At 62.6% G+C, this 115,343-nt stretch carries 93 protein-coding genes, 4 tRNA genes and 2 pseudogenes (2 of these 99 cut by a window edge); 44 read left to right on the top strand and 55 right to left on the bottom strand.

The genetic code is table 11. The features are described from left to right. Positions 1 to 229, bottom strand: partial view of a LysR family transcriptional regulator gene (locus EL191_RS04660; RefSeq protein ID WP_041977174.1) — the start only. It extends 659 nt beyond the left edge of the window; 229 of the gene's 888 nt are visible here — the first part of the coding sequence; the start codon lies at positions 227 to 229; its stop codon lies beyond the left edge, outside the window. A gap of 100 nt (positions 230 to 329) precedes the next feature. Between EL191_RS04660 and EL191_RS04655 the strand changes: the two genes are divergently transcribed. Together EL191_RS04655 and EL191_RS04650 are read left to right on the top strand one after the other, a co-directional pair. Then, a complete protein-coding gene (locus EL191_RS04655) occupies positions 330 to 971 on the top strand; it encodes an NAD(P)-dependent oxidoreductase (protein ID WP_041976864.1) in 642 nt (213 codons plus the stop codon). Between the two features lie 53 nt (positions 972 to 1,024). After that, complete coding sequence (locus tag EL191_RS04650; RefSeq protein WP_013714054.1) at positions 1,025 to 1,315, top strand: DUF2218 domain-containing protein; 291 nt, start codon at positions 1,025 to 1,027, stop codon at positions 1,313 to 1,315. A 4-nt stretch (positions 1,316 to 1,319) separates the two neighbouring features. Here EL191_RS04650 and EL191_RS04645 read toward each other — a convergent pair whose 3' ends face one another. Further along, positions 1,320 to 2,063 carry a 5-oxoprolinase subunit PxpA gene (locus tag EL191_RS04645; RefSeq protein WP_041976862.1) on the bottom strand — a complete coding sequence of 248 codons (744 nt, stop codon included), beginning with the start codon at positions 2,061 to 2,063 and terminating at the stop codon, positions 1,320 to 1,322. Between the two features lie 229 nt (positions 2,064 to 2,292). Between EL191_RS04645 and EL191_RS04640 the strand changes: the two genes are divergently transcribed. Next, positions 2,293 to 4,518 carry a TonB-dependent receptor domain-containing protein gene (locus EL191_RS04640; protein ID WP_041976859.1) on the top strand — a complete coding sequence of 742 codons (2,226 nt, stop codon included), beginning with the start codon at positions 2,293 to 2,295 and terminating at the stop codon, positions 4,516 to 4,518. Positions 4,519 to 4,791: 273 nt separating this feature from the next. Here EL191_RS04640 and EL191_RS04635 read toward each other — a convergent pair whose 3' ends face one another. Both EL191_RS04635 and EL191_RS04630 read right to left on the bottom strand, forming a co-directional pair. Continuing rightward, positions 4,792 to 5,955, bottom strand: coding sequence for a type III PLP-dependent enzyme (locus tag EL191_RS04635; protein WP_013714051.1), 1,164 nt, complete (start codon positions 5,953 to 5,955; stop codon positions 4,792 to 4,794). Between the two features lie 436 nt (positions 5,956 to 6,391). Beyond that, entirely contained in the window at positions 6,392 to 8,920 is a 2,529-nt protein-coding gene (locus EL191_RS04630) for a PepSY domain-containing protein (RefSeq protein ID WP_041977172.1), read from the bottom strand. Positions 8,921 to 9,203: 283 nt separating this feature from the next. On the opposite strand from EL191_RS04630, the gene EL191_RS04625 reads away from it, so the two are divergent. After that, complete coding sequence (locus EL191_RS04625) at positions 9,204 to 10,787, top strand: peptide chain release factor 3 (protein ID WP_041976856.1); 1,584 nt, start codon at positions 9,204 to 9,206, stop codon at positions 10,785 to 10,787. Between the two features lie 38 nt (positions 10,788 to 10,825). On the opposite strand, the gene EL191_RS04620 is transcribed toward EL191_RS04625, so the two are convergent. Continuing rightward, positions 10,826 to 13,243: a membrane-bound PQQ-dependent dehydrogenase, glucose/quinate/shikimate family gene (locus EL191_RS04620; protein WP_041976854.1), complete on the bottom strand. Its 2,418-nt coding sequence runs from the start codon at positions 13,241 to 13,243 to the stop codon at positions 10,826 to 10,828. 179 nt (positions 13,244 to 13,422) lie between these two features. On the opposite strand from EL191_RS04620, the gene cobB reads away from it, so the two are divergent. Continuing rightward, positions 13,423 to 14,130, top strand: coding sequence for a Sir2 family NAD+-dependent deacetylase (gene cobB / locus EL191_RS04615; protein ID WP_041976852.1), 708 nt, complete (start codon positions 13,423 to 13,425; stop codon positions 14,128 to 14,130). Positions 14,131 to 14,269: 139 nt separating this feature from the next. Here cobB and EL191_RS04610 read toward each other — a convergent pair whose 3' ends face one another. The 4 genes from EL191_RS04610 to ptsP form a co-directional block, all read right to left on the bottom strand. Beyond that, on the bottom strand, positions 14,270 to 16,450 hold the full coding sequence (locus EL191_RS04610; RefSeq protein ID WP_041976847.1) for a hypothetical protein: 2,181 nt from the start codon (positions 16,448 to 16,450) through the stop codon (positions 14,270 to 14,272). A 145-nt stretch (positions 16,451 to 16,595) separates the two neighbouring features. Continuing rightward, on the bottom strand, positions 16,596 to 18,317 hold the full coding sequence (locus EL191_RS04605) for a fructose-specific PTS transporter subunit EIIC (RefSeq protein ID WP_041976845.1): 1,722 nt from the start codon (positions 18,315 to 18,317) through the stop codon (positions 16,596 to 16,598). A gap of 11 nt (positions 18,318 to 18,328) precedes the next feature. Beyond that, on the bottom strand, positions 18,329 to 19,249 hold the full coding sequence (gene pfkB / locus EL191_RS04600) for a 1-phosphofructokinase (protein ID WP_013714043.1): 921 nt from the start codon (positions 19,247 to 19,249) through the stop codon (positions 18,329 to 18,331). Further along, the gene (ptsP, locus tag EL191_RS04595; RefSeq protein WP_041976829.1) at positions 19,249 to 22,110 is read right to left on the bottom strand and encodes a phosphoenolpyruvate--protein phosphotransferase; all 2,862 of its coding nucleotides are present in this window, start codon (positions 22,108 to 22,110) and stop codon (positions 19,249 to 19,251) included. The genes pfkB and ptsP overlap by 1 nt, the downstream gene beginning before the upstream one ends. A gap of 182 nt (positions 22,111 to 22,292) precedes the next feature. On the opposite strand from ptsP, the gene cra reads away from it, so the two are divergent. Beyond that, on the top strand, positions 22,293 to 23,279 hold the full coding sequence (cra, locus tag EL191_RS04590) for a catabolite repressor/activator (RefSeq protein ID WP_013714041.1): 987 nt from the start codon (positions 22,293 to 22,295) through the stop codon (positions 23,277 to 23,279). 51 nt (positions 23,280 to 23,330) lie between these two features. Here cra and EL191_RS04585 read toward each other — a convergent pair whose 3' ends face one another. Beyond that, complete coding sequence (locus tag EL191_RS04585) at positions 23,331 to 25,367, bottom strand: AsmA family protein (protein ID WP_174447346.1); 2,037 nt, start codon at positions 25,365 to 25,367, stop codon at positions 23,331 to 23,333. 157 nt (positions 25,368 to 25,524) lie between these two features. On the opposite strand from EL191_RS04585, the gene EL191_RS04580 reads away from it, so the two are divergent. Beyond that, positions 25,525 to 26,304 carry a TatD family hydrolase gene (locus EL191_RS04580; protein ID WP_017361383.1) on the top strand — a complete coding sequence of 260 codons (780 nt, stop codon included), beginning with the start codon at positions 25,525 to 25,527 and terminating at the stop codon, positions 26,302 to 26,304. Positions 26,305 to 26,386: 82 nt separating this feature from the next. On the opposite strand, the gene EL191_RS04575 is transcribed toward EL191_RS04580, so the two are convergent. The 4 genes from EL191_RS04575 to EL191_RS04560 all read right to left on the bottom strand — a co-directional run bounded on the left by EL191_RS04575 (position 26,387) and on the right by EL191_RS04560 (position 32,647). After that, on the bottom strand, positions 26,387 to 28,417 hold the full coding sequence (locus tag EL191_RS04575; protein WP_041976825.1) for a methyl-accepting chemotaxis protein: 2,031 nt from the start codon (positions 28,415 to 28,417) through the stop codon (positions 26,387 to 26,389). A 323-nt stretch (positions 28,418 to 28,740) separates the two neighbouring features. Next, on the bottom strand, positions 28,741 to 29,574 hold the full coding sequence (gene ampE, locus EL191_RS04570; protein ID WP_041976822.1) for a regulatory signaling modulator protein AmpE: 834 nt from the start codon (positions 29,572 to 29,574) through the stop codon (positions 28,741 to 28,743). A 2-nt stretch (positions 29,575 to 29,576) separates the two neighbouring features. Next, on the bottom strand, positions 29,577 to 30,128 hold the full coding sequence (ampD, locus tag EL191_RS04565; RefSeq protein WP_041976820.1) for a 1,6-anhydro-N-acetylmuramyl-L-alanine amidase AmpD: 552 nt from the start codon (positions 30,126 to 30,128) through the stop codon (positions 29,577 to 29,579). Positions 30,129 to 30,346: 218 nt separating this feature from the next. Further along, entirely contained in the window at positions 30,347 to 32,647 is a 2,301-nt protein-coding gene (locus EL191_RS04560) for a DUF1631 domain-containing protein (protein WP_041976817.1), read from the bottom strand. Between the two features lie 555 nt (positions 32,648 to 33,202). On the opposite strand from EL191_RS04560, the gene nadC reads away from it, so the two are divergent. Beyond that, positions 33,203 to 34,051 carry a carboxylating nicotinate-nucleotide diphosphorylase gene (nadC, locus tag EL191_RS04550; protein WP_041976814.1) on the top strand — a complete coding sequence of 283 codons (849 nt, stop codon included), beginning with the start codon at positions 33,203 to 33,205 and terminating at the stop codon, positions 34,049 to 34,051. Between the two features lie 108 nt (positions 34,052 to 34,159). On the opposite strand, the gene EL191_RS04545 is transcribed toward nadC, so the two are convergent. The 5 genes from EL191_RS04545 to EL191_RS24645 form a co-directional block, all read right to left on the bottom strand. Then, the gene (locus EL191_RS04545) at positions 34,160 to 35,071 is read right to left on the bottom strand and encodes an ABC transporter ATP-binding protein (RefSeq protein ID WP_041976812.1); all 912 of its coding nucleotides are present in this window, start codon (positions 35,069 to 35,071) and stop codon (positions 34,160 to 34,162) included. Then, a complete protein-coding gene (locus EL191_RS04540; RefSeq protein ID WP_230926001.1) occupies positions 35,068 to 35,946 on the bottom strand; it encodes a hypothetical protein in 879 nt (292 codons plus the stop codon). Before EL191_RS04540 ends, EL191_RS04545 begins: the two co-directional genes overlap by 4 nt. Beyond that, positions 35,909 to 36,718, bottom strand: a complete 810-nt coding sequence (locus EL191_RS04535; RefSeq protein WP_041976806.1) for a hypothetical protein — start codon at positions 36,716 to 36,718, stop codon at positions 35,909 to 35,911. Before EL191_RS04535 ends, EL191_RS04540 begins: the two co-directional genes overlap by 38 nt. An 82-nt stretch (positions 36,719 to 36,800) precedes the next feature. Next, positions 36,801 to 37,253 carry a hypothetical protein gene (locus EL191_RS04530; RefSeq protein WP_126403455.1) on the bottom strand — a complete coding sequence of 151 codons (453 nt, stop codon included), beginning with the start codon at positions 37,251 to 37,253 and terminating at the stop codon, positions 36,801 to 36,803. 17 nt (positions 37,254 to 37,270) lie between these two features. Then, positions 37,271 to 37,456 carry a prepilin-type N-terminal cleavage/methylation domain-containing protein gene (locus EL191_RS24645; protein ID WP_041976804.1) on the bottom strand — a complete coding sequence of 62 codons (186 nt, stop codon included), beginning with the start codon at positions 37,454 to 37,456 and terminating at the stop codon, positions 37,271 to 37,273. 274 nt (positions 37,457 to 37,730) lie between these two features. Here EL191_RS24645 and pilB point away from each other — a divergent pair, with 274 nt between their 5' ends. The 5 genes from pilB to yacG all read left to right on the top strand — a co-directional run bounded on the left by pilB (position 37,731) and on the right by yacG (position 42,594). Beyond that, positions 37,731 to 39,431, top strand: coding sequence for a type IV-A pilus assembly ATPase PilB (gene pilB, locus EL191_RS04520; protein WP_041976801.1), 1,701 nt, complete (start codon positions 37,731 to 37,733; stop codon positions 39,429 to 39,431). A 3-nt stretch (positions 39,432 to 39,434) separates the two neighbouring features. Then, positions 39,435 to 40,655: a type II secretion system F family protein gene (locus tag EL191_RS04515; RefSeq protein WP_041976797.1), complete on the top strand. Its 1,221-nt coding sequence runs from the start codon at positions 39,435 to 39,437 to the stop codon at positions 40,653 to 40,655. Between the two features lie 3 nt (positions 40,656 to 40,658). Then, positions 40,659 to 41,525 (top strand): prepilin peptidase, encoded by an 867-nt coding sequence (locus tag EL191_RS04510; RefSeq protein WP_162184340.1) that lies wholly within the window; start codon positions 40,659 to 40,661, stop codon positions 41,523 to 41,525. A 269-nt stretch (positions 41,526 to 41,794) separates the two neighbouring features. Continuing rightward, positions 41,795 to 42,403: a dephospho-CoA kinase gene (gene coaE, locus EL191_RS04505; RefSeq protein ID WP_041976792.1), complete on the top strand. Its 609-nt coding sequence runs from the start codon at positions 41,795 to 41,797 to the stop codon at positions 42,401 to 42,403. Further along, complete coding sequence (gene yacG / locus EL191_RS04500; protein ID WP_013714026.1) at positions 42,400 to 42,594, top strand: DNA gyrase inhibitor YacG; 195 nt, start codon at positions 42,400 to 42,402, stop codon at positions 42,592 to 42,594. The genes coaE and yacG overlap by 4 nt, the downstream gene beginning before the upstream one ends. Before the next feature lie 70 nt (positions 42,595 to 42,664). On the opposite strand, the gene EL191_RS04495 is transcribed toward yacG, so the two are convergent. Further along, positions 42,665 to 42,880 (bottom strand): hypothetical protein, encoded by a 216-nt coding sequence (locus EL191_RS04495; RefSeq protein ID WP_041976790.1) that lies wholly within the window; start codon positions 42,878 to 42,880, stop codon positions 42,665 to 42,667. Positions 42,881 to 42,985: 105 nt separating this feature from the next. Beyond that, positions 42,986 to 43,675, bottom strand: coding sequence for an energy-coupling factor ABC transporter permease (locus tag EL191_RS04490; RefSeq protein ID WP_041976787.1), 690 nt, complete (start codon positions 43,673 to 43,675; stop codon positions 42,986 to 42,988). Between the two features lie 208 nt (positions 43,676 to 43,883). On the opposite strand from EL191_RS04490, the gene EL191_RS04485 reads away from it, so the two are divergent. The 5 genes from EL191_RS04485 (at position 43,884) to EL191_RS04465 (ending at position 48,877) form a co-directional block, all read left to right on the top strand. Beyond that, positions 43,884 to 44,513 (top strand): DUF1780 domain-containing protein, encoded by a 630-nt coding sequence (locus EL191_RS04485; protein WP_013714023.1) that lies wholly within the window; start codon positions 43,884 to 43,886, stop codon positions 44,511 to 44,513. Further along, positions 44,510 to 45,064, top strand: a complete 555-nt coding sequence (locus tag EL191_RS04480) for an MOSC domain-containing protein (protein WP_041976784.1) — start codon at positions 44,510 to 44,512, stop codon at positions 45,062 to 45,064. Before EL191_RS04485 ends, EL191_RS04480 begins: the two co-directional genes overlap by 4 nt. A gap of 206 nt (positions 45,065 to 45,270) precedes the next feature. Next, positions 45,271 to 45,444: a DUF3094 family protein gene (locus EL191_RS04475; protein WP_013714021.1), complete on the top strand. Its 174-nt coding sequence runs from the start codon at positions 45,271 to 45,273 to the stop codon at positions 45,442 to 45,444. Positions 45,445 to 45,507: 63 nt separating this feature from the next. Further along, positions 45,508 to 46,809, top strand: coding sequence for an NAD(P)/FAD-dependent oxidoreductase (locus tag EL191_RS04470; protein ID WP_041976782.1), 1,302 nt, complete (start codon positions 45,508 to 45,510; stop codon positions 46,807 to 46,809). A gap of 187 nt (positions 46,810 to 46,996) precedes the next feature. After that, positions 46,997 to 48,877, top strand: coding sequence for a potassium transporter Kup (locus EL191_RS04465; protein ID WP_041976780.1), 1,881 nt, complete (start codon positions 46,997 to 46,999; stop codon positions 48,875 to 48,877). A gap of 47 nt (positions 48,878 to 48,924) precedes the next feature. Here EL191_RS04465 and EL191_RS04460 read toward each other — a convergent pair. From EL191_RS04460 to EL191_RS04450, 3 genes are all read right to left on the bottom strand, one after another. Next, positions 48,925 to 49,000 (bottom strand) — tRNA-Lys (locus EL191_RS04460). A 5-nt stretch (positions 49,001 to 49,005) separates the two neighbouring features. Next, a tRNA-Pro gene (locus tag EL191_RS04455) sits at positions 49,006 to 49,082 on the bottom strand. A 9-nt stretch (positions 49,083 to 49,091) separates the two neighbouring features. Next, positions 49,092 to 49,167: transfer RNA gene (locus tag EL191_RS04450), tRNA-Asn, on the bottom strand. A gap of 206 nt (positions 49,168 to 49,373) precedes the next feature. On the opposite strand from EL191_RS04450, the gene EL191_RS04445 reads away from it, so the two are divergent. Beyond that, complete coding sequence (locus EL191_RS04445) at positions 49,374 to 51,698, top strand: DUF1631 domain-containing protein (RefSeq protein ID WP_041976778.1); 2,325 nt, start codon at positions 49,374 to 49,376, stop codon at positions 51,696 to 51,698. Positions 51,699 to 51,707: 9 nt separating this feature from the next. After that, a complete protein-coding gene (locus tag EL191_RS04440; RefSeq protein WP_041976776.1) occupies positions 51,708 to 52,040 on the top strand; it encodes a PilZ domain-containing protein in 333 nt (110 codons plus the stop codon). 131 nt (positions 52,041 to 52,171) lie between these two features. Here the strand turns inward: EL191_RS04440 and ettA are convergent, their stop codons facing one another. Next, positions 52,172 to 53,839, bottom strand: coding sequence for an energy-dependent translational throttle protein EttA (gene ettA / locus EL191_RS04435; RefSeq protein ID WP_013714016.1), 1,668 nt, complete (start codon positions 53,837 to 53,839; stop codon positions 52,172 to 52,174). 411 nt (positions 53,840 to 54,250) lie between these two features. Here ettA and EL191_RS04430 point away from each other — a divergent pair, with 411 nt between their 5' ends. Both EL191_RS04430 and glyA read left to right on the top strand, forming a co-directional pair. Further along, positions 54,251 to 58,468 carry an EAL domain-containing protein gene (locus EL191_RS04430; protein ID WP_197721703.1) on the top strand — a complete coding sequence of 1,406 codons (4,218 nt, stop codon included), beginning with the start codon at positions 54,251 to 54,253 and terminating at the stop codon, positions 58,466 to 58,468. 161 nt (positions 58,469 to 58,629) lie between these two features. Next, on the top strand, positions 58,630 to 59,883 hold the full coding sequence (gene glyA, locus EL191_RS04425; protein WP_013714014.1) for a serine hydroxymethyltransferase: 1,254 nt from the start codon (positions 58,630 to 58,632) through the stop codon (positions 59,881 to 59,883). Positions 59,884 to 60,087: 204 nt separating this feature from the next. Here the strand turns inward: glyA and EL191_RS04420 are convergent, their stop codons facing one another. After that, positions 60,088 to 60,594, bottom strand: coding sequence for a DUF3015 domain-containing protein (locus tag EL191_RS04420; RefSeq protein ID WP_013714013.1), 507 nt, complete (start codon positions 60,592 to 60,594; stop codon positions 60,088 to 60,090). A gap of 165 nt (positions 60,595 to 60,759) precedes the next feature. On the opposite strand from EL191_RS04420, the gene EL191_RS04415 reads away from it, so the two are divergent. Further along, positions 60,760 to 61,131, top strand: coding sequence for a PilZ domain-containing protein (locus EL191_RS04415; protein ID WP_013714012.1), 372 nt, complete (start codon positions 60,760 to 60,762; stop codon positions 61,129 to 61,131). Between the two features lie 7 nt (positions 61,132 to 61,138). Here the strand turns inward: EL191_RS04415 and EL191_RS24370 are convergent, their stop codons facing one another. Beyond that, complete coding sequence (locus tag EL191_RS24370; RefSeq protein ID WP_017361407.1) at positions 61,139 to 61,291, bottom strand: hypothetical protein; 153 nt, start codon at positions 61,289 to 61,291, stop codon at positions 61,139 to 61,141. Positions 61,292 to 61,476: 185 nt separating this feature from the next. Continuing rightward, positions 61,477 to 62,835, bottom strand: a complete 1,359-nt coding sequence (gene radA / locus EL191_RS04410) for a DNA repair protein RadA (protein ID WP_041976770.1) — start codon at positions 62,833 to 62,835, stop codon at positions 61,477 to 61,479. Between the two features lie 92 nt (positions 62,836 to 62,927). Between radA and EL191_RS04405 the strand changes: the two genes are divergently transcribed. Then, positions 62,928 to 63,422, top strand: coding sequence for a GNAT family N-acetyltransferase (locus EL191_RS04405; protein WP_041977170.1), 495 nt, complete (start codon positions 62,928 to 62,930; stop codon positions 63,420 to 63,422). Positions 63,423 to 63,521: 99 nt separating this feature from the next. Here EL191_RS04405 and EL191_RS04400 read toward each other — a convergent pair whose 3' ends face one another. After that, on the bottom strand, positions 63,522 to 63,800 hold the full coding sequence (locus tag EL191_RS04400) for a YdcH family protein (protein ID WP_013714009.1): 279 nt from the start codon (positions 63,798 to 63,800) through the stop codon (positions 63,522 to 63,524). Between the two features lie 79 nt (positions 63,801 to 63,879). Then, the gene (locus tag EL191_RS04395; RefSeq protein WP_013714008.1) at positions 63,880 to 64,122 is read right to left on the bottom strand and encodes a YdcH family protein; all 243 of its coding nucleotides are present in this window, start codon (positions 64,120 to 64,122) and stop codon (positions 63,880 to 63,882) included. Between the two features lie 195 nt (positions 64,123 to 64,317). Between EL191_RS04395 and EL191_RS04390 the strand changes: the two genes are divergently transcribed. Beyond that, positions 64,318 to 65,343, top strand: a complete 1,026-nt coding sequence (locus EL191_RS04390) for a CNNM domain-containing protein (RefSeq protein ID WP_013714007.1) — start codon at positions 64,318 to 64,320, stop codon at positions 65,341 to 65,343. Here EL191_RS04390 and EL191_RS04385 read toward each other — a convergent pair whose 3' ends face one another. The 7 genes from EL191_RS04385 to EL191_RS04355 all read right to left on the bottom strand — a co-directional run bounded on the left by EL191_RS04385 (position 65,344) and on the right by EL191_RS04355 (position 71,450). Further along, on the bottom strand, positions 65,344 to 66,120 hold the full coding sequence (locus EL191_RS04385) for a ferredoxin--NADP reductase (RefSeq protein WP_017361408.1): 777 nt from the start codon (positions 66,118 to 66,120) through the stop codon (positions 65,344 to 65,346). A gap of 76 nt (positions 66,121 to 66,196) precedes the next feature. Then, on the bottom strand, positions 66,197 to 67,375 hold the full coding sequence (locus tag EL191_RS04380; RefSeq protein WP_052435025.1) for a glycine hydroxymethyltransferase: 1,179 nt from the start codon (positions 67,373 to 67,375) through the stop codon (positions 66,197 to 66,199). Positions 67,376 to 67,390: 15 nt separating this feature from the next. Then, positions 67,391 to 68,125 carry an amino acid ABC transporter ATP-binding protein gene (locus EL191_RS04375; RefSeq protein WP_041976768.1) on the bottom strand — a complete coding sequence of 245 codons (735 nt, stop codon included), beginning with the start codon at positions 68,123 to 68,125 and terminating at the stop codon, positions 67,391 to 67,393. 13 nt (positions 68,126 to 68,138) lie between these two features. Then, a complete protein-coding gene (locus tag EL191_RS04370; RefSeq protein WP_041976766.1) occupies positions 68,139 to 68,831 on the bottom strand; it encodes an amino acid ABC transporter permease in 693 nt (230 codons plus the stop codon). 2 nt (positions 68,832 to 68,833) lie between these two features. Further along, on the bottom strand, positions 68,834 to 69,571 hold the full coding sequence (locus tag EL191_RS04365; protein WP_041976764.1) for an amino acid ABC transporter permease: 738 nt from the start codon (positions 69,569 to 69,571) through the stop codon (positions 68,834 to 68,836). Between the two features lie 69 nt (positions 69,572 to 69,640). Next, positions 69,641 to 70,540: a transporter substrate-binding domain-containing protein gene (locus tag EL191_RS04360; protein WP_041976761.1), complete on the bottom strand. Its 900-nt coding sequence runs from the start codon at positions 70,538 to 70,540 to the stop codon at positions 69,641 to 69,643. A gap of 223 nt (positions 70,541 to 70,763) precedes the next feature. After that, complete coding sequence (locus EL191_RS04355; protein WP_013714000.1) at positions 70,764 to 71,450, bottom strand: GntR family transcriptional regulator; 687 nt, start codon at positions 71,448 to 71,450, stop codon at positions 70,764 to 70,766. A 186-nt stretch (positions 71,451 to 71,636) separates the two neighbouring features. Here EL191_RS04355 and EL191_RS04350 point away from each other — a divergent pair, with 186 nt between their 5' ends. Further along, on the top strand, positions 71,637 to 72,761 hold the full coding sequence (locus tag EL191_RS04350) for a methyltransferase (RefSeq protein ID WP_041976759.1): 1,125 nt from the start codon (positions 71,637 to 71,639) through the stop codon (positions 72,759 to 72,761). A gap of 48 nt (positions 72,762 to 72,809) precedes the next feature. Here the strand turns inward: EL191_RS04350 and EL191_RS04345 are convergent, their stop codons facing one another. From EL191_RS04345 to EL191_RS04315, 7 genes are all read right to left on the bottom strand, one after another. Further along, positions 72,810 to 74,129, bottom strand: coding sequence for a TldD/PmbA family protein (locus EL191_RS04345; RefSeq protein WP_041976757.1), 1,320 nt, complete (start codon positions 74,127 to 74,129; stop codon positions 72,810 to 72,812). Continuing rightward, positions 74,129 to 75,571, bottom strand: coding sequence for a TldD/PmbA family protein (locus EL191_RS04340; RefSeq protein WP_041976755.1), 1,443 nt, complete (start codon positions 75,569 to 75,571; stop codon positions 74,129 to 74,131). The genes EL191_RS04345 and EL191_RS04340 overlap by 1 nt, the downstream gene beginning before the upstream one ends. A 278-nt stretch (positions 75,572 to 75,849) precedes the next feature. After that, on the bottom strand, positions 75,850 to 77,790 hold the full coding sequence (locus EL191_RS04335; protein ID WP_041976753.1) for a methyl-accepting chemotaxis protein: 1,941 nt from the start codon (positions 77,788 to 77,790) through the stop codon (positions 75,850 to 75,852). Between the two features lie 295 nt (positions 77,791 to 78,085). Continuing rightward, complete coding sequence (locus EL191_RS04330) at positions 78,086 to 78,232, bottom strand: DUF2474 domain-containing protein (RefSeq protein WP_017361417.1); 147 nt, start codon at positions 78,230 to 78,232, stop codon at positions 78,086 to 78,088. 10 nt (positions 78,233 to 78,242) lie between these two features. Beyond that, the gene (gene cydB / locus EL191_RS04325) at positions 78,243 to 79,250 is read right to left on the bottom strand and encodes a cytochrome d ubiquinol oxidase subunit II (protein WP_041976751.1); all 1,008 of its coding nucleotides are present in this window, start codon (positions 79,248 to 79,250) and stop codon (positions 78,243 to 78,245) included. Positions 79,251 to 79,252: 2 nt separating this feature from the next. After that, the gene (locus EL191_RS04320) at positions 79,253 to 80,695 is read right to left on the bottom strand and encodes a cytochrome ubiquinol oxidase subunit I (protein ID WP_041976749.1); all 1,443 of its coding nucleotides are present in this window, start codon (positions 80,693 to 80,695) and stop codon (positions 79,253 to 79,255) included. A 395-nt stretch (positions 80,696 to 81,090) separates the two neighbouring features. After that, on the bottom strand, positions 81,091 to 82,368 hold the full coding sequence (locus tag EL191_RS04315; protein WP_041976747.1) for an acetyl-CoA C-acetyltransferase: 1,278 nt from the start codon (positions 82,366 to 82,368) through the stop codon (positions 81,091 to 81,093). Between the two features lie 307 nt (positions 82,369 to 82,675). Between EL191_RS04315 and EL191_RS04310 the strand changes: the two genes are divergently transcribed. After that, positions 82,676 to 84,031, top strand: a complete 1,356-nt coding sequence (locus EL191_RS04310; RefSeq protein WP_041976744.1) for a 3-oxoacyl-ACP reductase — start codon at positions 82,676 to 82,678, stop codon at positions 84,029 to 84,031. 214 nt (positions 84,032 to 84,245) lie between these two features. Here the strand turns inward: EL191_RS04310 and EL191_RS04305 are convergent, their stop codons facing one another. Next, positions 84,246 to 85,238 (bottom strand): AraC family transcriptional regulator, encoded by a 993-nt coding sequence (locus tag EL191_RS04305; protein WP_017361422.1) that lies wholly within the window; start codon positions 85,236 to 85,238, stop codon positions 84,246 to 84,248. A 189-nt stretch (positions 85,239 to 85,427) separates the two neighbouring features. Between EL191_RS04305 and EL191_RS04300 the strand changes: the two genes are divergently transcribed. The 6 genes and pseudogenes from EL191_RS04300 (at position 85,428) to EL191_RS04275 (ending at position 89,199) form a co-directional block, all read left to right on the top strand. Further along, the gene (locus EL191_RS04300; protein ID WP_041976742.1) at positions 85,428 to 86,285 is read left to right on the top strand and encodes a MaoC family dehydratase; all 858 of its coding nucleotides are present in this window, start codon (positions 85,428 to 85,430) and stop codon (positions 86,283 to 86,285) included. A 134-nt stretch (positions 86,286 to 86,419) separates the two neighbouring features. Continuing rightward, positions 86,420 to 86,725 (top strand): nucleotide pyrophosphohydrolase, encoded by a 306-nt coding sequence (locus EL191_RS04295; protein ID WP_041976740.1) that lies wholly within the window; start codon positions 86,420 to 86,422, stop codon positions 86,723 to 86,725. Further along, positions 86,722 to 87,471: a methyltransferase domain-containing protein gene (locus EL191_RS04290; protein ID WP_017361425.1), complete on the top strand. Its 750-nt coding sequence runs from the start codon at positions 86,722 to 86,724 to the stop codon at positions 87,469 to 87,471. Before EL191_RS04295 ends, EL191_RS04290 begins: the two co-directional genes overlap by 4 nt. A gap of 75 nt (positions 87,472 to 87,546) precedes the next feature. Beyond that, positions 87,547 to 88,116 (top strand): annotated as a pseudogene (locus EL191_RS04285) (DUF4136 domain-containing protein); the annotation flags it as partial. 29 nt (positions 88,117 to 88,145) lie between these two features. Further along, a complete protein-coding gene (locus tag EL191_RS04280; RefSeq protein ID WP_041976736.1) occupies positions 88,146 to 88,700 on the top strand; it encodes a DUF4136 domain-containing protein in 555 nt (184 codons plus the stop codon). Positions 88,701 to 88,716: 16 nt separating this feature from the next. Beyond that, a pseudogene (locus tag EL191_RS04275) lies at positions 88,717 to 89,199 on the top strand (N-acetyltransferase family protein). Between the two features lie 6 nt (positions 89,200 to 89,205). Here the strand turns inward: EL191_RS04275 and EL191_RS04270 are convergent. After that, positions 89,206 to 90,147 (bottom strand): LysR family transcriptional regulator, encoded by a 942-nt coding sequence (locus EL191_RS04270; protein ID WP_017361429.1) that lies wholly within the window; start codon positions 90,145 to 90,147, stop codon positions 89,206 to 89,208. Positions 90,148 to 90,249: 102 nt separating this feature from the next. On the opposite strand from EL191_RS04270, the gene EL191_RS04265 reads away from it, so the two are divergent. The 10 genes from EL191_RS04265 (at position 90,250) to EL191_RS04220 (ending at position 99,736) form a co-directional block, all read left to right on the top strand. Beyond that, on the top strand, positions 90,250 to 90,918 hold the full coding sequence (locus tag EL191_RS04265; protein WP_013713982.1) for an RraA family protein: 669 nt from the start codon (positions 90,250 to 90,252) through the stop codon (positions 90,916 to 90,918). 130 nt (positions 90,919 to 91,048) lie between these two features. Next, the gene (locus tag EL191_RS04260) at positions 91,049 to 92,110 is read left to right on the top strand and encodes a TRAP transporter substrate-binding protein (RefSeq protein ID WP_013713981.1); all 1,062 of its coding nucleotides are present in this window, start codon (positions 91,049 to 91,051) and stop codon (positions 92,108 to 92,110) included. A gap of 24 nt (positions 92,111 to 92,134) precedes the next feature. Continuing rightward, complete coding sequence (locus EL191_RS04255; RefSeq protein ID WP_041976733.1) at positions 92,135 to 92,728, top strand: TRAP transporter small permease subunit; 594 nt, start codon at positions 92,135 to 92,137, stop codon at positions 92,726 to 92,728. Further along, on the top strand, positions 92,729 to 94,009 hold the full coding sequence (locus EL191_RS04250; protein ID WP_041976730.1) for a TRAP transporter large permease: 1,281 nt from the start codon (positions 92,729 to 92,731) through the stop codon (positions 94,007 to 94,009). Positions 94,010 to 94,548: 539 nt separating this feature from the next. Next, a complete protein-coding gene (locus EL191_RS04245) occupies positions 94,549 to 95,088 on the top strand; it encodes a TRAP transporter small permease (RefSeq protein WP_041976728.1) in 540 nt (179 codons plus the stop codon). Beyond that, complete coding sequence (locus EL191_RS04240) at positions 95,088 to 96,371, top strand: TRAP transporter large permease subunit (protein WP_041976726.1); 1,284 nt, start codon at positions 95,088 to 95,090, stop codon at positions 96,369 to 96,371. Before EL191_RS04245 ends, EL191_RS04240 begins: the two co-directional genes overlap by 1 nt. Before the next feature lie 41 nt (positions 96,372 to 96,412). Continuing rightward, complete coding sequence (locus EL191_RS04235; RefSeq protein WP_013713976.1) at positions 96,413 to 97,411, top strand: TRAP transporter substrate-binding protein; 999 nt, start codon at positions 96,413 to 96,415, stop codon at positions 97,409 to 97,411. A gap of 84 nt (positions 97,412 to 97,495) precedes the next feature. Beyond that, positions 97,496 to 98,299, top strand: coding sequence for a carbon-nitrogen hydrolase family protein (locus EL191_RS04230; RefSeq protein WP_041976724.1), 804 nt, complete (start codon positions 97,496 to 97,498; stop codon positions 98,297 to 98,299). A gap of 10 nt (positions 98,300 to 98,309) precedes the next feature. Then, positions 98,310 to 99,098, top strand: coding sequence for an HpcH/HpaI aldolase family protein (locus EL191_RS04225; RefSeq protein ID WP_041976722.1), 789 nt, complete (start codon positions 98,310 to 98,312; stop codon positions 99,096 to 99,098). Between the two features lie 188 nt (positions 99,099 to 99,286). Continuing rightward, a complete protein-coding gene (locus EL191_RS04220; RefSeq protein WP_013713973.1) occupies positions 99,287 to 99,736 on the top strand; it encodes a DMT family transporter in 450 nt (149 codons plus the stop codon). A gap of 141 nt (positions 99,737 to 99,877) precedes the next feature. Here EL191_RS04220 and EL191_RS04215 read toward each other — a convergent pair. From EL191_RS04215 to fdnG, 7 genes are all read right to left on the bottom strand, one after another. After that, a tRNA-Sec gene (locus EL191_RS04215) sits at positions 99,878 to 99,973 on the bottom strand. Between the two features lie 118 nt (positions 99,974 to 100,091). Beyond that, complete coding sequence (gene selB / locus EL191_RS04210; RefSeq protein WP_041976719.1) at positions 100,092 to 102,029, bottom strand: selenocysteine-specific translation elongation factor; 1,938 nt, start codon at positions 102,027 to 102,029, stop codon at positions 100,092 to 100,094. After that, entirely contained in the window at positions 102,026 to 103,438 is a 1,413-nt protein-coding gene (gene selA / locus EL191_RS04205) for an L-seryl-tRNA(Sec) selenium transferase (RefSeq protein WP_041976717.1), read from the bottom strand. Before selA ends, selB begins: the two co-directional genes overlap by 4 nt. A gap of 11 nt (positions 103,439 to 103,449) precedes the next feature. Continuing rightward, positions 103,450 to 104,382 carry a formate dehydrogenase accessory protein FdhE gene (gene fdhE / locus EL191_RS04200; protein WP_041976714.1) on the bottom strand — a complete coding sequence of 311 codons (933 nt, stop codon included), beginning with the start codon at positions 104,380 to 104,382 and terminating at the stop codon, positions 103,450 to 103,452. 369 nt (positions 104,383 to 104,751) lie between these two features. After that, positions 104,752 to 105,384, bottom strand: coding sequence for a formate dehydrogenase subunit gamma (locus EL191_RS04195; RefSeq protein WP_013713969.1), 633 nt, complete (start codon positions 105,382 to 105,384; stop codon positions 104,752 to 104,754). A gap of 9 nt (positions 105,385 to 105,393) precedes the next feature. Beyond that, complete coding sequence (gene fdxH, locus EL191_RS04190) at positions 105,394 to 106,320, bottom strand: formate dehydrogenase subunit beta (protein WP_017361437.1); 927 nt, start codon at positions 106,318 to 106,320, stop codon at positions 105,394 to 105,396. A 10-nt stretch (positions 106,321 to 106,330) separates the two neighbouring features. After that, the gene (fdnG, locus tag EL191_RS04185; RefSeq protein ID WP_145972588.1) at positions 106,331 to 109,402 is read right to left on the bottom strand and encodes a formate dehydrogenase-N subunit alpha; all 3,072 of its coding nucleotides are present in this window, start codon (positions 109,400 to 109,402) and stop codon (positions 106,331 to 106,333) included. Positions 109,403 to 109,676: 274 nt separating this feature from the next. Here fdnG and EL191_RS04175 point away from each other — a divergent pair, with 274 nt between their 5' ends. After that, on the top strand, positions 109,677 to 110,804 hold the full coding sequence (locus EL191_RS04175; RefSeq protein ID WP_041977164.1) for a GGDEF domain-containing protein: 1,128 nt from the start codon (positions 109,677 to 109,679) through the stop codon (positions 110,802 to 110,804). Positions 110,805 to 110,932: 128 nt separating this feature from the next. Here the strand turns inward: EL191_RS04175 and EL191_RS04170 are convergent, their stop codons facing one another. Continuing rightward, positions 110,933 to 112,864, bottom strand: coding sequence for a methyl-accepting chemotaxis protein (locus EL191_RS04170; RefSeq protein WP_041976707.1), 1,932 nt, complete (start codon positions 112,862 to 112,864; stop codon positions 110,933 to 110,935). A 199-nt stretch (positions 112,865 to 113,063) separates the two neighbouring features. Further along, positions 113,064 to 115,343: the 3' portion of a peptidoglycan glycosyltransferase PbpC gene (pbpC, locus tag EL191_RS04165; protein ID WP_041977161.1), read on the bottom strand. The gene runs 45 nt beyond the window's last position; only the last 2,280 of its 2,325 coding nucleotides appear in the window; its start codon lies beyond the right edge, outside the window — the gene reads right to left on this strand; it ends in the stop codon at positions 113,064 to 113,066.

Genomic DNA, 115,343 nt, shown 5'->3' with positions numbered 1-115,343 from the left:
GCGCCAGTTCGACGATCTGCCGGCAGCTCTCGTAGAAGGCGGCGCCCGCTTCGGTCAGGGTCAACTTGCGCGTGGTGCGATGCAGCAGCGTGACCCCAGTGGCTTCCTCCAGGCGACGTATCTGCTGACTGACTGCCGAAGCCGTCATGCCCATCGCTTCGGCCGCTGCCACCATCGAGCCCTTTTCCACGACAGTGGCGAATAGCGCCATGCGTTTGAGCTGCTCCATCATGAAGCCCTACTTAATTATTCAAGTTCATAAAGCCACTTTTTACCGGCTTTATCCAGCAGCGATCATGTATGAACCCTCTCCCTTCAAGGATCATGTCATGAAGATCGCTCTGATTGGCGCCACCGGTTATGTCGGCGCAGCCCTGCTGCAGGAAGCCCTGAATCGTGGCCATCAGGTCACGGCCCTGGTACGCCATCCGCAGAAACTTGGCGCACATCCGCAACTCACCGCCATTCAGGCAGACGTTCATGACAGCGTGGCGCTGGCCGAGCAGTTGCGTGGGCATGACGCAGTGATCAGCGCGTTCAATCCGGGCTGGAGCGTTGCGGACATTCGTGAGCAGTTCATCGCCGGCAGCCGCTCGATCATCTCCGCGAGCAAGCAGGCCGGAATCAAACGCCTGCTGATGGTCGGTGGTGCCGGCAGTCTCTACGTCGCTCCGGGCGTGCAACTAATCGACACGCCGGACTTTCCCGCCGAATACAAGGAAGGCGCCGAAGGCGCACGACAGGCGCTGAACATGCTGCGTGACGAACAGGATCTGGAGTGGAGCTTTCTCTCGCCTGCCGCCCAACTCGTCCCTGGGCCGCGCACCGGCAAATTTCGCCTGGGCCAGGACGAACTGCTGATGAACTGTGACGAGCCTGGCAGCATTTCGGTCGCCGACCTGGCCGTGGCGCTGATCGATGAAGCCGAACGACCGCAGCATATCCGCCAGCGCTTCACCCTGGCGTACTGAACCGCACGGCCGCTCAAATGACCAATGCGAACGCAAGACCCAGAGGAATTGTCATGAATACATTCAGCAGCAGCGCCGTGGTGCTCACAGATACCCCGGCGCGCTATATCAGCCGGCTGTGCAAGCACTTCGCACACAAGATTCCCGTCAGTTTCGACGAGCAGCAGGGACGTATCGAGTTCAACGCAGGCCTGGCCACCTTGAAGGCGGAAGATCAGAGCCTGCGCCTGCAGGTGGAAAGCGCCAGCAGTGATGACTTGAAACGCCTCCAGGATGTCGTTGCCAGCCACTTCGAGCGCTTTGCCTGGCAGGAAGCGCTGACCCTGGACTGGCAACCGGACTGATCCCTCAGAGCGCATCCAGGCGCGCGCGCAAACGACGCAATACCGCCAGCGAATCGGGGTTGTCGCCATGCACGCACAGGCTGTCAGCCCGCAGGTGGAGAGGCTTGCCATCGATATCGGCAAAAGGCTCGCCACGGGCGATGGCCAGAGCCTGGGCCAGGATTCGTTCGGGGTCCTGGTGTACTGCGTCGCTGAGCCGGCGCGGCGCAAGCTGCCCATCCGAGAGATAGGCGCGGTCGGCAAACGCCTCGAACATCAGTGGGACGTCGGCCTCGTCGGCAAGACGCAGCTCACGACCGTTGTCAGCCAGCGCCAACACCATAAGCGGTAACCCCTTGCGATAGCTCGCGCAGGCATCGAGCACCGCCATCAGCAACGCATCATCACGAACCAGATCGTTGTAGAGCGCGCCATGTGGCTTGACGTAAGCCAGTTGGCAACCAGCCGCTCGGCAGAACGCGTCCAGGGCCCCGATCTGATAAAGCACCAGTGCGCGCACCTCTTCTGGCGAGCACTGAAGATGACGTCGCCCAAAGCCTTGCAGGTCGGGATAGGACGGATGCGCGCCGATGCTCACACCGTGCGCTACAGCCAACTCGACGCTGCGCCCCATGATCAACGGATCACCGGCATGGAAACCGCACGCCAGGTTGGCCTGATCGATCAGCGGCATGGCCATTTGATCATCGCCCATGCGCCAGGCTCCGAAGCCTTCGCCCATGTCGCAGTTGAGAAGAATACGATTCATGTCGGCAGCTTAGAGCGCCTGAAATGCATGTGCAAAGTCCACGAATGCATTCAAGAACAAATCGCATTTACAAAATTTACACCTGCCCGCAGCCCAGGCGCTACGGCCTTTCCAGCCCGCTGCAACATTCAGCGATATCACCCGCGATTGAACCTTATATGCAAATCACTATCATCCCGGCCGTTCACAAACGTTCCGCCTGCACACTCATACTGCCAGGAGTAGATCGATGTCCGCCCTCAATTCCCGTACCGCCTTGGCTAGCGCCATTGCTCTGGCCGCCAGTTTCGGCGCCCAGGCCAACGAGCCCATCGCCCTGGGCGACGTGGTTGTCAGTGCTTCCGGCTTCGAGCAGAAGATCACCGAAGCCCCCGCTAGCATCAGCGTAATCAGCCGTGAGGAACTGCAGCAGAAGCGCTACAACAACCTGGCACAAGCGCTGGGGGATGTGGAAGGCATCGACATCGGCCAGGGCACCGGCAAGACCGGCGGCCTGAACATCAGCATCCGCGGCATGCCCAGCCAGTACACCCTGATCCTCATCGATGGCCGACGCCAGAATGCGGCCGGCAACGTCACCCCAAACGGCTTCAACGAAACCTCCACCAGCTTCATGCCGCCAATGTCGGCCATCGAGCGGATCGAGGTGATTCGCGGCCCAATGTCGACTCTCTATGGCTCCGACGCCATGGGCGGTGTGATCAACATCATCACCCGCAAAGTTGGCAGGGAATGGGCGGGCTCTCTGACCCAAGACTACACCTATCAGGAAAATCGTGATTTCGGTGATACCCGCAGCACCAGCATCTATGCCAGCGGCCCGCTGATCGACAACCTGCTCGGCCTACAGGTACGGGGCAGCCTGTTCAATCGAGAAGAGTCAGATCTGAGTTACGGCAACGGCGCGGAAGTTAGCAAGCGTGGTCCCTCCCCTGTCGACGGTGGCACCAACAACGTGGGGGCACGCCTGACGCTTACTCCTCACGAGGACCACGATTTCGGCCTGGATATCGAGCGCAGCCGCCAGAAATACAACAACGACGAGTGCCAGCTCGGCAGCCTCGACGGCCAGAACCGCGACTGTACTGCCAGCGCTACCACCGCCAATGGTTATGCCGACGAGCTACGATTCGAGCGCGAGCAGATCGCCTTGACTCACACTGCGCGCCTGGGTTTCGGGACCCTGGACTCCAGCCTGATGCACAACCGCACCGAAACGATTGGGCGCACGATTCCAGGTAACGTGATTGGCAATAGCTCCGGTATTCCAGGCACCCTCATTGGTGATGATCGCGATCTGGAAACCACCAACCTGGTTCTCGATACGAAACTCGTAGCGCCAATTGGCGACTCACACGTTGCGACGCTCGGCGGTCAGTGGTGGAAAGCCGAAATGACCGACGGCATCGCCCTAGATGATTTCGAACAGAAAACGTGGGCAGTCTTCGCCGAAGATGAATGGCGCTTGCGTGATGATCTGGCCCTGACGTTGGGCGCACGTTACGACGACCATGAAGCCTTCGGCGGCCATGTCAGCCCGCGAGCCTATCTGGTATGGAATACCACGGACAGCTGGACACTCAAAGGTGGTATCAGCCGTGGCTACAAGACTCCGGATCTGAATGACTTGCATAGCGGCATCAATGGTGTCACCAGCCAGGGACAGGTCATCACCATCGGCAACCCTGACCTGAAACCGGAGACAACTACCAGCACCGAGTTTGGTGTCTATTTCGACAGCCTCTCCGGCTTCAATGCCAACGCCACTCTGTTCCATAACAAGTTCAAGGACAAGATCGCCACCGGGGATCCGGTTACTGATCCCCTGTGCAGCGGCAATCCGGCAAGTGGCGGGCTTCCAGCCGGTACCTGCTCGCAACAGATCAACATCGACGAAGCAGTGACCCAAGGCCTTGAGCTGGCCGCCAGTTGGAACTTCGCTCCGGCCTGGACGCTGAGCGCGAACTACACCTACACCAACAGCGAGCAGAAGAGCGGCGACAACAAGGGTGAGCCGCTGACCAATACGCCAGAGCACCTGGCCAATGCGAAGCTGGCCTGGCAGACCACTGATCGCCTCAACCTCTGGCTGAAGACCGAGTACCGTGGCGAACGTGCTCGCTTTACCTCGAAATACGAAAACCTGGCCAACACCAACGGCAGCTACTCCACAAACCAGTCGATCTACGACACCCTCGGCAAGAACACCAAGGCCTATACCCTGTTCCACCTTGGGGGCTCGTTCAAGGCCTCAGAAAACGTGACGCTCAACGCCGCGATCTACAACCTGCTCGACAAGGACTTCGTCAAAGGCAAGGCCTACACCACCTACGCAAACAGTGGTGCAGCCAACGGTACGGCATACGGTACGGACTATATCCAGAGCACCCAGTCCACCACCGGGGTGATGGAAGAAGGTCGCCGTCTGTGGCTGTCGGCAGTCATCGAATTCTGACCCCGATATAGCCAATGCAAAACGCCAGCCTCGCGCTGGCGTTTTGCATTCTCGCGTCCGTCTACCTTACTGCTAGGGCACCGCATCACTGCACGCATATGCGACAGATGATCGAGTAAGTCAGCCATGAGCTGGCGGCACCTTCACGTCATCAATTGCGCCGAATATAGGAAACTGACCTGCAGAAATGAAATCGCCCACACGAGGTGGGCGATTTGTCATGAATCTGCACGAGATGCGTACCCCGGGCCTGAGCCCGGAGAGCACGGCGAATTACAGGTAGTAGGACTTCAGCGGCGGGAAGCCATTGAACTCAACCGCACTGTAGCTGGTGGTGTAGGCACCGGTGGACAGCCAGTACAGGCGGTCACCGCTGGCCAGGTTCAACGGCAGGCCGTACTTGTAGTTCTCGTACATGATGTCGGCGCTGTCGCAAGTCGGACCGGCGATCACCACCTCTTCCATCTCGCCCTTCTTCTCGGTCCAGATCGGGAACTTGATGGCTTCGTCCATGGTTTCGATCAGGCCGCTGAACTTACCCACATCGGCATACACCCAGCGCTCGACGGCGGTACGCGACTTGCGTGCCACCAGTACCACTTCCGATACCAGTACGCCGGCGTTGGCGATCAGCGAGCGGCCCGGCTCGAGGATGATTTCCGGCAGTTCATCACCGAAGTCTTCCTTGAGGAAGCGGGTGATTTCCTCGGCGTAGGTTTCCAGGTCGTTGGTGCGCTGGATGTAATTGGCCGGGAAGCCGCCGCCCATGTTGATCATCTGCAGGGTGATGCCGTCTTCTTCCTTGAGACGCTCGAAGATCACCTTGACCTTGGCGATGGCCGCGTCCCACACGTCGATGTCGCGCTGCTGCGAACCGACATGGAAGGAAATGCCGTAAGGCACCAGACCCAGTTGCTTGGCCAGGATCAGCAGGTCCAGGGCCATGTCAGGCTGGCAGCCGAACTTGCGGCTCAGCGGCCAGTCAGCGCTGTTAGAGCCTTCGGTGAGGATGCGTACATAGATCTTCGAACCCGGCGCGGCTTTGGCGATGTTGCGCAGGTCGGCCTCGGAGTCGGTGGCGAACAGGCGCACACCCTTGTCGAAGAAGTAACGGATATCACGGGACTTCTTGATGGTGTTGCCGTAGCTGATGCGCTCGGGGCCAACGCCGGTGGCCATGACCTTGTCCAGCTCGTAGATCGAGGCGATATCGAAGCTCGAACCCTTGTCACGCAGCAGCTCGATGATCTCGGTGGCCGGGTTGGCCTTGACCGCGTAATAGACCTTGGCGAACGGGAAGCAATTGCCCAGTTGATCATAGGCATCGGCGATGATCTGCCGGTCGATCACCACGAATGGGGTTTCGTGCTGATCGGCGAACGCCTTCATGCGTTGGAAAGTGGCGGGTGCGTAGTAGTCTTCGACCTTGATCGACATGCTGGGGACTCCAATGGCAAAACCGGGAACACATTGATTCGGGCAGCAGAACCGCTTACAGGTTCCGCCACGTGTCGGGGCTGGCCGCGCATCGCGCGGTCCTGAACGTCTGACAGTTTCCCCACTTTGGTTCGCCTACTTCCCAAGGCATGTCGCCGAGCATCACCGGTACCGACCATCAGCCGGCCGGCAACCTCTCGTCGTCAGTACTTGAGCCGGATGGATCGTTTCCAGCATGGACGTTCGGGCGCGGACTTTAAGACCATGCGCCCCTCAGATCAACCGGAAATTCTTGCTAATTTCATCTCGTTCCGGATATCACACAAAACGCCCTGAAATGCTGAACAGGCGGGGCTTTCAGCCAGTTTGGCGCAGCCGTGTTTCAGTGCCATTGCAGCGCCTCGACGCGAGCGGCATACACCATTCACTCAGACACTCAGTAAACGTCGCGGCGGTAACGCCCTTCCTCGACCAGATCCTGGACCGCCTCGTCGCCGAGCAGTTCGCGCAGCACCGCATCGACGCCACCGGCCATGCCCTGCAGGCTGCCGCAGACGTAGATCGCCGCACCATCGGCCAGCCAGGCGTGCAGACGTTCCCGCTGTTCACGCAGCAAATCCTGCACGTAGCATTTTTCGGCCTGGTCGCGGGAGAACACCAGATCCAGATGCTGCAGCTCGCCCGCAGCCAGCGCCGCCTGCAGCTCGTCGCCACAGAACAAGTCGCAGGCACGGTTGCGCTCGCCGAACAGCAGCCAGTTGCGTCCCTGCCCTGCGAGGGCACGTGCCCGTAGCAACGAACGCAGGCCGGCCAGGCCGGTACCGTTGCCGACCAGAATCAGCGGGCGGTCATCCTCCGGTAGATGGAAGCCGCTGTTGCGCCGCACCCGCGCCAACAACTGGCCACCGTCCGGCAGGTGCTCGGTCAGCCAGCCGGAACCCAGCCCCAACCGCCCATCGGCTTGCAACGCCTGACGTACGATCAGTTGCAGCACACCATCGGCTACAACCGAGGCGATGGAATATTCACGCGTTCCCAGCGGCACCAGCGCATCGACCAGCGCCTGAGCATGCAGGCCGACCAGATGGGCGAAGCTGTCTGGCAGTTGCCGCTCAGCCAACGCTTCGCGCAAGCTGGTCGCTTGTCCCGCGAGCGTCACAGGCTCGAAGCCCTCGAAGCCGGAGTGATGCAACCAGGACTCCACCACACTCGGCGCATGACGCAGGCGAATCTCCAGGATGTCGCCGGCCTGCCAGGTGACCTGCGCAGGTGGCGTCAGGCCGAGGAAGTAAACCGGCGCGCCCTGGCTGCCGGGATTGAGCAGGCGCCGTTCGGCCAGCGTCCAGCTCTGCCAGGGCGCGTCTTCGAAACGAATCGGCGCGGCGCCAGTCAGGTCGCTCAAATGTTGTTGCCAGCGCTGCAGAGCAACCTGATCGGCCCCATCCACCTCAACGCTATCAAATAGCCGATTCGCCCCCTGTAACCCCAACCAGTCGTTGATGCGTCGAGCGAAGCCACAGAAGTGCTGGTACTGCCGGTCACCCAGCGCCAGTACGGCGTAGCTCAGTTGATCGAGCGGCACCGAACCGCCGAGCACCTTGCGCTCGAAGCCCTGCGCAGCATCCGGCGCCTCGCCATCACCAAAGGTGCTGACCACGAAGAGCGCCTTGCGCGTCTGCCGCAGACTGTCGGCATTGACCCGCGAGAGCGGCTCGACCCGCACCGGGATACCGGCGGCCTGCAGTTGCCCGGCGCTCTGCCAGGCCAATTGCTCGGCAAAACCACTCTGGCTGGCAAAGCCGACCAACCAACCGCCAGCCGAATCATCCCCTTTGATCGAAGCACGTACGGCCAGTGCAGCACGCTTCTTGCGCCGGCGATCCAGGTACAACATCCAGCCGGTTACGAAAAACAGTGGCAATGCGCCCGTGGCCAGCATCATCAGGATGCGTCCCGGCATGCCGAAGTACTCACCGACGTGCAGCGCATAGACACTTGCCAGCAACTGCGCCTTGAAGCTCTTGTCGGCGTAGCGCTCGTGGTTGCTGATTTCGCCGCTTTTCGTATCGATCTGGAACTGGTTGAAGGCACGTACGTGGTCGGTGTCATCGAGCATGTAGAAGACGGTCGCCGGCTGCCCGGCAACGGGCGGCAGGCGCAGATTCCAGGCGATCAGCTTGGGGCCGGCGGTCTGCTGGATGCTTTGCCAAATGGCGTCGTAGTCGACTTCGGGAATGCTGCCATCGGGCATCTCGCGGCCGCGACCGCGGCCTTCACCGCGCTTTTCCGCCGGTGTATCGGAGAGCATGCGCGTCAGCCCTTCGCGGTACCAGTCATAAGACCAATACAGGCCGGTGAGCCCGGCACAAAGATAGAACAGCAGCGCCCAGGTCCCCGCAACGGCATGCAGGTCCCAGTTGAAACCGCGGCCTTTCTTCTTCCAGTCCATGGTCAGCCAGGTGCGCCAGTTCAGCGCCTTGCGCGGCCACCGCAGATAAAGGCCCGACACGCAGAAGAAGATCAGTGCCAGGGTACTGGCAGCCGTGATCTGCTTGCCCACCTCGCCCATGGACAGGAAGCGATGCAGCATCAGCATCAACTGAAAAAAGTCCTGGCCGATCGGCTTGGCCAGCACCTCACCTGTGTAAGGATCGAACACGATGCGCGGCCCGCGCCGCTCACCCGGTGGGGGGGAAAGAAATGCCATGCCTGGCCCATCGTGCCGACCATCGACCCACAACCCGGTGACACGGTCAGCGGTGGCCGTCTCGATGCGCGAAGCCAGCTCGGCCGGCGTCAGGTGCCCCTGCTCGCTGGGCTGGATCTGCCAGCGCTCTGCGTTCAGCGCTCGGACGATCTCGCCCTCGAAGCTATAGAGGGCGCCAGTGATGCCCATGATAGCCAGCACCAGACCGGCACTGATGCCAAAGAACCAGTGCAACTGGAAGATGATTTTCTTGAACACGACGGAGCCACCCTTACCCTGACCCACTGCGACGGGCGGCTACTCTATATGGGAATAATTTTCATAACCATTCTTTTACGTGATATTTACGCATCCGTCCAACAACCTACCGACCAGCGCCACAAAGCGCTCCGAGACGATCGGCTCGCCATGGTCGAGGCCGCTTCAACAGGCGACGGATAGCCACTTTGCGCATCTCGGCCAGCGCTTGCAGTTATCGGTATAATCGGCAGTTTTCCGGGCGCCGCAGCCCCCTCAACCGATTCCAGCCAGGCACGTATCCATGACCACCCAGGCCGCCGAAGTCGCCAAGCGCCGTACCTTCGCCATCATTTCCCATCCGGACGCCGGTAAGACCACCATCACCGAAAAGCTGCTGCTGATGGGCAAGGCCATCGAAGTGGCCGGCACCGTGAAGTCGCGTAAATCCGACCGCCACGCCACCTCCGACTGGATGGAAATGGAGAAGCAACGTGGTATCTCCATCACCACCTCGGTGATGCAGTTCCCCTACCGCGAGCATATCGTCAACCTGCTCGACACCCCCGGCCACGAAGACTTCTCCGAGGACACCTACCGCACCCTGACCGCAGTGGACAGCGCGCTGATGGTGCTCGACGGCGGTAAGGGCGTCGAGCCACGTACCATCGCCCTGATGGATGTGTGCCGCCTGCGTGATACGCCCATCGTCAGCTTCATCAACAAACTCGACCGCGACATCCGCGACCCCATCGAGCTGCTCGACGAGATCGAGGCGGTGCTGAAGATCAAGGCCGCGCCGATCACCTGGCCGATTGGCTGCTACAAGGACTTCAAGGGTGTCTACCACCTGACCGGCGACTACATCATCGTCTACACCCCAGGCCATGGTCACGAGCGCACCGAAGCCAAGATCATCCAGAAGCTGGATTCCGACGAAGCCCGCGCGCACCTCGGCGACATGTACGAGCGCTTCGTCGAGGAGCTGGAACTGGTGCAGGGCGCCTGTCACGAGTTCGAGCCCGACGCTTTCCTCAAGGGCGAAATGACCCCGGTGTTCTTCGGCACCGCGCTGGGCAACTTCGGTGTCGACCATGTGCTCGACGCCGTGGTCGACTGGGCGCCGCGTCCGCTGCCGCGAGCGGCCAACGAGCGCAGTGTGGAGCCGACCGAGGAGAAATTCTCCGGCTTCGTGTTCAAGATCCAGGCGAACATGGACCCGAAACACCGCGACCGCATCGCCTTCATGCGTATCTGCTCGGGCAAGTACACCCAGGGCATGAAGATGCGCCACGCGCGCCTGGGCAAGGATGTGCGCGTCGGCGACGCCCTGACCTTCTTCTCCAGTGAGCGCGAGCACCTGGAAGAAGCCTACGCAGGCGACATCATCGGTCTGCACAACCACGGCACCATCCAGATCGGCGACACCTTCACCGAAGGCGAGAATCTGGGCTTCACCGGTATCCCGCACTTCGCCCCGGAACTGTTCCGCCGCGTGCGCCTGAAGGACCCGCTGAAATCCAAGCAGTTGCGTCAGGGCCTGCAGGAACTGGCCGAGGAAGGCGCCACCCAGGTGTTCTTCCCCGAGCGCAACAACGACATCATCCTCGGTGCCGTCGGTGTGCTGCAGTTCGACGTGGTCGCCAGCCGCCTGAAGGAGGAATACAAGGTGGAGTGCGCCTACGAGGCGATCAACGTCTGGTCGGCGCGCTGGATCGAATGCAGCGACGAGAAGAAGCTCAAGGAATTCAAGGACAAGGCCTTTGAGAACCTCGCCGTCGACGGCGGCGGTCACCTCACCTACCTGGCCCCGACCCGCGTCAACCTCAGCCTGATGGAAGAGCGTTGGCCGGACGTGAAATTCCGCGCGACGCGCGAGCATCACTGATCCATCGAACAAGGCCCGCTCTGCGGGCCTTGTGCTATCTACTCATCGTCCTCCAACGTCCAGGCCACCAGCGAGTCGCCCAGGCGCGTACCGAACGAGCCGTGCCCTCCGGCCATTACCACCACATACTGTTTGCCGGTCTTCTCCGAAACGTAGCTGATAGGCGTGGCCTGCCCGCCGGCCGGCAACCTGTCCTTCCACAGCTCTTCGCCGGTGCGCATGTCGTAGGCGCGCAGGTAGTAGTCCAGGGTGCCGCTGAGAAAGCCCAGACCACTGGCGGTGATCAACGGGCCGCCGAGGTTCGGCACACCGACGGTCAGGGGAATACCCAGCGGCGCACTATCGCGGCTGGTGCCGTTCTTGCGCTGCCAGACCTTGTCCATGCTGCGCAGATCCACCGCCGTGACGTAGCCCCATGGCGGCGCCTGGCACGGCAGCCCCAGCGGTGACAGGAAAGGCTCCAGGCTGACCATGTAAGGTGCGCCGAGGTTGGGTTGCAGACCGCGCTCGCTGCCGCCGGTACCTGCCTGCTCGCCACCCTCGCGTTTGACCAGGCGCGAGACGAACGCCAGATAGTTCGGCGCGCCGAAGAGAATCTGTCGCTGCGGATCGACTGCCACCGATGGCCAGTTGAACACGCCGACGTTACCCGGATAGATCAGCGAACCCTGCTCCGAGGGCGGAGTGAAGTCGCCCTCATAACGCAGGCGGTGGAACTGGATGCGGCAGACCAGCTGATCGAATGGCGTGCCGCCCCACATGTCTCGCTCGCGCAGCGGCTCCTGCGGGGCGTAGCTGAGCGCTGATGCTGGCTGGGTCGGCGCGGTGAAGTCGCCCTCCACCGTGCCCTGCGGCACTGGATGCTCGCTGACTGGCACGATGGGTTCACCGCTGCGCCGGTCGAGCACGTAGAGGTCGCCGCGCTTGGTTGCTTGGATGATTGCCGACACCGGCCCGTCGGGACCTTCGATATCCACCAGCGTGGGCTGAGACGGCAGGTCGCGGTCCCAGAGGTCATGATGCACAGTGCGGAACTCCCAACGCACCTTGCCGGTTTCCAAGTCCAGCGCCACCAGCGCCGCGGTGAAGCGTTCGGCCTCGGCGCTGCGTTGCACGCCCCACTGGTCAGGCGTCTGATTGCCCATGGGGATGTACACCAAGCCCAGTGCCTCGTCCGCCGTGGCGATGGTCCAGGAATTTGGCGTGCTGCGCACGTAAGTCTCGCCGACTGGCAGCGGCTCGGTTGCATCGGGGCGCCCGGGGTCGAAGTTCCACACCAGCGCACCGGTGCGTACGTCGTAGGCACGGATCACCCCACCCGGCGAATCCACCGAGCCGTTGTCGGTCACCGAACCACCGACTATCACCAGTTTCTCGGTGACCACCGGCGGCGAGGTGGGCAGGTAGACGCCCAGCGCGTCATCGCCCAGGCCCACCTTGAGGTCGACCATGCCGGCCTTGCCAAAGTCCTCGCACGGCTTGCCGTCATGCACATCGAGCGCGTACAGCGTGGCATCGTTGGTCGGCAGGAACAGTCGCTGGGTGCAGCGCGCCGTTGCCGCTGGTGAAGGCTCCGGCGCCGCGCCATCTAGGGCGGCAATCAGTGGGCCGCGATTGGCTGTCGCATCGTGGTAAGCCAGGCCACGGCAGGTCATGTGCTGGTAATACTCGGCCTGACGGTTGATCGCCGGGTCGAAGCGCCAGCGCTCCTCACCGGTGTCGGCATCCACCGCGATGACGATGCTGTGCGGCGTGCAGATGAACAGGTTGTCACCGACCTTGAGCGGCGTCACCTGATTGGTAATCTCGCCGGGGTCGCCCTCACCGGGCAGATCCCCCGTGTGAAACTCCCAGGCTTTCTTCAGCCGCCCGACGTTGGCCGTGGTGATCTGCTCGGCACTGGCATAGCGCTCGCCACGCGACGAGCCGCCGTAGGCAGTCCATTCGCTGGCCGAACGACTGGCTGTCGCCACACCGGCTGTGGCCATGCGCGGCTCGTCGAAGCGGCCGGGCAGGCGATGATAGTCCTGCGTCAACGAATAGACCGCCATGCCGGCTCCAAGCAGCAGGCCTATACCCAGCATCACGCTGGCACCGTCACGCCAGGGTCGCCCCGGCGCGATATGCCGATTGATCCAGGGCAGCAGTAGCCAAAGGCCGAGCACGCACCACAGGTCGATGCGCGGCGCCATCTGCCACCAGTCGAAACGCACCTCGTAGACTGTCCAGGCCAGGCTCGCCAGCAACAGCAGGGCATACAGCCACAGCGCCGCGCGCTGACGGCGATGAATCAGCACGCCCACCAACAGCAGGCCGAGGCCGGCCAGCAGGTAGTACCAGGAACCGCCCAGCCACAGCAGATAAGCGCCACCGAGCGCAAGCAGCGCACCCAGAACGATAGCCACCCAGACCGTAAGCGTGATGCGCAGGAGCTGCGCCTTGTTGTTGTCAGTCATTGCTCGCTCCCAAAAACGCTGCCCCTGGAGATCGGGGCCGTGATCTGTGGATGCGAAGTGAGGGAGAGAGTTCAGCGATTTGGGCGACGGTGTGATCGAAAGGCAGCTCGACCACGCTCTCCCCCACACCCCAGTGTTGGCATAAAGTGACATCTGAACCAATTCAAACTGGAGCACCGATGGCCCACCCCAATATCGTCATTCTCACCGGCGCCGGTATCTCCGCCGAGAGCGGCATCCGCACATTCCGCGCCGCTGACGGCCTCTGGGAAAACCATCGCATCGAAGAGGTGGCGACACCCGAAGGCTTTGCTCGCGATCCGGCACTGGTACAGCGCTTCTATGACATGCGCCGCGCACAGTTGCGCGATCCGGCCATCGCACCGAATGCCGGACACCTGGCCCTGGCGGAGCTGGAGGCTGCCTGGCAGGGCGAGTTTCTGCTGATCACGCAGAACGTCGACAACCTGCACGAACGCGCCGGTTCCAAACGCTTGCTGCATATGCACGGTGAGTTGCAGTCGATGCTGTGCAGCAATAGCCAGCAGCGTTTTCCGCTACTGGATGACATGCCTGTCACCCAGCCATGCCCCTGCTGCGGGCTGTTCGGCACCTTGCGCCCGGATATCGTCTGGTTCGGCGAGATGCCCTATCACATGGAGCGCATCTACGATGCGCTGGAGCAGTGCGAGCTGTTCGTCAGCATCGGCACCTCGGGCCATGTATACCCGGCGGCGGGCTTCGTCGAACAGGCGCGCCAGGCTGGCGCGCATACGCTGGAGATCAACCTGGAACCGAGCCAGGGCCATTCGCTGTTCGCCGAGACACGCTATGGCCCGGCCACCGAGCAATTGCCGCGCTGGGTGGCGGAGCTGTTGGCTGGCTGAGAGAGAACGTAGGGCGGGTGAAACCCGCCAATACGCAAATGGCTGGCCGACTAAACATTCCAACCCTGCAGCCTCAGCCGCGAACAGCTTTCGTGGCTGAAGCCACTCCTACAAAGGGCTCAACGCCCGGCATTACCCTCTAGCCGGCGGCGTCCTGAACAGGCGCAGCCGCTTCGGCCGGCACCTCCGCCTCCGGGCTGAACACGCCGTTGCTCCAGGCGTAGTAGCCAAGGCCAACGGCCAGCAGCAACGCCAGCAGCCAGGGCCACAACACCGGCTTGTTGGCATAAGGGTCGCGTAATGCACGGTCGCTTCCCTTGGGTAGCTCAGCCATCTGCGTCAGCGCGGTGCCAAAGGGAATGCTGATGCGCGCCTGGGCATTCACTGCCCAGCCGTTGCCATCGAGGATCGGCCCCAGGCTGCGGCGCCGCAGCTTGAACCAGGCCAGCAGCATGGCCGGCCCGGAGATGGCCAACAGCACGCAGAGAAATAACAGCGGAACCTGCCACCAGGCCAGCGACAAAATGCCGGTGACCACCGCTGCCAGCGCAGTGCCCAAAGCACCGACAGCCAGGCCAATGGCGGCGAAGATACCGGCGAACTTGGCGATATCGAACGCTGGAGCAGGCGTCGCCGCGGGCGCAGCGCCGGTCTCGCCAACCTTGGCCGCGGTCTTGTTGACCATGTCGGCATCGCGGCTGGCAGCCAGCTTCTGTACCTGGTCGGAAACCAGCTTGGAAATCCGACGATATGGCGACCAGAACGCTTCGCGAATGCTGATGGCGTTCTGTACCACCTTGACCACAGTGGCATCCCAGTCGTTGCCGTCGCGGTCATAGAACAGGCCATGACGCCCCGCCTGCAGGTCGCCCTCGCTACCAGCGGTCACTGCCACCACGATATTCAGCGTTTCCTTGCCGCGCACCGGTTCGCCGCGGCGCGTACAGGTGCAGTAGAGCAGGAAGCAGTCGCTGGCCGCTGCAATCTTGGCATGAGCCTCAACGTCGCCCACTTCCACCGCAAGCTCGCAACTCTTGCCGTCGATATACAGCACACCGGCCTGGAAAACGGCTTTCTCGTGTCGCGAATAGAAGGCCTGGAAGGACACGAAGTTACGCAGCAATGTGACCAGGCCATAGCGCAGGCGAATCAGCTTGTCCAGCTCGACCAGGCCATCCGCCGCCTCTGCCACGGTCTTGTCTTCTTCCACCAGCGCCAGCAGGCGTGCCTCGGCGCCCTGCTCCACCAGTTCGAGGATACGCCCGCGCTCCAGCACCTCGGCAATCGCCACCTTCGGCGTCTCGGCGCGCCAGGCCAGGTAGTTGCTGCACAGCGCGACCAAGTGCTGCCACTGCTCGCGCGACAGGCTGTCCTGCTCACCGTAGACCGGCACCACCACACGCTGGCGGAACGCGTCGACGGCTTGCTGCCAGGCGGGGTTGAGTCCCTTGGTCAGCGGTAGCTCATCACCATGCTGCACCACGGCCAGAGGCAGCCCGGCCACCTCGCTGGCATCGGCCAGCGACAACGAGCCCAGTCGCACCAGCTCTTCTTCCTGGGCGTTCATCAGCGCAGCCGCGCGCGGATCGAACTCGGCCATGGCCACGCGGGTGAAATAGTCGTCGATCTTGCCACGCACCGCGCTCAATGCTTCGACCGCCGCCACCGTACCCTCACCGAAGGCGTCCAGCCCCTGCTCGGCAGCGCGGGCATGCCAGGCATGCAGCTGACGCGCCTGATCGAAGAAGGCAGTGATCTGCTCGACACCGATGGCCGGCTCGCCGCTGCGGTCCGTCTGCGCACCCAGGCTGGCGATGATATCGGCGATAGCGGCTTTGAGATCGGCGTCGTCGGTCAGGGTCGCCGGCACCAGGCCGTCGCCGTTGGGCTGGTGTGGCGGGAACAGTTGCGCCAGATCAGCTGTATCGGCCGGTGTCAGACTGTCGCCATCGGGTCGCCCGAGCACACCCAGCAAGCGCTGCGCCGCCAAACGCAGACGCACACCCACTGCATCGTCGGTGAGCGAGGACAGCTGCAGCGGGCCGTTCTGGAACAGGACCGCAGGATCAGTCAGTCGCGCCAGCGTCCAGTCCACAACATCGAGAACCTCCGGCGCACGGATACGGCCGTCATTGTTCAGGTCGATGTACTGCAGCATGCGCCGGTCCAATTCCAGGTTGTTCACTGGGCAGGCCAGGCTGGCCCATAGCTTCTGGTCCAGGCTGCGCAACGCAGCGAGGTCGGCGGGAGTTTCCAACTGCACCTGATCGAAGCCGCCGGCACGGAAGAAGCGCCAGCGATGGGCGAGAGCTTGAGTCATCTACAAAAGATCCTTTCTTTGTGAGGGCGACTGCGCCAGGGAACCGGTCATGATCAACATGCACATCGACGCATGATTCATGCAACAGACTGCTACTTCCCAGGCGCTGTTCAACCCAGTGTAACCGAGCTACGCCGGTGTGCGCCTACCGCGCCTCGACCGCCAGCGGCTGAGCTTCGCCCTGCTTGATCAACGCGTAAAGCACGCCGGTGAGCAGACTGCCGGCGACGATGGCCAGCAGGTACAGCAACGCATGATTGATGGCGTTAGGGATCAGCAGCACGAACAGGCCGCCGTGCGGCGCCATCAGTTTGCAGCCGAAATACATCGACAGCGCACCGGTCAGCGCACCACCGGCAATGCTGGCCGGGATCACCCTTAGCGGGTCCTTGGCGGCGAATGGAATCGCTCCCTCGGAGATGAAGCACAACCCCAGCACCCCTGCCGCCTTGCCAGCCTGGCGCTCGCTCTGAGCGAACTTGCGCCGTGCCAGCACAGTGGCGATGGCCATGGCGATCGGCGGCACCATGCCGCCGGCCATGGTCGCAGCCATCGGCGCATAGCTGCTCGACGCCAACAGACCGACCGAGAAAGCATAGGCCGCCTTGTTGATCGGCCCGCCGAGATCCACACACATCATGCCGCCGAGCAATGCGCCAAGCAGGATGGCATTGGTGCTGCCCATGCTGTCGAGGAACTGGGTGAGCGACTGCAACACATCAGCCACAGGACTGCCGACGATATAGATCATCGCCAGGCCGGTGATCAGGCTGGCCAGCAACGGGATGATCAGGATCGGCTTGAGCGCCTCCAGGCTGTCCGGCAAGCGCACCCAGCGGGCAATGGCCTTGGCTGAATAGCCGGCGATAAAGCCAGCGACGATACCGCCGATAAAACCGGCGCCCAGCGAGCTGGCCAGCAGGCCGCCAATCATCCCCGGAGCCAGACCCGGACGGTCGGCGATGGAATAGGCGATGTAGCCGGCCAGCACCGGCACCATCAGCTTGAAAGCGGCATCGCCACCGATCTGCATCAGCGCAGCGGCGAATGTGCCCTCCTGCTCATACGCCTTGATCCCGAATACGAACGACAGGGCGATCAGCAGGCCGCCCGCCACCACCATCGGCAGCATGTAGGAAACACCGGTGAGCAAATGTTTGTAAGGGCCAGATTTGTCACCACTGGCAGAATTGCCTTCGGCAGGCGCGGCTTCGCTCAGCGGACGCGCATCGCTCAAGGCCTTTTCCAGCGTCTGCTGCGGCTGCTTTAGCGCCACCCCGGTGCCACAGCGATAAACCTTTTTGCCGGCAAAGCGGCTGGTGTCCACCTCGATATCAGTGGCCAGCAGCACGGCATCGGCAGCCGCGATGGCAGCATCGTCGAGCAGGTTGCGCGCACCGACCGAACCGCGGGTTTCCACCTGCAGGTCGATGCCCATGCGCGCCGCAGCCTGCTGCAGGGCTTCGGCGGCCATGAAAGTATGCGCCACCCCGGTCGGGCAAGCGGTGACCGCGACCAGGCGGCGACGACCACTGGGCACCGCCTCGGTGCTTTCAGCATGGGGCTGGGCGCGCTCGGCAGCGTCCCGCAGAAAACGCTGCGGGTCGGCCAGCGCCTCGGCCGGTGTGGCCTGCAGCAAGCGCTTGCCGACGAAGCGGCTCAGCGACAGCTCACCGGTCTTGACCACCAGTACCCAATCGGCAGCGGCAATCTCGGCTTCGCTGAGCGGTGCACCTATCGCACGGGCGTCATGCACCTCGACACGGGTTTGCCAACCCAGGCGCTCGGCAGCAGCTTGCAGGAGGCGCGAACACAATACGCTGGTGACCTGTCCATTGGGGCAGGCAGTGACGATCAGCAGATTCATGGTGGAGCCTCTTATTGTTCTATTGGGTGCAACTGCACGGCCGCCTCGAGACGGGCCAGTTGCTCGCGATCATGGATACCGAAGCCGATCTGGGTGACCGCCTGCGCCGCCACCGCCGTGGCCAGGCGCAGGGTGCGCTCGGCAGGCCAACCCTCGAGCAGGCCGTGCAGGCTGGCAGCCAACAGCGAGTCCCCGGCACCGACCGTGCTGGCGACATCAACACGCGGCGGTATGGCGCGCAGAGCGATATTCGGGCCATGCCAGTCGACGCCTTGCGCGCCCCGCGACAGCAGCACGTGCTCGATGCCCTGCGCACGCAACGCCCGCACGGCAGTGGGCAGGTCACTGCCCCAGACCTCGGCCAGTTCTTCTTCGTTGGGTTTGATCAGCCAGGGAGCGACGCCCAGGGCCGCCTGCAACGCCGCGCCACTGCTGTCGACCGCCAGCGGTACGCCACTGGCCTTGATCCGCCGCAGCAGGCCGGCGAACCATTCAGGCGTCACGCCACGCGGCAGGCTGCCGGCCACTACCACGGCATCATGCCCGACCAGCAACGGCTCCAGCTCATCCTGCAGGCGTTGCAGGTGTTCGGCCTCGACCTGCGGGCCGGGGCCGTTGAGATCGGTGATGCAGCCGTCGGCCTCGGCCAACTTGATGTTGCTGCGCGTCTCGCCCGGCACCCGGACGAACAGATCGCGGAAGCCACGCTTGTGCATCAGGCTCTCGAACGGCGCGGCATTGGCGCGGCCAAGAAAACCGCCGACGCTCAGGTTGTGGCCAAGATCAGCCAGCACCTGGGCGACGTTCAGCCCCTTGCCGGCGGCGTGACTGCGCAGCTCATGGCAGCGGTTGATCGCGCCGGGCTGTAGGCGGTCGAGACGCAGGGTCAGATCCAGCGCCGGGTTAAGGGTCAGGGTCAGGATTCGGGCCATCAGTGCATCTCCGCCACCAGCGCACGCACGGCGCTGGCACTGTCCAGGGTCAGGGCGCGGTCGGCCAGGGTTCGCGCCTGGCGACTGTCCAGCTCGCGCACGCGCGCCTTGACCAACGCCATCGAACGCGGCGTCACACTCAATTCGTCCACGCCGAGGCCGACCAGCAGCGGCACGGCCAGGCGGTCACTGGCCAGCTCACCGCAAACACCGACCCACTTGCCCTGGGCATGGGCTGCGGTCACGGTCATCTCGATCAGGCGCAATACCGCCGGATGCAGGCCGTCGGCCTGAGCCGAGAGCTGCGGATGGCCACGGTCGATGGCCAGGCAGTACTGGGTCAGGTCATTGGTGCCGATGCTGAAAAAGTCCACTTCACGTGCCAGCACAGGTGCCAGCAGCGCTGCCGAAGGCACCTCGATCATGATGCCGATCTGCAGGTCGCGTACTTCGATCTCTTCGCGCAGGCGCTGCACCAGGTCACGCGCAGCGCGCCATTCCTCCACCGAACCGACCATGGGGAACATGATGCGCAGCGGCCGGCCATCGGCCGAGGCGAGCAAGGCGCGCAACTGGGTTTCCAGAATCTCCGGACGCTGCAGACTCAAGCGAATACCACGCACGCCGAGGAAAGGATTCTCTTCGGCCGGCATCGGCCAGTACGGCAAGGGTTTGTCGCCGCCGACATCCAGGGTGCGCACCACCAGCGGGCGGCCATCCAACGCCTCCAGCACACGCCGATACTCACGTTCCTGAGCAGCCAGATCCGGCGCCTGGGCGTGCTCCATGAACAGCAGTTCGGTGCGCAGTAGGCCAACGGCATCGGCCCCCAGCGCCACCGCATCGGCGGTCTCGCCACTGGTGCCGATATTGGCCGCCACTTCCACGCACACACCATCGCGTGTCTTCGCCGTATCGAAACGCCGAGCATGCGCCTGTTCCTGGCGTCGCTGCGCGGCCTCGCGCTCATGCCGCGCCTGGTCACGCTGGGCTGCATCCGGGGCAACATGCAGCACGCCGCTTTCGCCATCGAGCAACAGCGGCGTGCCCTGGGCCAATGCCAGCACACCGTGGCCGGCACCGACCACCGCGGGGATACCCAGAGCCCGGGCAATGATCGCGCTGTGTGCGGTGGCGCCACCACGGGCGGTCAGAATCCCCGCCACGCGCTGACGGTCGAGGCTGGCGACATCCGAGGGCACCACTTCGGCCATCACTAGGATGTAGGGCTCGTTCGGCTCGCTGGGCAGTTCCACATCACACAGATGCGCCAATACGCGATTGCCGATGTCGCGCAGGTCAGCCGCCCGTTCGGCCAGCAGCGGGTCGTGCAGAGACTCCTGACGCTTGGCGGCCGCCTCGACTTCGACCTGCCAGGCTGCTTCGGCGCTGGCGCCCTTGACCAGACGAACGTCGACGTCTTCGCGCAGCGCCGGATCAGCGAGCATGGCCAGGTGGGCGCTGAATATCTCGCGAATGCTCGCCACACCAGCGCCGTCGACCAGACGCTGAACCTGCGCGGAAACAGCGACAAGCGCCGCTTCCAGGCGCGCGCGCTCCAGCTCGACGCCCTTGCCTTGCTCGGCAAAATTGAACTCCGGCGCTACTCGCACCAACGCCGGGCCGATGGCGATGCCCGGCGAGGCGCCGACCGCCAGCAAGCGGCTACCGGCAACAGGCGCGACGGGAGCGACCGGCTGCAGTTGCGCCGCCACCTCGGGCAGCGCTTCGCTCAGCGGCTCGACCGCCTCGCCCAGGCCGCTTTCCAGGGCGGCGCGAATGCACGGCAACGCGGCATCGGCGATGGCCGGTTCGGCACTGAATTCGAGCATCTGCCCGCGACGCGCGCCCAGGGCCAGCAGCCGGCTGAGGCTCTTGGCCGACACGCCGGCAGCGCTATCGCCCAACAGTCGTACACGAACTTCACCCGCGAAACCCTGCACCAGCTCGCTCAGCGCCTTGGCCGGGCGAGCATGCAAACCATGGGCATTGAGCAGCGGCACGCTGAGGCTGGGCCAGTCCGGCGCCACCTCGCCTCCCAATGCTTCAATTACCTGGCGGCTATCGCTGGCTTCGCTGAATGCCGCAGCGCGGCCACCGATCAGCACATCACACAAACGCTCCAGCGCCTGGCGATGCGCCTCGCCCTGGCTGGCCAGGCAGAACAGACCACGCAGCGCCTCACCACGAAAACTCAGTGGCTGCGCCGGGGTGACGAAGGCCAGGCCAGGCCGCTCGACGCTGGCCTCGCTGTGCAACCACCACAAACCATCACCTAGCGGCAGCGGCTCGCCACGCGCCAATCCGAGGGCGAAGCCGCTGCGGGCACAGCCGGCCTGGCGCAACAGGCGCGCGCCCTGCCAGAGCAGTTCGTCGAAGTCTTCGGCCGGCTGTGCCAGCGCCACTAGCTGGCCATCCAGCGCCAGCGCCTGCGGCGCGCCCTGCAGCAGCTCGAGTATCTGCTCGGGCTCGGTGGCTTCGCGTAGGGCCTGGCTCAGATCACCCTCGCCGAGGGCGCGGGTCAGCAGTTGCAGGAGATGCAAGTGTTCGTCGGACTGCGCGGCGATGGCGATGGCCAGATAGACCTGTTGCCCGTTGCCCCAGTCCACCCCATCAGGGAACTGGATCAGGCTGACGCCGGTGCGCAGCACCTGATCGCGGGTCTGCGGCGTACCGTGAGGAATCGCAATGCCTTGGCCAAGAAAGGTCGAACCCTGGGCTTCACGCGCCTGCAGGCCTTCGAGATAAGCCGGAGTGGCCAGGCCGGCACCGGCCAACGCATCACCAAGCATGGCCAGGGCTTCGCCCTTGTTTGCCACAACCCGGCCCATCTGGATTTGGCTGGCATCGAGTTCGAGCATGGTGATCTCCGACTTATTATTTTCGCTAAGACTAGCTGATGAACCGAAATGCTGAAACGATTCATCATGCGCTGGCACCTTATCCGATAATGGGTAATCCTTGAAGCCCGGTCGTCGCCACGGCGGTGTAGACTCGCCGCGCTCGCACGCTCGAAACCTCTTCTCTACATGGTGCTGCCCCTGTGAAACTCAGCGACATCGCCCGTCTGGCCAAAGTCTCGGTGACCACCGCCAGCTACGTGGTCAACGGTCAGGCCGAACGTCGGCGCATCAGCCCGGCGACCGTGGCACGCGTGCTCGCGGTGGTGGAAGAACACGGTTATCGCCCCGACCAGCAGGCCGCCAGCTTGCGCCGCGGGCAAAGCCGCTGCCTGGGCTTCATCCTGCCGGACCTGGAAAACCCCAGTTATGCACGCCTGGCCAAGCTGCTGGAACAGAAAGCCCGCGCTGCGGGCTACCAGTTACTGATCGCCAGTTCCGACGACGATCCCGACACCGAGCGGCAGTTGCTCGAACTGTTTCGCTCGCGCCGCTGCGAGGCGCTGATCGTCGCCAGTTGCCTGCCGGCAGACGACCCGCTGTATCCCACCATCGTCGCCGCTGGCTTGCCGGTGATAGCGGTGGATCGCGCGCTGTCGCCCGTGCATATCCGCTCGGTAGTCAGCGACGACGAGCAAGCCGGGCGCACCCTGACCGAAAGCCTGCTGGCCCTCGCCCCCCGGCATATCGCCCTGCTCGGTGCGCGGGAGGAGCTGGTCATCAGCCAGGCACGCGAGCGCGGTTTTCGTGCCGCGCTGGCCGGCTTCGAGGGGCGCGTCAGCGTTTATCACGGCGAGCTGTTCAGCCGCGCCTGTGGCTACCGGCAGATGAAGACGCTACTGGAGGAATTCGGCCCACCGGATGCACTGCTTACCACCGCCTATGTCCTGCTCGAGGGCGTGCTCGATGCCCTGCGCGAGCTGGGCGGCAAGCAGTGGCCTACCGTGCGTCTGGCCACCTTCGGCGACACCCAGTTGCTGGACTTCCTGCCGCTGCGGGTCAACGCCATGAGCCAACAGCACGAGCGCATCGCCGAGCGCGTGCTGGCCTGGACATTACGGGCGGTGGAGCACGGTGACTATCAGCCAGGCATCGAAGCCATCGACCGCAGCTTCAAGGCACGAAACTGAGTACCCTCTTCATACTAAGGCGGGTTGCTCCCGCCCTACACGCCGAGTGAATCACTGACCACTCTGAATCTTCTGCAGCAGCGGCTCGCATTGGCTGGGCTCGTCACCAGCGCTAGGCGCCACCAGCGCCAACAGGCCTGCAGCCGGCGCCACCGCAACGCCCAACGCCACCAGGCCGACACCTCGCAGCGCCAGAGGCGTGGCCTGCACCCCTGGCGTCGGCTGCTTGAAGGTGCCGCGCACATACAGCGGCGAGCGCAGGGAAAAGATGCGAAAACCCTTGGTGGCAGGCGTGATAGTGAAATCCAAGCGCTCGCTGGCGAAGTTGGCGCTGCCGTCGACCTTGATCACCGCGTTGTCGGTATCGATGACGAACAGCCGCGTGCTCATCAGCCCCTGTTTGATGCCAAGATCGGCCGCTGCGCAGTGAATCTTCACCTCCTCGTCGCCGAACAGCCGCCCGACCAGGTAATTGCCGACGTTCAGCCCGGCGATCTCCATCAGCCCGCGGCTGACTGCGCCGTCGTTGATCAGCATCTTCAACTCGCCATCGGCACCACCCAAAAGTGCCGCCACAGAGTTGCCGCGGCCGCTGACGCGCGCATCACCGTTCAGAGCCCCCAGGCTGGTCTGCATCGGCGCAAAGGTGGGGAACAACTGCTTGAGCTTGAGATCTCGCGCACGCAGACGCATCTGCCCCTGCAAAGGCGTAGTCGCACCATTGAGGCGAATCTGCGCATCAAGCGCGCCGCCGGCCATGCCGAAACGCAGCGGCTCCAGGCTCAGCATGCCGTCGTTGAGCACCACATGGGTGTCCAGGTCACTGATCGGTAGTTGCTCGCTGTGCACGATGCGCTTGCCGACGAAGCGCACATCGGCGTCCATCGCACGCCAACGGTCAGTACGAAACTCCGAAATCGGCAAGGCCTTGTTCGCCGGCTGCGTATCGCGTTCGCCCCGCTCACGCTTGTCGGCGCTGGAGTCGGCGCCGATCAGGGGCGCCAGATCGCTGAACAGCAACTGATTGGAGGTCAGGCGGCCAGACAGCTTCGGTCGCGGCTGGCGCGCGACGAAGGTCAGGTCGCCATGGATATCGCTGTCGCCGATACGCCCGTTGAAACCTAGGTAGCGAAAGGTCGCCCCGTCAGCATCACGCAGGTCGGCCTGCAGACGACCGTCGGTGCTGTAGGGCGGGGTATCCGGCAGGGTAACGCCGGTCAGCGGATAGAGGTGGCCCAGACTTACCCCGGACAGTTGCAGGCGCAGATCCAGCGCGCCGAGATTCTGCGGATCGGTCAGGCTGCCAGCGACACGAATACGGGTGGTGCCGATACGCACATCCGCCTGCAGCGGGAAGGGCTGCGAGGCATCATGCAGGGCGAGCAGACCGCCGACCTTGCCGTCACCGGCAAGCGGCTGGCCACGAAAACTGCCCTTGGCCTGCCAGGCGAAGGCGTAGTCCTGAGCACTGGTATTGCTTTCAGCCAGGCGTTCGGCGGCATTCTTGCCGACGATCTCGGCGAAGGGTATCGGCTCGCCAAGCGGCTGGATGACCACATCCTGCCGTGTGTTGCTGACTTTGTCATCGAGCTTCACCTGCCCCTTGTCGAAGGCGATGGTGCCGATATCCAGCGTCCAGGGGTTGGGCTGCCTGTCGTCATCCGCCTGCTCCCTGCCAAGGTCGAACACCCAGTTGGCGCGACCATCGGCCAGACGCTGCAGGTCGGCCGTCGGCGCACCGAGCTCGATGCTCGGGATGCTCACCGTCTTCCACAGCAGCGGCAGGGGCGACAGGCGCAAACGCACGCGATCGAGACTGACGAAGGTATCGCCCTGCGCCCAGTCAGGATTGCCCAGACGCAAGTGCTCGGCAGCGAAATGCGGCCAGGGCACCCAGGCGCTCAGCCCTTGCTGGCCAGGCTCTCGCTGCCAGGTCACGCGAAGATCGCCCTCGATGGCGAACGGTCGATTCAGCGCCGCGGAAACCTGCTCATTGATCAACGGCCGCGCACGATTCCAGTCGAACAGCACCAGAAACAGCATCAGCGCCGCAACCAACAGCAGGAAAATGGCGAACAACGCGCCCATCAGCTTGCGTACCTGACGCACCCGGCGACCTCCTTCATTCAAGTTCCGAGTGAAACTCGTCCATACCCATACGACTGAAAAGATTAGCCAACGCTCCCCGGCACTGGCGGCAATGGCGAAAATAGTCGACCCTGAAAGCCCGTTCGCGAGCCGACCGATGCGCCTGACCGACACCCACACCCACCTGGATTTTCCGGACTTCGACGCCGACCGCGATGAGGTGCTCGCGCGCAGCCGGGCGCTGGGCGTGCAGCGTATGGTGGTGCTCGGGGTGTACCAGGCCAACTGGCAGCGTCTGTGGCAACTGGTCGAGGCGAACGAGGACTTGCATGCTGCGTTCGGCCTGCATCCGGTCTACCTGGAGGATCATAGACCGCAGCATCTTGCCGAACTGCGCAACTGGCTGGGCAAACTGGCCGGGCACCGCAAGCTCTGCGCCGTTGGCGAGTTCGGTCTGGATTATTACCTGGCAGAGCTGGATCGCGACCGTCAGCAGAAACTGTTCGAAGCGCAGCTTGAGCTGGCGGTGGAGTTCGAATTACCGGCACTGCTGCACGTGCGCCGCGCCCATGCTGCCACCATCGCCACGCTCAAGCGCTTTCGCCCGGCACGCGGCGGCATCATCCACGCTTTCGCCGGCAGCCACGAAGAAGCACGCGAGTACATCAAGCTGGGCTTTCGCCTCGGCCTCGGCGGCGCCGCCACCTGGCCGCAGGCCAACCGCCTGCGCAAGGTCGTGGCACAGCTTCCGCTGGAATCCATCGTGCTGGAAACCGACGCCCCGGACATGGCACCCGCCATGCACCCAAACCAGCGCAACAGCCCCGAGCACCTGGCGGATATCTGTGCCGAACTGGCCGCGCTGCGCGATATGACCGCCGAGGCGCTGGCGGCGGCCAGCAGCCGCAATGCGGATGAGGTGTTCGGCTGGAACTAGGCTAAGCTCGCCTCTGTGGGAGGGGCTTTAGCCGCGACTCTTAAAAAACATCGCCGCTGAAGCACCTCCCACGAGTCGCCACTCACACACGAAACGCGCTGATCAGCTGCTTGAGCCGCGCCACCAGCTCGCTCAACTCGCGACTGGCCTGCTCGGTCTGGCTGGCGCCGGCGGCTGTACGCTCTCCGGCATGGTTGATCTCGACGATGTTCTGATCGATGTCGTGTGCGACGGCCGTCTGCTGCTCGGCCGCTGCGGCGATCTGTTGGTTCTGGTCGACGATCATGCCCACGGCGCCGAGAATATTTTCCAGCGCCAGTTGCACCTTGGCCGACTCGCTCACGGTGCCGTCAGCCATCTGGTGACTGGCATTCATCGCCTTCACCGCCGCACCGACGCCGCCCTGCAGCTTGGCGATCATCGCCTCGATTTCCTCGGTGGACTGTTGGGTACGCTTGGCCAGGTTACGTACTTCATCGGCCACCACAGCGAAACCGCGGCCCTGCTCGCCGGCTCGCGCCGCCTCGATCGCGGCGTTGAGCGCCAACAGGTTGGTCTGCTCGGCAATGCCCTTGATCACGTCCAGTACCTGGCTGATCGCGGCACTGTCGCTGGCCAACTGGTTGATCACCAACACCGATTGGTCGATCTCACCGGCCAGCCGCTGGATCGCCCCCACCTGCCGTTCGACCAGGGCGCGGCCACTGACCGTCTCCTGATTCACGCTCTGCGCACTGCCCACCGCAGCCGCGGCGCTGCGCGCAACTTCCTGGGCAGTGGCGGACATCTGGTTCATCGCCGTGGCCACCTGTTCGATTTGCGCACGCTGGCTGGCCACCGCCTGGTTGCTCTCGCCCGAGACCAGTTCGACCCGGTCGGCCTGCCCGCCGACCTCGCCCACGGTTTGGCCAACACGCTCGATAAGATCATGAATACGCTGCACGGTCTGGTTGAAAACCTGGCCCAGCTCGCCGAGCTCATCACGACTCTGCGCCTGGAAGTTGACCGTCATGTCACCAGCGGCCACCTTGTCCATTACCCGGCCCAGATTCTTCAGGGTCGCCCGCGTGGAAACGTAGAAACCGCTGTAGAGGTAGACGATCAGCAGGAACACCACGATCAGCGCCACAGCCAGCAGCACCATCTGCGCACGGTTTTCGCTCAGTCGCTCACTCAGCTGATTGTCGAGGAACGCCAACAGGCCATCATTGAAGGCATAGGTCTTGGCCATCTGCTGGCTGATCTGGTCATAGAACTGCGTCCAGGGTGTATCCAGGCTATCGGCGATGATGACCTGATCCTCGAACAGCACACCACTGTCCTTCAGGCTCTGGCGGCTCGCCTCGGCCAGGCTGCCAAGGCCGTTCTGCGCGGCGACGTTGCCGGCCAGGGCATCCTGCAGATTCAACCCATACTCGGCGTGCAGTTTCTCCAACTGCAACAACAGATCGTCGAACTTGGTGCTGGCTGCAGAGTTGAGAAAGCCCTGGCCCAGGGAATAGGCGCCAATCGCGCGCCCCTGGCTTAGCACATCGGTAATTTGCGGCGTGACATTGGTGATCAACTCGGTGATCTGCCGCACCTGGCGTTGCGGGTCCTGGCTCAGGCCGGCCTGACTGGCCACCAGCTTGATGAAGACCTGGGACGACCCCAGCAGCTTCTCGACGATGACCGTCTTGCTCTGCAACGAGGTCTCGGCCTCTGCGCTTTTCAGCTCGGCCAGCAATTCGTCACGCTTGGCGATGAATTCCGCCGCCTGCTCAGCCTCGCTGGTCACTGGCTCCAGCCCTTGCAGACCGGCACTGAGCGATTGCTCCAGTTGGCTGATTCGCCCCTCCAGATCACCTGCCTGACCGGATTGGCCGATCATCGAGTTGATCTGTACCAGATCGTTGAGGCTCTCCAGATCGCGGCGCAGCTGCAGGGTACTGCCGAGCAGTTCTAGGCTTTCCAGGGCTGTCTGGGTGCCGACGAACTGACGATAGGAGTCTCGCACCAGATAGAAGTTGGTGACGAGCATGGGCAGGAAGAATAGGACGCTGATCAGGCTGAACTTCATGCCGAAGCTGAGGCGATTCATCAGCGCGATGGCCGGATACAACACGGTCTTCACTAGACGTCTCCAGTTGCCATTATTGTTATAGGTATCGCTTGGACCGCCGCCGAGCCTCTCACGGGCCGATCACGGTGTCCTGTATCGACCGACCTGCGACGCGCTGATCCATGCGACGAATACAGGCAGATAAATGTGACGAAAATCACCAAACTGGGTCGACTACCGCCTCCTTATACCCCTTATCGACACGCTTCTCTGTAACTTAAGGTTAAACGCGCGCCGTACTTACCCCGTCGGGCTGGCGCCACGAAAAGCCTCTCAGAAATGCGCAGGGCGGCTCACGCCGCCCCACGCAGAAGTTGCCAAGCTGCACCGCTGAGCTAGAAGAACAACACCCAGGCTGCATAACCGGCGTACCAGACCACCGCAGCACGGATCAGTAGCTGCCACAGTTGGTCCAGCGTATCGACGCCCTCCTCGCCCATCACTGGCGGCGGCATTTCACCCGCGGCACACCCGGCCTTGATCACCAGCTGCGCAGCGGAAATGTCCCAGCTCAACAGCTCATGCAACAGGGCGCGGCTGACGGCGACGAAGTTGCCGACCAGCGCGAAACTGGAAGCCAGCACCCGCGCCGGCAGCCAATCGAAGGCATACCGCAGTTGCACCGCACGTTCACGCAGGGCCGGCTGCTCGGCGTACTCGGCACTTAGCGCCAGCAATCGATAAGTCAGCGCCGCCATGGGTCCCAGCAGCAGATACCAGAAGATCACCGCGAAGAAGCTCTGATACGCCTGCCAGAGCAGATGTCCCTGAACTTGCTGGAGCAGCTCCGTGCCCTCCTCCGGCTGCAATGCCAGGTCACGCTCGGCCACATGGTAAGCCGCCTGACCGTCGCCACGCCGCCAGGCGTCACGGAAAGGGCCCAGAGCCGCGAGCAGATCACCACGACCCAGGCTGTAGATCAGCACCAGCAAATGCACCGGCAGGGCCAGCCAGCCGTAGGCCAGCGGCTTGAGGATCAATAGCACCAGCCCCAGTGCCAATACCGGCAATAGCACCAGAATAGCCAGGCACAGCCACGGGGCCTGTTGCAGCCCGCCTTGCTGCAAGCGCTGCAGTTGAGCCAGCCAGGGACCGTCCTGCTGGATGCGCAGGCGCCATGCGGAAAATTTCTCGACCCACAGCACCAGCAGAATCACCAGAAAACTCATTGCTACCTCTCCTTCAATTCGGCATGCAGGCGCGACCAGTCGAACGCCGGCCCTGGGTCGGTCTTGCGTCCGGGGGCGATGTCGCAGTGGCCACGGATACGCTGGGCCGACAGCGCCGGGTAGGCATCCAGCAACTGCCGCGTCAGCTCCGCCAAGCTGGCGTACTGAGCGTCGCTGTAGGGCAGATCATCGGTCCCTTCCAGCTCCACACCCAATGAAAAATCGTTGCAGTTGTCACGTCCTTCGAACCAGGAAACACCGGCGTGCCAGGCACGGTCCAGACAGGAGACGAACTGCGTCAGCCTGCCATCACGCTCGATGAAGAAATGCGCGGAAACCTGCAGTGAGGCGATTTCGGCGAAGAAAGGATGCTCGTGCGTGGGCAACCGGTTCTGGAAGAACTCCAGCACCTTGCCTGTCCCGAACTGTCCAGGCGGCAGGCTGATGTTATGCACCACCAGCAGGGAGATTTCGCCACAGGGGCGAGCGTTGAAATTCGGCGATGGGCAGTGATGAATACCCTGAAACCAGCCGGTTGAGGGGTCGAGCTGCATGTGGCACTCCTGAACGTGCCACCACTCTAGAGCAGCCAACCCGCACGGCCAAGAGCGAGACAGCAACAGGATGTGCGAAGAGGCGAAAATCGAGGAGCGAGATTCGTAGGAGCAGCGCCTCGAGGCGAACTGCCCCCGAAACGGAAGCTAACGGAGTGGCCTTGGGCAGGCGCCTACAAATCCGGTCGGACCGGGAGCAAAACGCTCCCAGGCGAGGATCAGGCGTTCTTCAGCTTGCGCAGATTGCCGATCACCGACTCCAGCGCGCGATCGAACAGCAATGCATCGTCGAGCAGGCGAATGGAGTTGCGACGGAACTCCACGGCCAGCGCATTGCGGCTCTTTTCCAGCACTTTCATGCCGGTACGGTTGACGAATACGTACTTGCCAGTGGGTTTGATGATCGCCGCCAGCTTGCAGCGCAGCTTGTGTTCTTCATCTTCCTGAAACTCGACCCAGCTGCCCACTCGCAGACTATCGACCTGCAGCAACGCCTCGTCATCGTCCGGTAGTACTACATCCGGCTCCTGCGGATGAGTCTGGCCCGGCGCCAGCAGGACGATTTCCTCGACCACTTCGACCATGGCCGGCGCATCCTCGACCTCTTCCGCTGCCGGCAACTCCAACAGCGGCAGTTCGATGCCTGCCTGGGTCACGTTGGTGGTGGATTCGGGCTCGTTCGGCGCAACCTCTGGCTCGCTCGTGGCACGCTTGAAGCGCTGGAAAGCCTGCACATGCAGGGCCTCCAGCTGACTGAAGAATTCGCTGGTGGAGAAGGGGTCGAAGGCTGCGCTGGCCATCCCTTCACGCAATGCCTTGAGCAGACCAGGCACCAGTTCCAGCAGGCGCAGACGCGCCTCGGGGTCTTCATGCGGGGCGACGCTCCAGACCAGATCATCCATGGTCTGCAGCGCAGCCTGCCACTCTTCCGAGTCCACCCCGTGCTTGAGGCACGTGAGCATCAGCACCTTGCTCCAGGCTTCCTGCAGCAGGCGCACCACCACTTCCGGCAGGGTCTTGCCCAGCAGCCGCTCATTCAGCGCCTGTTCGACCTGACGGCGCGCCAGTTCGGCCTTGGCACTGCCCTCCTCGGCATCACGGGTACGCTGTTCGAGCAGCTCGCTGCGACGACGCTCGTCTCCCGTGAACGCCATGAACTCAGCGAGCAGCTCGGAGAAAATAGCCGGATCGTCGACGAAGTCATTGAGCAGACGCTGCACCACCTGCTCGATCTTCTGATACAGGCTGTCGCGCTGCGCATCATCCTGGTCGACCCAACCCAGCGCCGCGGAGGCGATTTCATTGAGCAGACGGCGTGCCGGATGACTGCCGCGACTGAAGAAGGTCTTGTCCAGCACAGCGACCTTGAGCATGGGGATCTGCAGGCGGCCGATCAGTGCCTTTAACGAATCTGGTAGGGTGCGATCATCGAGAATGAACTCGAACAACATCGACACTAGGTTGATCACGTCCTCGTCGACTTCGCCGACTACCCGTGCCTTGCCACTCTTGGCACTGGCACGCTCGAGCAGGCGCTCGAGCTGATCACGCAGATCGAAGTCCTCGACGTTGACCTGCGCAGGGGCGCGCTGCTGCATGTGCGACAGCAGGCGCATCAGGTCATTGCTGGTAATCGGTAGTGCGTCGGCCACCTGGGCGCGACGCGGCATGGCGGTGCCGCGTACCTGCAAGAGCAGATCCTGCAACGCACCGAACACTTCCTGAACACCATGATCGGCACCTTCGAGCAAGGGCATGCCCTCCTCGCCCGAGGAATGGCTATATGCAGAAGCCACAGGGCGCTGCTGGCGACGCGGCGGAGCGGACTTCAACTCTGGCAGCACACCCGCATTGACCAACGCCTGATTGGCCTCGGCATAAAGAACGTCGCAGTTCCCCAGCACGTATTTTTCGAACAGCTTGAGGATGATCAGCTTGACCTTGATCTCCACACCTAGCCCGCTGCAGGCATCGAGGAAGTACTCACTGAGCAGGGTTGGGCCAAGCGGATTGCTCTTGTCATCGAGCTTCTTGCTGATAACGGCATTGAGACGCGTGGTGAGGTGGCCCAGCGCCATGACATCACGACTCATGACCTTGGCTACCATGGCATCCAGCGCCACGGTTTCTTCCAGCTCGTCGTTTTGCACCAAGCTCAGGCTGTCGAAAGACACAGCGTCCAGAGCAGGCTGCGGCTTGCCGATTTCGTATTGATTGAGATTGGCGAAGGACTCGAACACCTTCTGCAGGAAACCCCGCTCGATGTTCTTGCGCTTCAGGCGCAGGTCGCGCATAGCCTCGAAGAAGGCGTTCTGTTCGGCATTGCTGGTCGCCCGATCCGCCATCTCGAAGAGGGTATCGTCGGCGTTGTCGAACAGGCTCTGCAGGTTCTGCTTGAGCTGTTGCGCGGCTTTGTCACGCACCTGAATCAGCGCCACGGGCAGTCTTCCTACCGGCGAAGTTGGCGATTGCTCAGCGGTGGCCTTGGTCAGCGGCACCACATTCGCGTCGGTCTTCATTCTAGTCTCCCGCAGACTGCCCGAACCCGGGCTTCCTGGTCTGCACAGCGTCAACCGAGCGTCGTCCTTAACGTCAAAGGCCTGGCGTCAATAATGTAAAAAGTAAAGGCATTATAGGGAGGCTGCGCGCCATACCAAGCCAATTTTTCCTACAGACATGATCCAGATCACAGATAGCCACACGCCATCTACAGGCGGTAGCCCATACAGCACCGTCGAACTTCTTCCAGCCTAACGCTGGCAGCCACGTGATGCGGCACCAGTGGTCGGAGCACTAACCGATAAGAGCTGCACGCCCTGGTGAAAGTGCCCGGTCAATCATCGAAAACCGAACGACACATCACGGCGCTCGACCATTGCCCCGCACTCCAGACTGTGTGAAAACTACTGCGCTCGGCCATGCTGCGTTAAAAAACGGCTCAAAATGCTCATTTACAGCTCGTAAACTGCGCTTTCTCGCCGTTTTTTGCCTTGCCTGACCTTCGCTCGCTACGTTTTCACACGGTCTGACTCGCCTGGCTCTATAATCGCCCCTCGCCTACACCGGAGCCGACCATGCCCAACCTGACCCTCGCCGAACTCAGCAGCGAAATCGAAGCCAATGTCCGCCGCGCCCTGGCCGAAGACATCGGCAGCGGCGATATCACCGCCCAGCTGATTCCGGCAGAGCGCCTGGCCAGCGCCCGCGTGATCACCCGCGAAGAGGCTGTGATTTGCGGCACGACGTGGGTCGATGCGGTCTTTCGTCAGCTCGACCCACGCGTGGCAGTACACTGGCAGGTGCAGGACGGCGACCGAGTGCACGCCGACCAAACCCTGTTCACCCTTGAGGGCCCGGCTCGCGCCCTACTCAGCGGCGAGCGTAGCGCACTGAACTTCCTGCAGACCCTGTCAGCCGTTGCTACCCGCTGCCGCCACTACGCCGATATTGTGGAAGGTACCCAGGTCAAGCTGCTCGACACCCGCAAGACACTTCCCGGCCTGCGCCTGGCGCAGAAATATGCAGTGACCTGCGGCGGATGCCATAACCACCGCATCGGCCTGTTCGACGCCTTCCTTATAAAGGAAAACCACATCGCCGCCTGCGGCGGCGTCGCCCAGGCAATTTCCGCTGCCCATCAGATCGCCCCCGGCAAACCAGTTGAAGTGGAAGTGGAAAGCCTGGAAGAACTGCGCGAAGCGCTGGAAGCCGGCGCCGATATCGTCATGCTCGACGAGCTGTCACTGGAAGACATGCGGGAAGCCGTGAAACTCACCGCCGGCCGCGCCAAACTGGAAGCCTCGGGCGGGATCAATGACAGCACATTGCGTGTGATAGCTGAGACGGGCGTGGACTACATCTCTCTAGGGACGCTGACCAAGGATGTGAAGGCGGTGGATTTGTCGATGCGACTGTCGCTATAAGGCACGGGCTGGCTTACCGTAGGAGCGGCGCCCCGCCGCGAAGCGTTCGCCAGAGCACCGCAGAACCCACAGCTTCGCCCCAGGGCGGGGCTTCCTACAGAGCCATGCTCAGGCTGGGGTTTTGTTGCTGGCGCTGTCGAGAATATTGAAAAACACCGTCTCCAGCGAAACAGCCGGTTTGATCGTCAGCAAATGGCCGCCAAGCTGATTCAACTGTGCAATGAACGCTGGCAGATCCGCTTGCAAAACCTCGCATTCAAACTCACCTTCACGCAGTACACGCAGCGGCTCACCAATCGGCTGCGACGCGTGATAGCGCACCAACATATCGTCAGCCCGCTCAGCCGCCAGCTCACGCGGGGAGCGCACGGTCAGCAGCTCACCTTTATTGATAAAACCAAAGCGGTCGGCGATACGTTCAACATCGTGCAAAACGTGAGAAGTGAAGAAAATTGCCCCCCCCTGCTGCTTGAACTCGGTAAGGATATCCACCACATCCTTACGCCCGACCGGATCGAGGCCGGACAGCGGCTCGTCGAGCACCAGCAACTTGGGCTGCACCGCCATGGCATGCGCCAGCGCCACGCGCTGCACATTGCCCTTGGATAACTCACGGATACGCCGCTTGGCATTCATATCGACGGAGAAGCGCTCCAGCCAGTACATGCACCAGACATCGGCGTCCTTACGCTTGATGCCATACATGGACAGGCCCATGCGCAGTATTTCCAGCGGGGTGAACTGCTCATAGAGCGCTGGCGACTCGGGCACAAACGCCAAAGGCTGACGTGCCTCGGCACGATGAGCATCGACACCGTAGATGCTTACCTTGCCCTGATAGTCGTTGATGATATCCAGCATCACTTTGATGGTGGTGGACTTACCGGCACCATTAGGGCCAACGAAACCGAAGACTTCGCCTTCGGTGAGAGCGAAATTCACGTTATTCAGTGCGCGAAGTTCCTTACCTTTGGCGCGAAAGGTATGACTGACGCCTTTGAACTCCAGTACAGCGCTCAAGGCTGCTCCTCCAAACCTGCAATTTTCAATTTACGTAGTTCGATACGCCCTTCACGCAACTCATAGCCCAGCCCCAGAGGATCATCTGGAAATGCTAATAACTCACCGGAGCTTACCAATTGGGTTAGATCCCCCAGGGGGCCATGCAGAACCTCATAACGATGCTGTGCGGCACGCAAATCTACCAAGCCCTGCAGGCGAACAACCCGTCGATCCAACATCTCACGTAGTTGGAGGTCATCAGCTACATCGCGCTGTAGAGTCAGATACTCTAAAGCCAGACGCTCATCGGAGAACTTCTCAACCCTCAGCATTACGGCCAACTTGCGCAAAGCAGCAGCATTCTCTGGCCATCGAGTCGCCGACTCCTCCAACACCCGAGCAGCTTCATCGGCATTTCGATTGAAGAAAGAAAGATTTATGCCATAGAAAAACCCGGGCATGCCATCCCAGAAACGGCAGTCAATGGCTCGACGCAGAATATCATTCCCTTCTACCACAGCTCCGCCCCATGTAAGAAGACCGTTAGCGAGGTAATAGTTATCCTCATGACAGGGGTTAAGCTCGGAAACAACACGCTGAGCACGAATCAAGTAATGCGAGTTAAACTGACCGTAATCCATTCCAGTTGCAGACAGACGCATAACCTCTAAATTGGCAGCAAGAAATCGATCCCCACCATAAAGAGCTAAAAGGATTGGAGCACTAACCACAACCCGATCTGACGCCACACCGTAATTCGGCTCAGGCAGTTGCTGAGAGCGCCAGAAGACCAAAGTAGCGAATAGAGCAAAACCCAATATCGTCAAAAACAGAGAAATATAGTAGCGCCGCATATCAAACAAAACGCTTACGATTGAAAGCCCAGACAGCAAGCGCCATCAAAGCAAAAGCATAAATCAGACAGGACATCAACAACCACGGCCAATCTACAGGCAGAAATTCCATCTGCCCATACAATGAAACCCCCCTAACATCTAGCGCTCCCAAATCAGGAAGAAGGTAAGCGAGTAACCCAACACCCGAACCATAACTTTCAGCGTTAGACACCACACTAGAATCCCGAGCCAGCAATTCAATAATAGCCGCAAAGGAACGTGCCACCAACATAAACCCAAAAGTGCCTACTAATACAAAACTCGATGTCGAAGCGGTCAACGCCAGAAAGCTAGACAGAGCAGTTAACACCAGGAGATCTAAAGCGATGAAACCCATCGTAATAAGATACCCGCCCACAAGGTCTACTGGAGTAGACTGCACGTACCCCTCCCCAGCCAACCTAACCAAAACACTCAGCAAAATCGCCAAAAGACACAGGAGACCAAATATTAAAACTGTGACAGCAAAAAAACGCCCCCACAACCAAGATAGTCTTGTATAAGGATATGAAAGAGAACTAAGAAAATAACGTCGCTCAAACTCATTAGAAAGCAGCTCTTGAGTCAACATCACGACAACAAAAGGCAACAACAAACGAATGATCGAGATACCCACATCCAGAGCAACAGTTGCTGGCTGCCGCCCGGCAAACTGAGCCCCCAACAGCACTGCTAATGACAAGAAAACAACCGAAAACAAAACAAGCCCAATATAACGAGCTCGAAAAGACAAACGAATGGTCACAAAAAAAATGGCAGGAAACTTCATAACAAACTACAATCCACCCAACACTCTCCACACCAAACTTAAAGCTGGCAGGCGAGACACATAAATCTCGCCCGCCAATACATTACGGGTTAAGCAGCATAACAGTAGAGTTAGTTTCGGCGCCCGCTGCAGTGCAAGTATTACCACCAGGATACTGAGTATTAACAGTACCCAAGATAGTAGTTGCAGAAGGCATAGCAGGACCTACCACATCTTCTAGAGCACAGTCTGGATCTGCCGCACCCACAGTGCACGACACTATATGCTCTGGAATACCATCAGCCGGGACGGCAGCAACAGTCTTAACCGGCACAGAGCGAGTAGTCACCTTGCCACCAGTATGGCACGCAGATAGAGCAACCGCATTGGCATTACACGTAACGCCAGCATGAACATTATTGCTCAAGTTAATACGTACGTTTTCATTCAGCGGAGCACAATCATCCATGCTAACACTGCCTGACTGGGTCAACTGAACAGCAGAGGCCATACCGGACACCATCAGCCCCGCGAGAACAAGAGTAATCTTTTTCATATTCATCACCCAGACCATTAGCGCAGAGAAGAAATAATAGATGTAACACCGTTCTTCACATCAGCAACCGCCGAAGTATCGTTCGCTTTTTGACGATAATCATTAAACTGAGGAATGGCGATAGCAGCCAGAATACCGATGATCGCGATCACGATCATCAGCTCGATCAGGGTAAAACCCTTTTGCTTCTTAAGAGACTTCATGGACGAACTCCTATTGTGGTTAAGGTCAACGACCTAGAACACCCAAAGCAGATAGCGTGCCAAGAAAGTTGGTCCCTATCGCGAAGCTCGGCCACGCCGCTAGCCCAGTGCAAACCAGCTTCTAGCGAGCCCTTAAGCGGGCCGACTGCTGGCAGAGCCATCCCTGCAAGAGTCACCAACTGACACTTTTGGTCACCCCTATAGAACCTGCTTGGGCGGCAGCATGGCTTTAGGCTATAAAGATGCCTTAGCCATCAGCTCGATACCTAATGCAATGAACGACACCGTGATCGCAACTGGCTTGGCCCGACAACTTGTCAATGCCGAACTGCTCGACGAACGTACAGCCAGCAACGCTCAGGCACAGGCTGCCCGTAACAAGATTCCGCTGGTGTCTTATTTGGTACAGAACAAGCTGATAAGCAGTCGCGCGCTGGCGGAGGTGGCAGCCGAGCAATTTGGCATGCCCTACTTCGACCTGACTGCCATCGACAAGGAAAGCCAGCCTCGCGAGGTGCTAAGCGAAAAACTCTGTCGGCAACATCGGGTACTACCGCTCTACCGCCGAGGCAACAAGCTGTTTATCGCCCTCTCCGACCCGACCAATCACCAGGCGCTGACCGATGTTCAATTCAGTGCCGGGCTTAGCACCGAGGCGCTACTGGTCGAGGACGACAAGCTGGGCGATGCCTTGGAGCGTTTTTTCGATACTGGCAATACCGGCATGGAGGATTTGGCCGATGTTGACCTGGATGGACTGGATGTAGAGGCCGTCACCGACGACAAGGACGATGCTGGCTCGGGCGGCGATGCCGATGATGCGCCAGTGGTGCGCTTTATCAACAAAATGCTGCTGGATGCGATCAAGGGCGGCTCATCCGACCTGCACTTCGAACCCTACGAGAAAACCTATCGCGTGCGCTTTCGTACCGACGGTATGTTGCACGAGGTGGCACGCCCGCCAATCCAACTGGCCAGTCGCCTGTCTGCTCGCCTAAAGGTCATGGCGCAATTGGACATCTCCGAGCGACGCAAGCCGCAGGATGGCCGGATCAAGATGAAAGTATCGAAGAACAAGGCCATCGATTTTCGCGTCAACACCCTGCCTACCCTGTGGGGCGAAAAGATCGTGATGCGGATTCTCGACCCCACCAGCGCCCAGATGGGTATCGATGCCCTGGGTTACGAAGAGGGTCAGAAAGAGCTGTATATGACAGCTCTAAAGCAGCCGCAGGGAATGATTCTGGTAACCGGCCCCACAGGTTCGGGCAAAACCGTATCACTCTATACCGGGCTGAATATTCTCAATACGCCGGATATCAATATCTCCACCGCAGAAGACCCGGTGGAGATCAACCTGGAAGGCATCAACCAGGTCAACGTCAACCCCAAGCATGGCATGGACTTCTCGCAGGCTCTGCGAGCGTTCCTGCGTCAGGATCCAGACGTGATCATGGTCGGTGAGATTCGCGACCTGGAAACCGCCGAAATCGCGGTAAAGGCCGCGCAAACCGGGCATATGGTGATGTCCACCCTGCACACCAACAGCGCGGCGGAAACCCTGACACGTCTACGCAATATGGGCGTACCAGCATTCAATATCGCCACCTCGGTCAACCTGATCATCGCTCAGCGCCTGGCGCGCAAACTCTGTAGCTGCAAGAAAGAAGTAGAACTGCCGCGCGAGGCTTTACTAAAGGAAGGCTTCCCCGAGAGCCAGATTGGCACCTTCAAGCTTTACGCCCCCAACGGCTGCGATAATTGCAAAGGCGGCTATAAAGGAAGGGTGGGGATTTATGAAGTAGTTAAAATCACGCCCTCGCTGCAACGCATTATCATGGAGGAAGGCAACTCCATCGAAATCGCCAAGCAGGCGCGAGCCGATGGTTTCAACGACCTCCGTACTTCAGGGCTGCTCAAGGCGATGCAGGGCATCACCAGCCTGGAAGAAGTCAACCGCGTGACCAAGGATTAATCCATGGCGGAAAAAGCACTGAAAACCAGCGTGTTCGCCTGGGAAGGCACCGATAGAAAGGGTGGCAAGGTAAAGGGCGAGCTCAGTGGGCAATCGCCGGCCCTAGTCAAGGCTCAACTGCGCAAGCAGGGTATCAACCCGATCAAAGTGCGCAAGAAAGCGGTTTCATTGTTTGGCGCGGGCAAGAAAATCAAGCCGATGGACATTGCCCTGTTCACCCGGCAAATGGCAACTATGATGAAGGCCGGCGTACCGTTGTTGCAGTCCTTCGACATCATCGCTGAGGGTTTCGACAACCCCAATATGCGCAAGCTGATCGATGAGGTTAAGCAGGAAGTTGCGGCCGGTAACAGCTTCGCTTCCGCACTACGCAAAAAACCGCTGTATTTCGACGACCTATATTGCAACCTGGTCGACTCCGGCGAACAGTCCGGCGCGCTGGAGACCTTGCTGGATCGTATTGCCACCTACAAGGAAAAAACCGAATCCCTGAAAGCAAAGATCAAGAAGGCAATGACCTACCCGATTGCTGTGATCGTGGTCGCGCTCATCGTGACAGCCATTCTACTGATCAAGGTAGTACCTCAGTTCGAATCGGTATTCCAGGGTTTTGGTGCGGAGTTACCAGCCTTCACCCAAGTGGTCGTAGATCTATCACGCGGCCTGCAAAATTGGTGGTTCGTGGTGCTGGGCGGGATATTCGCCGCCGCATTCATTTTTTCCAACACATACAAGCGTTCGGAAAAATTTCGCGACGCTCTGGATAGGGCACTGCTCAAGGCTCCAATCATTGGCGACATTCTGTACAAGGCCGTGGTTGCACGCTTTGCCCGCACCCTCGCCACGACTTTTGCCGCTGGCGTGCCACTGGTCGACGCACTCGACTCGGTAGCCGGCGCCACCGGCAACGTGGTTTTCCGCAACGCCGTACACAAGATCAAAGTGGACGTGTCTTCGGGTACTCAACTGAACTTCGCCATGCGCAGCACCGGCATCTTCCCCACTATGGCCGTGCAAATGACAGCTATCGGCGAAGAAGCCGGCTCGCTGGACGAAATGCTTGACAAGACCGCCAGTTACTACGAAGAAGAAGTAGACAACGCCGTAGACAACCTCACTACCCTGATGGAACCAATGATCATGGCTGTGCTTGGGGTACTGGTTGGTGGCCTTATCGTGGCGATGTATCTGCCTATCTTCCAGCTGGGTGCGGTGGTCGGCTAAAACATGGCGCTCGAAATTATGGCCGACAATCTGTCGGCCTTTGTTTTTATCTGTGTAGTTTTTGGTCTGCTAATCGGCAGCTTCCTCAACGTCGTGGTCTACCGCCTACCACTGATGCTGCAACGCGACTGGCAAAGCCAAGCGCGTGAAGTATTGGAACTACCAGCGGCGCCGACAACAGAAACTTTCAACCTGATACTCCCCAACTCCTCATGCCCCAACTGCGGCCATGAGATTCGGCCCTGGGAAAACATTCCGGTGATCAGCTACCTGTTCCTGCGCGGCAAGTGCTCGAACTGCAAGACGCCGATCAGCAAGCGCTACCCCATCGTAGAATTGGCCTGCGGCCTGCTTTCAGGCTATGTCGCCTGGCACTTCGGTTTTACCTGGCAGGCCGGAGCGATGCTGGTGTTGGCCTGGGGGCTGCTGGCCATGAGTCTGATCGATGCCGATCACCAGATCCTGCCGGATGTGCTGGTGCTGCCGCTGCTTTGGCTGGGCTTGATCGTCAATTACTACGGGTTGTTCACCAGCCTGGAAGGTGCCTTGTGGGGGGCGATCGCCGGTTATCTGAGCCTATGGTCGGTGTACTGGCTATTCAAGCTGATCACCGGCAAGGAAGGCATGGGCTATGGTGACTTCAAGCTGCTGGCCATGCTCGGCGCCTGGGGGGGCTGGCAGATTCTGCCACTGACCATTCTGCTGTCGTCGCTGGTCGGGGCGGTGCTCGGGGTAATCATGCTACGCATGCGTGGCAGCGACTCCAGCACGCCGATTCCCTTCGGGCCCTATCTGGCGATAGCCGGGTGGATCGCCTTGCTTTGGGGTGATGTGATTACTAGCAACTATCTGAAGTTCGCTGGGTTCTGACGCGCTTTTATCTGCCGGCACTTCATGCGGATTCACGACGGGGCGCCACTACAGTCCGTAGCCGGATGAAATCCGGGATTGCCGATACATTTCCCCGCATTGCATCCGGGCTACCGTCCGAACTGGCTGTTTTTTATCCGGTTGCCAACTTGTGGGAGCCCCACCTCCGGGCGCGACTCCTACAGCGAGTCAGGAGCGCCAGGTTCGCATCGCATCCCAATCCCCCCTACAATCGCGGCCTTGAGCAATAACTAGGCTGCGTTGACGTCATGAAACCCTGGATACTCGGCCTGACCGGCGGAATTGGCAGCGGCAAGAGCGCGGTGGCGCAAGGCTTTATGGAGCGCGGCGTGCATGTGGTCGATGCTGACCACGCGGCGCGCTGGGTAGTCGAGCCGGGCCGACCGGCATTGGCGAAGATCGCTGAGCACTTCGGTGACGGCGTGCTGCAAACCAGCGGCGAGCTGGACCGCGCCGCGCTACGTAAGCTGATATTCGCCGACCCCGAGCAGCGCCGCTGGTTGGAAAGCCTTCTGCACCCGCTGATCGGCCAGGAAATCATTCAGGTGCTGGCACGTGCCGAGTCGCCTTACGCCATCCTTGTTTCGCCACTGCTGGTCGAGTCCGGGCAGCGGCAGATGACCCAGCGCGTACTGGTCGTCGACACCCCAGTCGAGTTGCAGATCCAACGCACCATCGCCCGCGACCAAAGCTCGGAAGAGCAGGTTCGCGCGATCATGCAGGCGCAAGCCAGTCGAGAAGAACGCCTGCGTCATGCCCATGACGTACTGGTCAACGATCGCGACATGGCCTGGCTGGATGCTGAGGTCGAGCGCCTGCACAACTTTTACCTGACCCTGCGCGGAGGCCAGCCATGACCACGACCGTTCAATGCCCGACCTGTGGCGCACCCGTCGAGTGGAAAACCGAAAACACCTATCGCCCATTCTGCTGTGAGCGCTGCAAGCTGATCGACCTGGGTGCCTGGGCTGCCGAAGAGCATGCGATTCCTGGCAACGATCTGGAAGATGAGATGTTCAGCGGCGACCTGCCGACACGGCCGCATTAATAAGCGATCGCGGCTGAAGCCGCTCCTACAGTCGCATCAGCATCGTGCGCGCAGACGCTACCTATGACTATCAGGGGCGCATAAAAGCGTAGTCTCGATCATCGTCGAGGTTGTCGGCGAGAAATTGCAGTTCGTGGGCCAATTCCTGGGGATCGCGCAGCGCCTTGCTCTGCTGCACGACCTCCGACAGAAGAGCACGCAATGCCATCACAGGCTCGCTGCCCTGGGTCTGGGCCTCATGCAGATCCTCTTGAAGCGCTTTTCTGGCCCAGCTGTGAATACTCATGTCGAATCCTCGGACGTGTTTTTCACAGCATGCCCGCAGGCACATCACGAGCATTGATCAGGATCAACCCTGCCGGGAGCATTCAATCGGCCAATACGGTGTCATTCATTCACCACGATCATTCTCCTTCCAGGGCGCCTGCAGGTAGCGGCTGCGATTGAAGGTTTCCAGCCAATCCGGATAGAACACCACCAGTGCCGTGACGATGGTGCCGTTGATGAAAGCCTCGGGGAACGCTACCAGCCACAGGTAGCCGGCGAAATCGTCCAGCCAGGGCGGCATGGGGAACAGGCCGTCCACCCACAACAAGGCGAGACCGCCGAGCAGGGTCATCAGTGTCGCCAGCGCAGCCGGGAAGAACCCGCAGAAGAAGATGTAGACGAACAGGTTACGTGGCTGCGCGCGCTCGACACGCAGTGCGCAAAGCTCGGTGACCAGCACCGGGATCAGCACCAACAGCACGCCATTGATGCCGAGTGAGGCCAGGTCCATACGCCCAATCGCCATCAGGCCAAGCTGCGCCGCCAGGCCCGCGAGCACGGCCAGTGGCCAATCGAGCAGCAGGGTTACCGCGGTCATACCGATGAAATGATAGGAGAGCCCGGAGTCGAAATCGCGGCGCACCAGCCACAACAGAAACAGCGCGAGCATGGTGCCGAACAGCAGATGCTGGCGGCGCAGATCACTGAACAGCTCGACCCAGGGCGCCCGCGCCACCGCCCAGAGCAGCGCCAGCCCGTAGATCAGCCAGCCGCTGAACAAGGTGGAGAACGCCAGCAGATTAGAAGCGATCATGCGTGCACATCCTTTAAATTCCCCCATCGCTGGCCAGGCAGTCTACACCGGCACTTGGGTTTTAATTTTGCCGGCAGCGCAACTGCAATGGCGACCACCTTCCTATTGATCGATAACAGCCAAAGCCCAGCCGGATATCCGCCTTCGCAGGAACGACGGAGATTACAGGCACTGGCATGCGGGTCAGCGCTACGGCTAAGCTTTAGACATGGACGATTCCGATTATTTGCGCCTACTTACGCACCAGGCCGAACAGGCCAATGCCTTCCTTTCCAACGCGAAGAAATGGGAGCGCGAGCGCTGGGTCTGCCAGCGTCTGCTGCAGGCGCTGAACGTGCGCCACCATCACGACGATTTCACTCCTAGCGGCCAGGAGCCGCCGGATGTGCTGTTTCGCGACGCCAACTTCGAAGTGTTCTTCGTGCTCGATGAAGGGCGGCGCCTCAATGACGAGTGGCGCGCCGAGCTGGAGCGTCGCCGCAGCGCCTTTTCCCTGAGTCAGCTGGTGCGCCGCGAAGCACGCCCCAAGCGCATCCCAGCCAGCGAGATGCAGGCGCGCCTGGCGCCAACCTTGCGCAAGAAGGCGCACAACTATCGCGAACGCGGTATCGACCTGAGCGACCTCGACCTGGTCGCCTTCGTCAGCCTCAAGCGCGCTGTACTCGACTGCAACAGCCACTTCCCGCCACCCACCGAATATCTGCGCCAGGGTTGGCGCTCGCTGTCACTGGTTGGCCCACGCTTCGCCCGCGTGCTGTTCGCTCATCCCGACGCACCGGATTTTCTGCGGCAGAACCTCGGCCGCAGTCTGCTGTTCGACATCGGGATCGGCCTATGAGGCCGTTGCAGGAATTGCTCGCCGACGTGCCACAGGTCGGCCAGGTACGCTGGATAGGCGTTCGCCCCACAGCACGTGAGGCGATGCTCGAAGTCGAAGCCGTGGAAGCCCGACGCGAGGCAGGCCTGACCGGAGATCACAGCCGTCCCGGGCCGCGCAATGCGCGACAGGTCACGCTGATTCAGTGGGAGCACCTGGCAGTCGTCGCCGCCTTGCTCGGCCGCGATGCGCCCATGCAGCCGAGCGAGCTGAGGCGCAACATTGCGGTCGCCGGCATGAACCTGTTCAGCCTGAAAGGCAGGCGCTTTCGTATTGGCCAGGCGCTGCTGGAGACCACCGGCTGGTGCCAGCCCTGCGCACGCCTTGAAGAACGCCTTGGCCGCGGCACCTTCCAGGCGATGCGCGGGCATGGTGGGATAACCGCCAGGGTGATAGAGGGCGGCATCATCCGCCTGGACGACACCGTACGCGTGGAAGCCTTCAGCGCAATATCTGACCCGCAGGACAACGAAGCTCGCCAAGGCTGGCGGGCACGCCTAGCAGGCCGTTGAAAAACGTAGCGAGGCAGCCAATGCAATACCGATGGCGGCCCCGCAAAAACAGGCGAAAAACGGTCGGAGTCGCGCTCGACTTTACGAGCTGTAAATGAGCATTTTGATCGGACTCGCGCACGAGCCTGTTTTTAACGCAGCAGTGGCAACGCAGATAGTTTTTCAACAGCCTGCTAAGATAGCCGCATTCAAGCAGAGGCCTACCCATGACCAGCCGCCTGAGCCCCGAAGACCAGCAGAAAGTCGACCAGTACCTGAGCGCGCCGCAGCATCAGGTGGAACGTCAGCCGTTTCGTGTCTGGCGCCTGCTCGCTGTAGTGCTGGTCGTCGTCATCGGCCTGGGCCTGCTGAGCCGTCTTCTGAGTCGAATGGTGCTATGAGCTGCCTAGCGCTCGCCCTCTCGCACTCACACCGTCTTATTCAAAGCCTTGTGAGCACTTTCCATGTCCCATCGCATCGTGATTGTCGGCGGCGGCGCCGGCGGTTTGGAGTTGGCCACCCGCCTTGGTAGAAAACTGGGCAAGAGTGGCGCCGCGCGGATCATTCTGGTCGACGCCAACCTCACCCATATCTGGAAGCCCCTGCTGCACGAAGTGGCCGCCGGCTCGCTGAACTCCTCGGAAGACGAACTGAACTATGTGGCCCAGGCCAAGTGGAATCATTTCGAGTTCCAGCTCGGCCGCATGTCCGGCCTCGATCGTGCAAGCAAGAGCATCACCCTGGCGCCCACGCTGGATGATGACGGCCAGGTGCTGATGCCTGAGCGCTGCATCAGCTATGACAGCCTGGTGATCGCCGTCGGCAGCACCACCAACGATTTCGGTACCGCCGGCGCTGCCGAACACTGCATTTTCCTCGACACGCGGGCGCAGGCCGAGCGCTTCCACCGGCGCATGCTCAGCCACTACCTGCGCGCGCACGCCAATGAGAGCGAAGATGGTTCGAAGATCGACATCGCCATCGTTGGCGCTGGTGCTACGGGGGTCGAGCTGGCCGCCGAACTGCACCACGCTGCCAAGCAGCTGGCCGCCTATGGCCTCAATCGCATTCGCCCCGAAGATATGCGCATCACCCTGATCGAGGCCGGGCCGCGTGTGCTGCCTGCGCTGCCGGAGCGCATCGCGCGTCCGGTGCATCAGACCCTGGAGAAGCTCGGTGTCACGGTATTGACTGGTGCGGCGGTCAGCGAAGTGACCGCCGAAGGACTGAAGACCAGCGATGGCAACTTCATTCCGGCGAGCCTGAAAGTCTGGGCTGCCGGCATCCGCGCACCGGGTTTTCTCAAAGAGCTCGATGGCCTGGAGAGCAACCGCATCAACCAACTGCAGGTACGCCCGACACTGCAAACCACGCTCGATGAAGACGTGTTCGCCTTCGGCGATTGCGCTGCATGCCCGCAGCCGGGTAACGAAGGGCGCAACGTGCCACCGCGCGCCCAGGCGGCACACCAGCAGGCATCGCTGCTGGCCAAGTCGCTGCGCTTGAAGATCAGCGGCCAGGCGCTGCCGGAATATCGCTATCGCGACTACGGCTCGCTGATCTCGCTGTCGAGCTTCTCTGCGGTCGGCAACCTGATGGGCAACCTGACCGGCAGCGTGATGCTCGAAGGCTGGCTGGCGCGAGTGTTCTACGTGTCGCTCTACCGCATGCACCAGATGGCCCTGTATGGCGTACCACGTACCCTGCTGCTGATGCTCAGCGACCGCATCGGACGTAGTACCGAGCCACGTCTCAAGCTGCACTGAAGCTGTCTATACTGGGGCACGGACGCCCCAGTCGCTGGCGAGCGTCCTGCTCGCCAACATCTGCCCATTCGAGGCATCGCGCATGAATACGCAATGACCCGGCAACGCCCCGTCTTCAGCCAAGTCACAGGTTCGGCAACTACCTGACATCCCCATCCCAGAATCCGCCTGCAACGGAGCATCGCAGATGCACCCAAGCAATACGCCTGCCTCCAAACCCTCGGCCCTGGCATTGCTGATCGCCGCAACCGGCGTGGTCTACGGCGACATCGGCACCAGCCCGCTGTACACCCTGAAGGAAGTTTTCAACTTTGGCGTGGCCCCCAACCACGAGGGCGTGCTTGGCATCCTTTCGCTGATCATCTGGTCGTTGATCTGGGTTGTCTCGATCAAATACGTACTGTTCATTCTGCGCGCGGACAACGACGGCGAAGGCGGTGTCATGGCCCTGACCTCGCTGGCTCAACGCGCTGCACGCAACTACCCACGCCTGCGCAAGGTGCTGCTGTTGATTGGCTTGTTCGGGGCCGCACTGTTCTTCGGCGACAGCATGATCACCCCGGCAATTTCGGTACTGTCGGCGGTCGAAGGCCTGCAGGTCGCCTTCGATGGTATCGAACGCTGGGTCGTACCACTGGCGTTGGTGATACTGGTCAGCCTGTTTCTGATTCAGAAACACGGCACCGCGCGTCTTGGCATCCTCTTCGGCCCGATCATGCTGCTGTGGTTCAGCGTACTCGCGCTACTGGGCATCCATGGCATCAGCCAGTATCCAGAGGTGCTCAAGGCACTGAACCCCTACTGGTGCATCCACTTTTTCATCGTCCACCCCGGCATCGGCGTGGCCATACTCGGTGCCGTGGTGCTAGCGCTGACCGGTGCCGAAGCGCTGTATGCCGACATGGGCCATTTCGGCCGCAAGCCGATCGCCCGCGCCTGGTTCTTTCTGGTGCTCCCAGGCCTGCTGCTCAACTATATGGGCCAGGGGGCGATGATCCTCGCCAACCCGGCGGCAGCGCACAATCCGTTCTTCCTGCTAACGCCCGGCTGGGCACTGCTACCGATGGTCGCGCTGTCCACCCTGGCCACCGTGATCGCCTCTCAAGCGGTGATTTCCGGTGCGTTCTCGCTGACCCATCAGGCCATTCAACTGGGCTATATCCCGCGCATGTTCATCCAGCACACCTCGGATACCGAACAAGGACAGATCTACATCGGCACGGTGAACTGGATGCTGATGATCGGCGTCGTGCTGCTGGTACTCGGCTTCGGCTCATCCAGCGCCCTGGCTTCGGCCTACGGCGTGGCAGTGACCGGCACCATGCTGATCACCACACTGCTGGCCGCTGCCGTGATGCTGCTTTTGTGGAACCTCCCCAAGTGGCTGTCCGTACCGATCCTCGCCGGTTTCCTGTTGGTCGACAGCCTGTTCTTCATCGCCAACCTGCCGAAGGTACTGGCGGGCGGGGCGTTCCCCCTGGTCGCAGGCATCATCCTCTTTCTGCTGATGACCACCTGGAAGCGCGGCAAGGAGATCGTCTTCGAGCGCCTGGGTGAAAACGCCCTGCCACTCGAGGTATTCAGCGACAGCATCGCCCGCCAGCCCCCACATCGCGTCAAAGGCACCGCCGTGTTTCTGACTGCGCGTACGGACAGCGTACCGCACGCACTGCTGCATAACCTGCTGCACAATCAGGTGCTGCACGAGAAAGTGGTACTGCTGACGGTGATCAGCGAGGACAGTCCACGCGTTGCTTCAAGCAACCGCCTAGAGATTCAGGAGCATGGCGAAGGTTTCTATCGCCTCCTGCTGCACTTCGGTTTCAGCGAACGCCCAGATGTGCCGTTGGCGCTCAGCCAATGCCATGTGTCGGGGTTGAGCTTCGAACCCATGCACACCACCTACTTCATCAGCCGGGAGACGGTGGTATCGACCCGCCGTATTGGCATGGCCCGCTGGCGAGAGCTGCTGTTCTCGTTCATGTTGAAGAATGCCAACAGCAGCCTGCGCTTCTTCAATCTACCGCTGAACCGGGTGATCGAGTTGGGGACTCAAGTGGAAATCTGACCGATAGAAACGAAGAAGCCCGCACTAGGCGGGCTTGTTCGTTGTGGTGGTGGGTCGTGTAGGATTCGAACCTACGACCAATTGGTTAAAAGCCAACTGCTCTACCAACTGAGCTAACGACCCAAATATGGTCGGGGTAGGGGGATTCGAACTCCCGACATCTTGCTCCCAAAGCAAGCGCGCTACCGGACTGCGCTATACCCCGTAAGGAAGTTGGCTCCGCGACCTGGACTCGAACCAGGGACCCAATGATTAACAGTCATTTGCTCTACCGACTGAGCTATCGCGGAACTTCGGTCTTCCATCTCTGCCGCGTTTAAGCTTTTGCTTTACCGCTTCAGAGGCGCGCCATTTTACGTAGCAAAAATTCCCTGTCAACCCCTGCAAACTGCTTTTACGACAATGCTTTGCGGCGCGAGCATGGACTACTATATGTTTCATTGAACTGCGGCAGCGTGCAGGACGCGCCAGCCGACGATGCCAACCAGGACCGTCCATGAGTAACCAGGACAAGCCCCCCGCCCATCCCAAGGTCGTCAGCCTCGCCAGCCGCGGCATCCAGCCGCGATTCAGCGATCTGGTGCAGGCCTGCCGCAAGCTGGTGATGAACCGCCTGGCGGAGCATCTCAGCGGCGTGTTCGGTCAGGTCGACGACACCCTGTTCGAATGCGCGGAAAAGGCCGAGAACAACAAGGTGCAGACCCTGTTCTTCGACAGCATGCGAGAAATTCGCCGGCAGCGTCCGCAAATCGAGCGCAGTTACCATCAGAAGATCGCCAGCAATTTCTCCGATTTCCTCGACGGCAAGCTGCAGAGCCCCACGACCGCTCAGGTAGACCCGGAACAATTGGCGCTGGTGCAGAACGAGGATTACGAGGAGACCCTGCAGGTCACCAATATGGTCAGCCGGGTCAAGGCGCGCTGCACTCAGCCCCTGTTCGCTCTGGATCAGCGCCTGGCCCTGCTCAATAACGGCCAGAAGCTCGGGGAGGACAGCAACCCGTTCGGCCCGCAAGCCATCGCCCAGGCATTTCGCGATGCGCTGGCGCCCTGCCCTTTTCCGCTGCAGATCAAGACCATTCTCTACATGCTCTTCGACCGGCATGTCATGCAGAGCCTGGATTCACTCTATGGTGCGCTCAACCAACGCCTGATCGATGCCGGCGTGCTGCCAAACCTCAAGTACAGCGCCCAGGTCAATCCGAGCGCGAGCCGACCCGCTGCGCCCAGACAGGAAGTGCCGGCCAACAGGCAGCAGACGCCGGGCAGGCCGGTTACGGCCCCCCCCACCGCAGAACCGGCGCTACTCGATCTGGACCTCAGCGCACCGCCGCCGAGCGACCCGGGCGCGCTATTCAGCGGCCTATCCAGCCTGCTCGACGAGCATCGCCACAGTCACCCGGAAGCCCCGCTGCTAGGCGGCACACGCAGCATCGTCAGTTTCTCCCCGCGCGAGGCCAGCCGGACCTACAGCGCCAGCGAGTTGCTCTCCGCACTCAACCGCATGCAGCAGCAGTCGGCCAACGAACTGGCTCAGCGCCTGCACAAACCACAGCCGGTAGAAGGCCTCAAGGCCGCCCTGCAGCAGCAGCTTGAGGCGCACAGCAGCCTGCCGGGCGACAGCAAGGTGGCCGACCAGGAAGCAGACGTGATCGACCTGGTCGGCATGCTGTTCGACTTCATTCTCGATGACGAGAACCTGCCGGACGCCTGCAAGACAGCCCTGTCGCACCTGCACACGCCCTATCTGAAGATCGCCCTGCTGGACAAGGCCCTGTTCACCCAACATCACCACCCGGCCAGGCGCCTGCTCAACGCCATGGCCCAGGCCGGCGTGCTGTATGGCAATGAAGGCGACGAACGCGGCCTGCTGGCCAAGATGCACTGGGTGGTCGAGCGGGTCATCCACGGTTTCAACGGCGACCTGGGGCTGTTCGACAGCCTGCTCGAAGAGTTCAACGAGTACGTCGTCACGCTGCGCCACAAGGTCGAGCTACGCGAACGCCGCGCGGTCGAGGCGGCCAAGGGCCGTGACCGCCTGCTCGGCGCACGCGAGCAGGCGCTGGAGGTGATCCAGCGTTGCGTGGGCCAGCGCGACCTGCCGGCGATCATCCGCAATTTCCTCGAGCTGACCTGGGCCGACGTGCTGGTCTTCGTGCTGCTGCGCCATGGCGAGCAAAGTGTGGAGTGGCAGCGCGCCTGCGAGGTCGCCGAGCAACTGGCCTGGAGCGGTACACCGCTTTGCGACAACGACAAGCAACGCCTGCAGGATATGCGCGTGCCGATGCTCAGCGAGCTACGCAAGGGGCTGGAGCTGCTCGGCGGCTACCACGAAGACGGTATCCGCCGCCTGCTTCAGGACCTGGTGGCCTGCCAGCACGCGGTGCAGGCCAAACAGCCGCAACTGGCGGCGCAGCTCAAGCCAATTCTGCCGGAAAGCCCGCTGGGCGCCATGCTCGGCGAAGATGCCGACCTGGCTCGCCAGGCGCCGTCACGCTGCAAGCTCTCGGCCCGTGCCCAAACCTTGGCCAAGGAGCTGGTCAACGTCGAGTTCGGCACCTGGTTCGAATTCATCGAAGGCGACAAGAGTCGCGTGCTCAAGCTCTCCTGGTTCAGCCCGACCACGCATAACTACATGTTCGTCGACAACAGCGGCCAACGCGTGGCGATCAAGCCGCTGACCCTGCTGGCCAGCGAAATGGAGCAAGGCCTGGCCCGCATCGTCACCCCCGAACGCGCGACCCCGCTGGTGGATCGTGCACTGACCGCCATTTATCGTGTGCTGCAGCGTTTCACCGGACGCACAGCCGAACCCCGCTGAGGACCTTCCATGGAAGAGCGTCGCCAACACAGCCGCCATGGCACCGAAATGCAGCTGGAGGTCTTCGACCTCAACAGCGGGCAGCGCCTGGGCCGCATCGTCGACCTGTCCGCCGATGGCTTCATGCTGTTCAGCGATACGCCACATACGGCCGACGCCGTGCTGGAATGCCGCCTGGTCTGCACCTCCAGTACTGCCGAGGTTCAGGAAGTTCGCCTGGGCGCCGATTGCCTGTGGAGCCGCCCCGGCGCCGATGGTCAGCATTGCTGGGCCGGCTTTCATATCATCGACCTGGCCGAGGACCAGGCCGAGGCGCTGGAAAGCCTACTGGCTAAGCTCTGAGGAGATAGGGTGCGCCGTGCGCACCATGTCCCCGCAATCGGTGCGCACAGCGCACCCTACGAGACGGAGCCAGCCACACCCCGTCACAACGAAAAACGGAGCCCGAAGGCTCCGTTTTTTATGACCGACGCTTACTGCGCCAGCTTCTTGTAACGCACGCGGTGCGGCTGCGCGGCAGCATCGCCCAGGCGTTTCTTGCGATCAGCTTCGAACTCGGTGTAGTTGCCTTCGAAGAAGTTGACCTTGCCATCGTCCTCATAGGAGAGGATGTGAGTGGCGATACGGTCAAGGAACCAGCGGTCGTGGGAAATCACGATGGCGGCGCCGGGGAAGTCCAGCAGCGCTTCTTCCAGCGCACGCAGGGTTTCCACGTCGAGGTCGTTGGACGGTTCGTCGAGCAGCAGCACGTTGCCGCCCTGCTTGAGGGTCAACGCCATGTGCAGACGACCGCGCTCACCACCGGAGAGGTCCTTGACGAACTTCTGCTGATCGGCGCCCTTGAAGTTGAAGCGACCGACGTAACCACGCGACGGCACCTCGTAGTTGCCGACCTTGATCATGTCGAAGCCATCGGAGATCTGCTCCCACACGGTCTTGCTGCCGTCGAGCATGTCGCGGCTTTGCTCGACGCTGGCGATCTGTACGGTTTCGCCGATCTCGATGGTGCCGGAATCCGGCTGCTCCTTGCCGGTAATCATGCGCAGCAGGGTCGACTTACCGGCACCGTTGCCGCCGATCACGCCGACGATAGCGCCTTTTGGGATGCTGAAGGACAGGTCGTCGATCAGAACGCGGTCGCCGAAGGACTTCGACACGTTGTGGAAGTCGATGACCTTGTCGCCCAGACGCGGGCCAGCCGGGATGTAGATCTCGTTGGTCTCGCTGCGCTTCTGGAATTCCTGCGACTGCATTTCCTCGAAGCGTTGCAGGCGCGCCTTGGACTTGGCCTGACGCGCCTTGGCACCCTGGCGTACCCACTCCAGTTCGGCCTTCATGGCTTTGGCATGCGACGCCTCTGCCTTGGCTTCCTGGGCCAGGCGGTTGGCCTTCGATTCCAGCCAGCCGGAGTAGTTGCCCTCGTAGGGAATGCCGTGACCACGGTCGAGTTCGAGAATCCAGCCGGCGACGTTGTCGAGGAAGTAACGGTCGTGGGTAATCGCTACCACGGTGCCGGGGAAGTCGTGCAGGAAGCGCTCGAGCCAGGCCACCGAGTCGGCATCCAGGTGGTTGGTTGGTTCGTCCAGCAGCAGCATGTCGGGCGCTGAGAGCAACAGGCGGCACAGCGCCACGCGGCGCTTCTCGCCACCGGACAGGTGTTCGATCTTGGCGTCCCATGGCGGCAGGCGCAGGGCGTCGGCGGCGACTTCCAGTTGGCGCTCCAGGTTGTGGCCGTCGGAAGCCTGCAGGATGGCTTCGAGCTTGGCCTGCTCGGCGGCCAACGCATCGAAATCGGCATCCGGTTCGGCGTAGGCGGCGTACACCTCGTCGAGACGGGCCTGGGCCTGCTTGATCTCGCCTACGGCTTCTTCGACGATGTCGCGCACGCTCTTGCTCGGGTCGAGCTGCGGCTCCTGCGGCAGGTAGCCGACCTTGATGCCCGGCATCGGGCGGGCTTCGCCATCGATCTCGGTATCGACGCCGGCCATGATGCGCAGCAGGGTCGACTTACCGGCACCGTTGAGGCCCAGCACGCCGATCTTGGCGCCTGGGAAGAAAGACAGGGAGATGTCCTTGAGAATTTCACGCTTCGGCGGGACGACCTTGCTGACCCGATGCATGCTGTAGACGTACTGAGCCATGGAGAACCTGACTGGTGAGAATAAGGGCTGGAAATGGCGGGCCTTGCAGACACTGCGAGGACATTGCGAGTGACGACACCGGCAACGCCTGCAGTCTACCAGGCGGCAAACCTCTGGCGCCTGTCGGCCTGGCCGCCGCGTTAACGGCTGCAGGCAGCTTTCATCAAGCCTGCAGCGGGGCGTTGGCAGAGACCATAGCCCCTGCTGGAGCGAACGCCAAGTACCGCGCGGACAGTTCACGCGCGCGGCGCAAAGCTACCGTAATGTACGTGGCAGAGCAAACCTACGCTCGTCGGCGCAGCTGGCACTTGGCCAGGTTTACAGGCATTCTACCCGGCTCTCGCGAGCACAGGCCGGCTCGCGCGTCTCGAAGTCCAAGATAGCCCAGCACTGGCTGCAGGTTCACAGAACGTGTCGACCCCCTCATCCCTGCCTTCATCCTCTCCGGGCGAGTCGCGCGCACCGAAGCACCGCGTAGCGCTGAGACGCGCCCTGGTAGTGTTGGTGCTGGCGATTCTGGGCTTGCTGGCCTGGCAGTTGACGCAGGAATATCGCCAGTTGCTCGATAATCAGAGGCAACTGAGCGAGGGTTACGCCGGCCAGTTGGCCAAGCATGTAAGCCTGAACATGCGCCTGAAAGCACAGGCAGGCCAGGCGATGCTGCAAAACAGCCCGGCGCACGCCGGCGACGGCAGCGACGTGCTCGCGACACTGCGCAGTATATTTCCGACGCTGGGCAGCGTGGCCTGGCTCGATGCCAACGGGCAGTTGCTGGCCGACAGCGACAGCGCGTCACGCGACCTCAGCTTCATTCGCAGCCTGCAACAACGCAGTGGCTCGGCGCCTTACCACTTCGCGTTCAGCGCACTGGATGGCGGTGTGATCTACCTGCTGCTGCGCCAGCCCGACGACAGTCTGCGCATCTTGCGTATGCGCGCCAGTGCACTGCGCGACTGGCTGCGCGAACAGCACCAGAGCGAATACCTATGGCTGCTCGAGGATTTGCAGAGCCAGCGAGTGATCGCCCGTGCCGACGGCCTGCAGCAGGCTGGCGGCTTCATCGCCCCGGTCACTGCTGCGGAGCAGGCGCAAAGCCTGGAACTGATCGCCCTGCCCGGCAGCGATTGGCAGTTACGCGCCTTGTTCGATGCCGATCGCGCCGGCAACGAGCTGATGCCGACCCTGGCCGGCAAGTTCCTGCTGTTCGCCCTGTGCAGCCTGCTCACCTTGGCGGCCCTGTACGGCCTGCAACGCGAGCAACGCCGCCTGCAACGCCTGAACACCGAGTCACGCCGCTCGCTGCGCCAGGCTGCCAGCGCTCTCGGCGCCGTCGAAGAGCGCATTCTGGTGACCCAGGCCGACGGCAAGTTGCGCTACCTGAACCCCCAGGCCGAGGCCCTGTTCGGCCTCAGCAGCGAAGCGGCATGGGACATGTACCTGCTGGATTTGCTGCCAGATCTTGACCCACTGCTGCTCAACAGCCCGCAGGCCAATGATCTGGGACCGGAGCTGGTCCGAGTGGAAAGCGAGGGACGCGCGCGCCTGTTCGCCGTGACCCGCAGCGATATCAGCGAAATCGGGCGCCAGGCCGGCTACGTCTGGGTGCTGCGCGACGTGACCGACGAGCAACAGGCCATGCGCGTGCTGCAGGAAACCCGCAGGCGTTACCAGGACATCTTCGAAGGCACCGGCGTGGCACTGTGCGTGCTCGATCTATCCGGTGTACGCAGCCTGTTGCTGCAGCACAAGCTCCGTGACGCAGCGGGCCTGCAGCGCTGGCTGCGAGCCGATGCCGAGCATCAGGAGCTGCTGATCGAGCAACTGCGCATTACCGAAGCCAACCAGGTCGCACTCAATCTGCTCGGCGTGAAGAGCACCGAGCAGGCCTGGCAGCAACTGATCGACAACGGCCCTGTTCAGCAGGACGACCTGCGCTATCGCCTGGCTGTGGCCGTGATCGAAGGCCCCAATCTAGTGGAACTGGAAACCCAGTTGGTCACCGCACAGGGGCTGCAGCGTCACGTCTGGCTGGTACTGCGCCTGCCGGAAATGATTCAGGATTATCAGGCCGTCACCCTGAGCATCAGCGACATCACCAGCCGCAAGCGCATCGAGCTGTCACTGATCGAGCGCGAGCGCTTCTGGTCGGAGGTCGTGCGTTCGGTGCCCGACCTCCTTTATGTACATGACATGCAGAACCGCCAGGTCCTGTTCAGCAACCATAGCCTGGGCCTGCAACTGGGCTACAGCAAAGCTGAGTTGCGTGCCATGCGCGAGGATTTCTGGGTGCAGGTGCTTCACCCGGACGATGCCGAATACTACTGGCGCATCCGTAACCTGCAAAAAGTGGTCGGCGATGGCCTGTTGCTCGAGTCGGTACTGCGCTGGCGTCATCGTAATGGCCAATGGCACTGGTTCAGCATCCGCGAGCAGGCCCTGGCGCGCGATGATCATGGTCGCGTCAGCCGCCTTATCGGCGTAGCCAAGGACATCACCGAGCAGATCGAGCGCAACCAGTCGCTGCGCGACAGTGAACAGCGCTATCGCCTGCTGGCCGAAAGCATCAGCGATGTGATCTTTTCCACCGACAGCGCGCTTAACCTCAATTACGTCAGCCCTTCGGTGGAGCCGGTGCTCGGCTATTCCGTCAACTGGGTGATCGCCAATAGTTTCTACAGCCTGGCGGCCAACCCGCAGCAGCTGGAAGGCCTGAACCTGCTCCTCGAACGCATCCGCGATGCGCTCGGCGAGCGCGATCGCCTCAATCGCCTGCGCGACGAACTGCCGGATCAACTGTTCGTCTTCGACTGCCTGCGCGCCGATGGCCACAAGATTCCGGTGGAGCTGCGCCTGGTGCTGATGTGGGACGAGAGCGGCCGCTTCGAAGGCATCCTTGGCGTCGGCCGCGACATCAGCCAACAACGCCGCGCGGAGAAAGACCTGCGCATGGCCGCTACGGTTTTCGAACACTCCACCGCGGCGATTCTGGTCACCGATCCGGCCGGCTATATCGTCCAGGTCAACAAGGCGTTCAGCCGCGTCAGCGGCTATTCGGCCGGCCAGGTGCTCGACCAGTTGCCCGGCATGCTCACCGCCGACCGCCAGCAGGCCACCCATATGCAGTACATCCTCGGCCAGCTCAACCAGCGCGGCAGCTGGGAGGGCGAGGTGTGGCTCAAACGCAAGGGCGGAGAGAATTTCCCGGCCTGGGTCGGCATCACCGCGGTGCATGACGAGGAAGGCGACCTGGTCAGCTACGTGTGCTTCTTCAGCGATATCAGCGAGCGCAAGGCCAGCGAGCAACGCATCCATCGCCTGGCCTACTACGATGCCCTGACCCACCTGCCCAACCGCACCCTGTTCCAGGATCGCCTGCACAGCGCCCTGCAGCATGCCGAACGGCATAACGAGTGGGTGGTGTTGATGTTCCTCGACCTCGACCGCTTCAAGCCGATCAACGATTCGCTCGGCCATGCCGCTGGCGACCGCATGCTCAAGGACGTGGCCGTGCGCCTGTCCGCCTGCGTCGACGGCGACGACACCGTGGCACGCATGGGCGGTGACGAATTCACCCTGCTGCTGCAGCCACGCGCCACCCGTGAGGGCGCGCTGAATCGCGCCATTCATGTTGCCGAGCAGATTCTCTCCAGCCTGGCCCGCCCCTTCGTCCTCGAAGGCCGCGAGTTCTTCGTCACCGCCAGTATCGGTATCGCCCTCGCCCCGCAGGACGGCAACGAACTGAGCCAGCTGATGAAGAACGCCGACACCGCCATGTACCACGCCAAGGAGCGGGGCAAGAACAACTTCCAGTTCTACCAGGCCGACATGAACGCCAGTGCCCTGGAACGCCTGGAGCTGGAAAGCGACCTGCGCCACGCCCAGGAGCAGGGCCAGTTCGTGCTGCATTACCAACCGCAGTTCTCCGGCGATGGTCGCCGCCTCACCGGAGTCGAAGCGCTGCTACGCTGGAATCATCCGACCCGCGGCCTGGTGCCTCCGGATGAGTTCATCCCGGTGCTGGAGGAGCTTGGTCTGGTGGTGCAGGTCGGTGAGTGGGTGCTCGAAGAAGCGTGCAGGCAGCTCAAGGCCTGGCACGAGGAAAAGATCCGCATCCCCAAGGTCTCGGTCAATCTGTCCGCCCGTCAGTTCGGCGAGGGCGATCTGACAGCGCGTATCGCCACCATCCTGGAAAGGACTGGGGTAGCCCCGGCGTGCCTGGAAGTGGAGCTGACCGAAAGCATCCTGATGCGTGACGTTTCCAGTGCGATGCAGACCCTCAACGAGCTCAAGCGCCTTGGCCTGTGCATCGCGGTGGACGATTTCGGCACCGGCTACTCGTCGCTGAACTACCTCAAGCAGTTCCCCATCGATGTGTTGAAGATCGACCGCAGCTTCGTCGACGGCTTGCCTGATGGCGAGCAGGATGCGCAGATCGCCCGCGCAATCATCGCCATGGCGCACAGCCTGAACATGATGGTGATCGCCGAAGGCGTGGAAAGTCATGCCCAGCTGGAATTCCTGCGCGAGCATGGCTGCGACGAAGTACAGGGCTACCTGCTCGGCAGGCCGATGCAGGCGCGCCAATTCAGCGTCCAGTTCGGCGGTGCGGCGCTGTTCATACTCAGCTAGGCAGGCAGCCCTCTAGCGACCCGTCACGCAGCCAATCGCAGCAAAATCTCGAATGAAGGTCTTTCGTCAGGCTCATGACCGACCTTCATATGCCTGAATGCGACCTTTGCGGTAGAATCCGCCCCCTCTTTCCACCGCCCAGCTGATTTCAGGGGACCGCCATGTTCAGCCGTGATTTGACCCTCGCTCGTTTTGACGCCGAACTCTTTGCCGCAATGGAGCAGGAAGCCCAGCGCCAGGAAGAGCACATCGAGCTGATCGCCTCGGAAAACTACACCAGCCCGGCGGTGATGGAAGCCCAAGGCAGCGTGCTGACCAACAAGTACGCCGAAGGCTACCCGGGCAAGCGCTACTACGGTGGTTGCGAGTACGTCGACGTGGTCGAGCAACTCGCCATCGACCGCGCCAAGGAGCTGTTCGGCGCCGACTACGCCAACGTCCAGCCGCACTCCGGCAGCCAGGCCAACAGCGCCGTGTACATGGCCCTGCTCAACGCTGGTGACACCGTGCTGGGCATGAGCCTGGCCCACGGCGGCCACCTGACCCACGGCGCCAGCGTCAGCTTCTCCGGCAAGATCTACAACGCCGTGCAGTACGGAATCACCGACGCCGGCCTGATCGACTATGACGAAGTCGAGCGCCTGGCAGTCGAGCACAAGCCGAAGATGATCATCGCCGGCTTCAGCGCCTATTCGCAGGTGCTGGACTTCCCGCGCTTCCGCGCCATCGCCGACAAGGTCGGTGCCTACCTGTTCGTCGACATGGCGCACGTGGCAGGCCTGGTCGCTGCCGGCCTGTACCCTAACCCGGTACCGTTCGCCGACGTGGTCACCACCACCACCCACAAGACCCTGCGCGGCCCGCGCGGCGGCCTGATCCTGGCGCGCAAGAACGAAGAGCTGGAGAAGAAGTTCAACTCCGCGGTATTCCCGGGCGGCCAGGGCGGCCCGCTGGAGCACGTCATCGCCGCCAAGGCCGTGTGCTTCAAGGAAGCGCTGCAGCCTGAGTTCAAGGCTTACCAGGCGCAGGTGATCAAGAACGCCCAGACCATGGCCCAGGTGTTCATCGACAATGGCTACGACGTTGTTTCCGGCGGCACCGAGAACCACCTGTTCCTGCTCTCGCTGATCAAGCAGGACATCACCGGTAAGGATGCCGACGCAGCCCTCGGCCGCGCCTTTATCACCGTGAACAAGAACAGCGTGCCGAACGACCCGCGCTCGCCGTTCGTCACCTCCGGCCTGCGTATCGGCACCCCGGCCGTGACCACTCGTGGCTTCAAGGAAGACGAGTGCCGTCAACTGGCGGGCTGGATCTGCGAAGTGCTGGCCAACATCGGCAACGATGAAGTCGAAGGACGCGTGCGCGAGCAGGTCAAGGCGCTGTGCGCGAAGTTCCCGGTCTACGCCAACTAAGAACCTATTCACGATCTAGCGAGCTAGAGCGATACAAGGCAAAAACAAGCGAGGAAGCGGAGTTTACAGGTGGTAAATGAGCATTCCGAGCTTATTTTTAACGCAGTAGCGCCGACGCGCAGCAGCTGGTGAACAGCCTCTAAGGCTCAGCCTGAAACAAAGAAGCCCGCCAATTGGCGGGCTTCTTTTTGCCTGGGATTTGCCTCAGGCCGGTTGTTTCACATAGCGCGCCAGCTGCGCATCACGACTCATCACATCGAGGGTGGCAGCCAATACCTGCTCGCTGGTGGCGTCGGCCTGACTGAAGATAGTGCCGAAATTATCGTGAGTGACCTTGGCGAAATGCGCTCGGTCCTTGGCCTCGACACCCAGCAGGGTGGCATAGGCGTCCAGTGCTTCGCCCTGCCCCATGGCCATGTCTTCGGCGATCGAATCGAGCATGCCGTTCATCGCCAGCATGGAGCGGCCGTTGTAACCCAGCGCACCGCTGGTATCGCAGCCGTTGGTACCGGAGGTCATACCGAAAGTGGCGTTGCCGAAGGTACCGTTGGTGGTCGTGGCCAGGAAGTGCGGGGCCATGCCACGCTGCCCTTCGAACAGCATGTTGCCCCAGCCGCAACCATTGCCGCCGGCAGCATCGGCGAATGCGCCAACACTGGCCATGCTCAACAGGCCGAAGACCAAACCTTTGCCTAGCAGTCGCTTGCTCATGTCTATCGCTCCGCTATATCGAGTAATAAAACCGCATAAGGAGCTTTGGCGAGACTTGGCGACCTGTCAAACTGATGTGCATCAGTTGTGCGCCACGGCACAGGGGTTAAAGTACGTGGTCAGCAGCCTTGGCTATAGTGATGTAAATCCTTCAGGAGTATGGGCATGAGTGACTCAGCCAACGAGCGTCGGCGCTTTCAGCGCATCGCCTTCGACGCCCCCACCGTGATCGCTCAGGGCGAGCGGCAATGGTCGGCAGCTCTGCACGATATTTCACTCAAGGGCCTGCTGATCACTACTCCACGTGACTGGAGCGGAGACCCGGATCAACCCTTCGAGGCCGTGATCGAACTGGGTGGCGAAGCCAAGGTGAAGATGGAGGTGGTGCTGACACGCACCCAGCCAAAGTCCCTGGGTTTCGTCTGCCGCCATATCGACCTGGACTCCATCAGTCACCTGCGCCGCCTGGTCGAACTCAACCTTGGCGATGAGCAGTTGCTGGAACGCGAGCTGGCGGCGCTGGGCGAAGACGACTGAGCCGCGTTCAATGGCGCTTGTGCGCCGCCTCGTCCTTACGCTGCTGACGTTGTTGACGAAGCGCCTGGATACGCAGCACCTCACCATGCGCCTCGCGCGACTGCGCCACCTTGGCGTCGAAATTGAAAGCGCGGGAAAAGAAATCGAAGAACAAAAACATGATGGCGTCTCCTGCAAATGGATACGCCTTCATGCTGCTCTCCGATAGCCTACTACCTATTGAGCCAGGTCAATTTTCGCCGGAGCCTGATCGCGGCAGAACGCCGCATGCAGGGATCGCGGCTAAAGCCCCTCCCACAGATACCCAGAAGTCTGCTGTGGGAGGGGCTTTAGCCGCGAATTCTATTACTCGAACAGCGCATCCAGCGCCTGTTCCAGTCGCGTGACAGCGACTATCTGCAGGCCCGGCGGAGCCTCCTTCGGTGCATTACCCTTGGGCACGATTGCACGCTTGAAACCGTGCTTGGCAGCCTCTTTCAGCCGCTCCTGGCCACTCGGTACCGGGCGGATCTCGCCGGACAAACCAATCTCGCCGAACACCAGCAAATCGTGCTCCAACGGCCGGTTGCGCAGGCTGGAAATCACCGCCGCCATCAGCGCGAGATCAGAGGCGGTTTCCAGCACCTTGACCCCACCGACTACGTTGAGGAATACGTCCTGATCATAGGTCGGGATCCCGCCGTGGCGGTGCAACACCGCCAGAAGCATGGCCAGGCGGTTCTGATCCAGGCCCAGAGTCACCCGCCGCGGGTTGGCCAGGTGGCTGGTGTCGACCAGCGCCTGCACTTCCACCAGCATCGGCCGCGAACCTTCCCAGGTGGCCATCACCACACTGCCAGGCACTGCCTCCTGAGCGCGGGTGAGAAAGATCGCCGAGGGGTTGGAAACCTCCTTGAGGCCCTTGTCGGTCATGCCGAACACGCCCAGCTCGTTGACCGCACCGAAGCGATTCTTCACCGCCCGCAGCAGGCGTAGACGACCATCGGACTCACCCTCGAAATACAGCACGGTATCGACCATGTGCTCGAGCACGCGCGGGCCGGCCAGCGCGCCCTCCTTGGTGACGTGGCCGACCAGGAAGATCGCCGTGCCGCTCTGCTTGGCGAAGCGCACCAGCAGCGCCGCGCTCTCGCGCACCTGGGCGACGCCACCCGGTGCCGATTGCAGTTGCTTGGTAAAGATGGTCTGGATCGAGTCGATCACCATGACCTTGGGTTTTTCCTGGCGCGCGGTGGCGATGATCGACTCGATGCAGGTCTCGGTCATCACCTTGAGCTTGTCCTGCGGCAAGTCCAGACGCCGCGCGCGCATGGCCACCTGCTGTTGCGATTCCTCACCGGTGACGTACAACGCCGGAAAGCGCTGGGCGATGTTGCACAGGGTCTGCAGGAGGATGGTCGACTTGCCGATGCCTGGGTCGCCGCCGATCAGCACCACCGAGCCATCCACCAGGCCGCCACCGAGCACACGATCCAATTCGCCGGAGGCGGTGGAAAAGCGCGGAATTTCCTCGACGCTGACCTCGGCCAGAGTCTTGATATTGGCCTTGTCGCCAGCCCAACCGGTGCGCCCGCTGGGCGTGGCGCCCTCGACCACGGTTTCCACCAGGGTATTCCAGGCGCCGCACTCACCACACTGTCCCGCCCACTTGGGAAAGGTGGCGCCGCACTCGGTGCAGCCGTACATGCGTTTTGCCTTGGCCATTGCAATCGATCCTGCCGCTGAACGAAGGCTGGAACGATACCGAACAACTGGATAAATTTACAGACCACGCCCACTTCGCCCGGAACACCTCCATGCAGATCCAACTGCTGCCCACCACTGCCGAACAGCTGCCGTTGCTGGCCAATCTCTATCAGTTCTATGCCTACGAAAGCTCCGATTGGGAACAGGAAGACGTGGAGACGGACGGCCGCTTCTACATCCACCAACCCCATTTGCAGCGCTATTGGCAGGAGCCGGGCTGGAGCGCGCAACTGATCCTCGCCGATGGGGTCATCGCCGGTTTTCTATTGATCGAGCGCAGCGAATTGCCGGGTATCGATGCGCCGGAGTTCGCCGATCTGTTCCTACTGAAGAAATATCGCCGCCACGGCATCGGCCGTGCGCTGGTGAACCAGATAATGGGCGATGGCAGCTCGTGGTTGCTGCGTTTCTACCGCCAGGATGAACTGGCGTGCGCGTTCTGGCAGCAGCTTCTGAGCGAGTGGCCCAAACCCGCGCGAGCGGTGTGGACGGAAGAAGAAGCGGACGGGCTGCTTACCTACCTGATCAACCCGCCCGTGCATTGAAGCGGGGCGACCGGCGCCCCGCAATGGCGGATGGAGTGGCTTCAGGCATGAACCGCGATGCCAAATGTTCGCGGCTGATGCCGCTCCTACTCCGGCAAGTCAGCCGCCACAACCGTTGCCACAACCGCAGCACTGACCACCTGCGCGCTTGAGCTGCCGCGCCAGTTCATCCTTGAGGGCAACGCGGCTGAGCTTGAGCGCCTGCAACGAAACATCGTCGAGTAGCTCGATGCCGTCCTCGATACGGCATATGCGCTTGTCCAGTGCCTCGTATTCCTCAGCCTGACGGGCAAACAGCGCATTTTCCTGACGCAGGCGTTGCAGTGCTTCGCGATCTTCGGGGAAATCATGGACAAGCGGGTGGTGATCGACGTGCATGGCACAGCTCCTGAGTAAGGTGTTGCTCGCAGGCTAGCCGGTCTACCGTGCATCTCCCTTGATCCCGATCAAACCCGCCTCAGGTTGCGCCGTGCAGCAAGCCGGCAATCTCATCCTTGAGGCCAACGCGCTGTAGCTTGAGCCCCTGTAGCGTCAGGTCATCGGCCGCCGAGCGACCGTCCTCTATCTCGTAGATGCGCTTGTCCAGCGCTTCATACTCCGCCGCCAGGCTGGCGAAGCGCGCATCGCCCTGCATCAGTTTGCGCAACGCATCGTGATGCTGTGGAAATTCTCGATTGAGCGGATGATGTTCAAGCGGCATGAAGAATCCTCCCCGGACGTAGTTCCTACTTAGCCTAGCCGAAGCTGAGCCGAGTGCAGCCCTCTAGCGATGCCGGGCCGAGAGCCGCGCTAGAACAGGCCGGACCGGCAATACGAAATGAAATGTTGCAGCTTTCCTGCATATTCCTCTGTATTTCCGCTAAATTAGCTGCCCCTTGGTCACTTATCCCCCTACATGACACTCCTGATAGCGTTCGCTGTCCTTTCCATTCTGGTTTCGTTCATCTGTTCCATCCTCGAAGCCGCCCTGCTCTCCCTAACGCCCAGTTACATCGCTCAGCAGAAGGTCGAAAAGCCTCAGCTGTACGAAAGGCTGAAAGAGCTCAAAGACAAGATCGACCAGCCGCTGGCGGCCATCCTGACCCTCAATACCGTGGCGCATACCGTTGGTGCGACCGGTGTCGGTGCGCAGGTGGCAATCGTCTTCGGTGACGGTTACCTGGGTATCGCCTCGGCGGTCATGACCCTGCTGATTCTGGTGCTCTCGGAGATTCTGCCGAAGACCATCGGCGCCCGTTACTGGCGCGCCCTGGCTCCTTTCCTGCCGAGCCTGCTGCGGGCAATGATCCTGCTGCTCAAGCCGTTCATCGTGCTTTCAGACCTGATCATGCGCCTGTTCGGCGGCAAGGAGCCGGAACATGACATTCGCCAGGAAATCAAGGCACTGACCCTGCTCGGCCGCGAAGTGGGCAAGCTCGACGAAGACGAACATCGGGTGATCAGCAACATCCTAGACCTGCATGAGATTCGCCTACGCGACATCATGACGCCGCGCATTGTCTGCGAGTCAGCCGCACCGGATGAGTCAATTGCCGCATTCAAGGCACGTGCCCGGGAAAGCCAGTTCTCCCGCTACCCGGTCATTGGCGAAGACGAATCCCCGCTGGGCGTGGTGTTTCGCTACGACGCCCTGGCCGCCGAGAACGATGCCGAGCCGATCACCCGCATCATGAAGCCGCTCAAGGTCGTGCCGGAAAGCATGAACGTGGAGAACCTGATGACCCTGCTGATGCAGGAGCGTCAGCACATGTGCCTGGTGTATGACGAGTTCGGTAGCTGGCGCGGCCTGGTGACGCTGGAAGACATCATGGAAACCATCATCGGCAAGCCGATTCTCGACGAGACCGACGATATCCCCAACATGCGCCGCTTCGCCAAGCGCCGCTGGGAGCACCGGATCAAATCGATCCGCGAAGACTGATCACCAGTAGTTTTCGACTGCCACCTGACCCGGCCGCCGGGTCAGGCTCAGGTTCAGACCACGCGCCTTCAGGCGCTGACGAATATCGTCGATCATCTGCGGGTTGCCGCAGATCATCACCCGCGAATGCTCGGGCGTCAGCTCAAGCCCGGCGGCCTGTTCCAGCTCGCCACTGTCGAGCAGATCGGTAATGCGCGCGTTCAGGCAATCCGGCGCCTGCTCACGAGTGACCACCGGCAGGTAGATGAGTTTGTCCGCGAACTCGGCCAGATACTCCAGTTCGGCAAGCCCCCTGATCAGCGGCTGGTAGGCCAGCTCAGCAAAGGTCCTTGCGCTGTACACCAGCACGATGCGCTCGAAGCGCTGCCACACCTCGAAATCCTGCAGGATCGACAGGAACGGCGCGATGCCGGTGCCGCTGCCGAGCAACCACAGGTCGCGACCGTCGATGAAGCGATCCAGGGTCAGGTAGCCGGTGGCCATTTTCTCCACCAGCAGGCTGTCGCCAATGGTCAGGCGACTCAGCTCGCTGGTGAATTCACCGCCCGGCACCACGATGGAGAAGAACTCGAGAAACTCGTCATGCGGCGCCGAAACCAGCGAATAGGGGCGCCAGACCACCGAACCGTCCGCCTTTTCCACCCCCAGGCGTACGAACTGCCCGGCGCGAAAACGAAAACCGGCATCGCGGGTGGTACGCAGGGTAAACAGGCTCGGCGTCAGCGTCTGCACGTCGAGCAGGGTCTGGCGGGTGAATTTGTCATCGCTGACGGTCATGTGCAGCTCCTGAGCGAATGATGCCGGCAGTGTCGCGCAAAAGCCGCGCGACAAAAACCGGCAGATCGCAGGGGCATCAAACCACGGTCATGCGGCCATCCGGCTCACGACGCAGTGCAGCGGCCAGCCAGCGGGCGATGTTGTCCACCTGCTCGTCCTGGCCCTGGGCCACGATGAACTGGGTACCGACACGCAGGGCATAGCCGCCGGGCGTGGTCGGGTCGTTGCAGGTGCCGACCAGAATGCCCTCCTGCTCCAGCGCCTTGATCGTGGCAGGTGCATCCCTCACCGCGCTCATCGGCACCAGCACCTGATGGGTGAAAACCTCCCCCGGATTCGGCGCGATCACTGCCACATGCAGCTCACGCAGCACCTTGGCGAAGGTTTCGCTGGCTCTGCAGATGCGCCGCGCGTAGGCGCCCTTGTCCGCTTCGGCCTGTTGCAGGGTGACCAGGAAGGACGGCAGCTTGCCAGCGTCGTAGTTGGCCAACAATGCGCGGTCGATGAAACGCGCCAGACGCTCACCGTCCTCGACCTTGCGCCCGGCAATCAGACTGTGCGGACGCCCCGGTAGCGTCTTGTAGGTGGAACTGGTAAGGATATCGACCCCAAGCGCCAGCGGATTGGGGAAGGTGCCTCCGGCGATCAGACCCGATACATGCGAGGCGTCGAAGATGGTCTTGGCGCCCACTTCGCGCGCAGCAGCCACCACCGGCTCGACATCGTCCGGCGTGATGACCACCGAGCGGCCGAGCATCACCAGAGTCGGCCGCAACGTGCGCACCTGCTCGGCGGCGGCCTGGGCATCCAGTCGGCAGGCGCGAGTATCGAAAGGCAGATCGGCCACGCGCAGCCCGGCCAGTTCCGGCGTGCCGCCGCGGCGCTGACTGAGGTGCCCGCCATGGGCCGCGGCAGGCGCCAGCAGCAGGTCACCCGGCCGGCTGAAAGCGTGGAACACCGCCAGGTTGGCGATGGTACAGCTGGGCAGGCGCGGCTCAGCCCAGGCCGCGCCGAACAGCGAGCAGATGCGCTCGCGCACCGCCACTTCCAGGTCCGACACCAGGTCGGTATCCGGTTGCTCCTTGGCATAACTCGGCCCCATCGCCGGGTAGGCGCTCAGCTCGGGCGCATAGGCCTGCTGCGACTCGGCGCTGGGCAGGTTGGCACCGGCGTAAAGCACCACGCGACCATCACGCAGCGCCGCGCCGCGCGCAGCCGCCATCGCCAGCAATTGCTGTTCGTTGGGCATTTCCATGATCTTCGTCCGGCGTTAGTGAGAGAGAATTTTCGACAGGAACTGCTGGGCGCGGTCGGAGCGGGCGTTGATGTCGCCGAAGAATTCCTCCTTCGCGCAGTCTTCGACGATCTGGCCGGCGTCCATGAAGATCACCCGGTCGGCGACCTTGCGCGCGAAGCCCATCTCATGGGTCACGCACATCATGGTCATGCCCTCGTGGGCCAGCTGCACCATGACGTCGAGCACTTCGTTGACCATCTCCGGGTCGAGCGCCGAGGTCGGTTCATCGAACAGCATCACCACCGGATCCATGGCCAGCGCACGGGCGATGGCCACGCGCTGTTGCTGGCCGCCGGAGAGCTGGCCCGGATGCTTGTGCGCATGCTCCTTGAGGCCGACGCGTTCGAGCAGTTGCATACCCTTCTTCTCGGCCTCGGCCTTGCCGCGACCGAGCACCTTGATCTGCGCCAGCATCAGGTTCTCCATGATCGACAGGTGCGGAAACAGCTCGAAGTGCTGGAACACCATGCCGACGCGCGAACGCAGCTTGGGCAGATTGGTGTCCTTAGCCGTGACGCTTATGCCATCGACGGTGATCTCACCGCTGTCGATGGGTTCCAGCGCATTGACCGTCTTGATCAGGGTGGACTTGCCGGAACCGGAAGGCCCGCACACCACTACCACCTCGCCCTTGGCAACGGTGGTCGAGCAGTGCGTCAGCACCTGGAACGAACCGTAGGATTTACAGACATCGCTGATGGTTATCATGGCGAAGGCACTCTTAGCGAATGATGGCGACGCGCTTTTGCAGGCGGCGTACGGCATAGGAGGCGAGCAGGGAGATCACGAAGTAGACGAGCGCGGCGAAGACGTACATCTCCAGCAGGCGCCCGTCGCGCTGGGCGATCTTCGCCGCGGCGCCGAGGAAGTCGGTGATCGACAGGATGTAGACCAACGAGGTGTCCTGGAACAGCACGATGGTCTGCGTGAGCATCAGCGGCAGCATGTTGCGCAGTGCTTGTGGCAAGACCACGTAGAACAGACTCTGGCGACCGGTCATGCCCAGCGCCATCGACGCCTGGGTCTGGCCCTTGGGGAGCGACTGGATACCGGAACGGATGATCTCGCAGAAGTAGCAGGCCTCGAACAGGGTGAAGGTGATCACCGACGACCAGAACGGGTCGATGCGCACCGGACGCGGCGCACCGGTGACCCACTGCACCACGAAGGGCACCATGAAGTAGAACCAGAAGATCACCAGCACCAGCGGCAACGAGCGCAGCAGGTTGACGTAGCCACCGGCGAACATCGACAGCGCGCGGTAACGTGACAGGCGCATGATCGCCAGCAGCGAGCCGAAGAAGATGCCGCCAAGGGTGGCGAACAGCGTGAGCGTCAGGGTGAAGCTCATGCCGGTGTAGAACAGATAGGGGAGCGAGTCGACCACCACTCCCAGGTCGAAACTGCCAAACATGTTCAGCTCTCCTTCCGCAGGCCGTAGCCCGGCACAGCGGCCTTGCGCTCGACGGCGCGCATGGCGAAGACGATGATCAGGTTGAGCACCAGATACAGGGTGGTTGCCGCCGTGAAGGCCTCGAAGGTCTGGAAGCTGTTTTCCTGCATCGCACGGGCGCTGCCGGTCAGCTCCATCAGGCCGATTGCAAGGGCAACCGAGGTGTTCTTGGTGCAACTCAAGAATTCGGAGGTGATGGCCGGCACGACGATGCGGTAGGCCATCGGCAACAGCACATAACGGTAGGTCTGCACCAGCGTCAGGCCCATGGCCAACCCGGCCATGCGCTGCCCACGGGACAGACTCTCCAGCCCGGCACGCACCACTTCGGCCATACGCGCGGCGTGGTAGCAGCCCAGGCAGATTACCGCCGTGTAGAACGCGGAATTCGGCAACTGCTTGAACCAGCGCCCCAGATCGGGCGGCAACAGTTCCGGCAGCACGAAGTACCAGAGGAACATCTGCACCAGCAGCGGAATGTTGCGAAACAGCTCGACGAAGCCGGTGCCCAGCGCGCGCATCCAGGCCAGCGGCGAGGTACGCGCCACACCCACCAGCGAGCCGAGCAGCAGGGCGATAGTGAAGGCGCCGATGGCCGTGGCGACCGTCCAGCAGGCACCCCAGATCAGCGTCATCAGGTAGGTATTGGTGCCATCGAGCGAAGGCTCGAAGAAGATCCACCAGTTCCAGTTGTAACTCATGGCCTAACCCGTCCAGTGCATGTCATGGCCCGGCCGGCGCGAATGCCGGCCGGGTTCGGCGACGCTCGATCAGCGATACAACTCGGGATTCGGATCGTCGGTGGGCTGGGCGATGACTTTCTTCAACTGGCTGGACATCGGGAAGTTCATGTTGATGCCGCGCGGCGGGATCGGCTGCACGAACCACTTGTCGTAGATGGCGTTGATCTCGCCGGTAGCGTAAAGCTCGTCGAGGGTGGCGTTGACCAGCTCCTTGAAGGCATCGTCACCGCGGCGCAGCATGATGCCGTAAGGCTCGACCGACAGCGGCTCGGCGGACATGATGAAGTCGTCAGGGTTCTTCGAAGTCGCGGCAGCGCCGGCAATGGACACATCATCGAAGATCAGCGCCACGGCGCGCTCGGTCTGCAGGGTGAGTATGCCCTCGGCCAGATCCTTCACGCTCAGCACGTTGAGGCCGAGGTTCTGCGCGGCGTTGATCTCACTGATGACCTTGACGCTGGTGGTGCCGGCGAGGGTGACCACGGTCTTGCCCTTGGCATCGGCCATGGTTTCGATCGGGGCGTTCTTCTTGGAGAGGATGCGCACGCCAGCGACGAAATAGGTGTTGGAGAAGCTCACCTGACGCTGACGCTCGGCGTTGTTGGTGGTGGTACCGCACTCCATGTCGATGGTGCCGTTAGCCAGCAGGGGCATGCGAGTGGCACCGGTGACCGGCAGGTAGCTGACCTTGAGGTCCGGCTCGTCGAGCTTGAGCTTGATCGCTTCGACGACCTTGGCACACAGGTCCATTGCATAGCCAACGGGACGCTGCTGGTCATCGTAGTAGGAGAACGGCACGGCGCCATCGCGATGGCCGACGCTGATTTCTCCCAGTTCGGCGATTTTCGCCAGTGTGCCTTCCTGTGCCGACACTCCCGCTGCTGCGAACATCAGCATCATCGACGAAGCCGCAAGAATCTTCTTCATGGTTTGCCCCCTGTTTTGTTATCGCGCAACGACTCCCTTTCATGGGGGCCGGCGTGCCCTAGCAAGCATCGCCAGGTCACTCTGCGGGACAGCAATCGCCATCGTCAATAAAAAAGAATAATAAATAATGAATTCATTTTAATTGCACGAACTTAGGGCGATTTTTCACGCTTATGCACGATCCTGGGCGCATATTGAGAGATAGAAGATTGCGAACAGCGAACTAGCTCGGTTGTGTACTGACCAGTTCGTCGATGGAGTGGCGCACCGTACGAGCGGTATTCATCACGTGCTGACGCATGATCTTGCCGAGTCGACCGGCATCACGCGCAATCAGCGCCTGGAGAATTTTCTCGTGGTCACTCACTGCCTCCTTCCAGTCCTTCGGGGCCTGACGCACGGTGTGGCGGATGTTGCGGATGCGCAGCTCCAGGTTGCGGTACAGCGCAAGCAGCGAGGCATTGTCGGCGGCCTCGAAAATGGCGAAGTGAATGGCGCGGTTCAGCCGCGAGTACTCCATCGAGCGGGAGTCCTTATAGGCCTCGATCATCTCCTCGTGCATCTGCCGGATGGCCTCGACCTGCGCATCGCTGATTTTCTCGCAGGCGAGTTCGCCAGCCAGTGCCTCGATGCTGGCGATGATCGGGAACAACTCCTGTAATTCTTCGTCGGTGATGGTGACAACGCGCGCACCACGTTGGGGCAGCAACTCGATCATGCCTTCGGCGGCCAGAGCCTTGAGCGCTTCGCGCAACGGCGTGCGGGAAATGTCGAAACGCTCGCACAACGCCTTTTCCGGAATTTTCTGCCCAGGCTCCAGTTCGCCACTGACGATCAGATCACGCAGATGATCGACGATCTCGCTGTGCAGCGTCCGGCGCTGGATGGGTCTTGCTTCAGAAACGCTCAATCTTGTCTCTCGCTCAGGCCTCACGATTACCCGGCGACGCGCAGCCGCCAGGCCAGTGGGTGAGACTTAGCCATTGGTGCTCGAACTTGTCCAGCGGCACATGTAAGTGCGTTTACCAATGTTGGGAGGCAACGCCGCCAGCGGCTATGATGCGCCAGCTCCAGACGCCTCCGGAAAACGCCCGCCATGCCGCTACTTGCCACCCCCTTCGCAGAACTCGACCTGATTCGCCAGCCGGAGCAGCAGAACGCCCCCCTGCAAGCCTTCGATGCCGCCGACGAATACCTGCTGGGTCATGTGCACGAACAGGGCATCGGGCCGAACAGCCGCGTGCTGGTGCTCAACGACGGCTTCGGCGCACTCGCCTGCTCGCTGGCCACGCTGTGCCAGGTGGTCAGCAGTGGCGATTCGCATCTCGGCCATCTGGCCCTGCAAAAGAACCTCGCGCGCAACGGCCTGACAGACGAGCGGCTACGCTTCGTGCCGGCTAGTGAAACACCGCAGGGACCGTTCGACTGGGTGCTGATCCGCGTGCCCAAGACCCTGGCGTTGCTGGAGGAACAACTGATTCGCCTGCACGGCCACCTGGCGTCAAACGCCCAGGTGATCGCCGGCGCGATGATCAAGCACCTGCCACGCGCTGCCGGCGACCTGCTGGAGAAATACATCGGCCCGGTACAGGCCTCGCTGGCGGTGAAGAAGGCACGCCTACTGACGGCCACGCCAGAGGCCAAGGTCGCACCCACCTCGCCCTACCCCACTCGTTACCGCCTCGACAAGCCGGCCATCGACCTGATCAACCACGCCAATGTCTTCTGCCGCGACGGCCTGGATATCGGGACTCGCGCCTTCCTCCCTCACCTGCCACGCCACCTCGACGCCCGCCGCGTAGCCGATCTGGGTTGCGGCAATGGCGTACTGGGCATCGCCTATGCCCTGGGCAGCGCACAGGCTCAACTGACGCTGGTGGACGAGTCGTACATGGCCGTGCAGTCGGCACAGGAAAACTGGCGCGCGGCGCTCGGCGAACGCCCGGTGACCATCCGCGCTGGCGACGGACTGGCCGAGCAGCCGGCCGACTCGCTGGATCTGGTGCTGTGCAACCCGCCCTTCCACCAGCAGCAGGTGGTCGGCGACTTTCTCGCCTGGCGCATGTTCCAGCAAGCGCGCAGCGCGCTGGTTACCGGCGGCGAGCTGTGGATCGTCGGCAACCGCCACCTGGGTTACCACGCCAAGCTGGCGCGGCTGTTCCGTGGTGTTGAGCAGGTAGCGGCCACGCCGAAATTCGTGGTGCTGAAGACGACCAAGTAAACAGACGAGGCCAGCGGTTGAGCACAGCGATACCTAGAAACCCTACCCTCACAACGTCAGAGTAAACCGCGACAGCAAGGCGCCGGGCAGCGCCATCGAGCCGGTCTGCCGCGCGCCGTAGGTGCCGCTGGGCAGCAGCAGCTCCGGTTCACGGGTCAGGGCTTCCAGGTTCACTCCGAGGAAGTCGAACAGCGAGTCGTCGAAGCGCATGGTGTCCACTGGCGCCTGGATGCGACCGTTCTCGACCCAGAAGGTGGCAAAACGGGTCATGCCGGTCAGGCGCCCGGCCGGCAGGTCGGAGAAGTTGGCGTACCACAGATTGCCGATATACAGCCCGGTGCCGAGGCGCTGCAGGATCTCGCCCTCCTCCAGCTCGCCGCCGTGCAGGTGCAGGGAGAACGGGTACTCGCCGCTGCCCGCGCCGTTGGCGATCAGCCCGTGTTCGGCAGCGCTGCGTGAGCTGACCAGGCGCTCACCCGGCTTGCCCTGGCTGACCAGGCGCAGCGGCTGGCGTGGCCCTTCGCGGGTGAAGGCCGGCGCCAGGCCGCCTTCGATGCGCTCGTCGAGCGTCACCTTGTCGCTCAAGCTGGCGCTGCCGGCGAACAGCCGTTGCAGCGGGCTGCTACCGGTGGCCAGCGCTTCGGCGGAAAAGCCCCAGGCGAAAAGGCCGAACAACTCTTCCAGCGCCGCAGGCGTCAGGTAGGCGCGATAAGCCCCCGGTTTCAACTCATGGGCGGGTTTGCCCAGATGCGCCAGTTGCTCACGGGCGAACGCCAGTTTGCGAGCGAAGGCCTGAGCGTCCCACTGCTCGCCGGCGTAACTGCTTTTCACCGCCTGACCGTTCTCGTGAAACAGGCTGAATTCGAAGTTGAAGCTGCTCGCCGCGTGCCAACCAAAGGCGCCCCAGGAGCTGGCGAAGCCCTGGTACTGCGGCCCGGCGGCGTAGAAGCCGACCAGGTCCAACCCGGCAGCCGCCTCAGTGATCTGCGCGATGGCAACCTCGCAGTGCTGGGCCGCCTCGCCCGCAGCGGTTTCGCTGCGCCAGGCTTCGCGGTTCAGGCGCAGATAGGGGTCGTCGGCGAGCGTCGGCAATACTGTGCGCAGGCGCTGCAACACCTGGTCGAGGCGCGGCAGGTCGTCGTCGATCACCCCACTCAGGGCCAGTTCGAAGTCGCCATGCCGCTCGCCCTGGTACAGCGCCAGGGTGGCGTACACCTGCTGTACCTGGCCGGCCTGGCGCACTCGGGCGTGGTTGAAGCGGATGAAGTCCGAGGCCTCGGCCTGGTACTCCAGGGTAAAGCCCTCGCCGGCCTGCAACTCGGCGTTCAGGTGCGCGAGCAGCGCCTCGAAATGCTGACGTGCGTTCATCAGGCGGCCCCTCCAAAAACGTCGACATCGGCGAACACGCACGCCGGCGTGGCGTGCCCGACGCGGATCACCTGGTTCGGCTCGCCCTTGCCGCAATACGGCGTGCCCAGCACTTCGAAAGTGCTGGCGTCACCAACTGCCTTGAGGTTGCGCCAGAACTGCGCGGAGATACCGCGGTAATTGGGGTTCTTCACCACGCCCTTGAGCTCGCCGTTCTCAATCAGCCGGCCCCACTCGCAGCCGAACTGGAATTTGTTGCGCGCGTCATCGATCGACCAGGAGCGGTTGTTGCTCATCAGAATGCCGCGCTCGATGCCGCCGATCAGTTGCTCCAGGCGCTGGTTGCCGGGCTCGACGTTGAGGTTGGCCATGCGGTCCAGGGTCGGCCGGTTCCAACTGCAGGCACGGCTGTTGGCCACGCCCTCCAGCCCGCTGCGCCACTGTGACAGCGCACCGCCAAGCGGCCGCTGCAGGATGCCCTCGCGGATCAGGTATGCGCGCTGCGCCGGGGTGCCGTCGTCGTCATGGCGGTAGCTGGCCAACTCGCCCGATACCGTCGGGTCGAAGGTCACGTTGAGCAGCGACGAGCCGTATTGGTAACTGCCGAAATCTTCCTGGCGGATAAAGCTGGTGCCGGCGAAATTGCGCTCGTCACCCAGGATGCGATCGAGCTCCAGCGGATGGCCGATGGACTCGTGGATCTGCAGGATCATCTGGTCCGGCATCAGCAACAGATCGCGGTGGCCGCTCGGCGTATTGGGCGCCAGCAGCAATTGCAGCGCCTCGTCGGCGATACGGCTGGCAGTGCCGACCACGCCCAGTTCATCGATCACCTCGGCACCGCCCTGGCGCGCCAGGTGGGTGCCGCCAAAGCTGCGGCTCTGGCTGTCGGCGCCATCGCTGGCGGTAACGCCCAGTTGCGGGAACACGTAATGCTGAGCGCGGCGCAAACGGGCGCCGACACTGTTCAGGTAAATCTGCTCGGTGGCGGTGAAGGTCAGCCCGGCGTACCAGTCCACCAGCCGCTCGTCCCGCGGTACCCGCGCCGACTCCGCCGCCAGCAGCTCGTACCAGTGGGCCGGACTGGCGAGCGTGCGCTGATAGCCGGGCATCACGTCATCGGCCTGCTCATGGGGCACCGGCAGCTCATGCAGATCGAGCAGATTGCGCCACGCCAATTGCCGCGCCAGCGCCTCGGCCTTATCGAGCGCCGTCTGCAAGCCGGCCTGGCTGAGATCGCTGGTCGCCGCGTAAGCCTCCACCCCGGCCACCCGCACACTGAGCATGGCCCCCGCATCGTCCGCGAAAGACGGCGCCCGCGCCACATTGCGGCGCACCCAATAGCGCTCGGTGGTCTCCCGCACATGGCGCAGCGACCAGAAATCGGCGGTGCAATGCAGGGCGGCGAAGCGGCGTTGCAGGGTTTCGCTGAAGGCGAACATGAGGGCTCCCGTGGTGAGAAACGTAGGGAGGCAGTATGAAAACAATTGCCGAGATGGGGCAACCCGACTGCAGCGGGCACGCCTCGACAACAAGATCATCTTCCAGGAACGGCTGGATAAGCGCGCCGAAGTGAGGATCACCGGCTCATCCGAGGGGCCCGTGCACCGTCAACACGACGATATGGCCTGGAAGCCATATCGATCAAACGAACGCGGCGCCGGCAACCAAAGGCGGATGGAGAAAGCCCCATCCACCCATTCACCAGGCCGGCTCCATTTCAGGATTTGAAGCGTCCCACCAAGCCATTGAGCTCATCGGACAGCTGAGACAGACGGCTTGAATCTTCCTGTGCCGAGCTGGCCAGGTTCTCCACCAGCTGCGCTTCGTCATAGATCTGCTGGATATGCCGGTTGATCTCTTCGGCCACGCTGTGCTGTTCCTCGGCGGCAGCGGAAATCTGCAGGTTCTGATCGCGGATCTCGTTCACCGACAGCTGGATGCCTTCGAAGCTGTCCAGCGCACTCTCGATGGACGTCACGCTGGCTTGCGACAACTCAAGGCAGCTGTCCATCTTCTGTGCGACTTCATGGGTCTTGCTGCCCAGCGCATTGAGCAGCTGGTCGATCTCACCGGTGGAGTCGGCGGTGCGCTTGGCCAGCGCCCGTACCTCGTCGGCCACCACTGCGAAGCCACGACCCTGGTCGCCAGCGCGTGCTGCTTCGATGGCGGCGTTGAGGGCCAGCAGGTTGGTCTGCTCGGCAATGGCGCGGATGGTGCCGAGAATCTGGTTGATGTTGCGGCTGCCTTCTTCGAGTTCGACCATCGCCTGGGACGACTCGCCAATGCGGCGGCTCAGTCGATTGACGTTCTGTGTGCTCAGCTCGATCTGCTGCTTGCCTTCGGTAACCCGCTGGTGGCCGCTCTCGGCCGACGAAGCGGCGACGCTGCAGGAGCGAGCCACCTCGTTGGCGGTCGACACCATCTCGTTGAAAGCGGTGGACACCAGTTCCACCGACTGGCGCTGGCGACCCGCTGCCTGGTTCATGTCGCTGGCCACCTGGCTGTTGACGTGCGAGGCGTCCTGCAGGTTGGCCGAAGCCGAGCCGATGCGCTGCACCAGCTGACGGATCGCCGCCAGGAACTGGTTGAACCAGCCGGCCAGCTCGGCGGTTTCATCCTTGCCCTGGACCTTCAGTTCATGGCGCAGGTCGCCCTCGCCATCGGCAATCGACTGCAAGCCGCTACTGACCTGGCCGATGGGCCGCACGATGACTTTGGCCAGGGCAGCGGCCAGGCCGGCGAGAAGCAACACCAGCACGGCCACGATGGCCAGGGTCAGGTAGGTCATCTGGGTGGCGGCGGCCATCACTTCGGAACGTTCGATCAGGCCGATGTAGCGCCAGCCCAGTACCGGCGAGGTCCAGACGTTGGCCATGTAGCTGACGCCATTGATCTGCACCTCGGTCATGCCTTCGCTGGTCGCTGCCAGCTTGGCGTAGGGTTCGCCGAGATCCTTGAGCGGTTTGAAGTTGTGCGCGTCGTCACGCGGGTCGACGAGCACCGTACCGTCTTCAATCAGCATCACGTAGCCACTGTCGCCGAGCTTGATGCTCTTGAGCAACTCGGTGAGGTTCTTCAACGACACGCTGACCACGAAAACGCCCTTGGCCTTGCCGGCCTGATCGAGCATCGCCCGGGCAGTGCCGACCAGGGCTACGTCATCCTTGTCGTAGTAGTAGGCCGGGGTGCGCACGGTCTTGCCGGGGCTGGCCATCGCTGCCTTGTACCAGGGACGCACGCGTGGGTCGTAGTTCGATAGTTGGGGGTCGTCTGGCCATTTGGCATACGTGCCGTCTTCCAGACCGATGGACAGGATCGCAGCGGCAGGATGGGTCTTGCCGTAGCGGGCAAACTCGTCGATGACCCGCTGCGCCTCGGCAGGCAACGGCTGGCTGGCGGCGTCGGCGCCAGTGTAATTCTTCAGGCTGGTGACCGAGGTGTACACCTCGTCGGTAGCCATCTTATCGACGTTCTGCACGTTGGCATCGAAGAACTGGCGGATGTTGCCGTCGATCTGGCGAATCTCTCGGGTGCTGCTGTCGACGAACTGATCGACAGCCTGACCGCGGATATTCAGTACAGAGATGACCGCTACCAGGCTGACAGGCACGAAGGCCGCCAGGACGAACGCGAGGACGAGTTTGTTCTTTATTTTCATCTGAGGGCCACCATCCATAGGGTAAGACGCAAACGACCAGGCAGAAAGACGGCCACTTGACGCCAATAAATGATCGGCCTTGGCGATTAATACTTTAGGGGGAGTCGGACAAAAGTCATTTGATCAGCAGGTAGTGGGTGAGCAGAACGCCAGCTGCACGCTCCCCCCATTGAGGTCGCTGGAATGTATCAGCAGGAGGCTGCGCGTCGACTTTATCGATAACCAGGCCGGCGAATGCGACCTGGGAGCGCCACGGGAGGCACTCCCACGCGGGACATGGAAACGACCTCCTTTCTTAAGGCGCCCCCAACCCGGCGGCGCTCATGAACTGGCGCAGCAGCCAGGCCACCGCGCCCAGGGTCAGCACGCTGGCTGTCCAGATCAACACCAACCAACCCAGGCGCTGCCACAGGGGTTTCTTCTCTTGCTCGACCTTGGTCATAGCCTGCACCTCAGTGGTAGCCATCGTCCTGCGTAACCTTGCCGCGGAACACGTAGTAGCTCCAGGCGGTGTACATGAGGATGAAGGGGATGATCAGCAGCGCGCCAACCAGCATGAAGCCCTGGCTTTGCGGCGGGGCGGAGGCCTCCCAGATGCTGATCGACGGCGGGATCACGTTCGGCCACAGGCTGATGCCCAGGCCACTGTAGCCAAGGAAGATCAACACCAGGGTGAGAAGGAACGGCGAATAGTTGCGGTTGTTGGCCACCGAACGCAGCAGTGCATATGTGCACAGCAGCACCAACACCGGCACCGGCATGAACCAGAACAGGTTGGGCAGGCTGAACCAACGCTCGGCGATCGCCGGGTGCTCGAACGGTGTCCACAGGCTGACGATGCCGGTCACCGCCAGCACCACGAGTACCAGTGGCCGCGCCAGATCATGCATCTGCTGTTGCAGGCGACCTTCGGTCTTCATGATCAACCAGGTGCAGCCTAGCAGCGCATAGGCCACGATCAGCGCCAGGCCACAGAACACCGAGAACGGCGTCAGCCAGTCGAACGCACCGCCGGCGAAGCTGCGATTGACCACCTCGAAACCGTCGATGTAGGCCCCCAGCGCTACGCCCTGAAAGAAGGTCGCAGTCAGCGAGCCGCCAATGAAGGCCTTGTCCCACAGGTGGCGCTTGGCGGCCTTGGCCTTGAAGCGAAACTCGAAGGCCACGCCACGGAAGATCAGCCCCAGCAACATCAGGATCAGCGGTAGATAAAGCGCGTCGAGCACCACCGCATAGGCCAGCGGGAAGGCACCGAACAGGCCGGCACCGCCGAGCACCAGCCAGGTTTCGTTGCCGTCCCAGACCGGCGCCACGGTGTTCATCATCACATCGCGCTCACCCTCGTCACGGACGAAGGGAAAGAGGATGCCGATGCCAAGGTCGAAGCCATCCATCACCACGTACATCATTACGCCGAAGGCGATGATCACCGCCCAGATCAGCGGAAGGTCGATACCCATGTTCAGCTCCTCTCCGGCAAGGTGTCGGTTTCGCCATCTTCCAAGCCTTCTTCGGCAGCCGACAGCGGCCGCGCTGGCGTACGCGGTTTGCCCGGCCCACCGTCTTGCGCAGCCTCATCGCCCTCGTCGATCTTCGGCCCCTTGCGCACCAGGCGCAGCATGTAGCCGATACCCGCACCGAACAGGACGAAATAGACCACTACGAACAGCGCCAGGGTGAAACCCAGCTGTGTCGCGCTATGACCTGACGACGCATCGGCGGTACGCATCAGGCCATGGACGATCCAGGGCTGGCGGCCAATTTCCGTGGTGTACCAACCGGCGAGAATGGCGATGATCCCGCTGGGCCCCATCCACACCGCCAGGTGCAGGAACGGCCGGCAGGTGTACAACCGCTCGCCGCGACGCAGCCAGGTGCCCCACAGACCGGTAAGGATCATCATCAGGCCCATGGCGACCATGACGCGGAAAGTCCAGAAGACGATGGTGGAATTGGCCCGGTCCTCTGGCGGAAAGTCCTTGAGCGCCGGCACCTGCTTGTCCAGGCTGTGGGTGAGGATCAGGCTGCCGAGCGCGGGAATCTCCACCTTGAAGCGGGTTTCCTCACGCTCCATGTCCGGCCAACCGAAGAGGATCAGCGGGGTCGGCTCGTCGCCGACGTTTTCCCAGTGCCCCTCGATAGCGGCGATCTTCGCCGGTTGGTACTTGAGGGTGTTGAGGCCATGCAGGTCGCCGATGAAGGCCTGCACCGGCGCCACCAGCAGTGCCATCCACAGCGCCATCGACAGCATCTTGCGGATCGCCGGATTGTCGCGGCCGCGCAGCAGGTGCCAGGCCGCCGAGGCGCCGACGAAGAAGGCCGTGGCGAGGAACGCAGCGGTGGCCATATGCGCCAGACGGTAGGGGAACGAAGGGTTGAACACCACGGCGAACCAGTCCACCGGGATTACCCGACCGTCGACGATCTCGAAGCCCTGCGGCGTGTGCATCCAGCTGTTGGAAGCGAGGATCCAGAAGGTCGAAATCAACGTACCGATAGCCACCATCACCGTGGAAAAGAAGTGCAGGCCCGGCCCGACACGATTCCAGCCGAATAGCATGACGCCAAGGAAGCCCGCTTCGAGGAAGAACGCGGTCAGCACCTCGTAGGTCAGCAGCGGACCGGTGACCGCGCCGGCAAAGTCGGAGAAGGCACTCCAGTTGGTGCCGAACTGATAGGCCATGACCAGGCCGGAGACCACGCCCATGCCGAAGTTGACCGCGAAGATCTTCGACCAGAAGTGGTAGAGATCGCGGTACAGGGTATTGCTGGTCTTCAACCACAGACCTTCGAGCACCGCCAGGTAGCTGGCCAGACCGATGGTGATGGCCGGGAAGACGATGTGGAAGGAAATGGTGAAGGCAAACTGGATTCGGGCGAGATCGAGCGCCTCTAGGCCGAACATGTCACATCCTCATTCAGGGTTATTTCGGCCCCAGCACGCAAAGCCGATCCATAGACTCCAGTTCTTGGAGTCAAACGAGCTGAAATTGTTCTTATTGAAGTGAACCGCAGCCGAACGGCCGCCAAACAAAGCACAAGATGCCGCATTGATCTGGATCAATGCGCACTAAAAGACTAGCCGCTAAAAGCGCAACCAGCGCTGTGGTGATTTGCCGCGCGACAGGCCACCGCAGCGTTCGCAGAGAACAGCACTCTGCGAGTGCTTGTCGCGGCTGAAGCCCCTCCTACAGGCCTGCAGCGCGCAAAAAAAGAGCGGCCACGCGCTACGCGGGCCGCCCGAATCACGGAGTTGCTTACATCGAGTGATCGCGATGACTTGCGACCACCCGTATTGGATTACCGTTCCAGGATCGCGGTCACACCCTGACCGCCGGCCGCGCAGATGGAGATCAGACCGCGCCCCTCTCCAGCCACCGACAGCAGCTTGGCCAGGTTGGCGACGATACGCCCGCCGGTGGCGGCGAACGGGTGGCCGGCGGCCAGTGAACTGCCCTTGACGTTCATCTTGCTGCGATCGATGGAGCCCAGCGGTGCATCCAGGCCCAGGCGCTCCTTGCAATAGTCGGCGTCCTCCCAGGCCTTGAGGGTGCAGAGCACCTGGGCGGCGAAGGCTTCGTGGATCTCGTAGTAGTCGAAGTCCTGCAGGGTCAGACCGTTGCGCGCCAACAGGCGCGGCACCGCATAGACCGGTGCCATCAGCAACCCCTCCTTGCCCTGGACGAAGTCCACCGCCGCCGCTTCGCCGTCGCGCAGGTAAGCCAGCACCGGTAGTCCACGAGCCTTGGCCCACTCCTCGCTGGCCAGCAGCACCACCGAAGCACCATCGGTCAACGGCGTGGAGTTGGCAGGCGTCAGGGTGCCGCGCGGGCCACGCTCGAAGCAGGGTTTGAGAGAGGCGAGCTTCTCAGCGCTGATGTCAGGACGCAGGTTCTGGTCGCGGGTCAGGCCGAGGAATGGGGTCATCAGGTCATCGTGCCAGCCCTCGGCGTAGGCCGCCGCCAGTTTCTGGTGGCTGGCCAGGGCCAGTTGATCCTGCTCATCGCGCGGGATGGCCCAGCGCTGCGCCATCAGCTCGCAATGCTCGCCCATCGACAAGCCTGTACGCGGCTCGCCATTACGCGGAATGTGAGGTGCCAGGTGACGTGGGCGAATCTTCAGCAGGCTCTTGATCTTGTCGCCGGTGCTCTTGCCACGGTTGGCCTCGAGCAGAATCTGGCGCAGCCCTTCGTTGACGCCGATGGGCGCGTCCGAGGTGGTATCGACGCCGCCGGCGATGCCGCAGTCGATCTGCCCGAGGGCGATCTTGTTGGCCACCAGGATCGCCGCTTCCAGGCCCGTACCGCAGGCCTGCTGCAGGTCGTAGGCCGGGGTTTCCGGCGCCAGGCGCGAGCCCAGCACGCATTCGCGAGTCAGGTTGAAATCTCGCGAATGCTTGAGCACAGCACCGGCCACCACCTCGCCGAGGCGCTCGCCATGCAGGTTGAAGCGTTCCACCAGGCCTTCGAGGGCGCTGGTCAGCATCTGCTGATTGCTCGCCTTGGCGTAGACGGTGTTGGAACGGGCGAACGGAATGCGGTTGCCGCCTACAATGGCGACCCGGCGCAACTGGGCCATGAGGACTCCTTGCTGGTCGAAGAGCTGAATGAGATCAGGCATACACTTTAGCCTGCCGACCACACAGGCAGGGCAATCGCCTGACCGAAAGGCCAACAGGTGGTTAAGGACACCTCTGTGACACCTTTGTAGGAACGAACGCCTTAGCGAATGAATTCGTGCCTACATCTTTTGGTCCAACAGGCTAAACCTCAGGCAGGCACGAACATTGGCCGCCTTGCCGGCGCGTGAGGCAACAGAGTCAATTGCGCTTTGCCTGTCGCCGCGTACAGTGACACGACTTTCGATTCGCCCGCAGGAGTCTTTCATGTCCGATCGTTATCTCGCCTTCGCCAACTCCTCCACTGGCCGCCGCCTGGTTGGCGCCCTCGGTCTGCCGGCGCCTGTGCGCCTGGAACGTTGGATGGCCGGCCGCGTACGACCGATCGATGGCGCCCTGCTGTTCGGCGGTGAAGGCGACCTGGTCAAGGCCATCCAGCCTTTCGCCAGCAAGCTCACGGATCAGTTGTTCGCCGCGCGCGATGGCCAGCTCGACCTGCCCCGCTGGACCGCCGAGCACGGCCCCAAGCTCAAGGCGTTGGTCTTCGACGCCAGCTACCTGACCCGTTTCGAGCAGTTGATCGAGCTACGCGACTTCTTCCAGCCCGCCTTCAAGGGGCTGGCCAACAGCCCTCGTGTGGTGGTGCTGGGGCGTGCGCCCGAGTCGCTCAAAGACCCAATCGCGGCCTGCGTGCAGCGCTCACTGGAAGGTTTTACCCGCTCGCTGGGCAAGGAAATTCGTCGCGGCGGCAGCGTGCAGTTGCTGTATGTCGGCAAGGGTGGTGACCAGCAACTGGAAGGCGCGCTGCGCTTCTTCCTCTCGCCGAAGAGCGCTTACGTTTCCGGCCAGGTGCTGCGGCTCGGCGCCTGCAGTGAACACGTCAGGGACTGGACGCGCCCGCTGGCCGGCAAGAAAGCGCTGGTCACCGGGGCCTCGCGCGGTATCGGCGCCTCCATCGCCGAAGTGCTCGCCCGTGACGGTGCCGAAGTGGTGCTACTCGACGTCCCCCAGGCTGCCGATGCCCTGCAGGCGCTGGCAGCACGTCTGGGTGGGCGGGCGGTGACCCTGGATATCTGCGCCGAGGATGCAGCGCAGCGCCTGGTCGAGGCGCTGCCCGAGGGTCTGGATATCGTCGTGCACAACGCCGGCATCACCCGCGACAAGACCTTGGCGAAGATGAGCGATGCCTTCTGGAACTCGGTGATCGACGTCAACCTCAAGGCCCCGCAGGTGCTGACCCAGGCACTGCTAGACGCCGACAAGCTGCACGACAACGGCCGCGTAGTACTGATCGCCTCGATCAGCGGCATCGCCGGCAACATGGGCCAGACCAACTACGCAGTGAGCAAGGCCGGTGTGATCGGCCTCGCTCAGGCCTGGGCGCCTGCCCTGGCGAAGAAAGGCATCAGCATCAATGCCGTCGCCCCAGGCTTTATCGAAACGCAAATGACCGCCGCCATTCCACTGGGTATCCGCGAAGCCGGACGACGGATGAACTCGATGAGTCAGGGTGGCCTGCCGCAGGACGTCGCCGAAGCCGTGGCCTGGTTCGCCCAGCCCGGCTCGGGCGCGGTGACTGCGCAGGTGCTGCGCGTGTGTGGGCAGAGTTTGCTGGGGGCTTGAGGCTGCGGTGGTGGGCTAACCACCCTACGGTTGCTGAAGCGAATCGCCGCCCGGCCCACCTGCGGTCACAGGCGGGCGACTATGTGGAAGGCGCTTCAGCAGCGACAATCGCGGCTAAAGCCCCTCTCACAGCCTGTAGCCTGTAATCACGCGTCATCCGCAGCAAGCGAATGCGCTTTTGCCTGCAGCTTGCGGCCTATAGCCTGCAGCCGCTTCATCCCTTCCCGCGCTTGCGAAATTCCACCGGCGTTTCGCCGACCCAGCGCTTAAACGCGCGGTAGAAGGTGCTCGGCTCGGAAAAGCCGGTGCGCTCGACTATCACTTCGATACGCTCGTCGGTCTTGAGCAGCAGCTCCTTGGCCAGGCGGCAGCGGTAGTCGGTGATCAGGTCGTTGAAGCGCACGCCGGCCATGGCCAGGCGCTCACGCAGGCGTCGCGCCGGCATGTTCAGGCGACCGGCCACCTGCTCCAGCGTCGCTCCGCCATCGACCAGCAACTCGGCGATCAGCTCACGCACCTGGCACACCAGGTCCAGCCTTTCCACCTCTGCCAGTTGCCGCCGCGCCAGCGACTCATGCATGCGCAACAGCTCCGGGGCCGCATGACGCGAGGCCTTGTCCAGCACCGCGGCGTCGAACAGCAGCGCGCAGTCCTCGGCGCCCAGGCGCACCGGGCAACCATAGACAGCCTGGTAACGCGCGGCGGGCGCACCCTCGGCATGCATGAAGCGCACTTCACGTGGGCGAAAATCGTTTTCGGTCAGTGCGGTGAACAGGCGGATCACCGCACCGGCCAACATCTCCGGGAAGTGCCGCGGCGTATCGGCCTCCACTCCCAGGGTCAGCACGGCCATGTCGCCCTCCACATCCAGGCGCGCGTTGAGGGTATCGGAAAGCAGGCGCACATAGCGCAGGGCATGGCGCAGGCCTGCGCCGAAGGTTTCGCTGGAGAGGAACAGATATTCCAGAAGCAGGCCATGAAATGCCGGAAGATGCTGGGCCAGGTAAAGGCCGACATGTTCCTCGCCGCATTCTTCGCTGGCAGCCTTCCAGAATGCCGCCTGGGCAGCATGAGGAAAGCGGCCAGCCGGCAGCCCACCGGGAGGCAGGCCGACACGCACCAGCACGCGGTCAGGGTCGGTTCCGCTGGCACGCAGGGCATCGATTACCGGGCGCATGAGCGCCACATCGTCGGTCAGATCACGCATGATTCCTGCTGTTCTTTTTATTCGTGAGCGTTATTCGTGAACCGCGCCATCTTAGGGGCTGCGGGCCATCGCGCGCAAACGGCGCAGCAGGCCGATTGACTGCCCTGCGCAGACCCGAGGCAGAACAGCCAATGCCAGCGCTGGTCTGAGGGTTAAGCTGCTGCCATCCATTCGCCAAGGAGCTCGCCAATGGCCATCGACTGGCTCGATCTCGATACACCACCGGCCCTGCCCGGTCTGTTCCTGCGTGCAGCGCTGCGGCGCAAGGTGACAGGCCGTCAACTACCCGACCTAGGCCTGCGTTGCCGAGTGGACGTGGCCCCGAAGCACCTGGCGCGCTATCGCCAGGTATGCGGCCTTGCCGAGAGCGCCTATCTGCCACCGGTCTATCCGCATATCCTCGCCTTTCCACTTCAGATGCAGCTGCTCACCGACCGCCGCTTCCCCTTCCCGCTGCTGGGCCTGGTGCACCTGGAAAACCGCATTCGCGTGCTACGCCCTCTGGGCGGTCTGGGCCCGTTTCAGGTCAGCGTGCAGGTGACCGACCTGCAGCCGCACGACAAGGGCGCCACATTCAGCCTGATCACCCGCCTGGAGGACCAACTCGGCCTGCTCTGGGAAGGCGACAGCCGTATCCTTTGCCGCGCCTTGCGCCTCGATGGGCAACCGCAGCCCCGAACCGAACAGGAGCCCCTGTCACTGGTGCCGCTGGTCGACTGGGCCGCGCCCGCCGATACCGGCCGGCGTTACGCCCGCGTAGCTGGCGACTACAACCCGATTCACCTGTATGCGCTGACGGCACGACTGTTCGGCTTCCCTCGTGCCATCGCTCACGGTCTGTGGAACAAGGCGCGCAGCCTGGGCGCACTGCAGGCACACCTGCCGCTGGCCGGCTACGAGGTGCAGGTGCGCTTTCAGAAACCGGTGCTGCTACCCACCCACCTTGCCCTGCAGGCCAGCGAACCGTCTGCCAGCGGGCAGTTCCGCCTGATTGGCGAAAACGACACACCGCATATGGCCGGAAGCTGGCAGCCGCTGGAAAACTGATCTCCACATGGAGCGGCTGGGCGGCATTGCGCTTCAGCCGCGAAACGAATCGCGGCTGAATGAATAAGCGCGCAGGACATCTTGCAGCACGCTCCTTTCAGGCCGAAGCTATGCGGCTCGAAAGGAGCCGCACCATGAACATCGCTGCACTCACCGCGCGCATGCACGCCATTCGCGATCACAACGACTGGCGCCGTTACCAGAGCCCGAAGAACCTGGTCATGGCTGCCAGCGTGGAAATGGCCGAGCTGGTGGAAATCTTCCAGTGGCTGAGCGAGGAACAGTCCCGCCAGTTACCCCCAGAGCAGCTCGCCCATGCCGGGCAAGAAATGGCCGATGTGGTGCTCTACCTGCTGCAACTGTGCAGCGAGCTGGGCCTGGATATGAACCAGGCTGTACTCGACAAGCTCGCCGATAACGAACGGCGCTTTCTCAAATGAGCGACCGCCACTTCGACGAACTCGCCACCCGCTTCGCCGAGAAGATCTACGGCGGCGCCAAGGGCGCGATCCGCCTCGCCGTGCTGCAGGCTGACCTGGCCGAAGCGCTGCCGGACCGCCCGCTGCGCGTGCTGGATGTCGGCGCAGGGCTCGGCCACATGAGCCTGTGGCTGGCCCAGCGCGGCCATCAGGTCACCCTGGCTGAACCTGCCGAACCCATGCTCACCGGGGCACGCCAACGCTTCGCCGAATCAGGACAGAGCGCCACCTTCATCCAGGCGCCCTGGCAGGAGCTGCTCGGCCAGTTGCAGCAGCCCTTCGATCTCGTGCTATGCCATGCCGTGCTGGAATGGCTGGCCGAGCCGGCGGCCATTCTGCCCGTGCTGCACCAACTGACGGCCAAGGATGGCTGGCTGTCGCTGGCCTTCTACAACAAGGACGCGCTGATCTACCGCAACCTGCTCAAGGGCCACTTCCGCAAACTGCGCAAGGAGCGCTTCGCTGGCGAAGGCCAGAGCCTGACCCCGCAGCGCCCGCTCGACCCACGGGAGCTGGACACGCAACTCAGCGAATACTGGCAGGTCGAAAGCCGTAGCGGCGTGCGCGTATTCCACGACTACATGCCGCAGGAATTCCAGGCCAAGGCCGAGCTGATCGACCTGCTGGAAATGGAGCTGGCCCATCGGCGCCACCCGACTTTCGCCGGCCTGGGCCGCTACCTGCACTGGATCTGTCGGCCCCGCTGAGCCTATTGGACGAAGCCGGCAGCCCGGCGTAGCCTGAAACCATCGGGGATGTCGCGCGCGACCACGGAGACGACCATGCGCACCGCCATAGCCATACTCATCCTGCCGCTGCTGGCTGCCTGCCAGAGCCAGAACCCCTACCAGGCCGAGTCGCTGCCAATGCCACCGGCGCCGCCCGAAGCGGCCACCACCTTCGACCGCAGCGCCTACCCGGCAGCGCCGCGCGATTACGGACGCTACCGCAGCTGGAGCTGGCTGGACGGCCGTGCGCCCAGCAATGAACTGGCTGATAGCGTCAGCGCCGGCCTCGATCAATATGGCCTGCGCCCAGCGCTCAATGGCCCCGGCGATGTGCTGGTCAGCGCCCGCATCAGTCAGGAAACCCGCCTGCGCCAGTACCAGGACAACGTCGGCGGCTACTACGGCACCGGCAGCCACTGGGATCGCCGCTACGGCGCCTACGGCAGCGTACCCATCGTACGCACTTACGAGCAGAAGGTAGCCGTGGTGCGCATCGAACTGATCGACCCACGCGACCATCTGGTAGTCTGGTCCGGTAGCGGCGAAGCCGTGGCCGGCAAGGATCAGGCGGCACAGGCCGAAGCCATGCGCGTGGCCATCCGCGCGGCACTGGACGGCTATCCCCTTATTGATCGACTGCCCTGGAGAACGACATGCGTACCCTGCCCTACCTGCTCCTCGCCTTGCTGCTGGGTGGTTGCGCCAGCGTCAGCCTGGAGCGCGACTTCGACCCCAGTCGTGACTTCGCCGCCTACCGCACCTGGAGCTGGATGGACGACAAGCTCACCTACCAGCCCGACGACGCCCGCCTTAAGAGCGACATCACCGAGGCCCGCATCAGCCAGGCCGTGGCTGAACAGCTCGACCAACGCGGCCTGCGCCAAGCCCCCACGGGCCAGGGCGATCTGAAGGTGCAGAGCGTGCTGATAGTCGATGATCGCCAGGACCAGATCACCACCCAATACGGCGGTGGCTGGGGCGGCTATTGGGGCGGTTACTGGGGTGGCCCGGCGTTCACCGAAACACGCCGCATCGACTACAAGGTCGCCACCCTGCAGATCGACCTGTACGACGCCAAGGACGGCAAGTTGGTGTGGCGCGGCAGCGGCGAGCAGATCATGCGCAGCCAGCCGCCGACACCGGCCGAGCGCGAACGGGCGATTCGTGAAACCGTCGCTCAGGTGCTCTCGCAATACCCGCCGCGCTGAACGAGGACCGTCCTGTTTGAATGCGAACCTGCAGCACCGCCCGGCCACGGCCGCCGATCTCGGCACCGTGGCCGGTTTCCCGCAGAACGTCGATGAACTGTTCTTCTGCTATCCCAAGGCCACCTAGCCGCTGGACATTGGCCAGCTTGCCGCCGCCCTCGCCGAGCGGCGAGAAAGCACCGTGATCGAGCTCGGCGGCAGGGTCGCCGCGTTCGCCAATTTCTACCAATGGCAGCACAGCGAATTCTGCGCCCTGGGCAACCTGATGGTGGCCCCCTGGGCTCGCAGCCGGGGCGTTGCCCAATACCTGGTGGAAGTGATGGAGGACCTAGCACGGGAGCGCTACAAGGCTCCGCTGATGAAGGTGTCCTGCTTCAACGCCAACGCCGGCGGCCTGCTGCTTTACACGCGTCTCGGCTACCAGACCGTCGGTATCGTCGAACGCCGCGCGCCGGATGGCAGCCGCGTCGCGCTGGTGCAGTTCGAGAAGCATCTGTAGCCGCGTTCAAGCCTCGTCGAGCGGTGGCGACACCAGATCAGGCTCTTCCATATGTTCCAGAAACTGCAGGCGAAACAGCGTCTGGCGGGTGATCGACACCAGGGCATCGAGTTGCATGTCTGGCGTCTCGGTCATGTAGGAAATACAGAATCTGGCCGGCGGAATGGGTGGGTCACAAGGCAGGGTTTTCAACAGGTTCAGTGCAAGCATTTCCCGAATCAGCGGCACCGGCAGTATGCCGATCGCATGCCCGGCGGAGACCAGCTTGGCCATCAGCCCCAGGGAGTTGCTGGTATGGAACGCCTCGGAGGTGGCATTACCGCTCTTCAACCAACTCTCCACAACCGAGTAAAGGGTCGAAGGTGCCGAGTGGGTGACGATGGGATGACCACTGGCCTGCTCGGGCAGGAACGGGTTGGCGCTGATGTCGAATTGCGGCGAAGCGACCCACTGGAAAGTCATCCAACCGATGAAGATGTCGGTGACGTCTTCACGCGTCGCCGGATTGGTCAGCAATGCCAGGTCCAGCTCATGATCGTTCAGCTTGCGATTGAGCACGGCGCCGACATCGATGGTGATTTCCAGGGTGATCTCCGGGAAATGCGCCTTGATCTCGGCAATCACCGCGGTCAGCCCGACCATCGCCGAACACTCGTCTGCCCCCAGGCGCAAGCGCCGATTGTGCTTCTGTTTGGCAGCGAACTGCTCCAGCTTGGTGCTGTTGTTGAGCACCAACTCGGCATGACGCAGGGCAATGTGCCCATCGGGCGTGAGGGTCATGCGCTGCTTGCTGCGGTCGAACAGCTTGACGTCGAGCAGCGACTCCATCTCACGTATGCGTGAGGAAATGGCCGGCTGGGTCAGATGCAGATGGCGTGATGCAGCATGAACACCCCCTAGCCGCGCCGTCCAGTAGAAGGCCTCGATCTGCATCAGGGTAATACGCATGATAAAAATCGCCCTCTGTTCTGGTCGCCCGTTTTTATTATCGTCACAAAAACACGCTTGCTAGCATCCGGCTCAACTCCTCGGATGAATAGAACAAGACGCATGTATCTCATCGAAGCCTTGCCAGAGCCCATCGAGCAGCACGTACTGGACGTACTCGCCGCAGCCGAACCGGCCACCATCGGCCACTTCATCACCACCGGCATATTGAGCCCACGCATACGCGCTCACTTCGCCAACCTGCGCGCCGTCGGTACCGCGGTGACGGTGAAGATGCCCGGCGCGGACGGCGGCATCTTACATCACGCGATGGGCTGCGCCAGACCGGGTGACTTTCTGGTCGTCGACCGCTGTGGCGAGAGCGTGACCGCTGCCATGGGCGGTGCCATGGCCTACGCAGCCAAGCAGGCCGGCATCGCCGGTATCGTCATCGATGGCTACGTCACCGACCTGGGCGAGATTCGCGAGCACGGCGTACCGGTATGGTCCTGGGGCGCCAGCGCCATCACCACGCGGGTCAAGGGCGAGGAAGGTGAGTTCTGCACAGCGGTGCAGTGCGGCGGCGTGGTTGCCCGCCCGGGCGATGCGGTGATCGCCGACGAGAACGGCATCGTCATCCTGCCCAAGGCGCTGGCCCTGCCACTCGCACAACGTGCCATCGAGTTCCAGAACAACGAGAAGCACACCCTGGCACGGCTCGCCAATGGCGAGAAATTCCCCGATATCGTAGGCTCCCGGGCCCTCATCGACGCCGCCATCCAGGCGCGCTGACGGAGCACCGCAACGACCGCGCCCAGTGCGCCGCAACACCTGCCAGGCCAGGCGATACGAAAAACGATACTGGCCAGGAACACCGTCAGCTTTCTGCCTCGTAGCTCCAGACAATAACAAGAGGACTACCATGAAACTGCAGTTGCTTCACGGAGGGGTTCTCGCCTTGCTTGCCTGTGCGTTCGCCGCCTGCAGCCAGGCCGAGGAACGCCCTCCTCTCGAACTCAACGTCATCGGTGGTGGCAGCCACAACTACAGCTTCCGTGCAGTCGAACGACCATTCTGGAGCCAGACCCTGCCCGCGGCCTCCGGTGGCAGGATCACCGCACGTCTACGCGGCCTTTCGGAAACAGGCCTCAAGGGCCCAGAGATGATTCGCCTGCTACGTGCTGGCGCAGTGGAGGTTGGCATGGGCGTGTTCGCCTTCGTCGCTGGCGACGATCCAGCCTTCGAAGGCATCGACCTGCCCGGCATGGCCGCCGACATCGACACCGCCCGTACCATCGCCAATGCCTACAAACCCGTGCTGCAGCAGCGCATGGCAGAGCGCCATGGCGTCAAGCTGCTGGCCACCGTGCCCTATACCGCCCAGGTGTTCTTCTGCCGCGATGAAATTAACCAACTCGACGATCTGCGTGGACGCAAGGTCCGGGTGCGCGGACGCAACATGGCCGACCTGGTCGCCGCACTGGGCGCCTCACCAGTGACCCTGCCGTTCGCTGAAGTGGTCACCGCCATGCAGACCGGTGTCATCGACTGTGCAGTAACCGGTATTGGCTCGGGCAATGCCGCCAAGTGGTATGACGTGGCCAATCACCTCTACAACCTGCCGGTTGACTGGTCGCTGGGTTTCTACGCTATCGGCCTGAATCGTTGGCAGCAGCTGACGCCCGAGACTCGCCAAGTGCTGCTAGAACAGGCCCAGGTACTCGAAGACGCCCTGTGGCAGGAAACTGCGCGTGAAAACCGCTATGCCCTGGCCTGTAACACCGGCGTGGGCGATTGCCAGATACATCGCCCGGCACACATGCAAGCCCACTCCCCGACGACAGCGGAGAGACAACGCTTGCAGGAAACCGTGCTGAAGATCGCTGAAGACTGGGGCCAGCGCTGTGGCGCCGAGTGCGTCGAGCGCTGGAATGCCACGGTCGGCAAGACCATCGGTACCCACCTGCGCGCCAGCGGCAACTGAGCCGCACGAGCCCGGAGAAAGCAGATGAATACGCCTCTAGCCCCCCTCCATCGCATCACCCGAGCCTGCGCCTGGGTCGGCGGCATCGCTCTGCTGGCCTGCGCCTTGCTGATCAGTCTCGACCTGATCCTGCGCAAGGTCTTCGGTATATCCATGGGCGGCGCCGACGAGATTGCCGGCTACGTACTGGCCATCGTCAGCAGCTGGGCCTTCCCCATCGCCCTGCTCAAGCGCTCGCACATCCGCGTCGACATCCTCTACTCGCGCCTGCCGCTCAAACCCAGGATCGGCCTCGACTTGCTGGCATTGGCCGGCATGGCGGTGTTCGTCGGCGCGCTGCTGTGGCACAGCGGCATGGTGCTGCTCGACTCGATCCATTACGGCTCGGTGTCCACCACGCCACTGCAGGTACCGCTGTGGTTACCGCAATCGCTGTGGTTCGCCGGCTACCTGTTCTTCGCCGTGACGATCCTTGTCCTGGCCTGGAGCAGCCTGGTGCATCTACACCGCCAAAACATGGCGGCCGTCAGTGCAATCGTCGGTATTCACTCGGTGGACGAGGAGATCAATGCGCAATCCTCTATTACCCGTTTCGGCACAGACCAAGGAGCACGCTAGATGCTGGCCTTTACCCTGATCGTGCTCCTCGGCCTGCTTGCCCTCAGCGTGGCGGCGGCCGTCAGCATCGGCCTGCTGGGCATGTCGCTGGCCGAGTTCTATTCCGCACTGCCGCTGACCCGTGCACTCGGCGAAATCGCCTGGAGTACCAGCGCCGAATTCCTCCTGGTGGCTATTCCGCTATACGTTCTGATGGGTGAACTACTGGTCTGCTCCGGTGTGGCCGGACGCATGTACGTCGCAGCCGACAAGTGGCTTTCGTGGTTACCGGGCGGCCTGATGAACTCCAACATCGGCGCCTCGGCACTGTTCTCCGCCACCAGCGGCTCGAGCGTTGCCACCGCCGCGACCATCTCCACCCTGGCGCTGCCCGAGCAGGCACGCAACGGTTACCCGGCCCCGTTGTTTCTCGGCTCCATTGCCGCTGGCGGCACGCTCGGCATCCTGATCCCGCCTTCGATCAACATGATCCTGTTCGCCCTGATCGCCAATCTGTCAGTGCCGAAGCTGTACCTGGCCGCGACCCTCCCGGCTCTGCTGCTATGCCTGATGTTCATCGGACTGATCGTGCTGGCCTGCCTGATCCGCCCCGAACTCGGCGGCCAACGCCGGCATGTGTCCTGGTCCGAGCGGCGAGCCTGCGTACCAGACCTGCTGCCGCCGCTGGTGATCTTCGCGGTGGTTGTCGGCGCCATCTACAGCGGCTTCGCCACCGCCAGTGAATCCGCTGCACTTGGCGTACTTGCGGCCTTCGGTCTGGGTTTGTGGCGGCGTGCCTTTACCTTGCATAGCCTGGGCCAGGCCTTCGAATCCACGCTGCGTACCAGCGGCATGATCATCCTCATCACTCTGGCAGCGTTCTTCCTCAACTTCGTGCTGTCGTCCATCGGACTGACTTCGACCCTGATCGATTTCATCACCGACCTGCAACTGTCACCCATGGCAATGCTGCTGGCGATCATCCTCTTCTACATCGTACTGGGCTGTTTCATGGATACCCTGGCGATGCTCATCACCACAGCGCCGCTGGTGGTACCGGTTATCGTCGCGCTGGGTTTCGATCCCTTGTGGTTCGGGGTCGTGCTCATCGTGCTCTGTGAATTGGGGCAGATAACCCCGCCATTCGGCATGAATCTCTTCGTCGTGCAGAGCATCCGCAACAAAGGCAACTTCATGGATATCGTCTACGGGACACTTCCCTTCTGCTTCCTGTTGATAGCGCTTATTGCCTTGCTCATTCTTTTTCCACAATTGGCATTGTGGCTTCCACAGTGGGCGTGACCCTCAGAAGCCACTTCAGACGAGGACAACTAAGCGAGGCAAATATTTAATAGCGATTTCGAAATAGAATTCGACACTTAACCAACGCACACACCGACGATCTTCCAAGCAAATGGATGTTGCTCTTCCCCGCCCACGACATTGTGCCAATGGCTCTCAAATGCTTGCTGCGGCGTCCTTCGCACGCGGCAATGCCACCTTGCGCCCGTAACTTTTACAGCCGACCAAAGCCCCCTTAACTCCTGACTGAAACAGCATACATCAGCGAGAAAAAGGCATGTCTGAAGCCGCATGAAGTTACCACCCCGCACATTTATCAGCCTAATAAAAATATTGAATCCGACTGCGCGTGACAGCTTCGCGTATTCATAAAAAAATCGTCACACGTCGTATGACAACACGACCAATAACAACAAAAGGTGACATATGCCCAATGACGGCCATCCGCAAGAAGATGCCGGACCGCGAACTTTTCTCGGTTCCGAATACAACAAAGACAACCACTTTCTCTCAACTGCCCAACCGCTGGAGAGAACCCTGTGAAAACGATCTTAACTATCTATTTCGGCACGCTGAAAGTGCTGATCTGCAGCAGCCTGCTGTGCATCACCACGCTGATATTTCTTAACGTGGTACTGCGCTACGGCTTCAATTCCGGCCTGTTCTTCAGTGAGGAAATCTCACGTCTGGCCTTCGTCTGGCTGGTATTCGCCGGCGCCCAACTGATGCTCCACGAGCACGGCCACATTGGCGTCGACATGCTGACCAGCCGCGTCCCTCCCAGGGCGGCAAAGGTGATGATGCTGCTCAGCCAAGTGCTGATGCTCTACGTCACCTGGCTGTTCCTGGAAGGCAGCTGGAAGCAAACCCTGATCAACCTGCACGTCGGCGCACCGTCAACGGGCGTGTCCATGGCGCTGTTCTACGGCGCCGGGCTGGTGTTCTCGGTCGTCAGCATGGTGCTGATCGCCGCACAAGTGGTCGCCAACCTGCGCGCACCGGCAGGCCACTACGCACAACCTTGCACCGAAGGCGCCACGCTCACTAACGCCAACGAACCATCCGGGGTACTCAAGTAATGGCCCTTACCGTCTTCGTTGGCGTGCTGATGGCCGCCATCCTCATCGGCACCCCTATCGCCTATGCCCTGATTCTCTGCGGCGTAGCGTTGATGTGGCTGCTGGGCCTGTTCGATGGCCAGATCATCGCGCAGAACATCATCAACTCCGCCGGCAGCTTCCCGCTACTGGCCATCCCGCTGTTCATCATCGCCGGCGAAGTGATGAACAACGGCGGCCTGTCCAAACGCATCATCAACCTGGCCATCGCCATGGTCGGCCACTTGCGTGGCGGCCTGGGTTACGTGGCGATCTTCGCCGGCGTGCTGCTGTCCAGCCTGTCCGGCTCGGCGCTGGCCGATGCCGCTTCGCTGACCGCGCTGCTGCTGCCGATGATGGTCATCGCCGGCTACAACAAGAACCGCTCCGGTGGCCTGATCGCCTCGGTTTCGGTCCTGGGCTCGATCATCCCGCCGAGCATTGGTTTCGTGGTGCTCGGCGTCGCCTCCGGTCTGTCGATCACCAAGCTGTTCCTGGCTGGCATCGCCCCCGGGCTGATGATCGCCTGCGCGCTGTGCTTCGCCTGGTGGCTGGTGTCGCGCCGCGACAGCGATGTCGAGCTGAGCCCGAAAGCCTCCGGCAAGGAGCGCGTCAAAGCCTTCGTCGACAGCCTCTGGGCACTGCTGCTGCCGGTGATCATCGTCGTTGGTCTGCGCTTCGGCGTGGTCACCCCGACCGAAGCCGGCGCCGTGGCCAGCGTCTATGCGCTGCTGGTCTCGACCCTGATCTACCGCGAACTGGATCTGAAGAAACTCAACGAGGTCCTGCTCGACGCGGGCAAGACCACTGCGGCAGTGATGTTCCTGGTGGCCGCCGCATCCATCCCGGCCTGGATGATCACCATCGCCGACATCCCCGGCCAGATCATCGACCTGATCCAGCCAGTGATGGACAACCCGAAGCTACTGATCCTGGTGCTGATGCTGCTGATCCTGATGATCTCCATGGTCATGGATCTGACCCCGACCATCCTGTTGCTCGCGCCGATCCTGGTCCCGGTGGTCAGCGCCGCCGACATCGACCCGATCTACTTCGGCGTGCTGTTCATGATCAATTGCTCCATCGGCCTGATCACCCCGCCAGTCGGCACCGTGCTCAACGTGGTCTGCGGCATCGGCCGCATGCGTTACGAAGCGCTGCTCAAGGGCACCTTCCCGTTCCTGATCGCCGAAATCGTCGTGCTCATGCTGCTCGTGGCCTTCCCCGCGCTGGTCACAGTGCCTGCTCAGTGGTTCGCCCACTAACGGTTCATCCAATAACAACAGCCAACAAGAAGGACATCACCATGAAAAAGCAACTGACCGCTATCGCCGCGCTGCTGCTGGTCAGCAGCATGAGCTTCGCCGCCGAGTACAACGCGCGCACCATCAAGTTCGCCGCCACCAGTCCCAAGGGCACGCCACCAGCCATCGGCATGGAGATGTTTGCCGAGAAGGTCGCCGAGCGCAGCGGTGGCAAGATCAAGGTTCGCACCTTCCCCAACGGTGTGCTGGGTGGTGACGTACAGGTGCTGTCATCGCTGCAGGGCGGCGTGATCGAGATGATGACCTGGAACGCAGGCCTGATGCTCAACCACGTCACCGACTTCGGCATTCTCGACTTCCCCTTCCTCTACACCGATACCGCCAAGGTCGACGCCATGCTCGACGGCGAGGTGGGCAAAATGCTGACCGACCAGTTGCCACAGCAGAATCTCGTCGGCCTGGCCTTCTGGGAACTGGGGGTGCGCAACCTGACCAACAACAAGCGCCCCGTCACCAAGCTCGAAGACATCGCAGGGCTGAAGGTCCGCGCCCAGCAATCGCCCTTGTTCCTCGACGTGTGGTCAGCGCTCGGAGCCAACCCAACACCGCTGCCGTTCACCGAAGTGCACACGGCGCTGGAGACCGGCACGGTCGATGGTCAGGAAAACCCGGCGGCGCTGATCCTCGCCTCCAAGTTCAATGAGGTGCAGAAATACCTGAGCCTCACCCGCCACAACTACAACCCGCAGATCGTCCTGATCGGCAAGGGTTTCTGGGACAAGCTCAACGACGACGAGAAGAAGTTGCTCACCGACGTTGCCATGGAAGTGCGCCTGGAACAGCGGCGCATTTCCCGTGAAGCCGACAGCAAGGCCATCGCCGAACTGGAAGCGGCCGGCATGCAGGTCAATGAGCTGCCGGAAGCGGAGATCACCCGTATCCAGGAAAAGATCAAGCCGGTGGTGGCCAAGTACGCCGCCAAGATCGACCCGGAACTGGTGAAGAAGGTCTACGAAGCCATGGACGTCCCCCAGCAATGATGCCGAAGGGGCCTCTTGCCACTGCCTGAATGCCTAAATAACCAGCGCGCCGATCCGGCGCGCTCAGCACCCCATGAGGAAGCCATGAAGATTTCGGTTGCACAGATTCACCCCGTAGCGGGCAACCCGACCCAGACCATCGAGAAAGTCGCCGAGACATCGCGCCAGGCCGCATGCGAGGGCTCGCGTCTGATCGCCTTCCCCGAATGCCTGCTCACCGGCGGCTCGTTCGACAGCCGCGAAGACCTCGAACGCGGCGCCATCGAGATCGAAGCGCTGGCGCCGCTACTGGCCGTCAGCGCCGAGACCGGCATCTACATCATCACCGGCTTCTACGAGCGTCTGCCGGATGCCATCTTCAACACCGCAGCGCTGATCGGTCCGACCGGCATCGTCGGCCTGCATCGCAAGCGCCACCTGCCGTTCATGATCGGCGACCGCTTCACCGACACCCCGGACGACTGGACGCCACCGGTGTTCGACACCGACATCGGCCGCATCGGCATGGCCATCTGCTACGAGATTCGCTTCCCGGAAGTGGTGCGTACCCTGGCGCTCGAAGGCGCCGATATCGTCGTCCTGCCAGCTGCCTGGCCGGAGCAGGCGCGCATGCTGCCGGACCTCTTCAGCACCGTACGAGCAGCGGAAAACATCATCTACTTCGTCGCGCCGAACCGCAACGACATGGACGGTGGCATGCAATTCATCGGCATGAGTCACATCATCGAACCGTCCGGCAAGACGCTGGTGCGTGCCGGCCTGGAAGATGGCGTGTACAGCGCCGAGATCGACATCGAGAAGGCCCGCAACAAATCACTGATCCGTGAGCCCGGCGTGTTCGAAGTGCACCCGTTCCGCGACCGCCTGCCCGACACCTACCGCATCTGAGGCACTGGTCATGAACGACACACTGAAACAGCGGATGGCGCGCGGCACCACCTACGGCATGAATATCTACGGCACCGCCTCGATGCCGATTGAGGTCGCCGGCAACTGGGGCCTGGACTTCGTCTTCATCGACGCCGAACACACCTCGCTCGGTATCGACCGAGACATGGAAAAGCTGATCCTCGCCGCCAAGTGCAGCAACATCCACAGCCTGGTGCGGGTGCGCGGCACGCTCGACTGGGATATCCGCAAGGCCCTGGAAATGGGTGCCAGCGGCGTGATCATTCCACAGGTGCACACTGCCGAGCAGATGCGCAGCATCATCCGCTGCAGCAAGTTTCCCCCCATGGGCCGCCGTGGCGGCGACAGCTCAGTTCGCTCGGCGAGCTATGCCGGGCCGAACTTCGACTGGAGCACCTACATTCAGGCTGAGAACGAACGCACGGTGATCGTGCCGATGGCCGAGAGCTACGAGTTCTTCGACAACATCGACGCCATTCTCGACGTCGAAGGCATCGACGCCGTGCACTTCGGCCCGGCCGATTACTCGCTGTCGCGCCAGTTGCCGGTGGACTATCGCCTGGGCAACCCCGAAGTGCTATCACGCCTGCAACTGCTGATCGAGAAATGCCACGCCCGTGGCATTCAGGTCATGGTTCCCTGCTTCCCGGCGGACGACGAAACAGCCAGACGGCTGATCGAGATGGGCAGCGACATGCTGCTGATGGGCAGCGACCTGTCGTGGCTCAACCAGGCTGGACAGCGCATCTCCGCCATCCGCCGGGAGATCGGGCAGTAGCAACCTGCCTGTGGGTGCCGCGGGGTTTCAGGTTCAACCCTGGCAAAGCCCCACAGGAAGAGGTTCGCAAGGAGGCGGAACCATAACGTCTGGCGGGGCAAGGAAGCCCTGCGTTTGCCATTTCACCAGTAGAGATGTCCGCGACGAGGCTGGTACCCTCCCGCGTTTTTTCTCTGCGGAGCTTTACCATGAATCAAGTCAGCGGCTGGTTGCTGGCCCTGCCCTTCCTCGCCGGCGCGGTGTTGCCTCTGCAGGCCGGTATCAATGGCCAGCTTGCCCGCCACCTTTCCAGTGTCTTCGCCGCCGCGCTGATTTCCTTTGCCGTTGGCAGCCTGGCGTTGCTGCTGATGACCCTGAGCCAGCGTGAGCTGCCTGGCCTCGGCGCACTCAAGGAGCTGACCTGGTGGCACTGGAGCGGCGGCCTACTCGGCGCTTTCTTCATCGCGACCGCAGCCTTCGCCGGGCCGCGCGTCGGGGCACTGCTGTTCATGGTGCTGATAATCGCCGGACAACTGGCCATGGCCATCACCCTCGATCATTTCGGCTGGGCCGGCTTTCGCGAATCCCCCATCACCTTCGGCAAGGTGGCGGGGCTGGCATTGATCGTCGCCGGCATCTGGATGATCCGTCGCGGCTGAATTACGTGCGCTCGAAGCGGTAGAACAGCCTGAGACACTGGTCGCCGAAGATTGGCCGACGAAGCCAACAAGCGAGCAGCAGAAGCTAACCCCATGCCAGGTCGGCGGGCGAACAGCAGAGGTGCATTGATCATTTAAAAATGGCGGAAGGCAGTGAGAGTCGAACTCACCCAGGAACGGATGCCGTCCCCCACCGGGTTTGAAGCCCGGCCACGCCACCGGGCGTGATTGCCTTCCTTGTTCGGCAGCTGCCAGTCGCCAGGCAGCCGTTGCCTTGGTTTGCAAGGGTAGCCCACGGTCACCGGCGCTCGTCAATTGCTGGGGCACCGACCGTTCGCCACGCACACGGTTACGCCTAGCCTGGTGCCTGCTCCTCCCTGCTGTTCATCAGTTGTATCGCCAGCGCCGAGTCGCTACGGATGCGTCGCTCGTTGGCCAGGCGACGGGTGAAGCCGATGCGGTCGAAATACTCCAGCAGTTGGATGGCACGCTTGCGGCCGATGCCGATACGGTCTCGCCAATCGACCACACGCAGACTGCCATGCTGCTCCACCAGTTCCAGCGCACGGGCGGCAAGACTGCGCAGGGTTTGTTCGGGATAGAACAGGTCGCGGACCACCTGATGCAACAGGCCCAGGCGCGCCAGTTTTCGCAGCAGCAGGCGCACGGATGCCTCGTCCCGTTGCACGGCGCCAGCCAGGTCACGAACCCAGGGTGGGTCGAAGCCGCCATCGAGCAGCAGTGGCCAGAGTCGTTCGCGCAGGGCTTCGTCGTCCGGGCTGAGCTGCACGCGGTGGTCCGGCAGGTGCAACCAGGGGCCGCTGCTGGCGATGCGTCCATCGGCCAGAGCCTGGTCGAGCAGGGCGACGAAGACCGGGCGCTCCAGTTCGCTCAGGGCATAACGGCGCAGGCGGTCGCGGTCGGGGCCGAGTTCGTCCGGCGATTCATCATGGAAACGGCGCAGACCCTCGACCAAGGCGTCGCGCAGCGTCTGCAGATGCGCCGCATCGAACAGGCGCGTGCCCTGACGGGTTGCCAGTTCGCACGCCCCATCCGGCAGTGCCCAGCTCTCACGCGGACGATTGAACTGCCGCTCCAGCAGCGCGGGATCGAGGCCGTTATCGGCCGACTGCAACAGTACCGGCAGGGCCTGTTCCAGGCTGGCGCCCTGCAGCGCCTGCAATTGCCGCAAACGTTGCGGCGCACGGCGGCCGCGGGCCGGGGCGAAGGGATCGAGCACACAGCCGCCACCCAGCGTGCGTTGCGCCGACTGGTCGCGCAGCACCAGGGTATCGCCGTGCGCGGCATGCGCCGGGGCGTTGAGCAGCAACTGCGCCAGACAATGCTGCCCGGGCGCCAGGCTGTCGGTGTCGAGCAAGGCGATGCGTCCGGTGACATCCTGCGCGCCCAGGTGCACGTGCACCGAGGTCCAGTGCGCCAAAGCCCGCGACTCCGAGGCCAGCAGCTGCAGTTGGATATCCAGCCGGGTGGTCGGCGCCAGCAAGGCCGGCGCCAGCAGCCAGTCGCCTCGGTGCAGTTGCTCGACCGCCAGCCGCTCGCCGGCCAGGTTCAGCGCCACCCGCTGGCCGGCAAAGGCGCTGTCGGCCTGGCGATTCTGCGCGTGTAGGCCACGCACGCGCACGCGGCGCCCGGATGGACTTAGCAGCAGTTCGTCGCCCAGCGCTACACGGCCGGCAAAGGCGGTGCCGGTCACCACTACGCCAGTGCCCTCGACGCTGAAGGCGCGGTCGATGGGCAGACGAAAATGGCCATAGCTGGTGCGCGCCTGGTGCACCGCAGAGATGGCCAGCAGGCGTTCACGCAGGAGTTCGACGCCTCGCCCGCTGAGGCTGTCCACCGCCAGCAGTTCGGCGCCCGCCAGCGGCCCGGGGGCGAGCAGGTTTTCCACCTGCTCGCGCACCTGTTGCACCCGCGCGGCATCGACCCGGTCGATCTTGGTCAGGGCGACGAGCGCCTGACGGATGCCCAACAGCTCGGCTATCGCCAGGTGTTCGCGGGTCTGCGGCATCACCCCGTCGTCAGCGGCCACCACCAGCAACAGCAGGTCGATGCCACTGGCGCCAGCGAGCATGTTGTGGACGAAGCGTTCGTGCCCGGGCACGTCGATGAAGCCGGTGAGCTGGCCGTCGCCTAGATCGGCGTAGAGATAACCCAGGTCGATGGTGATGCCACGGGCGCGCTCGGCCGGGCGGCGGTCACCCTGCTGGCCGGTCAGCGCCTGCAGCAGCGCGGTCTTGCCATGGTCGATATGGCCGGCAGTGCCGACGATCACGCCTGCGCCTCGCGCAGCTGCGCCAGCTGTGAGACGAAGGCGGGTTCATCGTCGAGCTGGCGCAGGTCGAGCCACAGGGCGTCGTCATCGATGCGGCCGATCACCGGGATCGGCAGCTCGCGCAACTGCCCTTCCAGTTCGCGCAGCGCACGGCCACGCAGACGTTTGGAGGTCTGCGGGCGGATGCACAGCGCCGCACTGGGCAGGCGTGCCACCGGCTGCGCGCCGCTGCCGATCATGCCCAGGGCATTTTCCACGCTGACCTGCCAGTGTTCGCCGAGGCTGCCAGCCAGCACCGGAGCGACACGCTCGGCCTGGGCGCGGATATCCGACTGCGGACGGCTGAGCAGGCGCAGGCTGGTGAGGCGCTCGCCGAGGCGAGCCGGGTCGCGGTACAGGCCGAGCACCGCTTCCAGCGCGGCGAGGGTCAGCTTGTCCACGCGCAGGGCGCGCTTGAGCGGGTTCTTCTTGATACGCCCGATCAGTTCCTTGCTGCCGAGGATGATGCCGGCCTGCGGGCCGCCGAGCAGCTTGTCGCCGCTGAAGGTGACGATATCGGCGCCGTCGCGCAGCGCTTCCTGCACCGTGGGCTCCTTGGGCAGGCCCCAGCGCGAGAGATCGACCAGGCTGCCGCTGCCAAGGTCCTCCAGCAGCGGCAGGCCGTGAGCGTGGGCGATGGCGGCCAGGTCACGGGTGGCGACGCTGGCGGTGAAGCCCTGCACGCTGTAGTTGCTGGTGTGCACGCGCATCAGCAGGCCCGAACGCGGGCCGATGGCGGCCTCGTAGTCCTTGGCGTGGGTGCGGTTGGTGGTGCCGACCTCGATCAGTTTGACCCCGGCACGCGCCATGATGTCGGGGATGCGGAAGGCGCCGCCGATCTCGATCAGCTCGCCACGGGAGATGATGCCCTCCTTGCGCGCACCCTGGCTGTTGAGCGCCAGCAGCACAGCCGCGGCGTTGTTGTTGACCACGGTGACCGCCTCTGCGCCGGTCAGCTCGCGGATGAGGCCGATGATCAGGTCGTCGCGGTCGCCGCGCTTGCCGCTGGCCAGATCGAATTCCAGGTTGAGCGGGTAGCGTGCAGCCTGGGTGATGGCGTCGATGGCCTCCTCCGGCAACAGGGCGCGCCCGAGGTTGGTGTGCAGCACCGTGCCGGTCAGGTTGAACACACGGCGTACACGACTGGCGTGGCGAGCGGCCAGGCGTTCGCCAGCACGACCGGCGAGCACCGCCTCGCTGAGCTCCACGGCGGCAAGTTGGCCGCTGCGGGCGGGTTCGCGCAATTCATCGAGCAGATCACGCAAAATCGCCAGCAAGGCATCGCGACCGTAGCGCTGCTGCAGGGGCGCTACGCTTTCGCAACGCAGCAGGCGGTCAATGGAGGGAAGACGGGCAGCATTGGCATTCATCGTCAGCGCTCTCAGTCGGAACTGCCGGGTGCTAGCAGCAGGTTCGGCGCACGGCGCAGGTGGCCCTCCTCACTCAGGCGCATGTCCAGGTCGAGGCTGGCCAGATCATCGGCGACCGCATCGGCCTGATCGTCGAACTCCAGGTAGCACTGCTTCAGGTAGCTCTGGCAGCTCGGGCAGGTCTCGGCGCGGATCGCCGAGCGCTCGGGCGCCACGCCCTCACGCTCGAGCGACAGGTAGGCCAGGTGCTTGGAGGATTCGCAATGGCTGCACTTGACCCGCACGTGGTGCCATTCGCAGGCACACAGCGAGCAGCTCAGGTAGCGCAGCCCGGCGTACTTGCCGCGATGGCGCAGCATGCCGGCCACCGGTGGCGAGCCGCAGGCCGGGCACAGGGTCTGGCTGGAGGTTTCCACCAGCCGCTCGCTGGGCAGTGCCAGCAGCCAGTGGCTGAAGGCGACCTGCAGGGCGGCGCCGAGAAACGGCACCAGCGCGGCCGGCAGCAGATCGAACTGGCCACCCAGCAAGGCAATCGCCCAGGCCTTGCGCTGGCCGCTATCGGCCTCGCGCAAGCCTGCCAGGGCGGCGCCTACCGACGGATTAGCGTCGGCCTTGATCTCGGCCAGCAAGGCGTCGAGGGCGGGTTGCCAGGCATCACCGCGTACCAGGGTGTCGAATGCCAGTGGCGGCATGTGATGCTCGAAACTTCGCGACAGGGCCTCGGACGATGGGCCAGGTAAGGTCGGCGGTGCATCCAGCACGCGTTGCTGCGCCTCGCACAACTTGGCCATCAGCAGCAGATAGGCCGCCAGCGGATGATCGACCGCCAGGCTATGCAGGCGCCGGGCGCGGCGACTGAACAGATCGGGCTCGGGCAGGTGAAGAAAAGGCGGGATATTGGCCGCAGCTTCGATCTGCCCCGGCTCGAGAATCTGGCCTGACACGCAGGACTCCTTAGGGACTGCTCCCGTGGTTTTCGCTAGTTCAGCCTAGACCAGGCCGACGAGCTTTGCCGGCTGTTGGGTCGGGTTCGTGTAGCCCGGATGAAATCCGGGGAATGCCGAGAGCCGCGCTGGTTTGCCTCGGGTCACGCACCCTTGAGAAGCGCTTTGCCGGCGAGTGTTTATCGCGGCTGAAGCCGCTCCTACGGGGTGGGTTGTCGCGGCTGAAGCCCCTCCTACAAAAGCAGAGCGCCCCCCCCCGGATTGCATCCGGGCTACGGGAGCGCGGTGGCGTGGGAGGCGCTTTAGCGGCGAGCTTTTATCGCGGCTGAAGCCGCTCCCACCAACCATTAGCCGCGATACAGCCCTCATTCAGTGGCGCTTGTGGCTGTCTTTGCTGACTTCCTCGTACCAGGCCGCATGGTGCTTGCGCGCCCAGCCGCGGCTGACCCAGCCATTGAGCATGGCGCCGATGGAGCCCTTGACCCAGATGCCGGCGTAGACGTGCACGATGATGCAGATGATCAAGCCCCAGGCCGCCGCGGCGTGCAGCAGCGAGGCCAGGCGGATCAGCTCGATGCCGAACAGGTGGCTGAAGTACTGGCGCCACATGACGATGCCGGTAGCCAGCAACACCAGCATGCACAGCAGCAATACCCAGAACAGCAGCTTCTGCCCGGCGTTGTAACGCCCCACCGGTGGCAGGCGCTCCTCACGGTTACTGATCACGTCACGCCATTGCGCCAGCCACTGACGATCGCGCGCCTCGAGGCGGTTGTGCCCGGCAAAGCGCATCACCAGCCAGAGGAAGAACAGGAACATGGCCAGGCCGAGGAAGGGATGCAGAATGCGCGTCCATACCCCGCCACCGAACAGGTTGCTGAGCCAGAACAGCGATGGGTGGAACAGCGCCAGGCCGGACAGACCGGCGAGGACGAAGAGGATCGCCACCACCCAGTGGTTGCTGCGTTCGCCGGCCGTGTAGCGTTGGATATCGTGTTTCATACTGGTCTCCTACGGCCGCTGGTTCGGATCATAGGTGTGCACGGCCGGGTCGACCTGATGCACGGCAGGGTCACCGGTCACGGGCTCGTCTTCCTCCACGCGGTTGCGCCCGACGCGGATGTAGTGGAAGAAGCCGATCAGCGCCGTGGCGCCCATGGCCAGCAGGCCGAGCGGCTTGGTCACGCCCTTCCACAACGATACCAGCGGGCTGATGCTCGGCTCGTTCGGCAGGCCGGCATAGAGCGACGGCTGGTCGGCGTGATGCAGCACGTACATCACGTGGGTGCCACCGACGCCATCAGGATCGTACAAGCCGGCGTTGTCGTAGCCGCGTGACTTCAAGTCGGCTATGCGCCCATCGGCATGCTCCTTCATCGCCTCCTTGGTGCCGAAGACGATGGCGCCGGTCGGGCAGGTCTTCACGCAGGCCGGCTCCATACCTACGGCTACGCGGTCGGAGCACAGGCTGCACTTGTAGGCCTTGTGGTCCTTCTGCGAGATACGCGGGATGTTGAACGGGCAACCGGTGATGCAATAACCACAGCCGATGCACTTGTCCTGATTGAAATCGACGATGCCGTTGGCGTACTGGATGATCGCGCCCGGGCTGGGGCACGCCGCCAGGCAGCCAGGCTCGGCGCAGTGCATGCAGCCGTCCTTGCGAATCAGCCATTCCAGCTTGCCGCTTTCGTCCTCGTGCTCGGTGAAGCGCATCACCGTCCAGGAGTTGGCGGTGAGGTCGGTCGGATTATCGTAGGTGCCGTGGTTCTGACCGACCTCGTCACGCAGGTCGTTCCATTCCGAGCACGCCACCTGACAGGCCTTGCAGCCGATGCACTTGGAAACGTCGATAAGCTTGGCCACCTCGCCGACCTGCCTTACGGAGGGCATCGGCGTGGTGGTGGCGGAGCGGGCGATGATGTCTTGTGAGGCCATGACGCTGCTCCTATGCCTTTTCCACGTTGACCAGGAACGACTTGAATTCCGGAGTCTGCGTGTTGCCGTCGCCAACGAAGGGCGTCAGGGTGTTGGTCAGGTAGCCGTTGCGCGCCACACCGGCGAAGCCCCAGTGCAGCGGGATGCCGATCTGGTGCACGGTCTTGCCGTCCACGGTCAGCGGCTTGATGCGCTTGGTCACCACCGCCACCGCGTTGATGTAGCCACGGTTGGACGACACCTTGACCCGCTCGCCGGCGGCGATGCCCAGTTCCCTGGCCAGCGCCTCGCCGATTTCGACGAACTGCTCGGGCTGGGTAATGGCGTTGAGCCGACAGTGTTTGGTCCAGAAGTGGAAGTGCTCGGTCAGGCGGTAAGTGGTGGCTGCATAGGGGAAGGCGTCCGCCTTGCCCAGCATCTCCATATCGGCCTTGAACACCCGCGCCGCCGGGTTGCTGATGGCCAGCGCGTTGTCCGGGTGCATCGGGTTGCGCCCGATCGGCGTCTCGAACGGCTCGTAGTGCTCGGGGAATGGCCCTTCGGCCATCTTGTCCACGGCGAACAGGCGCGCCACCCCTTCAGGGTTCATGATGAAAGGGTTCATGCCCTCGGCAGGTGGCGAGTCGGCCTTGAAGTCGGGCACGTCGGTGCCGCCCCAGGCCTTGCCGTTCCACCACACCAGACGCTTCTTCTCCACGTCCCAGGGCTTGCCGCCGGGGTCGGCCGAGGCACGGTTGTAGAGAATGCGTCGGTTGGCCGGCCAGGACCAGGCCCAGCCAAGGGTCTGGCCCATGGCGTAGGGATCGGCGTTGTCACGCCGCGCCATCTGGTTACCCTGCGCCGTCCACGAGCCGCAGAAGATCCAGCAACCACTGGCCGTGGAACCGTCCGCGCGCAGCAGGCCGAAACCACTGAGCTGCTCGCCAGCCTTGGCCTGCAGCGCTCCGGTGGCCGGGTCATAGAGGTCTTCAAGGGCCTTGCCGTTGAACTCGCGGGCGATCTCGTCCGGTCCTGGCTCGTCCGGTTTCAGATACGACCAGTCTAGGTTGAGGATCGGATCGGGGAAGGCGCCGCCCTCGGTGGCATAGGCCTGGCGCAAGCGATGGAACAGCCCGGCCATGATGGCGATGTCGGTGCGTGCCTGGCCGGGTGGTTCGGCGCCCTTCCAGTGCCACTGCAGCCAGCGTCCGCTGTTGACCAGCGAGCCATCCTCCTCGGCGAAGCAGGTGGTGGGCAGGCGAAACACCTCGGTCTGGATGCTGGCGGTGTCGACGTCGTTGAACTCGCCGGCATTGCGCCAGAACTCCGAAGTCTCGGTGGCCAGCGGGTCCATGATTACCAAGTACTTGAGCTTGGCCAGCGCAGCGCTGACCTTGGCCTTGTCGGGGAACGAGGCGATGGGATTGAAACCCTGGCAGAAGTAACCGTTGACCTTGCCCTCGTACATCATGTCGAAGACCTTGAGCACGTCGTAGCCGGGTACATCCAGCTTGGGCAGCCAGTCGAAGCCCCAGTTGTTCTCTGCCGTGGCGTTCTTGCCGTACCAGGCCTTCATCAGGCTGACGTGGAACTTCTCGTAGTTCTGCCAGTAGGACAACTGCCCCGGCCGCAGCGGTTTGGGCGCGCGCCTGGCGATGTAGGCGGCATAATCCTGTTCGGCATCCAGCGCCAGGCTGAGGTAGCCCGGCAACAGATTGGAGAGCAGCCCGAGGTCGGTCAGCCCCTGGATGTTGGAGTGACCACGTAGGGCGTTCATCCCGCCACCCGGCATACCGATGTTGCCCAGCAGCAACTGCAGCATGGCGCCGGTGCGGATCATCTGCGACCCCACCGAGTGCTGCGTCCAGCCCAGGGCGTACATGATGGTCATGACCTTGCCCGGCGCCGAGCACTCGGCGATGGTTTCCCACACCTGCAGCATCTGCGCCTTGGGCGTGCCGCAAATGCTGCTGACCAGGTCAGGCGTGTAACGGCTGTAGTGCTTCTTCAACAGGTTGAACACGCAGCGTGGATGGCTCAGCGTCGGATCGACCACGGCATAGCCGTCTTCACCGATCTCGTAGCCCCAACTGGTCTTGTCGTAGCGCCGCATCTCGGCGTTGTAGCCACTGAACATGCCGTCTTCGAAGGCATAGTCCTCGCGCACCACGAAGCTGACGTCGGTGTAGTTGCGTACGTACTCGTGCTGGATCTTGTCATTTTCCAGCAGGTAGTTGATCAGCCCACCGAGGAAGGCGATATCGGTGCCGGTGCGAATCGGCGCATAGAGGTCAGCCACGGAGGCCGAACGAGTAAAGCGCGGATCGACCACCACCAACCTGGCCTTGTTGTGCGCCTTGGCTTCGGTCACCCACTTGAAGCCACAGGGGTGGGCCTCGGCGGCGTTGCCGCCCATGATCAGCACCAGATCGGCATTCTTGATGTCGGTCCAGTGGTTGGTCATGGCTCCACGGCCAAACGTCGGGGCAAGACTTGCCACCGTCGGGCCATGTCAGACACGTGCCTGGTTATCGAACCCCAGCATGCCAAGGGAACGCACCACCTTGTGGGTGATGTAGCCAGCCTCATTGCTCGACGCCGAGGCGGCCAGGAAGCCCGAACTCAGCCAACGATTGACCGTCTGGCCCTGTGCGTTCTTCTCGATGAAATTGGCGTCGCGGTCGGCCTTCACGTGCCGGGCGATGCGATCCAGCGCTTCGTCCCAGTCGATACGCTTCCACTCATTGGAGCCGGCTTCGCGTACTTCCGGGTATTTCAGGCGGTTGGGGCTGTGGACGAAGTCCAGCAAGCCGGCGCCTTTGGGGCAGAGGGTGCCGCGGTTGACCGGATGGTCGGCGTCGCCCTCGATATGGATGATGTTCTGCGCCACATTCTTCGCTGCATCGCCCTGGCTGTAGAGAATCAGGCCGCAGCCGACGGAGCAGTAGGGGCAGGTGTTGCGGGTTTCGGTGGTGCGGCTCAACTTGAAGTGCCGCACCTGGTCGGCGAAGGCTTCCGGGGGTGCGACGCCCAGAGCCGCCAGGCTCGATGCTCCAAGGCCTACGCCGCAGACCTTGAAGAACTGTCGACGGTTCATGTCCATCGTGGGTCTCCCAAATCAGGCTGACGCCCGGTGCGTTGCCGAGCGAATCGTTATCAAGCCTAGACCATCACGTCAGGTTCGCCAGACAGCTCGTCGCGACACGGGTGAGGCCGAGAAAGACGAACGGCGAAAGAGTACTAGCAATTGGACATCCTACGTTGCAGGAAAAAGCGCTATGCTCAGCTCCTGACTGTGATCACAAAAGTTTCGGAGAAGCTTTGACGTCGCCCCAACAGCCTGGATGCTGAACACCAGCGACAGCAGGCTAACGACCATGACCGACGCCGAAGTACCGCGCCAACCCAATACCTTCGCCCTATGGCGCGAAGTGGATGACACCCGCATCCGCACGCGCCTGGGTGGCATCTTCTACCTGCTCGCCTGGCTGCTGACCTGGGTCTTCAGCGCAAAGCCGGGAGAGCTCGTTCTCAGTGGCGTGCTGGGGTGTACGCTGTTCGGCGCACTTCTGGCGGCACGCCTGCTGCACCGGCCCGATGGCCTGGAGAGCCCCGAGCAACTGCAGCGTTGGCTGGATCGTCACTGGGGTCTGATCATCGTGACTGCGCTGTGTTGGGGCCAGGCCCATGCACTGGCGGTGTACAGCGACGCCTACAACGACTCGGAAATGATCGCCACCCTGGCGACGGTGGCCTTCGCCACGGCGATGACTTTCAATTTCGCCATGCGCCGTGGCCGAGCGCTGCTGGCCCTGGTCCTGCTCTACCTGCCGGGCCTTACCGTGATGGCACTGAACTGGCAGCAAAAACACACAGTGCTGATCACCCTGATCTTCTACCTCAGCTACCTGATCCTGGTGCTCGGCCGCAATCATCGTGAATACCGCGCCACGCTCGACCTGGAGCTGAAACTGCTGGAGCAGCAGAGCCAGCTCGACCTGCTCAGTCGCACCGACAGCCTGACCCAGCTGGGCAACCGCTATCAGTTCAACAACCTTTTCCCCAGCCTGGTGGCCAATGCGGTGCGCCAGGGCGAGCCGCTATCGCTGGTGCTGATGGATATCGACTTCTTCAAGAAGGTTAACGATGAACACGGCCATGCCGGTGGCGATGCCTGCCTGAGTGCCTTCGCCGAGCGCATGCGCAAGGTGTTTCGCCGCGATGCCGATGCGTTGCTGCGTCTCGGCGGCGAGGAGTTCGGCGTACTGTTGCCGGGCACCACACTAGCCCAGGCCTGGGACCTGGCCGAGCACTTTCGCCAGGAGCTGGAGGCCGAAGGCCTGCTGCTGGCTGGCCAGCGCCTGACGTTGACCACCAGCCTGGGTGTCGGCTGTTTCAGCAGCCGTCACGATGGCGACGCCGATGCCTTCTTCAAGCGTGTCGACGGCGCGCTGTATCGGGCCAAGCGCGAAGGTCGCAACCGCCTGGTCGCGGCCGATCACTGAAGCGCGCCTGCCTCAGGATCACGCGCGAATTCAGGTTGGGGGGTCGCGGGTCGCCTGGCTGCGCGCCCCGTTGACCTCGCGACGAAAAGCGCCGCGCACGGCACACCCGACGAAACCATCACGACTCACTACAGACGGAACTTGCCCATTTGCCCGGCGAGATCGTCAGCCAGGCGACTCAGTGTCTGGCAATCCTCACGGCAAGCGCGCACCTCGCCGGCTGTCGCGTGCGCCAGGTCGGCGATGCCCTGCACGTTGCGGTTGATCTCTTCGGTCACCGAACTTTGCTCTTCGGTCGCCGCAGCCACCTGGGTATTCATATCGCTGATGCGCTCGACCTGCGAGGTGATCGCGCCGAGTGACTGCCCCGTGCGCTGACTGGATTCGACACCGGTACTGGTGGCCGACTGGCCGGCATGCATCGAGCTGACCGCCGTTTCCGCACCCTGCTTGAGACGCTGAATCATCTGCTGGATCTCATCGGTCGAGGCCTGGGTGCGACTGGCCAGCGTACGGACCTCATCGGCCACCACGGCAAACCCTCGGCCCATCTCTCCAGCCCGCGCCGCCTCGATGGCGGCGTTCAGCGCCAGCAGATTGGTCTGTTCCGAGATGCCGCGAATCACCGCCAGCACCTGATCGATGGACGCAACCTGTTCAGCCAATTCGCTTACCGCACCCGCGGCGCTACCAATATCGGCAGACATCCGCTCGATATGGGCAATGGACTGTCCGACCACCTGACGCGCGCTCTGCGCTTCTTCTCGGGCGCTGTGCGAGGACTGCGCAGCATTGCTGGCGTTGCGCGCGATCTCCTGTACGGTCAGGCCCATCTCGTGCACGGCGGTGGCCACCATGTCGGTCATTTCCTGCTGCTGCACGGCGCGTCCGGCAGTGTTCTCCACCACCCGCGCCACCTGACCGACTGCCGTGCGCAGCCGCTCGCTGGTGGCCAGCACATCGCCGATCAGGTCGCGCTGGCTGGCGAGAAAACGGTTGAAGCCTCGAGCCAGGTCACCCAGTTCATCAGCCCGCGATTCATCGAGACGGCGCGTCAGGTCGCCACCACCGCCGCCGATTTCCACCAGTGCCTGCGTTACTTGGCGGATCGGCCGCACCAGGCCACGCGCCAGCAATACCACCAGACCGAGGAACAGCAGCGCTACAGCCACGCCAATCAGGCTGGTCAGCAGCAGCGCCTGACGTGCTTCGGCGTAGACTTCGGCCTCCGGCACTTCGCTGACCAGGAGCCAATCGATGCTGGCGAACTTCTGCGCAACGGCGAGAAAGGTCTCGCCATCACGCTCGAAGCGCACCGCATGACTGTCGCCAGCGAGCACCTGGCGGCTGGCGTCGGCCCCGAACAGCTCGCCGAGCTTACCGCTACCGCTCAGTTGCGAATGCGGGTGGACCTTGACGTTGCCCTGGCTATCGATCAGGAAAACCTGGCCTCGCTCGCCGAAGCGGAACTCGCTGATCATCTTCGACATGTCCGCGAGGTCATAACCCAGGCCAGCAACGCCGAGGGTCTTGCCGCCACGCTTGATGCGCTGGTTGATGAACAGCGTAGGCAGCCGGGTGGTCTTGTCGATGTCGATTTCCAGCACGCGATCCCGGTCACTGTCGACCAGTCGATAGAACCACTGGTTCTCCGCCTGGCTGCGGTCAAGCGTGCGCATCAACCCTTCGCCAGTGGTGTAGTTGCCGCTGGCCAGGGCAACGATGGAGGTCGTCATGGCGTTCTGCTGCGCACGCACGCCTTCGAGATAACGGGCGAACTCGTCACGCCGAGCGGCGTCCTCGCCTGCGACGAGCCAGTCCTGAACCAGGCTGTTCTCGGCAATCGAGGCGTTGGCGGTGATCGGCGCAGTCAGCACCCGCTCCAGGTCGTTACGGATCGCCAGCACCCGCGCCGGCAGCGCCTCCTCGATCAGGTAGCGCTCGGTCAGGCGATCGACCACCACGGAATAGATGCCGACGACGATGAGAATGCTGGCCAGCAGGGCCGCGCCCATGCTGAGGATCAATTGCCACTGAATACTGCGTTGCCAGAGGCGCATGGGGCTTCTCCCGGTGGTGGTTGGAGTTTGCCCGAGCAATTGGATACAAAAATGTACACAAATTGCAATCCGGTTACCGACAGATTTCATATCGGCGCTCCACTGCCAAGCTTTATCCACACCAGCCGCGATCCTTAACGGCGCAGGCCAGGCTCCAGGCCAGAGCAGCCGGCGCCTGCAGGCTGACAGACCGATCGACTCAAGGCCCTATGCTGAATTCCAGACGAGCGGTCTGGCCGCCTTCGTCGAGCACACTGAGCTGGTGCCTGCCGCTGTCGAAGGCATGGTTGAAGGACGCATCCTGGGCGCTGTCACCCAGTGGCTGACCATCGAGGAACCACCAGCGCCGGCCATTGCCACCCAGTGCCGACAGGCTGAGGCGCAGCGGCTCGTGATTGCCCTGCGGCCGGCGCAGACGATCACCATCGCGTACGCCAACGATGGAAAGCGGCGCTACCTGGCTGCTGCTTGGCGGTGGACAGCTCGGATCGATACCCGGCAAGCGCGCGGCACGCCGTTCCCGACGGGGCAACCAGGGCTCCAGCGGAGCAGGCCACAACACCAGCTCGCGCGCCTCGGCGCCTGCGCAGGCCGGCCCGACACGATGCCCCTCGGTATTGACCCAATAACGTTCGCGCAGGCCACTGCCCAGCGGCTGATCGGCGGCCTGCAAGGTCGGTGGCGTGGTGCCCTCCAGCGTCCAGGCGAAGCGCAGGCGCCGGCAGTTGGGATCATCCCTGCTCATCGGCTGCCCCAGCGGCCAGCAGATGGCGGCCACGCCCACCTCGGCCGGCTGCGTATCGACCGGCGCCGCGATGCCACGCTGACTGTCGCGATTGACCAGCAGATCATGCACCTGCAGCAGCAGTGGCGCGGCCGAGGCCAGACCGAACTGGCCGGGCACCGGCGTACCGTCCGGTCGGCCGATCCAGATGCCGATCAGATGACGCGGACCGACCCCGATGGCCCAGGCGTCGCGAAAGCCGTAGCTGGTGCCGGTCTTCCAGGCCAGGGTCGGACGCTGCGCCAGCTGTGCGCGCGGGTCGCGATCCGGTCGCGCCTGGCCGCTGAGGATGCGTCGGATGATCCAGGCCGAACCAGGCGACAACAGACGGCGCTCGCGTAGTTCATCGTCTGGCTGCAGGCGTGGCCGGGCTGCCATACCGCTGCGGGCAAAAGCACTGTAACCGGCCACCAGCGACTCCAGCCGCGAGCCACCGCCACCAAGGATCAGCGCCAGGTTTGGCTCGGCCAGCGCCGGCAGACGAATCGGCAACCCTGCGCTACGCAGCTCGCCGGCGAAGCGCTTCGGCCCGTATGCCTCCAACAACTGCACGGCAGGCAGATTGAGTGAGGTAGCCAAAGCTTCACTGGCCGACACCGGGCCGATGAAGCCGGCGGCGAAATTGCCGGGGCGGTAGTCGCCGTAATGTCGCGGCACGTCCTGCAGCAGCGATTCGGAGTGGATCAGCCCGCTATCCAGCGCCATGCCGTAGAGAAAGGGCTTGAGTGTCGAACCGGGCGAACGCAGGGCGCGAACCATGTCGACGTGGCCAAAACGCGAGGTGTCGCCGATATCCACCGATCCGAGATAGGCACGTACCGCCATGCTCTCGTGTTCGACCACCAGAATTGCCGCCGAAGTGCGCTCGGGCAGGCGCGCGCGCCAGCCCAGCAGCAGGTCCTCCAGACGCTGCTGCAAAGCGGCATCGAGGGTGGTGCGAATCAGCGGCGGACTGCCGGCGCGGTTCAGTCGCCGCGCCAGCAAAGGCGCCAGGCTCGGCTCGCGGCGCGGAGCGAGGAATACCGGCTCTTCCAGAGCCTCGTCCACCTGGGCCTGCGGCCACACCTGGAACTCGCCCAGACGCCTGAGCACCTTGTCACGCGCCGCCTGGGCGCGCTCGGGATGGCGATCCGGGCGCAAGCGGCTGGGTGCCTGTGGCAGCACCGCGAGCAGCGCGGCATCGGCGCGGGTGAGCTGGCTTGGTGGCTTGCCCAGATAACTCCAGCTGGCGGCGGCCACGCCCTGCAAGGTGCCACCGAAGGGCGCGCGATTCAGATACAGGGTGAGGATTTCGTCCTTGGACAGATGCCACTCCAGCTGCGCGGTGCGCCATAGCTGCTTGAGCTTACCGGGCAGGTCACGGCCATGCGGATCGAGCAGCCGCGCCACCTGCATCGACAGCGTGCTGCCACCGGAAACCACGCGTCCGCCGGTAAGGTTCTGCCAGGCCGCGCGCCCCAACGCCAGCGGGTTGACCCCAGGGTGCTGGCGAAACCAGCGATCCTCGTAGGTCAGCAGGGCTTCCAGGTAATAGTGCGAGACCTCGTCCGGCGTCACCGGATAGCGCCATACCCCGTCACGGTCGGCGAAACGCCACAGCGGCGTGCCGTCTTCGGCCAGCACCACGCGGGCGAGGTCGTCTTCGGGCAGGGGCAGCGGGAACACGCGGTCGGCTAGCCAGAGCAGGGCTAAGGG

Source organism: Pseudomonas mendocina, from assembly GCF_900636545.1.
In the GTDB taxonomy this organism is placed as follows: domain Bacteria; phylum Pseudomonadota; class Gammaproteobacteria; order Pseudomonadales; family Pseudomonadaceae; genus Aquipseudomonas; species Aquipseudomonas mendocina.
Note: the sequence above shows the minus strand (reverse complement) of the source record. Positions and strands in the feature narration are given on the sequence as shown.

Bases quoted from the DNA above. Each gene is read 5' to 3' on its own strand.
- EL191_RS04655 (WP_041976864.1), top strand. From the start codon at position 330: ATGAAGATCGCTCTGATTGGCGCCACCGGTTATGTCGGCGCAGCCCTG.
- EL191_RS04650 (WP_013714054.1), top strand. From the start codon at position 1,025: ATGAATACATTCAGCAGCAGCGCCGTGGTGCTCACAGATACCCCGGCG.
- EL191_RS04645 (WP_041976862.1), bottom strand. From the start codon at position 2,063: ATGAATCGTATTCTTCTCAACTGCGACATGGGCGAAGGCTTCGGAGCC.
- EL191_RS04640 (WP_041976859.1), top strand. From the start codon at position 2,293: ATGTCCGCCCTCAATTCCCGTACCGCCTTGGCTAGCGCCATTGCTCTG.
- EL191_RS04635 (WP_013714051.1), bottom strand. From the start codon at position 5,955: ATGTCGATCAAGGTCGAAGACTACTACGCACCCGCCACTTTCCAACGC.
- EL191_RS04625 (WP_041976856.1), top strand. From the start codon at position 9,204: ATGACCACCCAGGCCGCCGAAGTCGCCAAGCGCCGTACCTTCGCCATC.
- EL191_RS04620 (WP_041976854.1), bottom strand. From the start codon at position 13,243: ATGACTGACAACAACAAGGCGCAGCTCCTGCGCATCACGCTTACGGTC.
- cobB (WP_041976852.1), top strand. From the start codon at position 13,423: ATGGCCCACCCCAATATCGTCATTCTCACCGGCGCCGGTATCTCCGCC.
- EL191_RS04610 (WP_041976847.1), bottom strand. From the start codon at position 16,450: ATGACTCAAGCTCTCGCCCATCGCTGGCGCTTCTTCCGTGCCGGCGGC.
- EL191_RS04605 (WP_041976845.1), bottom strand. From the start codon at position 18,317: ATGAATCTGCTGATCGTCACTGCCTGCCCCAATGGACAGGTCACCAGC.
- pfkB (WP_013714043.1), bottom strand. From the start codon at position 19,249: ATGGCCCGAATCCTGACCCTGACCCTTAACCCGGCGCTGGATCTGACC.
- ptsP (WP_041976829.1), bottom strand. From the start codon at position 22,110: ATGCTCGAACTCGATGCCAGCCAAATCCAGATGGGCCGGGTTGTGGCA.
- EL191_RS04585 (WP_174447346.1), bottom strand. From the start codon at position 25,367: ATGGGCGCGTTGTTCGCCATTTTCCTGCTGTTGGTTGCGGCGCTGATG.
- EL191_RS04580 (WP_017361383.1), top strand. From the start codon at position 25,525: ATGCGCCTGACCGACACCCACACCCACCTGGATTTTCCGGACTTCGAC.
- ampE (WP_041976822.1), bottom strand. From the start codon at position 29,574: ATGAGTTTTCTGGTGATTCTGCTGGTGCTGTGGGTCGAGAAATTTTCC.
- ampD (WP_041976820.1), bottom strand. From the start codon at position 30,128: ATGCAGCTCGACCCCTCAACCGGCTGGTTTCAGGGTATTCATCACTGC.
- EL191_RS04560 (WP_041976817.1), bottom strand. From the start codon at position 32,647: ATGAAGACCGACGCGAATGTGGTGCCGCTGACCAAGGCCACCGCTGAG.
- nadC (WP_041976814.1), top strand. From the start codon at position 33,203: ATGCCCAACCTGACCCTCGCCGAACTCAGCAGCGAAATCGAAGCCAAT.
- EL191_RS04535 (WP_041976806.1), bottom strand. From the start codon at position 36,718: ATGAAGTTTCCTGCCATTTTTTTTGTGACCATTCGTTTGTCTTTTCGA.
- EL191_RS04530 (WP_126403455.1), bottom strand. From the start codon at position 37,253: ATGAAAAAGATTACTCTTGTTCTCGCGGGGCTGATGGTGTCCGGTATG.
- EL191_RS24645 (WP_041976804.1), bottom strand. From the start codon at position 37,456: ATGAAGTCTCTTAAGAAGCAAAAGGGTTTTACCCTGATCGAGCTGATG.
- pilB (WP_041976801.1), top strand. From the start codon at position 37,731: ATGAACGACACCGTGATCGCAACTGGCTTGGCCCGACAACTTGTCAAT.
- EL191_RS04515 (WP_041976797.1), top strand. From the start codon at position 39,435: ATGGCGGAAAAAGCACTGAAAACCAGCGTGTTCGCCTGGGAAGGCACC.
- EL191_RS04510 (WP_162184340.1), top strand. From the start codon at position 40,659: ATGGCGCTCGAAATTATGGCCGACAATCTGTCGGCCTTTGTTTTTATC.
- coaE (WP_041976792.1), top strand. From the start codon at position 41,795: ATGAAACCCTGGATACTCGGCCTGACCGGCGGAATTGGCAGCGGCAAG.
- yacG (WP_013714026.1), top strand. From the start codon at position 42,400: ATGACCACGACCGTTCAATGCCCGACCTGTGGCGCACCCGTCGAGTGG.
- EL191_RS04495 (WP_041976790.1), bottom strand. From the start codon at position 42,880: ATGAGTATTCACAGCTGGGCCAGAAAAGCGCTTCAAGAGGATCTGCAT.
- EL191_RS04490 (WP_041976787.1), bottom strand. From the start codon at position 43,675: ATGATCGCTTCTAATCTGCTGGCGTTCTCCACCTTGTTCAGCGGCTGG.
- EL191_RS04485 (WP_013714023.1), top strand. From the start codon at position 43,884: ATGGACGATTCCGATTATTTGCGCCTACTTACGCACCAGGCCGAACAG.
- EL191_RS04480 (WP_041976784.1), top strand. From the start codon at position 44,510: ATGAGGCCGTTGCAGGAATTGCTCGCCGACGTGCCACAGGTCGGCCAG.
- EL191_RS04475 (WP_013714021.1), top strand. From the start codon at position 45,271: ATGACCAGCCGCCTGAGCCCCGAAGACCAGCAGAAAGTCGACCAGTAC.
- EL191_RS04470 (WP_041976782.1), top strand. From the start codon at position 45,508: ATGTCCCATCGCATCGTGATTGTCGGCGGCGGCGCCGGCGGTTTGGAG.
- EL191_RS04465 (WP_041976780.1), top strand. From the start codon at position 46,997: ATGCACCCAAGCAATACGCCTGCCTCCAAACCCTCGGCCCTGGCATTG.
- EL191_RS04445 (WP_041976778.1), top strand. From the start codon at position 49,374: ATGAGTAACCAGGACAAGCCCCCCGCCCATCCCAAGGTCGTCAGCCTC.
- EL191_RS04440 (WP_041976776.1), top strand. From the start codon at position 51,708: ATGGAAGAGCGTCGCCAACACAGCCGCCATGGCACCGAAATGCAGCTG.
- ettA (WP_013714016.1), bottom strand. From the start codon at position 53,839: ATGGCTCAGTACGTCTACAGCATGCATCGGGTCAGCAAGGTCGTCCCG.
- glyA (WP_013714014.1), top strand. From the start codon at position 58,630: ATGTTCAGCCGTGATTTGACCCTCGCTCGTTTTGACGCCGAACTCTTT.
- EL191_RS04420 (WP_013714013.1), bottom strand. From the start codon at position 60,594: ATGAGCAAGCGACTGCTAGGCAAAGGTTTGGTCTTCGGCCTGTTGAGC.
- EL191_RS04415 (WP_013714012.1), top strand. From the start codon at position 60,760: ATGAGTGACTCAGCCAACGAGCGTCGGCGCTTTCAGCGCATCGCCTTC.
- EL191_RS24370 (WP_017361407.1), bottom strand. From the start codon at position 61,291: ATGTTTTTGTTCTTCGATTTCTTTTCCCGCGCTTTCAATTTCGACGCC.
- radA (WP_041976770.1), bottom strand. From the start codon at position 62,835: ATGGCCAAGGCAAAACGCATGTACGGCTGCACCGAGTGCGGCGCCACC.
- EL191_RS04405 (WP_041977170.1), top strand. From the start codon at position 62,928: ATGCAGATCCAACTGCTGCCCACCACTGCCGAACAGCTGCCGTTGCTG.
- EL191_RS04400 (WP_013714009.1), bottom strand. From the start codon at position 63,800: ATGCACGTCGATCACCACCCGCTTGTCCATGATTTCCCCGAAGATCGC.
- EL191_RS04395 (WP_013714008.1), bottom strand. From the start codon at position 64,122: ATGCCGCTTGAACATCATCCGCTCAATCGAGAATTTCCACAGCATCAC.
- EL191_RS04390 (WP_013714007.1), top strand. From the start codon at position 64,318: ATGACACTCCTGATAGCGTTCGCTGTCCTTTCCATTCTGGTTTCGTTC.
- EL191_RS04385 (WP_017361408.1), bottom strand. From the start codon at position 66,120: ATGACCGTCAGCGATGACAAATTCACCCGCCAGACCCTGCTCGACGTG.
- EL191_RS04380 (WP_052435025.1), bottom strand. From the start codon at position 67,375: ATGGAAATGCCCAACGAACAGCAATTGCTGGCGATGGCGGCTGCGCGC.
- EL191_RS04375 (WP_041976768.1), bottom strand. From the start codon at position 68,125: ATGATAACCATCAGCGATGTCTGTAAATCCTACGGTTCGTTCCAGGTG.
- EL191_RS04370 (WP_041976766.1), bottom strand. From the start codon at position 68,831: ATGTTTGGCAGTTTCGACCTGGGAGTGGTGGTCGACTCGCTCCCCTAT.
- EL191_RS04365 (WP_041976764.1), bottom strand. From the start codon at position 69,571: ATGAGTTACAACTGGAACTGGTGGATCTTCTTCGAGCCTTCGCTCGAT.
- EL191_RS04360 (WP_041976761.1), bottom strand. From the start codon at position 70,540: ATGAAGAAGATTCTTGCGGCTTCGTCGATGATGCTGATGTTCGCAGCA.
- EL191_RS04350 (WP_041976759.1), top strand. From the start codon at position 71,637: ATGCCGCTACTTGCCACCCCCTTCGCAGAACTCGACCTGATTCGCCAG.
- EL191_RS04345 (WP_041976757.1), bottom strand. From the start codon at position 74,129: ATGAACGCACGTCAGCATTTCGAGGCGCTGCTCGCGCACCTGAACGCC.
- EL191_RS04340 (WP_041976755.1), bottom strand. From the start codon at position 75,571: ATGTTCGCCTTCAGCGAAACCCTGCAACGCCGCTTCGCCGCCCTGCAT.
- EL191_RS04335 (WP_041976753.1), bottom strand. From the start codon at position 77,790: ATGAAAATAAAGAACAAACTCGTCCTCGCGTTCGTCCTGGCGGCCTTC.
- EL191_RS04330 (WP_017361417.1), bottom strand. From the start codon at position 78,232: ATGACCAAGGTCGAGCAAGAGAAGAAACCCCTGTGGCAGCGCCTGGGT.
- cydB (WP_041976751.1), bottom strand. From the start codon at position 79,250: ATGGGTATCGACCTTCCGCTGATCTGGGCGGTGATCATCGCCTTCGGC.
- EL191_RS04320 (WP_041976749.1), bottom strand. From the start codon at position 80,695: ATGTTCGGCCTAGAGGCGCTCGATCTCGCCCGAATCCAGTTTGCCTTC.
- EL191_RS04315 (WP_041976747.1), bottom strand. From the start codon at position 82,368: ATGGCCCAGTTGCGCCGGGTCGCCATTGTAGGCGGCAACCGCATTCCG.
- EL191_RS04310 (WP_041976744.1), top strand. From the start codon at position 82,676: ATGTCCGATCGTTATCTCGCCTTCGCCAACTCCTCCACTGGCCGCCGC.
- EL191_RS04305 (WP_017361422.1), bottom strand. From the start codon at position 85,238: ATGCGTGATCTGACCGACGATGTGGCGCTCATGCGCCCGGTAATCGAT.
- EL191_RS04300 (WP_041976742.1), top strand. From the start codon at position 85,428: ATGGCCATCGACTGGCTCGATCTCGATACACCACCGGCCCTGCCCGGT.
- EL191_RS04295 (WP_041976740.1), top strand. From the start codon at position 86,420: ATGAACATCGCTGCACTCACCGCGCGCATGCACGCCATTCGCGATCAC.
- EL191_RS04290 (WP_017361425.1), top strand. From the start codon at position 86,722: ATGAGCGACCGCCACTTCGACGAACTCGCCACCCGCTTCGCCGAGAAG.
- EL191_RS04280 (WP_041976736.1), top strand. From the start codon at position 88,146: ATGCGTACCCTGCCCTACCTGCTCCTCGCCTTGCTGCTGGGTGGTTGC.
- EL191_RS04270 (WP_017361429.1), bottom strand. From the start codon at position 90,147: ATGCGTATTACCCTGATGCAGATCGAGGCCTTCTACTGGACGGCGCGG.
- EL191_RS04265 (WP_013713982.1), top strand. From the start codon at position 90,250: ATGTATCTCATCGAAGCCTTGCCAGAGCCCATCGAGCAGCACGTACTG.
- EL191_RS04260 (WP_013713981.1), top strand. From the start codon at position 91,049: ATGAAACTGCAGTTGCTTCACGGAGGGGTTCTCGCCTTGCTTGCCTGT.
- EL191_RS04255 (WP_041976733.1), top strand. From the start codon at position 92,135: ATGAATACGCCTCTAGCCCCCCTCCATCGCATCACCCGAGCCTGCGCC.
- EL191_RS04250 (WP_041976730.1), top strand. From the start codon at position 92,729: ATGCTGGCCTTTACCCTGATCGTGCTCCTCGGCCTGCTTGCCCTCAGC.
- EL191_RS04240 (WP_041976726.1), top strand. From the start codon at position 95,088: ATGGCCCTTACCGTCTTCGTTGGCGTGCTGATGGCCGCCATCCTCATC.
- EL191_RS04235 (WP_013713976.1), top strand. From the start codon at position 96,413: ATGAAAAAGCAACTGACCGCTATCGCCGCGCTGCTGCTGGTCAGCAGC.
- EL191_RS04230 (WP_041976724.1), top strand. From the start codon at position 97,496: ATGAAGATTTCGGTTGCACAGATTCACCCCGTAGCGGGCAACCCGACC.
- EL191_RS04225 (WP_041976722.1), top strand. From the start codon at position 98,310: ATGAACGACACACTGAAACAGCGGATGGCGCGCGGCACCACCTACGGC.
- EL191_RS04220 (WP_013713973.1), top strand. From the start codon at position 99,287: ATGAATCAAGTCAGCGGCTGGTTGCTGGCCCTGCCCTTCCTCGCCGGC.
- selA (WP_041976717.1), bottom strand. From the start codon at position 103,438: ATGAATGCCAATGCTGCCCGTCTTCCCTCCATTGACCGCCTGCTGCGT.
- EL191_RS04195 (WP_013713969.1), bottom strand. From the start codon at position 105,384: ATGAAACACGATATCCAACGCTACACGGCCGGCGAACGCAGCAACCAC.
- fdxH (WP_017361437.1), bottom strand. From the start codon at position 106,320: ATGGCCTCACAAGACATCATCGCCCGCTCCGCCACCACCACGCCGATG.
- EL191_RS04175 (WP_041977164.1), top strand. From the start codon at position 109,677: ATGACCGACGCCGAAGTACCGCGCCAACCCAATACCTTCGCCCTATGG.
- EL191_RS04170 (WP_041976707.1), bottom strand. From the start codon at position 112,864: ATGCGCCTCTGGCAACGCAGTATTCAGTGGCAATTGATCCTCAGCATG.